The organism is Streptomyces sp. NPDC048142 (assembly GCF_043202835.1).
Classification (GTDB): domain Bacteria; phylum Actinomycetota; class Actinomycetes; order Streptomycetales; family Streptomycetaceae; genus Streptomyces.
Genome location: NZ_JBIDBC010000008.1, coordinates 1 through 113473 on the forward strand (window position 1 = coordinate 1; position 113473 = coordinate 113473).

The 113473-nt window shown below is 70.2% G+C and carries 101 protein-coding genes, 3 tRNA genes and 1 pseudogene (1 of these 105 cut by a window edge); 42 read left to right on the forward strand and 63 right to left on the reverse strand.

The window, feature by feature from the left end:
* Positions 1-1296 precede the first annotated feature (1296 nt).
* The 7 genes from ACGF2Y_RS12750 to ACGF2Y_RS12780 form a co-directional block, all read right to left on the reverse strand.
* Positions 1297-2334 (reverse strand): LacI family DNA-binding transcriptional regulator, encoded by a 1038-nt coding sequence (locus ACGF2Y_RS12750; RefSeq protein WP_392945780.1) that lies wholly within the window; start codon positions 2332-2334, stop codon positions 1297-1299.
* A gap of 167 nt (positions 2335-2501) precedes the next feature.
* Positions 2502-3971 (reverse strand): GH1 family beta-glucosidase, encoded by a 1470-nt coding sequence (locus ACGF2Y_RS12755; protein WP_392945782.1) that lies wholly within the window; start codon positions 3969-3971, stop codon positions 2502-2504.
* Between the two features lie 83 nt (positions 3972-4054).
* Positions 4055-4975 carry a carbohydrate ABC transporter permease gene (locus tag ACGF2Y_RS12760; RefSeq protein WP_392945784.1) on the reverse strand — a complete coding sequence of 307 codons (921 nt, stop codon included), beginning with the start codon at positions 4973-4975 and terminating at the stop codon, positions 4055-4057.
* 14 nt (positions 4976-4989) lie between these two features.
* Entirely contained in the window at positions 4990-5988 is a 999-nt protein-coding gene (locus ACGF2Y_RS12765; RefSeq protein ID WP_392945786.1) for a carbohydrate ABC transporter permease, read from the reverse strand.
* A 164-nt stretch (positions 5989-6152) separates the two neighbouring features.
* A complete protein-coding gene (locus ACGF2Y_RS12770; RefSeq protein ID WP_392945788.1) occupies positions 6153-7475 on the reverse strand; it encodes an extracellular solute-binding protein in 1323 nt (440 codons plus the stop codon).
* Positions 7476-8243: 768 nt separating this feature from the next.
* The gene (locus ACGF2Y_RS12775) at positions 8244-9659 is read right to left on the reverse strand and encodes an ATP-binding protein (RefSeq protein WP_392945790.1); all 1416 of its coding nucleotides are present in this window, start codon (positions 9657-9659) and stop codon (positions 8244-8246) included.
* On the reverse strand, positions 9656-10399 hold the full coding sequence (locus ACGF2Y_RS12780) for a response regulator transcription factor (RefSeq protein ID WP_392945792.1): 744 nt from the start codon (positions 10397-10399) through the stop codon (positions 9656-9658). Before ACGF2Y_RS12780 ends, ACGF2Y_RS12775 begins: the two co-directional genes overlap by 4 nt.
* Before the next feature lie 132 nt (positions 10400-10531).
* Here ACGF2Y_RS12780 and ACGF2Y_RS12785 point away from each other — a divergent pair, with 132 nt between their 5' ends.
* Positions 10532-11080: a hypothetical protein gene (locus ACGF2Y_RS12785; protein WP_392945794.1), complete on the forward strand. Its 549-nt coding sequence runs from the start codon at positions 10532-10534 to the stop codon at positions 11078-11080.
* 68 nt (positions 11081-11148) lie between these two features.
* Here the strand turns inward: ACGF2Y_RS12785 and ACGF2Y_RS12790 are convergent, their stop codons facing one another.
* Together ACGF2Y_RS12790 and ACGF2Y_RS12795 are read right to left on the reverse strand one after the other, a co-directional pair.
* Positions 11149-12105 carry a spermidine synthase gene (locus tag ACGF2Y_RS12790; protein WP_392945796.1) on the reverse strand — a complete coding sequence of 319 codons (957 nt, stop codon included), beginning with the start codon at positions 12103-12105 and terminating at the stop codon, positions 11149-11151.
* Positions 12106-12182: 77 nt separating this feature from the next.
* The gene (locus tag ACGF2Y_RS12795) at positions 12183-12638 is read right to left on the reverse strand and encodes a hypothetical protein (RefSeq protein WP_392946181.1); all 456 of its coding nucleotides are present in this window, start codon (positions 12636-12638) and stop codon (positions 12183-12185) included.
* 321 nt (positions 12639-12959) lie between these two features.
* Between ACGF2Y_RS12795 and ACGF2Y_RS12800 the strand changes: the two genes are divergently transcribed.
* Positions 12960-14375: a tetratricopeptide repeat protein gene (locus ACGF2Y_RS12800; protein ID WP_392945798.1), complete on the forward strand. Its 1416-nt coding sequence runs from the start codon at positions 12960-12962 to the stop codon at positions 14373-14375.
* 115 nt (positions 14376-14490) lie between these two features.
* Here ACGF2Y_RS12800 and ACGF2Y_RS12805 read toward each other — a convergent pair whose 3' ends face one another.
* On the reverse strand, positions 14491-15087 hold the full coding sequence (locus ACGF2Y_RS12805; RefSeq protein WP_392945800.1) for a histidine phosphatase family protein: 597 nt from the start codon (positions 15085-15087) through the stop codon (positions 14491-14493).
* A 249-nt stretch (positions 15088-15336) separates the two neighbouring features.
* Between ACGF2Y_RS12805 and ACGF2Y_RS12810 the strand changes: the two genes are divergently transcribed.
* The 4 genes from ACGF2Y_RS12810 (at position 15337) to ACGF2Y_RS12825 (ending at position 20467) form a co-directional block, all read left to right on the forward strand.
* Positions 15337-16350, forward strand: coding sequence for a phosphatase PAP2 family protein (locus tag ACGF2Y_RS12810; protein ID WP_392945801.1), 1014 nt, complete (start codon positions 15337-15339; stop codon positions 16348-16350).
* 106 nt (positions 16351-16456) lie between these two features.
* Positions 16457-17467: a hypothetical protein gene (locus ACGF2Y_RS12815; protein WP_392946183.1), complete on the forward strand. Its 1011-nt coding sequence runs from the start codon at positions 16457-16459 to the stop codon at positions 17465-17467.
* Positions 17458-19107: a hypothetical protein gene (locus ACGF2Y_RS12820; protein WP_392945802.1), complete on the forward strand. Its 1650-nt coding sequence runs from the start codon at positions 17458-17460 to the stop codon at positions 19105-19107. The genes ACGF2Y_RS12815 and ACGF2Y_RS12820 overlap by 10 nt, the downstream gene beginning before the upstream one ends.
* 25 nt (positions 19108-19132) lie before the next feature.
* Complete coding sequence (locus ACGF2Y_RS12825) at positions 19133-20467, forward strand: AAA domain-containing protein (protein ID WP_392945804.1); 1335 nt, start codon at positions 19133-19135, stop codon at positions 20465-20467.
* 21 nt (positions 20468-20488) lie between these two features.
* Here ACGF2Y_RS12825 and ACGF2Y_RS12830 read toward each other — a convergent pair.
* Positions 20489-20626 (reverse strand): annotated as a pseudogene (locus tag ACGF2Y_RS12830) (transcriptional regulator); the annotation flags it as partial.
* A 207-nt stretch (positions 20627-20833) separates the two neighbouring features.
* Between ACGF2Y_RS12830 and ACGF2Y_RS12835 the strand changes: the two are divergent.
* The 3 genes from ACGF2Y_RS12835 to ACGF2Y_RS12845 are packed head-to-tail and all read left to right on the forward strand — an operon-like array spanning position 20834 to position 22368.
* A complete protein-coding gene (locus ACGF2Y_RS12835) occupies positions 20834-21040 on the forward strand; it encodes a hypothetical protein (protein ID WP_096629200.1) in 207 nt (68 codons plus the stop codon).
* Positions 21024-21548: a DUF6879 family protein gene (locus ACGF2Y_RS12840; protein WP_392945806.1), complete on the forward strand. Its 525-nt coding sequence runs from the start codon at positions 21024-21026 to the stop codon at positions 21546-21548. Before ACGF2Y_RS12835 ends, ACGF2Y_RS12840 begins: the two co-directional genes overlap by 17 nt.
* Positions 21532-22368: a helix-turn-helix domain-containing protein gene (locus ACGF2Y_RS12845; protein ID WP_392945808.1), complete on the forward strand. Its 837-nt coding sequence runs from the start codon at positions 21532-21534 to the stop codon at positions 22366-22368. Before ACGF2Y_RS12840 ends, ACGF2Y_RS12845 begins: the two co-directional genes overlap by 17 nt.
* A gap of 753 nt (positions 22369-23121) precedes the next feature.
* Here ACGF2Y_RS12845 and ACGF2Y_RS12850 read toward each other — a convergent pair.
* From ACGF2Y_RS12850 to ACGF2Y_RS12880, 7 genes are all read right to left on the reverse strand, one after another.
* Complete coding sequence (locus tag ACGF2Y_RS12850; RefSeq protein ID WP_392945810.1) at positions 23122-24486, reverse strand: hypothetical protein; 1365 nt, start codon at positions 24484-24486, stop codon at positions 23122-23124.
* Positions 24487-24574: 88 nt separating this feature from the next.
* Positions 24575-25309 carry a histone-like nucleoid-structuring protein Lsr2 gene (locus tag ACGF2Y_RS12855; RefSeq protein ID WP_392945812.1) on the reverse strand — a complete coding sequence of 245 codons (735 nt, stop codon included), beginning with the start codon at positions 25307-25309 and terminating at the stop codon, positions 24575-24577.
* Between the two features lie 471 nt (positions 25310-25780).
* Complete coding sequence (locus ACGF2Y_RS12860; protein WP_392945814.1) at positions 25781-26068, reverse strand: hypothetical protein; 288 nt, start codon at positions 26066-26068, stop codon at positions 25781-25783.
* A 183-nt stretch (positions 26069-26251) separates the two neighbouring features.
* Positions 26252-26980, reverse strand: a complete 729-nt coding sequence (locus tag ACGF2Y_RS12865; protein WP_392945816.1) for a hypothetical protein — start codon at positions 26978-26980, stop codon at positions 26252-26254.
* Positions 26981-27183: 203 nt separating this feature from the next.
* The gene (locus tag ACGF2Y_RS12870; RefSeq protein ID WP_392945818.1) at positions 27184-27543 is read right to left on the reverse strand and encodes a hypothetical protein; all 360 of its coding nucleotides are present in this window, start codon (positions 27541-27543) and stop codon (positions 27184-27186) included.
* A 1214-nt stretch (positions 27544-28757) separates the two neighbouring features.
* A complete protein-coding gene (locus tag ACGF2Y_RS12875; protein WP_392945820.1) occupies positions 28758-28922 on the reverse strand; it encodes a helix-turn-helix domain-containing protein in 165 nt (54 codons plus the stop codon).
* Positions 28923-29096: 174 nt separating this feature from the next.
* Positions 29097-30827, reverse strand: coding sequence for a recombinase family protein (locus tag ACGF2Y_RS12880; protein WP_392945822.1), 1731 nt, complete (start codon positions 30825-30827; stop codon positions 29097-29099).
* Between the two features lie 424 nt (positions 30828-31251).
* Here ACGF2Y_RS12880 and ACGF2Y_RS12885 point away from each other — a divergent pair, with 424 nt between their 5' ends.
* Positions 31252-31596 carry a hypothetical protein gene (locus ACGF2Y_RS12885; protein ID WP_392945824.1) on the forward strand — a complete coding sequence of 115 codons (345 nt, stop codon included), beginning with the start codon at positions 31252-31254 and terminating at the stop codon, positions 31594-31596.
* A 394-nt stretch (positions 31597-31990) separates the two neighbouring features.
* Here ACGF2Y_RS12885 and ACGF2Y_RS12890 read toward each other — a convergent pair whose 3' ends face one another.
* Positions 31991-32254 carry a hypothetical protein gene (locus ACGF2Y_RS12890; protein WP_392945826.1) on the reverse strand — a complete coding sequence of 88 codons (264 nt, stop codon included), beginning with the start codon at positions 32252-32254 and terminating at the stop codon, positions 31991-31993.
* A 672-nt stretch (positions 32255-32926) separates the two neighbouring features.
* On the opposite strand from ACGF2Y_RS12890, the gene ACGF2Y_RS12895 reads away from it, so the two are divergent.
* From ACGF2Y_RS12895 to ACGF2Y_RS12905, 3 genes are all read left to right on the forward strand, one after another.
* Entirely contained in the window at positions 32927-34384 is a 1458-nt protein-coding gene (locus ACGF2Y_RS12895) for an LAETG motif-containing sortase-dependent surface protein (protein ID WP_392945828.1), read from the forward strand.
* Between the two features lie 305 nt (positions 34385-34689).
* Positions 34690-35376: a bifunctional DNA primase/polymerase gene (locus tag ACGF2Y_RS12900; RefSeq protein ID WP_392945830.1), complete on the forward strand. Its 687-nt coding sequence runs from the start codon at positions 34690-34692 to the stop codon at positions 35374-35376.
* Positions 35367-35440: transfer RNA gene (locus tag ACGF2Y_RS12905), tRNA-Lys, on the forward strand. Before ACGF2Y_RS12900 ends, ACGF2Y_RS12905 begins: the two co-directional genes overlap by 10 nt.
* Before the next feature lie 93 nt (positions 35441-35533).
* Here the strand turns inward: ACGF2Y_RS12905 and ACGF2Y_RS12910 are convergent.
* Positions 35534-36805: a M6 family metalloprotease domain-containing protein gene (locus tag ACGF2Y_RS12910; RefSeq protein WP_392945832.1), complete on the reverse strand. Its 1272-nt coding sequence runs from the start codon at positions 36803-36805 to the stop codon at positions 35534-35536.
* A gap of 356 nt (positions 36806-37161) precedes the next feature.
* Between ACGF2Y_RS12910 and ACGF2Y_RS12915 the strand changes: the two genes are divergently transcribed.
* Positions 37162-39039 (forward strand): putative bifunctional diguanylate cyclase/phosphodiesterase, encoded by a 1878-nt coding sequence (locus tag ACGF2Y_RS12915; protein WP_392945834.1) that lies wholly within the window; start codon positions 37162-37164, stop codon positions 39037-39039.
* Positions 39040-39133: 94 nt separating this feature from the next.
* Here the strand turns inward: ACGF2Y_RS12915 and ACGF2Y_RS12920 are convergent, their stop codons facing one another.
* Both ACGF2Y_RS12920 and ACGF2Y_RS12925 read right to left on the reverse strand, forming a co-directional pair.
* Complete coding sequence (locus ACGF2Y_RS12920) at positions 39134-40249, reverse strand: LLM class flavin-dependent oxidoreductase (RefSeq protein WP_392945836.1); 1116 nt, start codon at positions 40247-40249, stop codon at positions 39134-39136.
* A gap of 108 nt (positions 40250-40357) precedes the next feature.
* Complete coding sequence (locus ACGF2Y_RS12925) at positions 40358-41122, reverse strand: decarboxylase (protein ID WP_392945838.1); 765 nt, start codon at positions 41120-41122, stop codon at positions 40358-40360.
* A 203-nt stretch (positions 41123-41325) separates the two neighbouring features.
* On the opposite strand from ACGF2Y_RS12925, the gene ACGF2Y_RS12930 reads away from it, so the two are divergent.
* From ACGF2Y_RS12930 to ACGF2Y_RS12965, 8 genes are all read left to right on the forward strand, one after another.
* A complete protein-coding gene (locus ACGF2Y_RS12930; protein WP_392945840.1) occupies positions 41326-42300 on the forward strand; it encodes a D-2-hydroxyacid dehydrogenase in 975 nt (324 codons plus the stop codon).
* A gap of 283 nt (positions 42301-42583) precedes the next feature.
* A complete protein-coding gene (gene ehuB, locus ACGF2Y_RS12935; protein ID WP_392945842.1) occupies positions 42584-43486 on the forward strand; it encodes an ectoine/hydroxyectoine ABC transporter substrate-binding protein EhuB in 903 nt (300 codons plus the stop codon).
* An 18-nt stretch (positions 43487-43504) separates the two neighbouring features.
* The gene (ehuC, locus tag ACGF2Y_RS12940) at positions 43505-44239 is read left to right on the forward strand and encodes an ectoine/hydroxyectoine ABC transporter permease subunit EhuC (protein ID WP_392945844.1); all 735 of its coding nucleotides are present in this window, start codon (positions 43505-43507) and stop codon (positions 44237-44239) included.
* Positions 44236-44877: an ectoine/hydroxyectoine ABC transporter permease subunit EhuD gene (gene ehuD / locus ACGF2Y_RS12945; RefSeq protein ID WP_392945846.1), complete on the forward strand. Its 642-nt coding sequence runs from the start codon at positions 44236-44238 to the stop codon at positions 44875-44877. The genes ehuC and ehuD overlap by 4 nt, the downstream gene beginning before the upstream one ends.
* Positions 44867-45724 (forward strand): ectoine/hydroxyectoine ABC transporter ATP-binding protein EhuA, encoded by an 858-nt coding sequence (gene ehuA, locus ACGF2Y_RS12950; protein WP_392945848.1) that lies wholly within the window; start codon positions 44867-44869, stop codon positions 45722-45724. Before ehuD ends, ehuA begins: the two co-directional genes overlap by 11 nt.
* A 167-nt stretch (positions 45725-45891) precedes the next feature.
* A complete protein-coding gene (locus tag ACGF2Y_RS12955; protein ID WP_392945850.1) occupies positions 45892-46650 on the forward strand; it encodes an IclR family transcriptional regulator in 759 nt (252 codons plus the stop codon).
* Between the two features lie 99 nt (positions 46651-46749).
* Positions 46750-47319 (forward strand): hypothetical protein, encoded by a 570-nt coding sequence (locus tag ACGF2Y_RS12960; protein WP_392945851.1) that lies wholly within the window; start codon positions 46750-46752, stop codon positions 47317-47319.
* 87 nt (positions 47320-47406) lie between these two features.
* Positions 47407-47480 (forward strand) — tRNA-Lys (locus ACGF2Y_RS12965).
* 266 nt (positions 47481-47746) lie between these two features.
* Here the strand turns inward: ACGF2Y_RS12965 and ACGF2Y_RS12970 are convergent.
* The 3 genes from ACGF2Y_RS12970 to ACGF2Y_RS12980 form a co-directional block, all read right to left on the reverse strand.
* Positions 47747-48337: a lytic polysaccharide monooxygenase gene (locus ACGF2Y_RS12970; RefSeq protein WP_392945853.1), complete on the reverse strand. Its 591-nt coding sequence runs from the start codon at positions 48335-48337 to the stop codon at positions 47747-47749.
* A gap of 232 nt (positions 48338-48569) precedes the next feature.
* On the reverse strand, positions 48570-50798 hold the full coding sequence (locus ACGF2Y_RS12975; protein ID WP_392946185.1) for an SPFH domain-containing protein: 2229 nt from the start codon (positions 50796-50798) through the stop codon (positions 48570-48572).
* 5 nt (positions 50799-50803) lie between these two features.
* Positions 50804-52096, reverse strand: coding sequence for a peptidoglycan-binding protein (locus ACGF2Y_RS12980; RefSeq protein WP_392945855.1), 1293 nt, complete (start codon positions 52094-52096; stop codon positions 50804-50806).
* 193 nt (positions 52097-52289) lie between these two features.
* Between ACGF2Y_RS12980 and ACGF2Y_RS12985 the strand changes: the two genes are divergently transcribed.
* From ACGF2Y_RS12985 to ACGF2Y_RS13000, 4 genes are all read left to right on the forward strand, one after another.
* Positions 52290-52363: transfer RNA gene (locus ACGF2Y_RS12985), tRNA-Lys, on the forward strand.
* Positions 52364-53087: 724 nt separating this feature from the next.
* Positions 53088-55904 carry a DNRLRE domain-containing protein gene (locus ACGF2Y_RS12990; protein ID WP_392945857.1) on the forward strand — a complete coding sequence of 939 codons (2817 nt, stop codon included), beginning with the start codon at positions 53088-53090 and terminating at the stop codon, positions 55902-55904.
* 30 nt (positions 55905-55934) lie between these two features.
* Complete coding sequence (locus ACGF2Y_RS12995) at positions 55935-56477, forward strand: hypothetical protein (protein WP_392945859.1); 543 nt, start codon at positions 55935-55937, stop codon at positions 56475-56477.
* Between the two features lie 95 nt (positions 56478-56572).
* Entirely contained in the window at positions 56573-56923 is a 351-nt protein-coding gene (locus ACGF2Y_RS13000) for an LAETG motif-containing sortase-dependent surface protein (protein ID WP_392945861.1), read from the forward strand.
* Positions 56924-56987: 64 nt separating this feature from the next.
* On the opposite strand, the gene ACGF2Y_RS13005 is transcribed toward ACGF2Y_RS13000, so the two are convergent.
* From ACGF2Y_RS13005 to ACGF2Y_RS13065, 13 genes are all read right to left on the reverse strand, one after another.
* Complete coding sequence (locus ACGF2Y_RS13005) at positions 56988-57677, reverse strand: class F sortase (RefSeq protein ID WP_392945863.1); 690 nt, start codon at positions 57675-57677, stop codon at positions 56988-56990.
* A 1-nt stretch (position 57678) separates the two neighbouring features.
* A complete protein-coding gene (locus ACGF2Y_RS13010) occupies positions 57679-58245 on the reverse strand; it encodes a hypothetical protein (RefSeq protein ID WP_392945865.1) in 567 nt (188 codons plus the stop codon).
* Between the two features lie 92 nt (positions 58246-58337).
* On the reverse strand, positions 58338-59144 hold the full coding sequence (locus tag ACGF2Y_RS13015; RefSeq protein ID WP_392945867.1) for an HAD-IIA family hydrolase: 807 nt from the start codon (positions 59142-59144) through the stop codon (positions 58338-58340).
* Between the two features lie 74 nt (positions 59145-59218).
* Positions 59219-60760 (reverse strand): alkaline phosphatase family protein, encoded by a 1542-nt coding sequence (locus ACGF2Y_RS13020; protein ID WP_392945869.1) that lies wholly within the window; start codon positions 60758-60760, stop codon positions 59219-59221.
* Between the two features lie 178 nt (positions 60761-60938).
* A complete protein-coding gene (locus tag ACGF2Y_RS13025; RefSeq protein WP_392945871.1) occupies positions 60939-61994 on the reverse strand; it encodes a 2-aminoethylphosphonate ABC transporter substrate-binding protein in 1056 nt (351 codons plus the stop codon).
* Between the two features lie 51 nt (positions 61995-62045).
* Positions 62046-62843: an ABC transporter permease gene (locus ACGF2Y_RS13030; protein WP_392945873.1), complete on the reverse strand. Its 798-nt coding sequence runs from the start codon at positions 62841-62843 to the stop codon at positions 62046-62048.
* The gene (locus tag ACGF2Y_RS13035; RefSeq protein WP_392945875.1) at positions 62830-63786 is read right to left on the reverse strand and encodes a 2-aminoethylphosphonate ABC transporter permease subunit; all 957 of its coding nucleotides are present in this window, start codon (positions 63784-63786) and stop codon (positions 62830-62832) included. The genes ACGF2Y_RS13030 and ACGF2Y_RS13035 overlap by 14 nt, the downstream gene beginning before the upstream one ends.
* The gene (locus ACGF2Y_RS13040) at positions 63783-65057 is read right to left on the reverse strand and encodes an ABC transporter ATP-binding protein (RefSeq protein ID WP_392945877.1); all 1275 of its coding nucleotides are present in this window, start codon (positions 65055-65057) and stop codon (positions 63783-63785) included. Before ACGF2Y_RS13040 ends, ACGF2Y_RS13035 begins: the two co-directional genes overlap by 4 nt.
* Positions 65054-65767: a phosphonatase-like hydrolase gene (locus tag ACGF2Y_RS13045; RefSeq protein ID WP_392945879.1), complete on the reverse strand. Its 714-nt coding sequence runs from the start codon at positions 65765-65767 to the stop codon at positions 65054-65056. Before ACGF2Y_RS13045 ends, ACGF2Y_RS13040 begins: the two co-directional genes overlap by 4 nt.
* 5 nt (positions 65768-65772) lie before the next feature.
* Complete coding sequence (locus ACGF2Y_RS13050; RefSeq protein ID WP_392945881.1) at positions 65773-66897, reverse strand: TIGR03364 family FAD-dependent oxidoreductase; 1125 nt, start codon at positions 66895-66897, stop codon at positions 65773-65775.
* Between the two features lie 141 nt (positions 66898-67038).
* Complete coding sequence (locus ACGF2Y_RS13055) at positions 67039-67809, reverse strand: GntR family transcriptional regulator (protein WP_392945883.1); 771 nt, start codon at positions 67807-67809, stop codon at positions 67039-67041.
* A gap of 91 nt (positions 67810-67900) precedes the next feature.
* Positions 67901-69112, reverse strand: coding sequence for a peptidase (locus ACGF2Y_RS13060; protein ID WP_392945885.1), 1212 nt, complete (start codon positions 69110-69112; stop codon positions 67901-67903).
* 226 nt (positions 69113-69338) lie between these two features.
* Positions 69339-70454, reverse strand: coding sequence for an ROK family protein (locus tag ACGF2Y_RS13065; protein WP_392945887.1), 1116 nt, complete (start codon positions 70452-70454; stop codon positions 69339-69341).
* 73 nt (positions 70455-70527) lie between these two features.
* Here ACGF2Y_RS13065 and ACGF2Y_RS13070 point away from each other — a divergent pair, with 73 nt between their 5' ends.
* Entirely contained in the window at positions 70528-71703 is a 1176-nt protein-coding gene (locus ACGF2Y_RS13070) for a Gfo/Idh/MocA family oxidoreductase (protein ID WP_392945889.1), read from the forward strand.
* A complete protein-coding gene (locus tag ACGF2Y_RS13075; RefSeq protein WP_392945891.1) occupies positions 71700-72179 on the forward strand; it encodes a heme-degrading domain-containing protein in 480 nt (159 codons plus the stop codon). The genes ACGF2Y_RS13070 and ACGF2Y_RS13075 overlap by 4 nt, the downstream gene beginning before the upstream one ends.
* Before the next feature lie 226 nt (positions 72180-72405).
* Here ACGF2Y_RS13075 and ACGF2Y_RS13080 read toward each other — a convergent pair whose 3' ends face one another.
* The 4 genes from ACGF2Y_RS13080 to ACGF2Y_RS13095 all read right to left on the reverse strand — a co-directional run bounded on the left by ACGF2Y_RS13080 (position 72406) and on the right by ACGF2Y_RS13095 (position 75585).
* Positions 72406-73266, reverse strand: a complete 861-nt coding sequence (locus ACGF2Y_RS13080; protein ID WP_392945893.1) for a fumarylacetoacetate hydrolase family protein — start codon at positions 73264-73266, stop codon at positions 72406-72408.
* Between the two features lie 138 nt (positions 73267-73404).
* Complete coding sequence (locus tag ACGF2Y_RS13085) at positions 73405-74175, reverse strand: YidC/Oxa1 family membrane protein insertase (RefSeq protein ID WP_392945895.1); 771 nt, start codon at positions 74173-74175, stop codon at positions 73405-73407.
* A 196-nt stretch (positions 74176-74371) separates the two neighbouring features.
* Complete coding sequence (locus tag ACGF2Y_RS13090; protein WP_392945897.1) at positions 74372-74737, reverse strand: DUF6412 domain-containing protein; 366 nt, start codon at positions 74735-74737, stop codon at positions 74372-74374.
* A 104-nt stretch (positions 74738-74841) separates the two neighbouring features.
* Positions 74842-75585 carry a class E sortase gene (locus tag ACGF2Y_RS13095; RefSeq protein WP_392946187.1) on the reverse strand — a complete coding sequence of 248 codons (744 nt, stop codon included), beginning with the start codon at positions 75583-75585 and terminating at the stop codon, positions 74842-74844.
* 257 nt (positions 75586-75842) lie between these two features.
* Between ACGF2Y_RS13095 and ACGF2Y_RS13100 the strand changes: the two genes are divergently transcribed.
* The 4 genes from ACGF2Y_RS13100 to ACGF2Y_RS13115 all read left to right on the forward strand — a co-directional run bounded on the left by ACGF2Y_RS13100 (position 75843) and on the right by ACGF2Y_RS13115 (position 82118).
* A complete protein-coding gene (locus ACGF2Y_RS13100) occupies positions 75843-76847 on the forward strand; it encodes an SEC-C domain-containing protein (RefSeq protein WP_392945899.1) in 1005 nt (334 codons plus the stop codon).
* 225 nt (positions 76848-77072) lie between these two features.
* Positions 77073-78602 carry an ATP-binding protein gene (locus ACGF2Y_RS13105; protein WP_392945901.1) on the forward strand — a complete coding sequence of 510 codons (1530 nt, stop codon included), beginning with the start codon at positions 77073-77075 and terminating at the stop codon, positions 78600-78602.
* 49 nt (positions 78603-78651) lie between these two features.
* On the forward strand, positions 78652-81603 hold the full coding sequence (locus ACGF2Y_RS13110; RefSeq protein WP_392945904.1) for a Z1 domain-containing protein: 2952 nt from the start codon (positions 78652-78654) through the stop codon (positions 81601-81603).
* 56 nt (positions 81604-81659) lie between these two features.
* Positions 81660-82118: a very short patch repair endonuclease gene (locus tag ACGF2Y_RS13115; protein ID WP_392946189.1), complete on the forward strand. Its 459-nt coding sequence runs from the start codon at positions 81660-81662 to the stop codon at positions 82116-82118.
* Here the strand turns inward: ACGF2Y_RS13115 and ACGF2Y_RS13120 are convergent.
* Both ACGF2Y_RS13120 and ACGF2Y_RS13125 read right to left on the reverse strand, forming a co-directional pair.
* Positions 82053-83354 (reverse strand): DNA cytosine methyltransferase, encoded by a 1302-nt coding sequence (locus ACGF2Y_RS13120; RefSeq protein WP_392945906.1) that lies wholly within the window; start codon positions 83352-83354, stop codon positions 82053-82055. The genes ACGF2Y_RS13115 and ACGF2Y_RS13120 overlap by 66 nt on opposite strands.
* Positions 83355-83452: 98 nt before the next feature.
* Entirely contained in the window at positions 83453-84106 is a 654-nt protein-coding gene (locus tag ACGF2Y_RS13125; RefSeq protein WP_392945908.1) for an HNH endonuclease, read from the reverse strand.
* A gap of 202 nt (positions 84107-84308) precedes the next feature.
* Between ACGF2Y_RS13125 and ACGF2Y_RS13130 the strand changes: the two genes are divergently transcribed.
* Positions 84309-85400, forward strand: a complete 1092-nt coding sequence (locus ACGF2Y_RS13130; protein WP_392945910.1) for a DNA cytosine methyltransferase — start codon at positions 84309-84311, stop codon at positions 85398-85400.
* Here the strand turns inward: ACGF2Y_RS13130 and ACGF2Y_RS13135 are convergent.
* From ACGF2Y_RS13135 to ACGF2Y_RS13150, 4 genes are all read right to left on the reverse strand, one after another.
* Entirely contained in the window at positions 85286-86059 is a 774-nt protein-coding gene (locus ACGF2Y_RS13135) for a protein NO VEIN domain-containing protein (protein ID WP_392945912.1), read from the reverse strand. The two genes, ACGF2Y_RS13130 and ACGF2Y_RS13135, sit on opposite strands and share 115 nt — an antisense overlap.
* Positions 86034-87869: a DEAD/DEAH box helicase gene (locus ACGF2Y_RS13140; RefSeq protein WP_392945914.1), complete on the reverse strand. Its 1836-nt coding sequence runs from the start codon at positions 87867-87869 to the stop codon at positions 86034-86036. The genes ACGF2Y_RS13135 and ACGF2Y_RS13140 overlap by 26 nt, the downstream gene beginning before the upstream one ends.
* Entirely contained in the window at positions 87866-89290 is a 1425-nt protein-coding gene (locus ACGF2Y_RS13145; protein WP_392945916.1) for a transcriptional regulator, read from the reverse strand. Before ACGF2Y_RS13145 ends, ACGF2Y_RS13140 begins: the two co-directional genes overlap by 4 nt.
* A gap of 100 nt (positions 89291-89390) precedes the next feature.
* Positions 89391-90062: a hypothetical protein gene (locus tag ACGF2Y_RS13150; protein ID WP_392945918.1), complete on the reverse strand. Its 672-nt coding sequence runs from the start codon at positions 90060-90062 to the stop codon at positions 89391-89393.
* Between the two features lie 233 nt (positions 90063-90295).
* Here ACGF2Y_RS13150 and ACGF2Y_RS13155 point away from each other — a divergent pair, with 233 nt between their 5' ends.
* The gene (locus tag ACGF2Y_RS13155; protein ID WP_392945920.1) at positions 90296-91105 is read left to right on the forward strand and encodes a helix-turn-helix domain-containing protein; all 810 of its coding nucleotides are present in this window, start codon (positions 90296-90298) and stop codon (positions 91103-91105) included.
* A 24-nt stretch (positions 91106-91129) separates the two neighbouring features.
* On the opposite strand, the gene ACGF2Y_RS13160 is transcribed toward ACGF2Y_RS13155, so the two are convergent.
* A complete protein-coding gene (locus ACGF2Y_RS13160) occupies positions 91130-91711 on the reverse strand; it encodes an ATP-binding protein (protein ID WP_392945922.1) in 582 nt (193 codons plus the stop codon).
* A gap of 254 nt (positions 91712-91965) precedes the next feature.
* On the opposite strand from ACGF2Y_RS13160, the gene ACGF2Y_RS13165 reads away from it, so the two are divergent.
* Together ACGF2Y_RS13165 and ACGF2Y_RS13170 are read left to right on the forward strand one after the other, a co-directional pair.
* Positions 91966-92814, forward strand: a complete 849-nt coding sequence (locus ACGF2Y_RS13165) for a helix-turn-helix domain-containing protein (protein ID WP_392945924.1) — start codon at positions 91966-91968, stop codon at positions 92812-92814.
* A gap of 3 nt (positions 92815-92817) precedes the next feature.
* Positions 92818-93024, forward strand: a complete 207-nt coding sequence (locus tag ACGF2Y_RS13170) for a DUF397 domain-containing protein (protein WP_392945926.1) — start codon at positions 92818-92820, stop codon at positions 93022-93024.
* Between the two features lie 23 nt (positions 93025-93047).
* On the opposite strand, the gene ACGF2Y_RS13175 is transcribed toward ACGF2Y_RS13170, so the two are convergent.
* Both ACGF2Y_RS13175 and ACGF2Y_RS13180 read right to left on the reverse strand, forming a co-directional pair.
* Positions 93048-93332, reverse strand: a complete 285-nt coding sequence (locus tag ACGF2Y_RS13175) for a Scr1 family TA system antitoxin-like transcriptional regulator (RefSeq protein WP_392946191.1) — start codon at positions 93330-93332, stop codon at positions 93048-93050.
* Between the two features lie 23 nt (positions 93333-93355).
* Positions 93356-94726 (reverse strand): hypothetical protein, encoded by a 1371-nt coding sequence (locus ACGF2Y_RS13180; protein ID WP_392946193.1) that lies wholly within the window; start codon positions 94724-94726, stop codon positions 93356-93358.
* A gap of 804 nt (positions 94727-95530) precedes the next feature.
* Between ACGF2Y_RS13180 and ACGF2Y_RS13185 the strand changes: the two genes are divergently transcribed.
* From ACGF2Y_RS13185 to ACGF2Y_RS13195, 3 genes are all read left to right on the forward strand, one after another.
* Entirely contained in the window at positions 95531-95773 is a 243-nt protein-coding gene (locus tag ACGF2Y_RS13185; protein WP_392945928.1) for a DUF397 domain-containing protein, read from the forward strand.
* Positions 95774-95863: 90 nt separating this feature from the next.
* Positions 95864-96313, forward strand: a complete 450-nt coding sequence (locus ACGF2Y_RS13190) for a hypothetical protein (RefSeq protein WP_392945930.1) — start codon at positions 95864-95866, stop codon at positions 96311-96313.
* Between the two features lie 40 nt (positions 96314-96353).
* Positions 96354-97253, forward strand: coding sequence for a JmjC domain-containing protein (locus tag ACGF2Y_RS13195; protein WP_392945932.1), 900 nt, complete (start codon positions 96354-96356; stop codon positions 97251-97253).
* A gap of 104 nt (positions 97254-97357) precedes the next feature.
* Here ACGF2Y_RS13195 and ACGF2Y_RS13200 read toward each other — a convergent pair whose 3' ends face one another.
* Genes ACGF2Y_RS13200 through ACGF2Y_RS13210 form a run of 3 tightly spaced genes read right to left on the reverse strand, consistent with a single transcriptional unit; the run spans position 97358 to position 100153 of the window.
* Positions 97358-97837: a hypothetical protein gene (locus ACGF2Y_RS13200; RefSeq protein WP_392945934.1), complete on the reverse strand. Its 480-nt coding sequence runs from the start codon at positions 97835-97837 to the stop codon at positions 97358-97360.
* Between the two features lie 58 nt (positions 97838-97895).
* Positions 97896-99689, reverse strand: coding sequence for an alpha/beta hydrolase (locus ACGF2Y_RS13205; protein ID WP_392945936.1), 1794 nt, complete (start codon positions 99687-99689; stop codon positions 97896-97898).
* Positions 99690-99697: 8 nt separating this feature from the next.
* Positions 99698-100153 carry a hypothetical protein gene (locus tag ACGF2Y_RS13210; RefSeq protein WP_392945938.1) on the reverse strand — a complete coding sequence of 152 codons (456 nt, stop codon included), beginning with the start codon at positions 100151-100153 and terminating at the stop codon, positions 99698-99700.
* A 242-nt stretch (positions 100154-100395) separates the two neighbouring features.
* On the opposite strand from ACGF2Y_RS13210, the gene ACGF2Y_RS13215 reads away from it, so the two are divergent.
* Complete coding sequence (locus ACGF2Y_RS13215) at positions 100396-101385, forward strand: endonuclease/exonuclease/phosphatase family protein (protein WP_392945940.1); 990 nt, start codon at positions 100396-100398, stop codon at positions 101383-101385.
* Positions 101386-101417: 32 nt separating this feature from the next.
* Here the strand turns inward: ACGF2Y_RS13215 and ACGF2Y_RS13220 are convergent, their stop codons facing one another.
* From ACGF2Y_RS13220 to ACGF2Y_RS13255, 8 genes are all read right to left on the reverse strand, one after another.
* Positions 101418-101975, reverse strand: a complete 558-nt coding sequence (locus ACGF2Y_RS13220; RefSeq protein WP_392946195.1) for a DUF1203 domain-containing protein — start codon at positions 101973-101975, stop codon at positions 101418-101420.
* A gap of 78 nt (positions 101976-102053) precedes the next feature.
* On the reverse strand, positions 102054-103697 hold the full coding sequence (locus ACGF2Y_RS13225; RefSeq protein ID WP_392945942.1) for a benzoate/H(+) symporter BenE family transporter: 1644 nt from the start codon (positions 103695-103697) through the stop codon (positions 102054-102056).
* A 51-nt stretch (positions 103698-103748) separates the two neighbouring features.
* Positions 103749-104882: a PLP-dependent aminotransferase family protein gene (locus tag ACGF2Y_RS13230; RefSeq protein ID WP_392945944.1), complete on the reverse strand. Its 1134-nt coding sequence runs from the start codon at positions 104880-104882 to the stop codon at positions 103749-103751.
* Between the two features lie 208 nt (positions 104883-105090).
* Complete coding sequence (locus ACGF2Y_RS13235) at positions 105091-106188, reverse strand: alpha-hydroxy acid oxidase (RefSeq protein WP_392945946.1); 1098 nt, start codon at positions 106186-106188, stop codon at positions 105091-105093.
* Positions 106189-106220: 32 nt separating this feature from the next.
* Entirely contained in the window at positions 106221-106988 is a 768-nt protein-coding gene (locus tag ACGF2Y_RS13240; RefSeq protein WP_392945948.1) for a TSUP family transporter, read from the reverse strand.
* Positions 106989-107060: 72 nt separating this feature from the next.
* Positions 107061-108044, reverse strand: coding sequence for a TauD/TfdA family dioxygenase (locus ACGF2Y_RS13245; RefSeq protein ID WP_392945950.1), 984 nt, complete (start codon positions 108042-108044; stop codon positions 107061-107063).
* A 620-nt stretch (positions 108045-108664) separates the two neighbouring features.
* Complete coding sequence (locus ACGF2Y_RS13250; RefSeq protein WP_392945952.1) at positions 108665-109183, reverse strand: hypothetical protein; 519 nt, start codon at positions 109181-109183, stop codon at positions 108665-108667.
* Between the two features lie 402 nt (positions 109184-109585).
* Positions 109586-110410 (reverse strand): alpha/beta fold hydrolase, encoded by an 825-nt coding sequence (locus ACGF2Y_RS13255; protein ID WP_392945954.1) that lies wholly within the window; start codon positions 110408-110410, stop codon positions 109586-109588.
* A 188-nt stretch (positions 110411-110598) separates the two neighbouring features.
* Here ACGF2Y_RS13255 and ACGF2Y_RS13260 point away from each other — a divergent pair, with 188 nt between their 5' ends.
* Entirely contained in the window at positions 110599-110907 is a 309-nt protein-coding gene (locus tag ACGF2Y_RS13260; protein WP_392945956.1) for a hypothetical protein, read from the forward strand.
* A 186-nt stretch (positions 110908-111093) separates the two neighbouring features.
* Here ACGF2Y_RS13260 and ACGF2Y_RS13265 read toward each other — a convergent pair whose 3' ends face one another.
* Positions 111094-112620: a DUF445 domain-containing protein gene (locus tag ACGF2Y_RS13265; protein ID WP_392945958.1), complete on the reverse strand. Its 1527-nt coding sequence runs from the start codon at positions 112618-112620 to the stop codon at positions 111094-111096.
* A 142-nt stretch (positions 112621-112762) separates the two neighbouring features.
* Between ACGF2Y_RS13265 and ACGF2Y_RS13270 the strand changes: the two genes are divergently transcribed.
* Positions 112763-113473, forward strand: the 5' portion of a protein-coding gene (locus ACGF2Y_RS13270) for an SGNH/GDSL hydrolase family protein (protein ID WP_392945960.1). The gene runs 537 nt beyond the window's last position; only the first 711 of its 1248 coding nucleotides appear in the window; it begins with the start codon at positions 112763-112765; its stop codon lies off the right edge, out of view.

Below are 113473 nucleotides of genomic sequence, written 5' to 3' on the forward strand. Positions count from 1 at the left end.
CGGGCGAGTAGACCTTCATCACCATAAGAGATCCCTCCTCCCCGGCCCCTGCCGGGGCCGGGCTCAGAGGTGTCCACCACTCGGGGACAGGTCCCGACGGGTCGGGACAGGTCCCGACGACGCCCGGCTGTCCGACATGCGGCCGGGCCGAAGCAGGGCGCCGCCGCCGTGAGGCCGCCGAGGTCAAGCACAGTGCCGCCATGAGGGCGGCCGGGTATGAGCCGCTGGAGCCCTACCCCGGCAGCGGGGCACCGTGGCGCTGCAACACGTGCGGGCACGTCGGCGCACGGCGGCTGTCCTACATCCGCAACTTGATCAAGGTGCGAGCGGAGTCGGGCTGCGCCGCCTGCAGCCACGCGGCCCGCGGGGAGCAGTAGCGCAGGGCAGCTCGGCGAATCCCCACGAGCCGCCAAGCCTGACGGCACCTATCAGCCAAGTCCGGCTTCTCCAAAGCGCGCCACTCCGGACAAGCTGCGGCGGTCGCAAGAAGGAGAACCGCCTTGACTCAAGAAGTGCACCCACCGATCTCACTCCACGGATACGCGGAGGCCGCCGCCATCCTCAAAGTTGATGAGTCATGGTTGCGCCGCCACATCAAGAAGATGCCGCACAGCAAACGCGGGGGACGCGTCCGCTTCACCGACGGGGACCTGCGACGCATCGTGGATCTCTTCCACCAAGAACCATCCACGGCAAACCTGGCGGCGCCTTACGCCACCATCGGCCCGAACCCTCTCCGAACCCTTCGACCGATTCCCCGCTCCACGACGAGGCGCGCGTCTTGACTCAGCCCTCCGCCCTTTGCAAACGGCCCCGGAAGCGCTCCGGGGCCGTTTCGCTGTCCGCATCAGTCGCTCTCCAGGAGAGACGCGGCCAGGAGATTCGTCACTCGTCTCCACCGCCACCTGGCTTCTACGCGGTGAGGGCGTTTGGCCATGGCCAAACCGAGTCGCACACCGCGGCACTTCACGTCATACATCTTCACCCATTCGTCCGCTTTCCCAGCAAAGCCGCAGGTAACGATCGGAATACGAAACAGGTTCAAGTCCCGTTACTCACCCTGAAGGAAGGGCCCCGGTCTTCGGACCGGGGCCCTTCTGCTTGCCGCGATGCGTTCCGCTCCCCCACCGGGCCTTCTGCGCCGCCGTGGGGTCGGCCTGCTCCCTCGTGGGGCCTACGCCTCCCGCGTAGGGCCTACGGCTCCCCCGGGGTCTGCTGCTCCGCCGCAGGGCGGCGTGACGAGCTGAGGGGCGTGAAGAGCGTGGGAAATCCGCAGGCCCGCCACCGCCGCGACCATCACGAGGAGTCGCGGACCACCAGCTCCGTGGGCAGCACCACCGATGGGCGCTCGCCGCCCGGGGCCCGGCCCGCGATCTCGTCCAGGAGGAGCTGGGTCATGCGGCGGCCCATCTCCTCGATGGGCTGGCGGACGCTGGTGAGGGCCGGGTGCATGTGGCGGGCGACCACCGAGTCGTCGAAGCCGATCAGGGCCACGTCCTCGGGGATGCGGCGGTCCGCCTCACGCAGGACCTGGCGGGCGCCGGCGGCCATCACGTCGGAGGCGGCGAAGACCGCGTCGAGACCGGGGCAACGAGCCAGGAGGTCGCGCATGGCCCTCGCGCCGCCCTCCTCGGTGAAGTCGGCGGGGGCGATCAGCCGCTCGTCGGGGGCCAGGCCGGCGGCGGAGAGGGCCGCGCGGTAGCCGTCGAGGCGGCGCTGGGCGCCGTAGACCTCCAGGCGGCCGGTGATCGTGGCGACCTGGCGGCGCCCCCGGGAGACGAGGTGCTCGACGGCGGCCCGCGCGCCGTCGAAGTTGTCGGAGTCGACCGAGGGCAGCGTCTCGGCCGCGTGCCGGGCGCCGCTGATCACGCAGGGCATGCCCAGCTGTTCCAGGAGCTCCGGCAGCGGGTCGTCGGCATGCACCGCGACCAGGAGGACCCCGTCGACGCGGTGGGCGGTGAGGTACTGGGCGAGGCGGCGGCGCTCGCGGTCGTTGCCGACGAGGGTGAGGAGCAGCTGCATCTCGGTGTCCGCCAGGGCCGCGCCGACGCCGCGCACTATCGCGGAGAAGTACGGTTCGGCGAAGAAGCGGGTCTCCGGCTCGGGCACCACCAGGGCGATGGCGTCGGTGCGGTTGCCCGCCAGGGCGCGGGCGGCGCGGTTGGGGACGTATCCCAGCTCGGCCACGGCCGCCTCGACCGCCTGCCGGGTCGCGTCGCTGACCCGGGGCGAGCCGTTGATGACCCGCGAGGCGGTGCCCCGGCCGACACCGGCCCGTGCCGCCACCTCTTCGAGCGTGGGCCGCCCGCCGCTCCGTACTCGCGCTGCCACCATGGCTGCCTCCCCGTTCCCGGTCAATTTCTCACAGCCGTACAGTCAATCCAAGTCCAGGACCGATCACCCCGGCGAGCGTACGGACAGTGTATTGGGAGCGCTCCCAAGGGCGGCCGGGAAAGCTGTGGGCCCGGTCGGGGACGACCGGGCCCACAGCTCTCACGAGGTCAGGCGTCCGGGCCGGCCGCCGGGGGCAGTGCGTGGCGGGCGATCACGTCGCCGTACCAGTGGGCGCTGGACTTCGGTGTACGGCGCTGGGTCGCGTAGTCGACGTACACCGCGCCGAAGCGCTTCGCGTAGCCGTAGCCCCACTCGAAGTTGTCCATCAGGGACCAGAGGAAGTAGCCCCGCACATCCGCCCCGTCGGCCGCCGCCCGGCGCACCGCCTCCAGGTGGCCGTGCAGATAGGCGATCCGCTCGGGGTCGTGGACCCGGCCGTCCGCGTCCGGGGCGTCGTCGAAGGCGGCGCCGTTCTCGGTGACCATCAGCGGCAGGTCCGGGTGCTCGCGCGAGACGTCCATGAGGAGGTCGTACAGGCCCTCCGGCTCGACCGACCAGTTCATCGCGGTGACCGGCCGGCCCTCGGCGAGGTGGAAGGCGACATGCTCCGAGCCGGGCCACGGGGAGTGCTCGCTGCTGCCGTGGCCGTCGTTGCGGGTGTCGCCCGCTCCGGTGGGCGGCGCGCTGACGATGGTGGGCGTGTAGTAGTTGATGCCGAGCACGTCGATCGGGTGCGCGATCGCGGCCAGGTCGCCCTCGTGGATCAACTCGGACCAGTTCACGATGCGTTCGGTGTCGGCCAGCAGGTCTTCCGGGTACGCGCCGTGCAGCATCGGGCCGGTGAAGACCCGGTTGCCCACCGCGTCGATCCGGCGCGCCGCGTCCGCGTCCGCCTCGCTGCCGGTCAGCGGGCGCACCTGGTGGAGGTTGAGGGTGACCGAGGTCTGCGCGGCAGCGGGGAGGTTCGCGCGCAGCGCCTCGGCCGCCCGGCCGTGGGCGAGGTTGAGGTGGTGGGCGGCCCGCAGCGCGGCGGCCGGCTCGGTACGGCCGGGGGCGTGGACCCCGGAGCCGTAGCCGAGGAAGGCCGAGCACCAGGGCTCGTTCAGCGTGGTCCACATCTTGACCCGGTCGCCGAGCGCGCGGGCCACGATGGCCGCGTAGTCGGCGAACCGTTCGGCCGTCGCGCGCTCGGGCCAGCCGCCCGCGTCCTCCAGCTCCTGCGGCAGGTCCCAGTGGTAGAGCGTCGCGACGGGCGTGATGCCGGCCGCCAGCAGCTCGTCGACGAGCGACCGGTAGAAGTCCAGGCCGCGTTCCACGGCGGGGCCCCGGCCGGTGGGCTGGACGCGGGACCAGGAGACCGAGAAGCGGTACGCCTGGAGCCCGAGGCGCTTCATCAGGGCGACGTCGTCGCGGTAGCGGTGGAAGTGGTCGGCGGCCACGTCCCCGGTGTCCCCGCCGAGGACCCGGCCGGGTGTGTGGCTGAAGGTGTCCCAGATGGAGGGGGTGCGGCCCATCTCGCCGGCCGCGCCCTCCACCTGGTAGGCGGCGGTGGCCGCGCCCCAGAGGAAGCCGGCCGGGAAGGGGGCCGTGGTGGCAGGGGCCTGGTGCGGGACCGTGTCAGGTCGGACGGCTGTCATGCGGGAGCGCTCCCTGGGGAAGTGAGGAGTGTGAGGAAGGAGGGAAAGCAGAGGGGGAAGCAGGAGGGGCCGGTCAGGGAGGGTCAGCCCTTGACCGCGCCGGACATGATCCCGCCGACGATCTTCTTGCCGAAGATCACGAACACCACCAGCAGCGGCAGCGTGCTGATCAGCGCGCCCGCCATCACGATGGACTGGTCGGGGGTGTACGAGGCGCTGAGCTGGCCGAGGGCCACCTGAAGGGTCGGGTTCTGCTGGTTGAGGGCGAGGTAGGGCCAGAAGAAGTCGTTCCACGCCTGGACGAAGGTGAGCATCCCGAGCACCATCATCGCGGGGCGGGCCACCGGCAGCACCACGCTCAGCACGATGCGGAGGTTGTTCGCGCCGTCGATCTTGGCCGCCTCGATCAGCTCGTACGGCAGCGCCTCGATCAGGTACTGGCGCATGAAGAACACGCCGAACGCGCTCACCAGCGTCGGGAAGATGACCGATTCGAGCTGCCCGCCCCAGCCGAGGCCGGACATCATCATGAACAGCGGGACGACGCTGAGCTGCGGCGGGATGGTGAGGGTGGCGATGACCGCGGTCATCAGCCAGCCGCGGCCCCGGAAGCGCATCTTGGCGAACGCGTATCCGGCGAGCGTGCAGAAGAACAGCGTCGCGAGGGTGATCGAGGACGAGACGATGACGCTGTTGAGGATCGCCTTGCCGAGACTGGCCTGTTCCCAGGCCGTCCGGACGTTCTCGATGAGCTGACCGCCCGGGAGGAACGGCGGGGTGGCGGAGAGGACTTCGTCCTGGGTGCGGGAGGCCGCGACCAGGGTCCAGTAGAGCGGCAGCAGCGAGCCGAAGCCGACGACGGCGAGCGCGATGTACGCGAAGGGGCCGCCCTTCATCTGCTGGCCGGCGCCCATCCGGAAGCGGCTCGGGCCCCGCGGGGCGCTGTTCTTCGGAGCCGGCGCGGGCTTCACGGGGGCGGTGTGCGTGGGGCTGGTCATGGTCATGGAAGCGCTCCCGGTCAGACCGCGGACTTGCGGACGAATCGGCCGAACATCCAGTTGGCCGCGGCGATGATCAGCAGGAGGGCGAGCATCGCCCAGGCGACGGCGGCGGCCGGACCGAGATGTCCGAGGTTCCAGCCGTAGTTGTAGAGGTAGATGCTGAGCGTCTCGTACTGGTTCTCGTTGCCGCCGGTGGCGCCCAGCGCGCCGCCCTCCAGCAGCAGCGGCTCGCCGAACAGCTGCATGGAGCCGATGGTGGAGATGACGATGGTGAACAGGATCGTCGGCCGCAGCGAGGGGATGGTGACCTTGCGGAACTGCTGCCAGCGCGACGCGCCGTCCAACGAGGCAGCTTCGTAGAGGTCGTTGGGGACGGCCTGCATCGCCGCCAGGTAGATCAGCGCGTTGTAGCCGGTCCAGCGCCAGATGACGATGACGGAGATGGCGATCTTCGAAGTCCAGTGGCCGTTGGCCCAGTTGGTGTCGTCGAAGCCGACGAGGCCGAGCGCCCAGTTCAGCAGTCCGCCGTCGGCCCGGAACACCAGGGCGAAGACGAGGGCGGCCGAGGCGACCGACGTCGCGTACGGGGTGAGGATGACCGTGCGCCAGAACGTACTGGCGCGCAGGCGGTAGTTGAGGAGGTGGGCGAGGCCGAGGGCCACCAGGAGCTGCGGGACGGTGGAGATGACGCCGATCAGGAAGGTGTTGCTGACCGAGGTCCAGAACTCCGGGTCGTGCAGGATCCTGTCGAAGTTCTCCCAGCCCACCCACTCCATCGAGTCCAGGCCGGTCATCTCCACCCGGTGCAGGGCGATCCAGCCGGTGCAGAGGAGCGGGAAGAGCCCGAAGGCCCCGAAGACGAGGAAGAACGGTGCGATGTACGCGTACGGGGACGCCCTGTCGTCGAACCGCCACAGCCGGCTGCGCCACAACTGCCGCCGCTCGCTCGGCGGTGCTTTCTTCGGTTCACGGGGCGGGGGCGCGTACGCATCCCGGGTGGGAGTCGAGGTTGCCACGGGCGGGGAGTCCTTCCCTGGGTGCGCCGACGGACGGCCGGGGCTGCTGGAGGAGTGGGCGGGCGGCCGGGGCGGGCGGGTGCCGCCCGCCCCGGCACTTCGATCGGCTCGGGCCGGCCGGACGCCGGGCATCACCCGCTCGGCGTCAGGTGGCAGGCGTCAGGTCAGCCGATGGCCTTGTCGACCGTCCGCATGGCCGCGTCCCAGGCGTCGTCGGGGCTGGTGCCGCGCTGCTCCATGTTGTTGATCTGGGTGGAGATGGAGTCCTTGATCACGCTGTCCTTCGGGCCGAGGACCGCCTCGGGGATGGACTTCGCACCGTCGGCGTAGATCTGGCCGATGGGGGCGTCGTTGAAGTACGGCAGGGTCGCGTTCTTCACGTCCGGCAGTTCGTAGGCGCCCTGGTTGGACGGGAAGACGCCGATCGCCTTGAAGACGGCGGCCTGCTGTTCGGGGGCGGTCAGCCACGCGACGAGCTTGGTGGCCTCGGCGACGTTCTTCCCGGACTTGGGGACGGCGAGGAAGGAGCCGCCCCAGTTGGCGGAGGTGTCGCCGGGGGCGCTGGTGATGTCCCACTTGCCCTTGTTGGCGTCACCGGCGTACGTGGAGATCTGGCCGGCCATCCAGGCGGGGCAGACGACGGTGGCGACGGTGCTCTTGCGCAGGGCCGACTGCCACTGGTCCTCGAACTGGGCCAGGCCCTGCGTCAGCTTCTTGGACGCGGCCTCGGCGGCGAGCTTCCAGCCCTTCTCGACGCTGGCGCTCTCCTCGTGGATCGGCTTGCCGCTCGCGTCGTAGTACTGCTCGGCGCTGGAGCTGACCACGGCGTTGAACATGGCGCTCGCCGAGTCCATGAAGTAGGTGCCCTCGGGGGCCTTCTTCTTGTACTGCTCGCCGAGCGCGAGGTAGTCCTCCCAGCCGCCCCCGGTCAGCTTCGCGACCTCGGTGCGGTCGGTGGGCAGTCCGGCCTTCTCGAACAGCTCACGGTTGTAGCAGAGGGACATGGGGCCGATGTCGGTGCCCGCGCCGATGACCGCGCCGCTGGGGGCGGTGGCCTGCTTCGCCTTCCACGACACCCACTCGTCCACGCCGATCGCCTTGGAGAGGTCGGCGAAGGAGTCCGCCTTGGTGTCGACGATCTCCTTGATCCGGCCGACCTCGATGCCCTGGACGTCGGCGAGGCCGCTGCCGGAGTTCAGCTGCTGGAGGAGCTTGGGGTAGTAGTTCTTCTCCTCGGCGGTGGTGTCCTCCTTGACCGTGATCTTCGGGTTCAGCTCGTGGTACTTCTCGAAGAGCCCGGCTTCCTTGTACCCGAACTGCCCGAAGTCGGCGACGGTCAGGGTGATGTTGCCGTCCGCGTCGGCCCCCTTGTCCGAGTCGGACGAGCCGCCGCATCCGGTGAGGAGGAGGGCGGTGACCGTGAGGCCCGTGGTGGCCACGAGGGTGGTTCTGTGGCGTCGACCGGCAACGCTGCGGGTGATGCGCATTCCACTGCTCCTTGTTCCGGGTTGGTACCGGCGCGGTTCCGCGAGGCAGGGCGGAGGGCGTCGGGTCTGCTGCGGGAAGAGGAAGCGCGCGAGACCTTCCCCCAGAGTGGGAGCGCTCCCATCCGCCGTTGCCGGAAGGCTCCTGCCTGAAGGGGGTGGGTGTCAAGAGTTGAAGACGAATCCGTTGCCGAGGGATGTCCGGCGGATCACGGAGGGGCCCTTGGGCCGCCCTCCCGTCGGAAGGTGAACGGGGGTGGGCCGGGCCGGGTGGGGCGCCGGAGCACCCCGCCTCTGCCGATTTCTTCTTTATGTACCTATCGTGCCGCTGCTGCTATGCACCTATCAGGAGTCGCAGGCGGGATGGAGCGAGGTGTCGACGCAGGGGCGAACCGTGAGCCGGTTTCCCCACCGCCACCGGGGCGGCCGGTGGCGGTGGGGGTCGGCGTGGGGGGCTGGGTGGGGGGCTGGGTGGGGGGCTGGGTGGGGGTCCGGGTGGCCGGGGTGGTGGCGGCCGCGACCGCACCGATCGCCTTGGTGCGGGCCGCCGTCGTGCGGCGGTGCGTACGGGAGCCCATCAACGCGCCCTGCCTGCCTCTGCGTCCTGCCTGCCTCTGCGTCCTGCGGATCCGGTCCTGCGGACCTGTACGGGGGTTGCGGATCCGTCCGGGGGTTGCGAGGGCACGCTAGCGGCAGCGGAACGGGCAAAGAGGGTGTTACGGGCGGGAGTTGTCGTTCTTAGGGCGCGCTTAAGGCACGCATGAGCACGGGTTAACGCTGGGACCCGGTGGCGGCACGGTTCCGCCCCCGGCGCTGCCCGCCGACCCGGCGGCCGTGTCCGCGCCGGCCTCGCTCGGGGCGGCTGCCGTGCAGGCCGATCCAGATCCGGACCTCCGTGCCGCCGAGGACGGACCGGCCGATGCGCAGGTCGCCGCCGGTGGATTCGGCGACCCGGCGCACGATGTCCAGGCCGAGGCCGGTGGAGCCGACGGATCCGCCGGCCCGGTCGCGCCCACTGGCGCCCCGGGCGAGGGCCGCCTTCGGGTCGGGGATCCCCGGGCCGGCGTCGGAGACGAGCACGATGACCGCGTCGCCGCTGTGGTGGACGTCGACGGAGAAGGCGGTGCCCTCGGGGGTGTGACGGAAGACGTTGCCGAGCAACGCATCGAGGGCGGCGGCCAGTTCGGGCCGGGCCAGCGGGATGCGCACCGTACGGTCGACTCCCGCGAGGCGTACCTCGCGGCCCTCGTCCTCCGCGAGCGCCGACCAGAAGCCCATGCGTTCGCGGATCACCTCGGAGGCGTCACAGCCCGCGTCCGTCTGCGTCCCCTGGGGCCCCGGGCGCTGTTCGCGGGCGGTGCGGATGATCGTGTCGACCTCGTGCTCCAGCTGCTGGACCGCCGCCCGGGTCTGCTCGGCCGCCGGTCCCTCGCCGAGCGATGCGGCGTTCAGCCGGAGCACGGTGAGCGGGGTGCGCAGCCGGTGCGAGAGGTCGGCGGCCAGCTCGCGCTCGTTGGCCAGGAGCTGGACGACCTGGTCGGCCATGGAGTTGAACGCGACGGCAGCGGACCGCAGTTCGGTGGGACCCTCCTCGGGTACCCGGGTGCCGAGGCGCCCCTCCCCCAGGTCCTGGGCGGCGCCCGCGAGGCGCTGCGCGGGCTGCACCATCCGTACGCCGAGCCGGTCGGCGACCGCCACCGAGCCGACGATCAGCGCGACGCCGACGCCCGCCAGTATCAGCCAGGCGGTGGCGACCCCGTTGGAGACTTCGGCCTCGGGGACGAACACCTCGACGACGGCGATGTCCCCGGTGCTCAGCGCGGTCGGCTGGAGGAGCGCGAAGCCGCCGGTGACCTCGGTGATGGAGGCCCGCCCCGCCCTGCGCACGCTTTCCACGTCCTTGGCGGCGGCGCGCCGGGTGCCGATGTCCAGGGGGCCGTCCTCGGCGGGGACGTGGACGGCGAGGCGTCCCCGGCCGCCCGGTTCGGTGGACAGGACGGCCCGGGTCAGCTCCTCGCGGTCGGTGGTGATGGAGAGGGCCGGGGCGATCATCGCGGCCTGGCGTTCGGCGTCGGAGAACGCCCGGTCGCCGGCCATCTCCCGGATGACGAGTCCGAGCGGTACGGCGAAGGCGATGACGACCATGGCGGTGACCGCCAGACAGACCTTGACCAGGGCCCATCTCATGCGGGCGGCTCGGTGACCGGCGTATCGGCCGCCGGGGCGTCGGCCGGCGGGGCGTCGGCCGGCGGCTGGAGCTTCACGCCGACGCCGCGCAGGGTGTGCAGGTAGCGCGGGCGGGCGGCGGTCTCGCCGAGCTTGCGGCGCAGCCAGGACAGATGGACGTCGATGGTCTGGTCGTCGCCGTAGGACTGCTGCCAGACCTCGGCCAGCAGCTCCTTGCGGGCGACGACCACGCCGGGCCGCCCGGCCAGGAAGGTGAGCAGGTCGAATTCGCGCCGGGTCAGGTCGAGTTCGACGCCGTCCAGCTCGGCGCTGCGGCGCAGCGGGTCGATGGAGAGCCCGCCGACGCGGATGACCCCGGGCGGCGCCGCCGCGCCACCGGCGCGCGAACGGCGCAGCACGGCGGCCATCCGGGCGGAGAGGTGCTCGACGGAGAACGGCTTCGTCAGGTAGTCGTCGGCGCCGTCGTTGAGCAGCCGGACGATCTCGCTCTCGTCGTCCCGGGCGGTGGCGATGATCACGGGCACGTCGGTGATGGACCGCAGCATCTTCAGCGCCTCGGCGCCGTCCAGGTCGGGCAGCCCGAGATCGAGGATGACCACGTCGAAGCGGAAGTGCGCGACCTCGCGCAGCGCTTCGAGCGCGGTGCCCACGCTCCGTACCGTATGGGAGGCCTCACTGAGGTGCCGGATGAGGGCGGAACGTACGAACTGGTCGTCCTCGACCACGAGCACACTTGCCATGGGCGGCACCGTACGCCATGCCGGCGCGCCCGGTCCCCGGCCCCGTCGGAAACCTCCGCAAAGGCCGGAGAAGGGCGATCGCGGAGCCCCGAAGGAGAGCCGGAAGCGGCCGCGTGGTGCAGGATGTGCCGGATGCAACGAGGACTCGCACACGCACTGGCGTGGTCGCTCGCCACCGGCGCGGCGGTCACGCTCACGTGGTGGGGTGTGCACACGGTCATGACGGGGACGGCGTACGACCCGCCCCGGGCCGTGCCGATCTCGGTGGGCGCGGGGCCTCCTCAGCGCATCGGGCAGAGTACCGAGGCGCCCCTCGTCTCCTCGACGCACCGGGCGTCCCCCTCGCCCGCCCCTTCGCCGCGCACCGACGGCGCGAGCCGCTCTCCGCCGGCCCCGCGCCCCTCCCGTACGCCCTCGGCGCCCCCGGCGAAGCCGCCCGCGCCCTCGACTTCGGGCGAGGTGAAGAGCTACCGCACCGACGGCGGCCGGGTCGTGTTCGAGCTCGGCGCCGACTGGGCGAAGCTCGTCTCGGCGACTCCGGAGCCGGGCTGGTCGATGCGGGTGTGGACGAACGACGCCTGGATCCGGGTCAATTTCAGTGACGCGGGCGGCGCGACGTACTCCGTGTTCTGCACCTGGAACGGGCATCCGCCGCTGGTGCAGATCGTCGAGCCCCACTAAGGGCTGTCCCGGAGGGGCTTGACGCTTCCAGGGACTTGACGCTTCCCAGGGCCTCTGACGCTCCGGGGCTACTCGAAGACCGAGGGCGGGGGTGCGGGGGACGGCTTGGCCGCCGCGTCGGTGACGACGGCCGCGCCGCCGGTGAAGTCGGTGAGCGCACGGCCGTGTTCGACGCGGCCGGGATGCGGGTCGCTCGCCACCCGCCGGGTGAACTCCGCGACCGGGAGCGGCAGGGCCGAGGCGAGCAGGACCGCGTTGCCGAAGCGGCGGCCCCGCCACACCACCGGGTCGGCGGCCAGCGCCAGTTCGGGGAAGACGGCGGCGGCGGTGGCCACCTGACCGCGCAGATGGGCGAGCGGGGGGCCGTCGGCGAGGTTGGCCGCGTACCGCCCTTCGGGCTTCAGGACCCGGCGGACCTCGGTGAGGAACTCGGCCGAGGTGAGGTGCGCGGGCGTGCGGGCCCCGCCGAACACGTCCGCGATGACCAGGTCCGCCCACCCGTCCGGGAACTTGCCGAGCCCATCGCGGGCGTCGGCCGCCCGGACCCGGACCCGGGCCTGGGGGTCCAGCGGGAGGCGGTCGCGGACGAACCGCACGAGGGGCGCGTCGAGTTCGACGACCTGCTGGGTGGAGCGGGGGCGGGTCGCGGCGGTGTACCGGGCGAGGGTGAACGCGCCGCCGCCCAGGTGCAGGACGTGCAGCGGCTGGAGCGGGGGTGCGGCGAGGTCGATGGCGTGGCCGAGGCGGCGCTGGTAGGCGAACGAGAGGTGCGTGGGGTCGTCGAGGTCCACGTGGGACTGCGGGGCGCCGTCGATCAGGAGCGTCCAGCCGTGCGGGCGATCCCGGTCGGGTACGAGCTCGGCGAGCCCGCCGCCGACCGGCTGGGAGACCGGCTCCCGCTCGGCCCGGCCGGAGCCCCGGCCGCCGGCCTGGCGTTCCTCGCGCCCCTTCGCCTTCGCGCCCGCGGCCTTGCCCTTCCCCGCGGCCTTGTCCTTGCCCCGGGCCGGCGCTCCTCGACGTGCCACGTTCGCTGGTCCTTGCTGGTGGGGGCCCGGGTAGCCGGCCGCGGCGGAGGCGTTCCGCCCGTCCGGCCATTATGGGCTCAGCAGCAGTTGTCGGCCGCCTCGATCAGCCGGGCGGCCTGGTCGAGGGCGGCGCGGAGCGCGGCCGGATCGGTGACCGGGGCGTCGGCGGCGGGCGGGAGCAGCCAGCCGGAGCCGGAGGCGGGCGGCTCGGCGGGGATGCGCAGCCCGCGGCCGTCGGTCCGCGTACAGGCGCTGCCGGGTACGTCCCAGGCGTCGGCGGTACCCGGCGGCACGAGGAAGCCGAGGGTGTCGCAGGCGCCGTCGTGCAGGACCGGGCCGACGGCCTCCCGGTCCCGCCCCCGGCGGAGGATGTCGACGGCTTCCAGGCCCTGCCGCGCCGGGACCGTGACGAGGTCGCAGGACTGGTCCGGCACCGAGGCCGCGGAAGCCGACGGGGTCGCAGATGCCGCAGGTACCACAGGTGACACGGGGATCGCGGGGGTCGCGGGGGTCATCGAGGTCGTCAGATTCATCAGGTGCGTCGGGCTCGCCGGGTTCTTCGGGTTCGTCGCGGTCGTCCGTGAGCCGGTCTCCCTGCCGAGATGCAACAAGGGAACCCCTCCTCTCATCGCCGAACGGAGCCACACTCCGTCTCCGCATGGACCAACGCCGCGAGCGCGTCAAGGGCTACGGGCCCACACCGCCGCAAAGGGTGGCAGTTCATGGCGGATCAGGGGCGATATGCCCCTTTCGCCACGAAACGCTGTGTGTGCGTGCCGTCACAGCAGGTACGTTCTTGCTCCGCCGGGACACCGGGAACCACGGACCCCGGCCGCACCAGAGAGGGGCCGGCCATGGTGTCGACAGCGGCAGTTCCCAACCTCGCCTTCCGTCGGCTGCGCGGACCGCGCTCCGCCGGGGAGTTCGCGGCGGCCGTCCGCAGAGCGGCACGGGAGATCGGGGAGCAGGTCGCGTGCGACGCCCGGTACATCGGGCGCGTGGAGTCCGGGGAGATCCGCTGCCCCAACTACGCCTACGAACGCGTCTTCCTGCACATGTTCCCCGGGGCGTCCCTGGCCGACCTGGGGTTCTCGGCCCGCGAGAGCGTACGGGGGCGGGGCGCCCGGGTCGTGTCCGAACCCCCGCCCACGATCGTGCCGGCCGCTTCGGCACCGGCCGCCGCACCTCCGCCTTCCGGCCCCGCCCTTCTCCACCGCGACACCGAAACCGACGACATCCCCGAGGAGAGCGACGTGCTGCGTCGCGTGTTCATGACGAGCGGCACCGCCACCGTGGCGGCCGCTTCCCTGGGTCTCGGCGGGGCGCCCGCCTCCGCCGCCCGGGTCTCTCTGCCCGCACAGCGCCGGGTCGGCTCGGCGGAGGTGAACGCCGTCGAGGACGCCGTACGGCAGATCCGGCTGCTGGACGACCGGCACGGCGCGGACGGGCTCTACCGGCGGGCCGCGCAGCCGCTGCGCGCGGCGTACGAACTGCTGGACGCCGGGACCACCGCACGGCGCGCCACCTCCGACCGGCTGCACGCGGGCGCGGGCGAGCTGGCCATCTCGGTGGGCTGGCTGGCCCACGACTCGGGCCGCTTCGACGACGCCCGCTCGCACTACGCGGAGGCGCTGGCCACGGCGCGGCTGGCCGGGGACGCGGGTCTTGAGGCGCACGCGTTCTGCAACACGTCGTTCCTGGCCCGGGACGCGGGCCGGCCCCGGGAGGCGGTACGGGCGGCGGAGGCCGGGCAGCGGGCCGCCCGCACGCTGGGGTCGCCCCGGCTGCTGGCGCTGCTGGCACTGCGGGAGGCGGGGGGCCGGGCGGGGCTCGGGGACCGGACGGGGTGCGACCTGGCGATCGGGCGGGCCCGTGCGGCGTTCGACCGGGGCCCGGCGGCGGGCGATCCGGAGTGGATGAGCTTCTTCCGGGAGGCGGAGCTGGAGCTGCTGGAGGCGCAGTGCTGGTCGGCGCTGGGCGACTGGTCCCGTGCCGCGCGCCACGGACGGCGGGCGACGGCGCTCCAGGACCCGCACTTCACCCGGAACCTGGCGCTGTACCGGGCCCAGCTCACGGGCGACCTGGCCAGGGCGGGCCGCGCGGACGAGGCGGCGGCGACGGGGCACCAGGTGCTGGACCTGCTGACCCGGGTCCAGTCCTCGCGGATCCGGGGGATGCTGGCGGGGGCGGCGCGCGTGCTGGAACCCCGGGCCGGGGCGGCCCCGGTGGCGGGCTTCCTGACCCGCCACCGGGAGTCGGCCTCACCCTGAACACCCGCCCGTCCGGGCGAGGGGTTTGTCCTCAAGCGCCGCACGCGCTCGGGTGGGCCCGGGGTTCCGTCGAAGGACCGCCCGTCCGGGCTTGATACCGCTACCCGCTACCCCGCTACCTCTCCAGGTGCCCCGTGTCGTTCCAGCGTTCCACGGCCGGCAGTCCGTACGCCCAGCCCAGGACCGACAGCGACGTCGGCTCCAGGCGGATGCGGGCGCCGAAGGACAGGTCCTCGCCCAGCCACCGCGCGCCCAGCGCCCGCAGGATGTGGCCGTGGGCGAAGACCAGGACGTCCCGGTCCGCCGAGCGGGCCCAGGCGACGATCTCGTCCGCGCGGGCGGTGACGCCGGCGACGGACTCCCCGTCCGGGACCCCGTCGCGCCAGATCAGCCAGTCGGGCCGGTCCGCCTTGATCTGCGCCGGGGTCAGCCCCTCGTACGCCCCGTAGTCCCATTCCATCAGCGCGTCCCACGGCTCGGCCCGCGTCCCGAACCCGGCGAGTTCGCAGGTCTCCGCGGCCCGGACGAGCGGGCTGGTGCGGACCTCGACGCCGGGCAGCCCCGCCCAGGGCGCCCGGTGCAGCCGCTCGCCGAGCAGTTTGGCGCCCTCGCGCCCGGTGTCCAGGAGCGGGATGTCCGTCCTGCCGGTGTGGTTGCCCCGGACCGACCACTGGGTCTGGCCGTGCCGGGCGAGCAGGATGCGCGGTGCCATGACGGCTCTCCCTGAAACGCTGGAACGCTGGTACTGGGCCTTCCATCATCCCGTACCGGACCGGCAGGCAACCTCCCGGGCCGTGCCGGCGTCCCTCACGGAGCAGTCCCCCCGCCGAAGCCTGGGGCCACGGCGGGAACCACTGCGTACGGGATCTCCGGAAGGGGGCCCCGGGGGAAGCGGTGGCACGGTGCCGCCGTACGGTTGAACGCCCGTCGTCGGCCGTATGAACATGGGGAGAGCTACCGGATGCCGCACGCCATCGCGCCGCCCGCGACCGGTCATCGGCCCCGCTGGTGGACGGAGCTGCCGCTGATCGCGGTGGTGTACGCGCTGTACTCGGTGGGCCGGCTCCTGGTGCGGGGCGATGTGTCGACCGCGGTCGACCACGGCCTGGCGATCCTGCGGCTGGAACAGGCGCTGCACCTCAACGCCGAGCATCCGCTGAACCGTCTCTTCACCAGCACCCCGTCGCTCGGGATACCCGCGGACTTCGCCTACGCGTCCCTGCATTACCTGGTCACCCCGGCCGTCCTCATATGGATGTTCCGGCGCAGATCGGCGGCGTACCGTGCGGCCCGCGTCTGGCTGATGAACTCCACGCTGCTGGGGCTGGTCGGCTTCACGCTGATGCCGACCTGTCCGCCCCGGCTGCTGGACGCGAGCCACGGATTCGTCGACACGATGGCGCAGTACAGCGGTTACGGCTGGTGGGGCGCGGGGGCGAGCGCCCCGCGCGGGCTGAGCGGGATGACCAACCAGTACGCGGCGATGCCCAGCCTGCACGTCGGATGGTCCCTCTGGTGCGGGATCCTGCTGTGGCGGCACGGCCGCCATCCCCTCGTACGGGCGGCGGGAATCGCCTATCCGCTGATCACCACGATCGTCGTGATGGGCACCGCCAACCACTACTTCCTGGACGCCGTCGCGGGCGCCGCGGTGATGGGGATCGGAGCCCTGCTGACCAGGCCCGTCATCCGGCTGGCCGACCGGTTCAAGGCGTGGGCCGGAGTCCGGGTCGCCGGCCCGGTCGCGGCGCTGTTCACCGAGCGGTTCCGGAGCGGCCGGGGCCCCGTCGCCGAGGATGTTCCGGCGACGGTGTCCCCGAATGTCAGTGCCGGGTGCAAGACTTCCCCGGGTGAGCGAATCCCCGGCCAGCGGACCACCTCCGCAGATCCCCCCGGCACGGCAGTCGGCGGCGCGAGCGCCAGAGACGCCGCCGTCGCGGCCGCGAGCGACGACGCTCCGGCAGCGGCTCGCTGAGCTGCGCGGCCCCTCCGTCGCACCGCACCCGCTCGACGCCCGCGCCCTCGCCGCCCTCGCCGCCAACCCCGGTTGCAAACGGCGGGCCCTGCTCGACGGCGCCGGGGTGGACAAGGGCGTGCTGGCCACCGCGCTCGGCTCCCCCGCCCCCTTCGGGCAGTCCCAGTTCGCCTTCATGCGGGGCAACGCGTTCGAGGCGAAGGTCAAGGCCGACGGCGGCGCCGAGCTGCTGCGCCTGCTGGACGAGCGGCTCGGCGGCGGTGCTCCGCCGCCCGCCGGCGATGCCGCCACCCCCGATCTGAGCGCAGCCGGACCCGAGGGCCGCGCCGCGCGCACCGCACTGGCTCTGCGGGAGGCCACGGCGGCGGGCGGCTGGACCCTGCTGGACCACCCGATGCTGGCCCTGGAGGTGGCGGGCTCCCCCGCCTATCTGGAGCCGGACGCGGTCGTGGTGCACCCCGACGGCCGGTGGACGGTCGTCGAGATCAAGTCGTTCCCCATGATCGACGCGTCGGCCGACGCGTCGAAGGTCGGTGCCGCCGCCCGGCAGGCCGCGGTGTACGTGCTGGCGCTGGAGCGGGTCGCGGCGGTGACCGAGGGCGCGGAGGTCGGGCACCAGGTGCTGCTGGTCTGCCCCAAGGACTTCTCGAACCTGCCGACCGCCTCCGTCGTGGACGTACGCAAACAGCGCGCCGTGACCCGCCGGCAGCTGACCCGGCTGACGCGCGTCGAGGACATCGCGGCGGGGCTGCCGGAGGGGACGACGTTCGATCCCGCGTGCCCGCCGGCGGAGCTGGACGCCGCCGTGGCGGCGGTGCCCCCGGCCTACGCCCCGGAGTGCCTGGCCGCCTGCGAGCTGGCTTTCCACTGCCGGGCGAAGTCCCGGGCCGAGGGGGCGGTGGAGGCGCTGGGTCGCGGTGTGCGCGGTGAGCTGGGCGGGCTGACCACGGTGGCCGGGGTGCTGGCCGCCGCCGCGGGCAAGGAGGGCGATCCCGCCGATCCGACGGTCGCCGCGCTGCGCCGGGCCGCCGCACTGCGCGCCGAAGCGCTGGAAAGTGCCTCCGTTCCGCGCGCCGGGGCGCCGGAGGGCCGGGAGGGTGCGGCCGCATGTCACTGATCACCACCCTGGCCCGGCTGGAGGCCGTCGACACCGGCCGCGCCCAGCCGCTGGCGACCGTCCGGCACCGTCATCTCACCGCCCGGCCGCTCGTGCTGGTGCCGCTGACCACCGCCGGTGAGGCCGGGGCCCCGCTCGGGGCGCTGGTCGGCACGGACCGGGACGCGCCCCGGCTGCTGGCCGTCGCCCAGCCGCGCGACCGGGACCTGCGGTTCGCGTTCCTGGCCGAGCTGGCGGAGGCGGTCCTGCCGCACATCGAGGCGTACGCGGACGTCGTCGAGCCCGCCGGGCAAGGGGGCGCCTCCCGGCCGAAGGCCGGCGGAGAGACGCATCCGGCGACCGGCGAGAGCACCAAGGACGAGGCCGAGCTGTGCACGGACGCCGCCCAGCTGATCGTGCCGAGCCGGGCGGGCGTCGAGTTCGTCCGGCTGCTGGGCCGGTCCATGCGGTTCCGCCGCACCGCCGAGGACGATCCGGACACCCCGTATCCGGCCCCCGCCCGGGTCCCGCTGCTCGGCCGCTGGCTGACGCACTACGGGGAGCGGGCCCGGGTGCCCGGCTCCTCGCTGCTGCCTGCCGTCACGGATCTGCTGAACCGGCACTGGGCGACCGGGCAGAGCAGCCTGGAGGACCAGCACCTGGGCGCGCTGCTGGCCTGGATCGACCCGCCGGCCGGCTCCTCGGGGGCCGAGGCCGCGCTCCGGGCCGAGCTGGCCCGGGACGGGGACGGCCAGCTGCTGTGCCCGCCCGCGGGGCCGGCCACCGACCCGGACTTCGACAACCGCCTCCTCGCCCCCGCGATCGAGCGGTACGACCGGGCGCGCACGGCGTTCGCGTCCGCCGAGGACGGCCTCGCGGCGGATGCCCGCCTCGGTGAGCTGAGCGACGCCGAGCGGGAGATCCGGTCCCTGCTGGCGAAGGTGCTGCTGCCGACCTGGGACGCGGTCTGGCGGAGTCTCGACCTGCTGCGGGAGCTGCCCGAGGGGTCCCGGGTCCAGGACCGCTGGACCCGGGACCGGTGGTCGTTCACCGGGCACCGGGACCGGGTGCGCTCGGGCGAGCCGCCGCAGCCGCGCCGCGACGACGCGGTGACGGCGGCCCGGAAGCTGGCCTCCCGGGAGACCGCTCAGGCCCAGCTGGAGGCGCAGGAGGCGCTGGACGATCCGCTGGTGCTGGCGGGGCGGCGGCTGGCGGGCGAGGCGTTCCTCGCCACGGTGTCCGATGTGGAGATGGCGTACACCGAGTCCAAGCGGCCCTCCCCGCGCCCGCTGGTCACCGTCCGCACCGACGAGCGCCCCCAGCTGGGCGGGCGGACGAAGGTCTACCGCTCGCTGGACGGCAAGCCGCAGACGGCGGAGTTCGTGGCGTACGCACCGGATCCGCCCCAGGAGCAGGAGGGGGAGATCCTGCTGGTGCTGCGGATCCTGGACCGGATGGGCCGGAGCAAGGAGCCCGCGCCCGGTTCGGTGCCGAAACCCGGGGAACGGATCGTCTGGACCCTGTTCGAGCACGACCAGCGCGGCGGCCCGAAGCTGCCGGACCCGGAGGAGACGCCGTGGACCCACGGCGGCCCGCCGGGCGCGGACGCCGCCGTGCGCGCGGAGCGACCCGACCCCGTGACCCGGGAGGACCTGCTGTGACGACCGCCATCTGGGAGGACCCGCTGTGAGGACCGTCTTCGACCCGGGCGCGGAGGCGGCGCGCGCGACCGGCGCGATCCTCGACGACACGCTGCGCGGCACCTCCCGGGGCATCGTCGTGGACTCGCCTCCCGGCGCCGGCAAGTCGACGCTGGTGGTCCGGGCGGCCCTGGAGCTGGCCGCCGCCGGGCATCCGCTGATGGTGATCGCGCAGACCAACGCCCAGGTCGACGACCTGGTGGTGCGGCTCGCGGAGAAGGACCCGGAGCTGCCGGTGGGGCGGCTGCACAGCAGCGACTCCGACCCGTACGACAAGGTCCTGGACGGCCTCCGCAACGTGACGAAGTCGGCGAAGGCGGCGGATCTGGCCGGGCTCGACGTGGTGATCTCGACGGCCGCCAAGTGGGCGCACGTGAAGAACGTGGAGCCGTGGGGGCACGCGATCGTCGACGAGGCCTACCAGATGCGCTCGGACGCGCTGCTGGCCGTGGCCGGGCTGTTCGAGCGGGCGCTGTTCGTCGGCGACCCGGGCCAGCTGGACCCGTTCTCGATCGTCGGCGCGGACCAGTGGGCGGGGCTGAGCTACGACCCGTCGGCGAGCGCGGTGTCCACGCTGCTCGCGCACAATCCGGAGCTGCCGCAGCACCGGCTGCCGGTGTCGTGGCGGCTCCCGGCGTCGGCGGCCCCGCTGGTGTCGGACGCGTTCTACCCGTACACGCCGTTCCGCAGCGGTACGGACCACGGGGACCGGAAGCTCTCGTTCGGGGTGGTGTCGGACGGGTCTGGTCCCGACCGGGTGCTGGACGAGGCGGCGGAGTCCGGGTGGGGGCTGCTGGAGCTGCCGGCGCGGCACACCCCGCGCACCGATCCCGAGGCGGTACGGGCGGTGGCGCTGGTGGTCCGGCGGCTGCTGGACCGGGGCGGCGTCGCGACGAGCGAGCGGGCCGAGGAGCCGGTGCCGGTCACGGCGGACCGGGTGGCGGTCGGCACGGCCCACCGGGACCAGGCGGCGGCGGTGCGGGCGGCCCTCGCGGAGCTGGGCGTCACCGGGGTCGCGGTGGACACGGCGAACCGGCTCCAGGGCCGCGAGTTCGACGTCACGGTGGTGCTGCACCCCCTGTCGGGCCGCCCCGATGCCACGGCCTTCCACCTGGAGACGGGACGCCTGTGCGTGCTGGCCTCGCGGCACCGGCACGCCTGCATCGTCGTATGCCGGGAAGGGGTGGCGGACCTGCTGGACGAGCACCCGTCCACGGAGCCGGTCCAGCTGGGCGTCACGGTGAAGTTCCCCGACGGCTGGGACGCAATGTTTACCACACACCTTCACCTCCTGGAGCACCGTGTGTCCTGGCGCCCCTGAGCTGCGGTGACGTGCAGGCAGTCAGCCCAGGGACGCCAACGCACCCGCTATGAGAGAACGCGCAGCCGCTCCACGCCCGGCTTCCTGTGACAGCCGTTCAAAGGCCCGGGTGTATAGCTCAACCTGGCTGGGCTGCGTGAGGGTGGCGGCAGCGGCGAGTGGGGTCCGGGGCGGTTGCCCTCTGCTGTTCTCGCTCAGCTCGGAGACGCTGCGCGGCTTTGACCTCCCTTCCCATGGGCCACAGCCCTTGGGACCTCTTTATGCGAAAACGCGCATAGTCGCGTTCGTGCATAGACGACGACAAGGCCACCCTCGTACGGTCATGGTCAACGGCCCAACCGGGCCGACTCACAAGGGGGTTTCGGCATGGCACGCGAGGAACTGACCCGACTTACCGGCAACGGGAACGGCAACTGCAACAACGACGACTGCCCGAACGTCTACCAGACCGCATCGGGTTCCTTCGTCGTACAGGGGGACGTGTCCCAGGCGTTCACCGCCCCGGATGGGGAAGGGCTTGTAGAGATCCCTGAGAGCGTACTGAGGGAGGCGTTCCGTGCTCTTGGATGGTGAAGCCTGGACGGCCAAGGTTCGGGGCTTCAAGAGTGAGGCGTGGCGACTCGAAACCCTTCCCGTGTACCGGGTGCCGAGCGAAGACGGCGATATCCGGGATTTTCTCTCCGGGCAGCGGATCGACCCTGACAACTACTCCTCTGGCTATACGGAAAGCCTGCGGAAGATCAAGGCGGAGGGGAAGACCAAGGGGCGAGTCCATATCGTCACGCAGCCGCTCACGGACTATCTCCGCTTCGAGTTCATGTACTACAACGTGCACTCTCAAGCTGGGGACGACATTCGCATCCTCGATGTCACCGACCGGGTCAACCCCCTTCAAGGAGTGCCTGACTTCTGGCTTTTCGACAGGTCGGAAGTTGTCCTCATGAACTACGCAGAAGACGGTACGCAGATCAGCCGAGAACTGTACGACGGCGACCCGACGCCGTACATCGAGTATCAGCGCATAGCGCTCGCAGAATCTGTGCCATTCAAGGAGTACGTCAACGGTGGCAATCGAGCCTGACGAGCTGGACCAGTCGGGACGCGAACTTGCGGCAATGCTCAAACATCTCCGCAAACAAGCCGGACTCTCAGGAGTCCGGCTTGCTGCGCGTTGCAACATGTCCCAGTCCAAGATCAGCCGAATCGAGAGCAACAAGGGCCGACCCTCACTCTTGGATGTCGAGCAACTTCTACGGGGCCTTGAAGCCACCCCCGCCATCGCTGCCGAAGTGATGGCCCTGGCACGGATAGCGCAGACCGAGTGGCAGGACGGCCGGACGCTACGCCGGAAGGGCCTGGACAAGAAGCAGCTACAGCTAGCCGGACTCGAAGCGTCCTCGACCACCTTCCGCTACTTCCTGCTGTCCATGGTTACCGGTCTGTTGGCCACACCTGAATATGTAAGAGCCAGCCTGGCGAAAGCACCGCCTGAGCAGCAGACCAAAGCCGTGGCCATGAAGCTCGACCGACAACGAGTCCTATTCGACCGCTCGAAGCGCTTCACGTTCATTCTTACCGAGCAAGCTGTCAGGTACCCCCTCATCCCACCTGATGAACTGGCAATACAGATCGACCGACTTGCATCGCTGAGCCGCCAGCCGAACATTCAGCTCGGAGTGATCCCCATCGGTGTGCACTTCGGCTTCGGGTCGCTAAATACGTTCACGGTATATGACGAGACCTTGGCGACGGCGGAGCTGGATCTAGGAGCGATCGTCTTCCGGGACAGCCGGGATGTGCAAGATTTGATTAGCCGATTTACTGGCTACGAAGAATGCGCACTGTTCGGGGAATCGGCACGGGAACATCTATCGACCTGGGCAGAAAGCTGCCGCAGATGATCTTTACCCAACAACGCGCATAAGCGATAGGCCATGTCGGCATGAGGGTGACACTGGTGGGGTTAGAAAAACTCGGTCGGAAAGGCGCACGGTGTGAGCGAAAGACAAACGACCATGACCGGACCGGTACACCTGACCCTTCCCAAGCCACCCCCGAAACCGAAGGTTGGTTGTGGGGTGTGTGAGGCTCTGGCCGTTCAGCGCCAGTCGGCACGGGACAGGGGCGATCTGTCGGCGGCGACGGATGCTGATGTCGAGATCAGTAACCATCCGCACAGGACGCGGCGGCCGAGGTGAGCCGGTCCGTTCTGCGGTACGTCCGGCACCGGATCACGCAGCACCCGGACACGGACGTGACCTTCGAGGCGGAGTGCTTGCACTGCAAGTGGCAGGCTCAGCCGTCGACGGACACTGCGGCGGTCGATGTGGAGTGCATGAGCCATACCGGCCGGAGTAACCATCGAGGCTTCCGGCGCATCTGCACTTCCTTCGCCATGGTGGTCCGGGACGAGTAGTCACAAGCCCCTGCCCTGCCCGTGTTCGCGGCGGCGCGACGCGGTTGGGGCAGGTACCGGGCCCGGCGTTCCGGAAACCACAGGCACCGGCCATAGAGAGCAGCCGTGCCCCGGCTACCGGCTGACGCTCATGTCGGCGCTGCCGATACAGGGCACATGCCGGGAGCTGAGACGCTGGCCAACGAATGAACGCCCCTGCTAATCGCGGCAGGGGCGTTCATTTGGTTTGTTCGGGTGATCAGAGGAGAGCGTGGAAGGGGTTGGAGCCCCTGGCCGGTTCCGGCCGCTCCACTGGCGTGGGCTCCGGTGCCTGCTGGGGGGCTGGGCGGTAGGCGTCCATGCGGACGACGTTGAGACCATTACGGTCCGTTTCGGTCCGCTGGCCGGCTGCGGCCGTCTTGGTGACCTGTGCGTGACGGGAATCGTCATCGCGGAGGGTGAAGACGGTGGAGGGTCGGCCGGTCTTTCCCGACCGTTCCACGGTCACGACGACCTCAGACAGTGCCTTGACCTCACTCGCGCTCGCTCCCACGTACGGGAGGACCTGAGAGGACGTGGCCCGACCGCCGTGCATCTCGATGCGGGCCCGTACCTTCTCGGCAAGACTGACCGGCTGACGCTTCCCTCTGGGAGCGTCAGCCCCCTTGGTGATCCGGACCGCGTCCTGAACGGAGCGGCGCACGAGCGTGAAGGCGGCCGACAGCATCTCTTCGGTGATGATCTCGGAGCACTCGGAGACGGCCAGGCAGGCCGCGACCCTGAGTGTCTGCTCTGCCGTCCGTTCGATGAACACTGCCTGTCCCTCGGGCAGGGTCTCACCCAGGATGCGGGCGTAGCGGCGGACGATCCGCCACAGCGGGCGGGCGTCCTCGGAGAGTGTGATCACGCGGGGGCGGGCGGTGGCCCACCCGTAGGCGTCGGACAGTTCGCTGCCGTCCACCTGGGGCAGGCTCAGGCGGTCGTCGTCGAGCATGGGAACGGAGCCGAGCAGGAAGGGGAGGATGCGGTTGTAGGACCCTCCGGCCGCTTCCGACTCGCCCACGTACCGGGTCCAGTCGGAGGGAGTGACGTGAGCGTGCAAGACCATGGCGGGATCGCGAACTTCCTCGGCCGCTTCCTTGGTTGTGTTGCGCAGGGTGGCCCCGTCCCACGCTGCCCGCAGCTTGGTCGTGAACGATGCGTCACGCTTCACCCGGCGGAGTACTTCCGACCACTCCTCTTCGACCACCAGGGCCCTTACGTCCCGGCCCTGTTCGGTCTCCGTTGTGGCTTCCTGCTGCTCCCAGAGGTGATGAACGAGACTGGCCCCAGATGTGATGCCGGACGTGGTGTGCGTGGCCAGGAAGCGGCCCAGTGGACCACTGACGACGTGCTGAGCACCGCGGAGCGCGGTTCCCTTCCCGCGCCCTGTTCCGGCTACCAGGGCCGACCACAGCAGCACCGGGCGGGCGTTGCCACGGGAGGACACCTTGACCGTGCCACCGATCGCGGCCGACCACATCGACAGAACAGCCACATAGATACCCAGTGCGTCGGCTTCCACGTACGGCGTGATCTTGCGGACGGCCTGGCCGATCGGACCGTAGAAAACGGGGGTGCTCATGCTGCCTCTATCTCAAGAAGGGTCAGTTGGACGGCCACGGGCCGGGGGTGCCGGGCGCACTCAGCGCCCGGCACGGACAGTGCGACACTCAGGCCGCTGCCGCTTTTCCCTCGTTCGCGTCCCGGTGAGCCAGTTCGTAGGCGTGACGGACGTGCATCGGGATGCGCCCTCTGACGGGGACGTCGTGGCCGTTCTCACGCGCCCAGGCCCGTACGGCTCGGTTCCGCTCACGCTCGGACATGACCGTGGGTCCGACCTTGGCAGGCGCGGGAAGCGGGTCACCGCCGACCAACTCACCCGCACAGACGGCACTCTTGAACCTGCCGGGTTCCCGCACGTCCATGCACGGGATGCCACGTTCGGCAGCGTCCGTCAGCTTGGCACCGTTACGCTCCCCGCCCTCTCCCAGGATGAGCAGGACCGTGCTGTCATCGGCACGGCCGACCACGGCGTAACCCAGGTCCCGCACCGCCTCACGAGCCGTGTCCCAGTCGTACCCCGGCACCTCACCAGCCAGCATCACGGACGGGGCAGGGTCAGCCTGGACCGCTTCCGCGCTCACCGCTACCGGCTCCGGCTCCGGCTCCGGCTCCGGCGGGGCAACGACAGAGACCCGCTCATCCACTGCCCCGGCAACGTCCGCGACACCCGCACCAAGCGTGTCCACCAGGTACCGCGCGAAGGTGGCGTTGTGTTCCAGGCACAGGTCCCAGGTGCGCGGTCCCAGGATCAGCGTCTCGGCCGCTTCCACCTCCGAACCGTCACGCGCTATGTGCGCATCGCAGAAGGTGTGCTGAACGGGTACGAGAACCGTCTTGCGCATCGCTGGGAATCCTTTGATTCGGTCGGGCAGTCAGAAGTCTCAGTAAGTGGCCGGAGCGTTGCTCCCTCAGCCGCCGCATCACGCGATGCGAACCGATCAACATCCTGCCCATTCCCTATCACGAAATGATTACGAAACGGTAACTGAAGCATTACTCTAGTTAATTCAATGGTGGGGTAATAGGTGATTAGAAAGTAATGGGGACCGCCGGGGGCGCCTTCCTTCCATCGTGTTTGCCAATCAAATCCCCAAGCCCTTCGGCCTATTCTTCTCGGCAGGAATAACAATGGTTCGTCACATGCTCTAGATGGTCACCCCAGGGCCGATCCTTTCCCGTCATCGACCACACGGTATGTATGGCGAACTCCTCCACACACGTGTTGCACTGCGGATCTGCCCAAGGGCACTCGTATCCAGACCGGTGTACGCCGTCGTGGCTCCCGGCGGCTCCGGCTTTGGCTGCGCGTCTATTCATTCGTCCCCCTCGAAGGTCCAGCCCAGGCGTTTCATGCCGTCAGCGGTGAGGCCAAGGGAGGTGGCCAACTGCCGGTACTCGGTGAAGTGTTCCCTTGTCGCGGTGTCGGTGAGGATGTGGCCGTAGTACGTCAGCATCACGGCCACGGTCGGTACGTATGACTCGTCCCAGCGGCCAGCTTGCGGGCTTTCCCACCACTGCTGCCACTGTTCATGCTCTGCTGTTGACCACTCCCGAACAGATGGCAGTTCGGGAACGGGAAGGCCATGTTTGTTGGGCAGCACGTCCAGGCCCTTGTACCGAGAGTGCTGTGAGTTCGGGTTACGCAGCTTGGGCAAACTAACCTCCAGAGGTTCGGTTTGTTGCTTTCCATTACTGTCCGCTCCGCCGGCTCTCGACCCAGCGTGAGGAGAACAAGCGAAACGGGGCCCCTGCCGAGATGACAGGGGCCCCGAACGGTTCAGCTATCAGGCCTCAGCGGGCCACTCGACAGCAGTCTTTACGATTCCCTTGGTGCGCTTGGACTCATCGAAGGTGTTGTCTGCCTTCTTCGTGTCCAGGTCCGGGTACCGCACGATCTTTCCGCCATACAGGTGCAGTGTGTCGATGTAGTCGGCCCGGAATTTTTCCGATTGCCCAACCCGGAAGCCGGAGAACTGCGAAGCATACGTAGCAAATTCAGAGTGCCCCGCCACGATGTCCGCGCCAGATGGCATAGCGGTGGTGGACAGGACCGTGAAACCGGCCAGCCGCGCAACGACGCCGTTGGCTGTTACTCCACCGTGCCCATACGCCCCAGCGTTAGCCACCGAGGGATGCTCCACGAGGTATCGCTTCACCTTTGGTGAAACGACTACGTAGCGGCCTCCAGGGATGTCGCTGTCATCAAGGGACAGCATCATGTCCAGGATCGCGCTGTACAGCGCCTGCGGGGCGCTGCCAGCGGTCACAGTGATATTGGGTAGCGCCGTGGCACCATAAGCGATTACCCCGCCCATGAACGTGTCAGCTTCGCGGGCAAGAGATCGAATCATCTGTTGATTGATAGGTGAATCCAGGGCACCAGCAGCAAGCTGCACCCGCTCCGCATTCTCAACAAGAAGTTGTAGATACTTCGCTTCGGTAATCGGAAGCTTCTGATCCACCATTTCCGGTCGCTGTGCCGTCATGCCGTCCGGTAGGACATAGTCACCCACAGTCGGGCGGACCAGAGAGTTGACGTGAACAACATCCCCCCGCTTACGGATCTCTCCTTCATACTTGCGGTTTGAGACAAGCGGAGATGCCCAAACCAGTAGTGGATCAAACTATGTAAGAAGCTCTGTATCCCAGAGCTCCGGAACAAATGTATGCGAATCTGAGTTCTGATACTGCATAACCAATGGTGCCTCCAAAAGAATTAGACGCGGTGTCGAGCGTCAAGCGAAGTGGCCTTGGCGGATGAGCCGACGCGGTGATGGCCAACTGCCGCAAGCTGAGGGAAATCCGGTTCCCGCAAACCCTGGAAGGGCTGTAGAGCAGTCTTGATTGCCTCGGCCGAAGGGTTCCCATCTTCGCCAACCAGCTTCGAGAAGTCCAACAGATCAATAAACTCGGAAGAAAGCGGGACACCTTCAATAGCGGCCTGGGCCCTGAACTCGGCCTTAGCCAGTTTTCCACCGTACTCCCGCACGACCTCGGACCGGATGGCCTCAGCGGGATCAGCCACAATCTCCGAATCAGGATCCGAAGTCTCATGAATCTGTTCTGCGTCGCTCATGGCGACACCTCCAAATAACCTAAGAAGTAAAAGTAGGGATATCAGCAGAGAGGCCGCTCTAAGGCGGCCTCTAACCAGTTCACAACAGGACAACGTAAGAGAAGACAGGTCCCCTACCCCCAGACAATCAACTTCATGGGGTAGAGGGCTGCTCCCGGTTGTTGCCGCTGTGGTGTCACAGGCAGGTATCCGCAGAGCTGCATTCGAGCATCTTCACAACATGCTCTGGACTTCAAACAGGCCCGGACTCCCGTCCGCGTCAGAGGGCCGCCGCCCAGCGGCCTTGACTCCAGAGGATTGCTCCTCCAATAGCTATGGAAAGAATGGACAAGCCGCCCCTGAAAAGGGCGGCCTGCCCGTGATCAGTCCACTTTCCTCTGTCGCACTGGGCCCAGGGGTGACGGGCCCCAAACGGGTCCCACGCCGTGCCAGCCGCGCCAGCCACGCTCACGGTCTATTCGCTCGCACAGCTTGTCTACGTTGTCCTCTGCCCACTCTTCGGGATCGCTGGCCCAGGGGTCTGCACGACCTTCTCGTGGCCTCTCATTCACTGGCTGAAATGCTTCACCGAACCCATGCCAAGGAACGGTTGTCGATCCTATGATTGTGCCAGCCCAGTGATGATCGTCGACGCATCCGAAGCGAGGACCGGGAACCCCCGGATCCTCCTCAGATGGCATTTCATTACGACTGAGCCATTCTTTGACCTCCGGCACCTTCGATTTCGAGATGTAGCGAAACCTCTCACTATCTTTACGCGTGAGAAAGAAGTGGTCGTCCGCGCATGGGGCCCCTTCGAGGGCCTGAAATTCCAGGAGTGCGCGCGCACTCGCAAAGGGATCTCGGCGCGTCCTCTCGTCGTGCCCGTGTTGAGACTCCCTCATTTCTTTCAGCTCTGCTGCCGTGACACCTGAAAGCTTAGGCGGCTTCCAGTCCTCGCGTGAACGCTCAGATTCCGGTACTCCTTCAGCCCTTGCCTGGGCTCGCCTGCGCGCCCGGCCTCCATTTTCCTTTTCTCGCTTGCATTCTGGATGATCGGGATTGGTCCCCGGGTTCCTTCCGGGCATCCCCCTAATTTTCTCGTGTACCCAAATCTCTCCGCAGCGCGGCCCGCCACAGGTCAGCTCAATCTCAACAATTTCCACGATTCCCCCTATCGAGCAAACAAAAAGGCCCCCGATACGCCTCGGGGGCCACAACTGTTATCGAACTAACTAAGACTGCCGATCAAGCCACTCTTCCAAGTCGGCCGGACGGCACCGGAGCGCCTGCCCCACCTTCCGAAACGGGATCTCTTCCTTGCGCCAGTTCCCGTAAACCCAAGAGCATGGCTTCCCCAGATATGCCGCAACCTCGTCCAATGTCATCAGCTTGTTCATCGATCCCTGTAGAGCTGTCCCGGTGGGCGGTGTCTCCGCCCGCTTCCCGCCCGCTCATCTCCAGTTGTACACGGTGGAGCGCGACGTTGCCACGGAGTTTCAGTCGTACTTCCTAAGCAAAGGGGAGGACCCCGGAACAAGCCCGGGGTCCTGGGAGGGGGTCAGACGGAACGGCTACGGCTCGGGGTCGAAGTCATCCCTGTACTTCTCCTGCTTCAGTTCCTCCAAGTCGGTCAGTTGCTGAACCAGCTCATCGAGCATGTTGCAGAAAGCCGCGTGCGCACCGCGCTCGTACTCTTCACCGTCACTGGGCACCCAGGTTCCATGCAGAGCATCGCTCGCCCGCTCCTGAAGGTCCTTCGGGGTGATGAGACCGACGGCAAGCCCGATCTTGGGGCTGCCCACGAGGAAGATCCGGAAGCCAGCCTTGCGGAGGAAGGGGCCCCGTTCTTTCCATTCGGCCATCTGCTGCCACTTCGCGCGGTACGTCTGGCCGGTGCTCGTCTCCTCCCATCGGCCGGGGACGAAAGGCTCTTCCTTGAGGGTCCCCAGGTTCGCCGCGTGGCGCTCCAACGTCGTCGTGAGCGCCGTAATGGCAGCAGCCGAAGAGGCTTGGGCAATGGCCTGGGAAAGGTTCTCCATGGCCGCCTCCAGTTCCTTGATCTGCCCCCTGTTGTCCTTGCCGGGGACGTACGAGCGCTCAGTTATGTACTGGTCCCCCAGCTTGGAGAGGAATGATTCCTCTACGGCCCGGTAAATCTCTTCCTGTGACCAAGACGTGGAGTACTGGCATGCCTCACCGTTGGACCAAGAGGCGCAGCGGAAATACTTGTGCCTCCTGGTCTCTCCCGTGCGCAGCTTCCCCACGGAGCTGTTCTCGTACATCTTCATGCCGCAGGGGCAGTACAGGACTCCCGTCATGGGTGACGCGTTCGACTTGATCCCCGCCCTGTACTTGCCCAGGTCGACTACGGCGATCTGTAGCTTGTCGAACTCCTCGTCGGTCAGGATCGGATCAGCCCATCGGACGGGCAATCCATCCCGGAGCAGCGGGCCGCCCTGGTGCATAGCCACGCCCTTGAGCGTGGGCTTCTTCAGCATCTTGCCGAGGGTGGCCGTGCTCCACTTGGTTCCCTTGATGTGCGTCTTGACGCCCACCTTCTTCTCTTCGGCGTTGATGCTCCGCTGGTAGTCCTGAGAGGTCAGGACCCCGCGCGGACAGTCGCACTGCGGAATCTCGCTGCCCTGGTCGACGCAATCCACGACGTGCCGGGGACGAGAGTTCCAGGCAGTACAGAGCTGTCCCATGGACCATCCCTGCTCCGCAATCCGTTCGTACGCTTCCCGGATAAGGGGGCCTGTTACGGGGTCGATGACGAGCTTGAACCGCTGCTTTCCGTAGTGATCCACCAGGACAGGGCGGTAGCCGAAGGGCCACGTCCCGCCGCCCCACAGGCTTGCGTCCCGGTAGTACTGCGTCTGGTTCCGACGCTTCTTCACGATGGCTTCGCGGTACTGCTGAGCCTGGGTCGCCTTGATGTAGGCGATCATGCGGCCCGTAGGCGTGTGGATGTCCAAGCTCGGGTCATCGAGACAGACGATCTCCTTGCTGCCCTTGTGGCAGCGCTCCGCGAACCTGTCCCAGTGGTGCTGATCCCGAGTGATCCGGTCCAGCGACGTGACCATGATCGCGTCCCACTCGTGCCAGAGCGGATCTTTCATCCACCGGCCTAGCTTCGGCCGGTCGTCCAGGTTGACCGCTCCTGAGACACACACGTCCTCGACTTCCCCGGCCACGGTGTAGCGGCCCTCCCCCGCCGCCCGGTCCAGCTCCTCCCCCTGGCGCAGCAGGGCAGAGCTGTCCTCGGTATCGCGGCTTATGCGCCGCACCTTGAGGACGCGCATGCCGGGCAAGAGTCGTGCACTGGACATAGCCAGCCTCACCTTCCGTTGCAGGTGCCCTAGGAGTCAATTTGGTGATCCTATCTTCCCAGGGCTGGGAGGCGAACCACGCGGTGCTGGCCCACCTCGCGGAACGGCGGGTGCGCTGGCGGCCCTGAGCGAAGGCGCGCCCCCGCAGCCCGAGCCGGGGAGCGAGCCGCAGCCCTGAGCGGGAGGCACGCCGCAGCCCTGAGCCGGGGTGCGCCCCCGTCGCCCCGAGCGGGAAGCGCGCCACAGCTCCCAGCTGAGGTGCGCCCCTGCGGCCCCGAGCGGGAAGCGCACCTCCGCGCCCCCGCCGCACGCCCCGGCCCCCTTGCGCGGGGTTGGACAATGGAGGGTGGCCGTCCGGGTATTCCGGTCATCAGGTCGTCCTAGGGAGGAACACCACATGACACAGTCCGAGCGGAACGAACGGCAGCGGCTGCGCCCCGCGCCGCTGCTCTTCGAGCCGTCTCAGGCCACGGCGGACCCGGAGCACTTCTTCGACCTGGAGTCGATGGAGGACCCCCGCGAGCTGCTGGCCCGTGCGACCGAGCTGACGCAGGCCTTCCGGGCGGCGACGGACCGGTCGGTGGAGTTCCAGGCGCTGGCGGCGGCTCAGCTCGCCGACCCGCGCCGGTTCGACCGGCTGACCCCGGCGGACGTCGCGGAGCGCGCGGAGTGGACCGAGGACTACGCGAAGAAGATGATCGAGTTCGGCCGCTCCCTGCTGGACGGCTCCTCCACCGTCTGAGCCCGCTCCGCCGGCGCCCCGGGATGCCCGGCACGGCACCGGGATCAGCGCTCGGCTCCCTGCATGAGGTCGGAGGGGGGCCGAGCCGGCATGTACGGAAGCCCCCCAGGAGTGTCCGGTGGACCGTACCTCCAGCGGAAGAGGAGACACGGACCGCGTACATGGCTTAAGCGCCCTGTCGATACGGGACAGCAATACGCTCCGCGCCCACTTCCCCGGCCGCATCAGCAGAAAGCGACAGAAGGCCAGAACCCGGTAAGAGGCGGCAGAGAGCAGAATGTATTCGCGAAGCGGAGAAAGCCCACCGCCGGCGTCGGCGCTCGCGTCTCGGTCGCGACGCCGTCAGACCGTCAACCACCGGCGGCAACTCCGGCATCTGCGCCGAAGCCGCACTTCACGTACAACCTAATGATCCGCCAGTGCCTGAAATCCGGCCAAGGCCGATCCGCTCGGATCCGCAGACGGGACGACCAATGCGGCTTTCGCCGCGCAGCACCATAGTGAACCACCAAAGGCCGCCGCCGGAGCCGTGGACCATGACGACCGGCGGCCCGGAGCCGAGCCGCCGCCAGCCGCTGGTGGTCCCGTCGAAGGTTTCGCACGACTCAAAGGGCACGAAGGGCTCGAAGGGCCCTGACGGCTCGATCACGCTCGGCATGCCAGGACCGTCACTCGGTCCGTCCAGGCAGGCCCACCGAATTTCCGCAGCTCGTGGGGGCCGCTTTCCGTCCGACCGCACGATCCGCCGAACACGGCATGGCCGCCGGGTGAATTGGCGTGACCCGACGCACGCAATGCGTGACCCCGAGAGACGGACCGGGAGATATGTTCGTCGTGCGCAAACCGCCGAAGTGACGTCTGCGGGACAGCCGTTGGGTCGGCGGTCCGCAGGAATTCCCCGTCGTGCGACTCCCACCGACTCAGCTCGGCCCGGTGGCTCATGACCTGCTCGGGCGGGCCGGACTCCTGCCCGGCCCGCCCCGAAGCCGACGGACCTACCCGCAACTCCGGCCCCGGAAGGGCCCCGACCGGCCCTCTCGCATATCCGCGCGCCCGCAGTGCTGTGGCCGTTACGAGGGGGCAGCCGGCGCCGAGGACTGTCGAGCCGGGACGCGGCATGCCGGGGAGTCCGGGCCCGGCCTTCGGAGGTAACGATTCCGATTCGGAACACCCAAATCCTCCCCGTGAGGAGTTTGGCGCATCGCTCTCTCCATAGGATCGGCCCGTGCTCACAGGGCACTTGGCACTGTTTTCGCGACTCTCCCACGTATCTCGTGTGGCGCATCTGCCGCGCCTCTGAGGATGAGTCGCATCGGAGGGGACTTCTGTGATGGCGATTTCACCACGCACCGCGACCGGGCGGGGCACCGCCCGTCGCCGGATAGCGGCATCGGCGGCCACGATCGGGCTTCTGGTCCTGGGCTCCGTCGCCGGGGCCGGTAGCGCCTCAGCCGATGAGGGCATCCACCACCAGGGGGGCGCGGTCGCCACTCTGGACGGGCTGAAGACGTTCGACTCGGCCCGCCTCGACATCGGCAACGGCAAGACGAAGAACATCTCGGCGGGTCTGTTCGAGATGAACGTCGAGGGCGGCGGCCGCCTGCAGACGTACTGCATCGACATTCACAACCCGACCCAGAGCAAGGCGAAGTACCTCGAAACGCCTTGGGGCCAGACCTCGCTCGGCGCCAACAAGGACGCCGGCAAGATCCTCTGGATTCTCCGGAACTCCTACCCGCAGGTCGACAACCTCGCGTCGCTCGCGCAGAAGGCGGGCGCCGGAGAGCTGACGCCCAAGACGGCTGCCGCCGGCACGCAGGTCGCCATCTGGCGCATCTCCGACGGGGCGACGGTCGAGGCGAAGAACGAGCAGGCCGAGAAGCTCGCGGACTGGCTGGAGGCCGAGGCCCAGAACCTCCAGGAGCCGAAGACCTCCCTGACGCTGGAGCCGAACGCGGTGTCCGGCAAGTCCGGCGGCAAGCTCGGCCCGGTGACCGTGCACACCGACGCCAAGCAGGTTTCCGTCGCCGCCAACGCCGACGCCGCGGCCGCGGGGGTCAAGGTGACCGACAAGAACGGCCAGCCCGTCACCTCGGCCGTCAACGGCACCGAGTTGTACTTCGACGTGCCGGCGGGAACCGCCGACGGCACCGCCTCGCTCACGACCAAGGCGACCACTCAGGTACCGGTCGGCCGGGCGTTCGCGAGCGCGAGCAAGAGCCAGACGCAGATCCTGGCCGGCTCGACCGAATCCACGATCACCGCCGACGCGACCGCGAACTGGGCCACCAAGGGCGCCATCCCCTCGGCCACAGCGGAGAAGAACTGCGCGAAGGACGGCATCGACGTCTCGGTCCGCAACGACGGCGACAGCGACTTCACCTTCGACCTCGCCGGTGACTCGCACACCGTCGCCGCCGGCGGCACCAAGACCGTGACCGTCCCGGTCGGCGAGGACGAGGCGTACGACATCACCGTCAAGGGCCCCAACGGCTTCTCGGAGCGTTTCCAGGGCGTCCTGGACTGCGAGACCCAGGGCACTCCCGCTCCGAGCACCGGAGGAAGCGGAGAGACCCCGTCCTCCAGCCCGGAGCCCACGCCGAGCGGTGACACGGCCGGCGGCACGACCGGAGACACCACGGGCGGCACGACCGGCGGCGGGGGCGACCTCGCGGAGACCGGCGGCTCCAGCGCCACGCCGGTGATCGCCGGAGTCGCGGTGGCCCTGGTGGCCGCGGGCGGCGCGGCGATGTTCTTCCTGCGCCGGAAGAAGGCCGCGGGCCAGTAGTCCGCAGACCGTTCACGCCCGGGTCCGGCACGCATGCTGCGTGCCGGACCCGTCGCTTTCCCCCCGGAGCCCGGAGCCCGGCGCACGAGCTCGTCCCGGCCGCCCCTGTCGCGGCCCGTGCCGCAGGCGGCCCGTTCCTCCGGCCCGCGTCGCACGGCCCCCGGCACGTGGCGTGGGGGCGGAGGGGCCGGGGGTCAGGTCCCGTGGCATATTCCGGCGGGCAAGATACCCCTCCACCTCCCGCCCTGTCCCGGTTTCCGGCAACTCTCGGAATCCTTTCCGTCACTCCCGGTAGACCTTGCTCCATGAGCGCATGGCTGAAAGACGAAACGACCCTGCAGGCCGGTGCCGCCCCGCACCACGGCGTCGACATCTTCGCCCTGCTGCGGGACCAGTCCGGACCCCAGGCCGCACAGGTCACGGCGGCAGGCGCCGCCTGGCTGGCGGGGGCCGCTCCCTACCCGCGCAGCACGCTCGCCCAGTGGGAGGAGCGCCCCACCGCGCCCGGGGTACTTCCCTGCGGTTCCGCTTTCGACGTCGTGAACGTGCCGGCGCTGTTCGGGCGGCGGATGCTGGAGCGGCTCTGGGCCGAGGGGCCCGGCTCCGGCCCGGTCGCCACGCACCGGGGCCGGATGCTGCTGTTCGCCGCCCCCGGAACGGCCCAGCGGCTGCCCTCGCTGCTCGCCTGGGAGGAGTGGGGATCCGGTGGTCCGGCGGGCTCCGGCGAGCGGCGCGGCGAGGTGCCGCCGCTGCTCTGCCACGGCACCGGTGACGCCGTGACCGTACCGCCGCTGACCTGCACGTCGTCCGACGGCGGGCCGCGCTGGGTGGTGGCGCCCGACACCCGCAGTCCGTGGCTTCCGGGCCCCGACGTACTGCTCTGGGCGTGTGTGCGGGTGAGCCGGTCCGCGTCCTCCCGGAGTGCCGAGCAGGCGATTTTTCCTCGGGCGGATCAGGATGCTAATGTCTACGACGTCACCAGGCGCCGTTAGCTCAGTTGGTTAGAGCAGCTGACTCTTAATCAGCGGGTCCGGGGTTCGAGTCCCTGACGGCGCACAGACGGAAGAAGCCCCTCGCGGAAGCGGGGGGCTTCTTCGTGTGCCGGGCTTCGGACGCCCGGCTCCGGGATCCGGGCTCCGGGCAGTGGGGTCAGACGCCGGTGGTGATCCGGACGGTCCAGGAGCCGGACGGGGTGCGGTCGGCGACCTCGACGCGGACGTCGTCGCCCGGCACGGTGAAGGTCTCCCCGACCCCGAGCGGGGCGTCGGCCAGCGGCGGGTAGACCGAGCGGTCCCAGCAGGCTCCGGTGTCCGGGTGGGTGTCGACCACCTCGACGGGCCCGCGACCGGAGGCCGTCCCGTTGTGGACGCGGTAGATCAGGATGCCCTCGGCGCAGGTGTCCCGGTCGTTCCCGGTGGCGCTGCGGGCCTCGATGGCCAGGGCGCTGCCGGCGCCGGTGCGGACGACGGCGAGCCGGGTCCCGATCGACCCGCCGGGCACCGGGGCGGCGGCGACCGGTTCCAGGGTGAGGTCGGCCGAGCCCTGGACGCAGACGACCTGGCGTCCGCCGATCCAGCCGAGCTTCCACTTGTGCCAGCCGAACAGTTCGGGGGCGAGCCCGAACTGGCTGCCCATGACGTCCCAGTCGCCGACGTGGGTGTCCCAGTCGCCCTTGCCGTCGGTGGGCCGGTGGTAGAGGTCGGCGAGGTCGAAGACGTGCCCGGTCTCGTGGGCGAGGACGTTGCGGTCGGGCGGGTGCTGCTCGAAGACCGTGACGACGCGCCGGATGTCGCTGCCGTCGGCCCGCAGCGGCCGGTCGAAGTTGACGACCTTGGTGGCGTCGGAGTCGACGCCGGGGGCGTCCGGGTCGGCCACCAGGTAGACGACGTCGTACCGGGAGAAGTCCACCTCCGGGTCGACGGCGTCGATGGCGTCACGGAGGTAGGCGGTGCGCCGCCCGGCGTTCCAGTCCCGCTCTATGCCGTACCAGGTGGACTCGCGCGGCATCCGCGTCCAGGTCCGCCGCGGATGGACGCGCAGCGTGAACCGGCCGTAGCTGGCGCGCTCGAAGAAGCGGGTGGTGGCGGGGAAGTGGTCGGCGGTGAGCACCTCGGGGGTGAGCGTGGGCCCGGAGTCCGGGAAGGACAGGAAGATCATGACCGCGTCGAGGCTCTGGCGGGGGCGCGGATAGGCCGTGTTCCAGGTGTCCAGGCCGAGCGAGTGGTGCGCCGCCGTCCGGGGCAGGGCGCAGGATGCGGCGTCCCCCGTGGCGGCCGCGGCGGGGCCCGCGACGAGGGACATGGCGGCGAGCGCCAGGAGGGAGGTGGCGGCGGCGGCCAGACTGCGCAGCGGCGGCCGTTCCGCTCCCCCGGGTCCGCGACGGCACAGCACATCGACCTCCGGGTGGGCAACACGGTCCATCCCGTCCACCCTGTGCCGCTTCGCCACGCCACGCCCTGTTGTGCTGCCCCACACGGGTCCAGCGGTCAAAATCGCCGCCCACACCTTCACGGAACGTCACCATCGATCAGTTCAGCCATCCGATGCAACAGATCCGCACAGAAATGATCAGGATCGGGCAAAGCGGAATGCTTGCCCCCGCTCTCTCACGGGCCCACGCGGTGGCGCGGACCGGACGGCGAGCTGGAACGCCCGACGCGGCACCCTCTATGCTTCACCACGCTTTCCCGCGTGGAACGGGCCCGTTCACGGGACCGCCACCCGGTGGCCTGTCCGACCCCACCAGTTCACGACGACCTTCACAGCGGGAGCGAGCGGTGAGCGGAACCTCCGAAGGGCCGAGCGCCCCGGCAGGCACGGCCGCCGGCGCGCCCCCCGCGCCGGTCACGGAGCGTCATACGGCGGCGGACCCGCCGGCCGCCGGGGACGGTCCCACCGACTCCGAGCTGCGCGACTACCGGGCCGCCTTCAACGCCGCCACGCTCCCCATGGGCGTCATCGACGGCCGGGGCCATGTCGTACGGGCCAACGAGGCGCTCGGCGGGCTGCTGGGCGCCCCGGCGGCGGTCCTCGCCGGGCGGCAGGCGTGCGAGCTGCTCGATCTCGCTTCCGACGACCGCACCTGGCACGCCTATCGCGAGGTCCTCCTGGGCCGACGTTCCCGGTTCCGCTGCACCCGCCGCCTCAAGCACCCCGACGGGCGCTCGCTGTGGGCCGAGATCACCGCCGTACCGATGACGGGCGCCTCGGCGGCGGAGTCCGCCCGGGTCCTGCTGACGGTCTCGGACGTCAGCGACCGGCGCGAGCTCCAGGAGCGGCTGCGCCACCTCCAGATGCACGACCCGGTGACCCGGCTGCCCAACCGGACGCTGTTCTTCGAGCGCCTCGCCTCGGCCCTGGAGACCCCGCCGTACCAGGACGACTCCATGCCGCCCCGGCAGCACGGCCGGATCGGGCTCTGCTACCTGGACCTGGACGGCTTCAAGGCGATCAACGACACCCTGGGCCACCGGACCGGGGACCGGCTGCTGGCCGCCGTCGCCGCACGGCTCACCGACTGCGCGGAGAACGACACCTCCCGCAATCCCGGCGGCAGCAGGCTGGTGGCACGCCTGGGCGGCGACGAGTTCGCGATCCTGGTCGAGGACTCGGCCGGCACACAGGAGCTCACCGACCTGGCCCGCTCGGTCCTCGCCGCGCTCCAGCAGCCGTTCGACCTGGCCGGGCAGCGGTTCTCGGTCTCCGCGTCGATCGGGGTGGTCGAGCGGACCGCGGCGGGCACCTCGCCCACCGGTCTGATGCAGGCCGCCGACACCACGCTGTACTGGGCGAAGGCCGACGGCAAGGCCCGCTGGACCCTGTTCGACCCCGAGCGCAACGCCCACCGCATGACCCGGCAGTCCCTCTCCTCGACGCTCCGGCCCGCCGTGGAGCGCGGCGAGTTCACGCTGGAGTACCAGCCGCTGGTCGGGATGGCGGACGGGGTGCTGCGCGGGGTCGAGGCGCTGGTGCGCTGGAACCATCCGCAGTTCGGCTTGCTGCCGCCGAATCGGTTCGTCCAGATCGCCGAGGAGGACGGTTCGATCGTCCAGCTCGGCCGGTGGGTGCTGCGCACCGCGTGCCGGCAGGCGCGGCGCTGGCAGCTGGACCACCCGGACGAGCCGCCGCTGTTCATCAGCGTCAATGTCGCCGTACGGCAGGTCTGGGACTCCGACCTGGTCGCCGACGTGGCCCAGATCCTGGCCGAGACCGGGCTGGCCCCCGGGCTGCTCCAGCTGGAGCTGACCGAGTCGGCGGTGATGGGTTCGGGCGGCCGGCCGCTGCGGGCGCTCCAGGCGCTGAGCGACATGGGTGTACGGATCGCCATCGACGACTTCGGGACGGGTTATTCGAACCTCGCCTACCTCAGCCGGCTGCCCGTCTCCGTGCTGAAGCTGGACGGGGCGTTCGTGAAGGGCTTCCGGTACGAGGACGGTACGCATCCGAGCCCGGCCGACGAGACGATCGTGGAGGCCATGGTGCAGCTGGCACACCGCCTGGGGCTCACCGTCACCGCTGAGTGCGTGGAGACGGCCGGGCAGGCGGAGCGGCTGCGGCGGATCGGCTGCGACACCGGGCAGGGCTGGCTGTACTCACGGGCCGTGGCGCCGGAGCAGATCGCCGGGCTGATCGGGTCCCGGCCGCTGGAGGGCTGACCGGGTTCCGGCCGCTGGGGGGCTGACCGGGTTCCGGCCGCTGGGGCTGACCGGATCCCGGCCGCTGGGGCTGACCGGGACCACGGGACAGCTCTCAGGAGGCGGCGGGCAGTCCGTACGCGTCCGCGATCAGGTCGTAGCTGCGCAGCCGGGCCTCGCCGCCGTGCGCGTTGGCGGTGATCATCAGCTCGTCGGCGCCGGTGCGCTTGGCCAGGTCGTCGAGGCCGCTGCGGACCTCGTCGGCGGTGCCGTGCACGACGTTGGCGAGCCAGCCGTCGACGAACTCCCGCTCCATCGGGCTGAAGTCGTACGCCTGCGCCTCCTCGGGGCTCGGGATCAGCCCCGGCCGGCCGCTGCGCAGCCGGACCATGGACAGGGCACCGGTCAGCACCTGGCGGCGGGCCTCGCGCTCGTCGTCGGCGGCCAGCGCCGAGACCCCGATCAGGGCGTACGGGGCGTCCAGCGCGGCGGAGGGCCGGAAGGACTCGCGGTACAGGTCGAGCGCGGGAATGGTGTTCTGCGCCGAGAAGTGGTGCGCGAAGGCGAACGGCAGCCCGAGCGTCCCGGCCAGCCGCGCGCTGAAGCCGGAGGAGCCCAGCAGCCAGACCGGCGGCCGGTGCGCGGACTGCACGCCGCCGGGGGCGGTCGCCTGGACCGGGCCCGGCACGGCGTGGATCCGGCCGTACGGGTGTCCGTCCGGGAAGTCGTCGTCCAGGAAGCGGACCAGCTCGGCGAGCTGCTGCGGGAAATCTTCCGCGCCCTCGTTGAGCCGGTCGCTGCGGCGCAGGGCCGCCGCCGTCGCGCCGTCGGTGCCGGGGGCCCGGCCGAGGCCGAGATCGACCCGGCCCGGGGCCATCGCCTCCAGGGTGCCGAACTGCTCGGCGATCACGAGCGGCGCGTGGTTGGGCAGCATCACCCCGCCGGAGCCGAGCCGGATGCGCTCGGTGTGGGCGGCGATGTGCGCCAGGATCACGGCCGGGGAGGAGGAGGCGACCCCGGGCATGGAGTGGTGCTCGGCGACCCAGTACCGGTGGAAGCCGCGGCTCTCGGCGAGCTTCGCGATGTCCACGCCGGTGCGCAGGGCCTGGGTCGCGGTACGGCCCTGCCCCACGGTGACCAGGTCGAGGACGGACAGCGGAACGGGGGCCCTGCCGACAGCCATACCTCGGATTCCGTCGCCGCCCGTCTCGTCGCCTCGGATCTCTTCCACGTGTCGGCCCTCTCCCGGTGGTACTCGTCGTACGTATCGGAGGGGTGCAACAGGAGGATGACTCCGTTTATTCCGCCGGGCCGCCTTCTCACCGGGACGGGACAGCCCTTACTCCCGTACCTCGATGCCCTTCGGTTCCAGCGACCTCAGCACCGGCTCCCGGGTGGCGAACAGGGCGCCTAGCGCGGGGGCCCAGGTCCGGCGGTCTGTGAGCCGCAGCCCCTCCCACACCGTGACCTGGTTCGCCGTGAGGACGGGCTTGCCGAGCAGCTCCTCCAGTTCGAGGAGGTACGCGGCGGTGTGCAGGGAGGTGTCCGGGATCAGCACCACCTCGGCGTCCGGGTGGCCGGCCTCCCGCGCCAGCCGTTTCACCTGCTCCGGGGCCCAGGATCCGGCCTCGGCCGACGAGGCGGCCCCGCCGGACGCGGCGGCCACCGCCTCGACGCCCGCCGACGCCAGGAACCGCACGAAGAGCCCGGTGACGTCCTCGGGGTAGGGCGCGGCGACGGCGACCCGGCCGGCGCCCAGCTCGCGTACCGCGCGGGCGAAGCCGATGGAGGTGCTGGAGGCGGGCAGGCCCGCCGCACGGGCGAGCGTGGCGACCTGCTCGTGGGCGCCCTCCCAGCCCTGCGCGAAGCTGCCGCCGCTGGAGGCCCAGAGCAGCGCCTCGGCCCCGGCGAGACGCAGTTCCTCGACGCCTTCGGCGAGCCGGCCGGGGGTGCCCTGCTCGCGCAGCGCGTCGGCGCGGTAGGCGTCCTCACCGGTCTCGGTGGCGAACAGGGGCAGCCGGATGTCGGTGTCGAGCAGGATCTCGATCCGTGGGAAGTCGTCCTCGGCGGCATGGCCCGGGTAGAGAAGTCCTACGGTCGTCATGTCCACCCCTTCTGTGCGTCTTACCCTGAGCTGTTGTCCTACTACGTCTTGCATACGTCTTGCACTGACTTGTTCCGACTTGTTCCCAGTATTCCCCCGTGCGAGCACCGGGGCGCGCGGCCGGGCCTCGTTGACGAAGGGGTGACCGGCTGCGAGCGTGGGCGGGTCCGTACGTCCGCTCCGTCGCGGAGGGCCGACCAGCGATGCCGGATCCCGTCCTGCTCGTCCTCGACGCCGAACCGTCCCCCCGGCTCGGCCGGCTGACCGGCCGGGTGGAGGTGCGGTACGCGGACGCCTCCTCGCTCGCCGGGCTGCTCCCGGCCGCCGATGTGCTGCTCGTATGGGACGCGGTCTCCGACGCGGTGCGCGAGGCCTGGCCCGGACCGGGTGCGCGGCCGCGCTGGGTGCACACGGCGAGCGCGGGCGTGGACCGGCTGCTCTGCCCGGAGCTGGTCGCCTCCGACACGGTTCTCACCAATGCGCGAGGCGTCTTCGAGCGGCCGGTGGCGGAGTGCGTGGCGGGTCTGGTGCTGTCCCTCGCCACGGATCTCCCCGGCACGCTGGAGTTCCAGCGGCAGCGGCGCCGGCACGACCGGGAGGGGCAGCGGGTCGCCGGATCGCGGGCGGTGGTCGTGGGGGCGGGACCGATCGGCCGGGAGATCACCCGGCTGCTGCACGGCCTGGGGGTCACGGTGGCGCTGGTGGGGCGGACCGCCCGGCGCACGATCCACGGGGTGGCGGACCTGGACCGGCTGGCGGCGCGGGCGGACTGGGTGATCGCGGCGGTCCCGCTGACGGAGTCGACGCGCGGGATGTTCGACACCCGGTTCTTCGGGCTGCTCCAGCCGTCGGCGCGGTTCATCGGCGCGGGGCGGGCGGCGACGGTGGTCGAGGCCGACCTGGTGGACGCGCTGAACCGCCGCTGGCTCGCGGGGGCGGCACTCAGCACCTTCCAGGAGGAACCGCCGGACGCCGGAAGCCCGTTGTGGGACACCCCGGGCCTCGTGCTCACCCCGCACCTGGGCGGGAACACCGCGGGCTGGCGCGACCGGCTGGGCGAGCGGTTCGTGGCGATGTACGAACTGTGGTCGCGCGGCGAGCGGTTGCCGAACACGGTGGACAAGGTGCTCGGTTACGTTCCGTCGACCGACCTCTCCGACGACCGCATCGCCCCCTGACGCGCCGCGCCGCACCCTGACGCGCCGCACGGAGCGACCGGCCCCCAGAGGCGCTCACCGCCGGCTCGCCCACCACGAATCCACTGACTCGCCGTCATGAACCTTTCGCGCCCGGGGAACACGCCCCGCACATCCATGGTCGCGCTCCGCCCTCCTCCGGGCACGGGAAGGTCTCCTTCCGGCCACTGTTGGGTTACATGCCTCCGGCTTCCTGCATAGACGTACGGGAGCGGGCAGGGGCTCAATCTGTCCGGACTGTTCGACCTCCAGGAGATTGCGAACCATGGCTGAATTCCCGAACCTGTCCCGCCGGGGTTTCCTCAACGGATCGGCGGCCGTGGGCGGCCTCCTCGTCGTTCCCGGCCTGCTCACCGCGTGCAGCAAGACCGACTCCGGCTCCGCGACCGGCGAGGGCGCCCTGGACAAGCTCCGCAAGCAGGGCTTCGTACGGGTGGCGTACGCGAACGAGGCCCCGTACGGATATCTGGAGGGCGAGGAGCTCAAGGGCGAGGCCCCGACGCTGCACCGCGAGATCTTCAAGGCGCTGGGTGTGGACGAGCTGAAGCCGACGCTCTCCGAGTGGGACGGGCTGATCCCCGGGCTCCAGGCCGGGAAGTACGACGTGGTCAGCGCGGGCATGGCCATCACCCCGGAGCGCTGCGGCAGCGCGATCTTCTCCGAGCCGGAGTTCATCTCGCCGACCGCGCTCATGGTGAAGAAGGGCAACCCGAAGAAGGTCACCGACCTGGCTTCCGCGAAGGAGGCGGGGATCACCGTCGGCGTGATGTCGGGCGCGGTGGAGGGAAGTTACGCCAAGGGCGCGGGCATCCCCGAGGACAGGATCAAGACGTTGCAGAAGCCGCAGGACGGGGCCGACGCCGTCAAGGGCGGCCGGATCGACGCCTTCCTGCTGACCGGTATCTCGCTGCGCTGGCTGGCGAAGACCAACCAGGACACCGAGGTCACCGAGGCGTTCGTGCCGACGCTGGACGGCAAGGAGCAGTACTCCCCCGGCGGCGCGGTGTTCCGCAAGGGCAACGAGGACCTGCGGGACTCCTTCAACCGCGAGCTGAAGAAGATCGTCTCGGACCGCTCGCGCTATGTGCAGCTGTTGGAGCCGTACGGGTTCGGGGAGACGGAGATCCCGCCCGCCGATCTGAAGACCGCGGAACTGTGCAAGGGCTGACGGGGCGGACGCACACGCATGAGTGACTTCCTCTCTCTCCTCGTCGAGGAGTTTCCCCGGGTCCGCTCGGGCCTGCAGGTGACACTTCAGGCCACGGTCCTGGGTGCGCTGCTGGCCCTGGTCCTGGCCTTCGCGCTCGGCCTGATGGCCGGCAGCCGGCTGCTCCTGGCCCGCGGGGTGTCCCGGGTGGTCGTGGAGTTCTTCCGGGGGACCTCCCTCTACATCCAGCTGTTCTGGCTCTACTACGCCATGCCTCCGCTGACCGGCTACGAACTGACCCCGCTGGTGTGCGGTGTGGTGGCCTTCGGCCTGAACTTCGGCGCCTACGGGGCAGAAGTGGTGCGTGGCGCCATCAACTCCGTTCCGCGCGGGCAGTACGAAGCGGCGATCGCGCTCAACCTGAGCCCGTCCAGGAGGCTGTGGAAGGTGATCCTGCCGCAGGCCTGGGTGCAGATGATCCCGTCCTTCACCAACCTGCTGATCCAGCTGTTGAAGGCGACCCCGCTGCTGTGGCTGATCTCCGCCGCCGATCTGATGACGGTGATCCAGCAACTGCGCGACCGTACCGGTGAGACCCTCACCGCCTATGTGACCCTGCTGGCCGCCTACTTCGCCCTGGCCTACGCGTTGACCACGCTGATGAACCGGCTGGAGCAGAGCGCCAAACGGCGGCTGGGCCTGGCCACCACCGGCTCGAAGAGCCTGTTCAAGAGCCGTGGCGCGGCCACGACCGCCGCGGGAGGCAACCGGTGAACGGCTTCGACTGGAACAGACTCGGCGACTCCCTCCCCCTGTTGCTGGAGGGATTCAGGATCACCCTGCTCGCCACCCTGATCGGCACCCTGGTCGCGGCCGTGCTGGGGCTGGCGGTCGCGATGGCCGGGCGTGCCCCCAGCAAGTTCGTGACCGTCCCGGTCCGGGTGGTCATGGAGTTCGTCCGCTCCACCCCGCTGCTGGTGCAGCTGGTCGGCGCGGCGGCCGTCTTCAACTCGGTCGAACCGCTGTACATCGGCATCACCGTGTTGGGCATCCACTACGCCGCGTACACCTCCGAGGTCTACCGGGCCGGGATCGACGGGGTGCCGAAGGGCCAGTGGGAGGCGTGCCGCGCGCTGTCGCTGTCGCCCCGGCGCACCTGGCAGGCCGTGATCCTGCCGCAGGCGGTGCGCAACGTGCTGCCCGCGCTCGGGAACTACGCGATCTCGATGTTCAAGGAGACGCCGTTCCTCGCCGTGATCACGGTGCAGGAGATGGTCTTCGAGGCCCGGAGGTACGGGGCCGAGCAGTTCGCGTACACCGAGGTGTTCACCCTCGCCGGCCTGATCTTCCTGGTCGCGAGCTACCCCACGTCGCTGTTGATGAGAAAGCTGGAGAAGCGCCTTGGCCACTGAACCCCTTCCCCTGAAGAAGACGGAGTCGCCGGGGCCGGCCGGGACTCCCGAGGACGCCGTACCGGCCGCCGGGGGCACGGGCGAGCCGCTGGTGCGCTTCGACAAGGTGGTGAAGCGCTACGGGGACCACGTGGTCCTGGACGAACTGGACTTCACCGTCGACCGTGGCGAGCACGTCACCCTGATCGGGCCCAGCGGCTCGGGCAAGACCACGATCCTGCGGCTGCTGATGACGCTGGAGAAGATCAGCGACGGGGTGATCTGGGTCGACGGCTCGCCGCTGTCCCACGTGCGGGCCCCGGACGGTTCGCTGAAGCCCGCGGGCGAGAAGCAGCTGCGCGAGTCCCGGAAGAAGATCGGGATGGTCTTCCAGCAGTTCAACCTCTTCCCGAACATGAAGGTGATCGAGAACATCACCGAGGCCCCGGTCAGCGTGCTCGGCAAGAGCCGCGAGGAGGCGGAGACCCGGGCCCGGGAGCTGCTGGACCTGGTCGGGCTCTCCGAGAAGGTCTCCGCCCACCCCTCCCAGCTCTCCGGCGGCCAGCAGCAGCGGGTCGCCATCGCCCGCGCCCTGGCCATGGAGCCGGAGATCCTGCTCCTGGACGAGGTGACCTCGGCGCTCGACCCGGAGCTGGTGGCGGGCGTGCTGGAGCTGCTGGAGGACATCGCCCGGAACACCGACATCACCATGCTCTGCGTGACCCACGAGATGAATTTCGCCCGGGACGTCTCGGAGAAGGTGCTGATGTTCGACGCGGGACGGGTCGTGGAGTCCGGATCCCCGGAAAAAATCTTCTCCGATCCTTCACACGAACGTACGCGCGAGTTCCTCAACGCGGTGCTGTGACCTCGCAGTTGAGACCCCGCCCATGACGGTGGCATATGCCAGGCGGGTGCGCCCCAGCTGACAGCTCCGGGGCGCGCCCACCGACCCGCCAACTGCCGCCCCGCAGCGGCATTTCGGCGGCTATCGTGGGGCGGAAGCTTGCGGTCACAACCTGGTAGGGGGACACCGTGGCATTGAAGCCCGAGCCGACCGCGCCGTTCCACTCGGTGCAGTACGCGCTGCGCGTACTCGAAGCGGTCTCCAAGCACGGCAACGGCGTGACCGATGCCCAGATCTCCCGCGAGACGGGGCTGCCGACCGGCCACCTCGCCTCCCTGCTCCTCACGCTGCGCCGCGAGGGATACGTGGAGCAGGTCAGCGACGGCGCGTACGTCATCGGCGCCTCGCTGCTGCTGCTCGGCTCCGGTGCGGCCCGCCGCCAGGCCCTGGAGGACCGCCTCCAGAGCACCCTGGCCGAGCTGCGCGACTCCATCGGCGCGGCGGTCTATCTCAGCCGCTATGTCGACGGCGAGGTCCGCATCACCCAGGTCGCGGACGGACCGCTCACGCCGGCGGTCAACGAGTGGGTGGACTTCCGCTCCTCCGCGCACGCCAGCGCGGTCGGCAAGTGCCTGCTGGCCCAGCTCGACCACGACGGCCGGCGCGATCACATCTCCCGGCACCGGACGGCCCGGCTCACCTCGCGGACGATCACCGACGAGAAGATCCTCTTCTCCCAGCTGGACGCCCAGTCCGCCACGGTCCCGGTGCTGGACCTCCAGGAGTACGCGGTGGGCACCGTCTGCGCGGCCGTGCCGCTGACGGCCGGCTCCGCCGCGGGCTGCCTCGCCCTGTCGCTGCCGATCGAGGACGCACACCGGCTGCGGGCGGCGGCCGACACGCTGAGCCGCCAGGCGGCTCCGGTGCTGTTGTCGCTGGCGCTTTAGCAGCCGAGCTGGTGTCGCCGGCGCTGTAGCGGCCGTGCTGGTGCTGCCTGCGCTGTAGCGGCCGGGGCCCGGTCCCGTGGGCGGGGTAGCGTCTGCACCATGTACGACGCACCGGTGCCCGCACTGAACCTCCTCAAGGAGTTCGAGGACAGCGTCGACGACTTCTTCGCGCCCGGCTTCGAGCTGATCGCGTTCGGCGAGGACGACGGCGGATATCAGCCGCTCTCCGACCGGATCCGGCCCTTCGCACAGGCCAACGGCTCCGGCTCGACGTACGCCATCTGGCTCCTGGAGGACCGTGCCGACCTCACCACGCTGCCGGTGCTCCTCATCGGCGACGAGGGGGGTGTCCACATCGTCGCCCGCGACCTGCCCGAGCTGCTGCGCGTCCTGGCCGCCGGCTGGACGCCGATGATCGACTGGGCCGGCGTGGACTACTACGACGAGCGCGAGGAGGAGGACGCGGACGGCGAGGACGCGTACGACCCCTGTCCGGCGAACCCCGCGTTCCGGGCCTGGCTGCGCGAGAGCTTCGGCCTGGAGGCCGCCGAGGACCCGAACGCGGTCGTCCGCGCGGCCGGGGCCGAGCTGGGCGACGCCTTCACGGCCTGGATCGGCCCGCTCATCCCGGACGCGGTGAGCGGGCGCGGGGGCGACGGAGAGGGCTGAGGACTGAGGGCTGCCCCGTGGAGGGCGCCTCCTGGGCCGGGTGTCATCAGCACCCCCGGGGACCAGGTATTATTTTCGAGTCAGCAGGCGCCGTTAGCTCAGTTGGTTAGAGCAGCTGACTCTTAATCAGCGGGTCCGGGGTTCGAGTCCCTGACGGCGCACGACACGTAGTGGGCGGTCTCCTTCACGGAGGCCGCCCACTACGCTTTTCTCCTGGTCAGAGCGTTCTGCCGTGCTCGGCGTCGTTCCGCCGCGCGGCAGCGGATCCGCGAGGAGCGCCGCCCGCGCGGCGGCGCCCTTGACCATCCGGTGATGACTGAGCACGGTGGGGCCGTGCTTCAGGGCGGGCCGGCGGTCACCCCATGGACGGACGAAACTCCGCGACGGTGCCGGTACTCCTCATGGCGCCGCACGACAGCCGAAGGCGTCAGAACTTGACGTCGGAGCAGGCGTAGAACGCGTTGGTGGTGTCCGCGACGTTCCAGACGGCGAGAATGATGTGCTTGCCGTTCTTCAGGGTGGGGATCGTGCCCTGGTGGGTCAGCGTGGCCGGCGGCTGCTGGCTCCCGTAGGGCACGGTCATGAAGGGCTGCGATTCGAGCGCGGCCCGGGTGAGCGGCTTGGTCGGGTCCCAGCCGTTCTTGGTGATGTAGTAGCGGAAGTCGCTCGTACGGTGACGGGCGGTGAACTGCCAGCGGAAGCTGTAGCCCTGTCCGCCGGTGACCTGGGTGGCGGGCCAGTTGCCGCCGCGCGGGTCATCCAGCTGGGCGAACTGTCCGTTGCCGCCGGAGCAGATGCTGCCGTCCGCCGGCCCTGATGCCGGGAAGCCCTTGGGCCCCTCGACGCTCTGCGGCTCCCACTGGATGTTGCCGCAGCCGGTCACCGCGCCGTTGGCACACAGTTTCTGCCGGCTGATCGGGGAGTCCGTGTAGCCGTGACTGCTGGCACTGGAGGTCGCGAGCACCGAGACGCCCGCTATCGCCAGGCCGATCACGGCCGCGCTTGCCTTTTTCCGCATGGGCTGTCGCTCCTCTAGAACGTGGGGGAGGTTCCATGAGCATTGCTCGACTGCTGCGCGCTGGTGCGTGGTGCCGTGCATGCGGGTGCTGCGGTCTAGACCAAGTCTTAGATTATTGACGCGACGTGAACATGTCCAGACCAATGAGCGTCATATTCCAGCGGGCCTCCGGAGCGCCCCGAAGCGCCCCCGGGGACTCCCTCGGGGGCGCACTCGGATCTCCTCCGGAGGGTCAGGCCCCGTCCCCTCCCCCACTGCGACCGGTGTAGAAGGCAACCGTCAAGTCCTTGACGAGCGCCTTGCGTTCGTAGTCGTCCAGCTCGACGATGCCGCGCGTGGTGAGCCGGTTGACCGTGTCGTCGACCGCGTCCACCACGGAGGTGAGCACGCTGTCCCGGTGCTTGGAGTCGATCGCGGCGATCCGCCGCCGCTGCATCGCCGCCGCGACCTCGGGGGCGTACTCGATGCCGGTCGGCTGCGCCGAGTACACCTCCACGCCCACGGGTTCGCAGTCCGCCTTCAGCATCCGGGTCAGCGCGTCGCCGACCGCCTCCGCGTCGCGCAGGCTCGGGGCGTCCTCGTGGAACGCGTCGGCGGGCAGCTGGGAGAGGACCCGGGCCATCGCGGCCTCGACCTGTGCGCTCAGGTACGCCTCGTGGTCCTCGATGCCGAGGACGGCCCGGACCGTGTCCTTGATCCGCCACACCACGAGGACGACCACGCGCAGCGCGGTGCCGTTCGCGTCGACGGCGGGCAGCGGTTCGCTGCGCCAGTGCCGCAGGCGTACGTCGACGCGGCGGCGCAGCAGCAGGGGCGAGACCCAGACGAGGCCGGTGCGCCGGACGCTGCCCCGGTAGTCGCCGAACAGCGTCAGCACCCACGCGTACCCGACCCGGCCCCGGCCGAGGCCGCCGAGCGCCAGGAGCACCACGGTGGCGAGGAGGGCGAGCAAGGCCCAGGCGCCGACGCCGACGCCCAGGTCGGCCCGGGGGGTGAGGCCGACGGCCGTCTGCCAGGCGGCGGGCAGCGCGCCCCGCCACCCCAGGACGGCCAGAGCGCCGGCGATTCCGGCCGCGCCGGTGAGGAGGGCGGCGTAGCCGGACAGGGCGGGGCCGGGCCGTTCGGCGAGCCGGGGGTCGGCGACCGGGGCCGGCCGGGTCGACGGCTGCACCCGGGTCTGCGGCGAACGCGGCACGGGGGGCCGCCGGGTGGCGGGCGGTCGGTCTCCCTCGGCGAGGCGGCAGGCGACGGCCGGGGGCAGCGCCGCCGCTTCGGCCGGCTCCTGGTCGTCGCGGAAGAGGAGGTGTACGGGGATGGAGGCGGTGGTCTCGTTGGCGATGACGGAGTGGCGGCGGGCGGGGTACGAGGAGGTGGCGGCGGCCACGGTGGTCGTGGTGGCCGGGGACGCGGGTACGGGTGCGGATACAGGTGCGGGTACCGGCACGGAGAACGTGGCGGAGGCGGCCCGGTCGCCGGGGGCCAGGTCCAGGACGAGGTCCAGCTCGGTGTCGGGCCCGGGGTCGTCCACGGATCCCCTCGCGGAGGTGTCCTGGGGCTCCCGTTCGGCCGAGGCCTTCCGGGCGGGCCCCTTTCCGGCCCCCGGCTCGGCCCCGTAGGACGGATGCGGGGTCCACTCCGCCGAGGGTTCCGTCCTCAAACGCCGGACGGGCTTGAGATGGAGGTTCCCGTCGAGCGGCACGGGGCGCGCGGGGGCGGGGCGGTCGGCGGCGGGTCCGTCCGGGGCCGGACGCTCCGGGGCGCGGCCAGGGGGCAGGCCCGCATCCGGGCGGTCCGGGGCAGCCGTCCGGGGTGAGGTGGTCGGGGTCGGGGTCGGGGGCGGGGTCGGGGGCGGGGTCTGCCGGTCCGCATCACGGTCCCCGGTCGGCCGGTCCGCGCGGCGCTCCGGGGCGGCACCGGGGCGCGGGCTCACGCCCGGGCGGCGGTCCGGGGTGGTCGTCCGGGGTGAGGTGGTCGGGGGCGGGGGCGGCCGGTCCGCATCACGGTCCCCGGTCGGCCGGTCCGGGCGGCGCTCCGGGGCGGCACCGGGGCGCGGGCTCACGCCCGGAGGCTCCGGCGCAGCCGTCCCGGGCGGCCTGGGCGGGGTCTTGTCGCCGTCCGGCAGAGGCGGAAGCCCACGGTCCGGCAGAGGCGATAGCCCACGGTCCGGCGGAGGCGGAAGCTCACCGACCGGCGGCGGTGCGGTCCTGCCGCCGGGAGGGCCGAACAGCGGCGGCGGATCCCCATCGCCCGGCCGGGGCGGGCGCCCACCGTCCGGCGGCGACGGCGCCTTCTCGGCGACCGGGCCGAACAACGATGGCGGGCTTCCCTTGCCCGGCGGGGCGAAGAGGGACGGCGGGAGCTGGTCGTCCAGAGAGTGGGGGGTGGGGGTGGGGGTCGTTCGGGGGGTCTGGTCGTCGTTGGGGGTCACCGGTTCCCGATTCCTTTCCGTCACGTCCGTCACGTCCGTCACGCGAAGAGCCGGCGCCAGGTCTCCGGCCCCGGGTATCCGTCGGCCGCTCCGCCGCGCCAGCCCTGGGCCCGCTGGAACGCCTCGACGTTGCGGCGGTCGGCCTCGGTCCAGAGCGGGCCTGGGCCCGACACGTAATGCTTGCCGTATCCCTTCTTCACCAACTGTTTGCCGAGCCGGTCGACATGGCTGTTGGACTGCCCCGGCTTGAAATAGCCGCGTCCGGGGAACGCGACGGCTGTATTCGGGCTGCCGCCCGCGCCGGCGGCCGGAATGTTCCGTCCACCGCCGGTGGTCAGCAGGCGCCAGGTGTCCGGGCCCGGGATGCCGTCCGCCTCCTTGCCCCTCCAGCCCTGCGCCCGCTGGAACGCCTGGGTCGCACGCTGGTCCGCCGTACCCCACACGGGCCCGGGGCCGACCGCGTAGAAACGTTTGCCGCCCCGCTGGACCAGCATCCGGCCGAGCTGGGTGACGTACTTGTTGTTGGCGCCGGGGCCGAACCGCTTGGCCCCGGGGAAGGCGGTGGAGGATCCGGAGCCGGGCGCTCCACCCGTGACCCCTTTGTACCGATAGGCAACATAACGGTCGGAGTTGTTCCAGTAGGCCATGGGCGTCGACTGTTTCCGCGTCCGCGGGCGCGCCTGCTCATAGGCGACGTAACGGTTGTGCGTGTAGTCGGTCCAGCCGCCGAAGATCGTGACGTGCGAGCCCTTGGCGGGGTCGGCCGGGTTGTGGAAGAGAAGGATGTCGCCGGGCTGGAGGTCGGCGCGGGCGATCCTGGTCCCGTACGCGGCGAGGCTGCCGGTCCACTCGTTGGTGCCGAGGTTCCAGGCCATCGACACATAGCCGGAGCAGTCCTGGCGGTAGCCGTCCGACCAGTACTTCTCCATGCTGTACGGGACCTTCGCCGACACCCACCTCTTGGCCCGGTTGATGATGTCGGCCCGGGTCGTCCCGGGCACGGCCGAACCGGCGAACGGCGCGCCCGAGGCGCCGCTGCCCTTGAGCGGCCCCTTCTCACCCTGCGGGGTGGCCGGCTCGGGGTCGGCGCCCCCGTCGACGCGCGGTGCGCCGGGGGCGTGACCGGCGGCGGCCGCCGCGCCCGCGGCGCCGCAGGAGAGGACCACCCCGGCGGCCGTGGCCAGCACCAGGGCGCGCCGTGCGCCGTGCGCGGCGGGGTGGCCGCCGTGCCGCACCGGCAGGGCCCTCGCCGCGGAGCGCCTCCGCACGGCGCACCCCGCACATGCGCAGTCGATGGCGGGTTCGTACTCCTCGAAGACCGGCACAGTCATGCGATTCCCCTCCGCACTCGTCATTCCGTCAAGATTTTTGGGCGCAACTGCAGCGGACGTCAGTGTCTTAACTCTCCTGACATATCGCATTTTGACGGATCAAAGGAAAAAAACGACTATCTGATGGGGCGTGGCGTCCGGTTAATGGTTCGGAGCACCCCTGCGAGTCGGGTAGAGTTCTTCAGGTCAGCAGGCGCCGTTAGCTCAGTTGGTTAGAGCAGCTGACTCTTAATCAGCGGGTCCGGGGTTCGAGTCCCTGACGGCGCACGCACAGTCAAAGCCCTCTCACGTTCAGTGAGGGGGCTTTGATCATTCCCCGTCCGGTATCCGGAGACACCCGGACAGCGATATACGTACGGCAACCGTACGGTTCCGCAGCGCAACCAAGCCGCCGGGCAGGCGGTCGGGGCGGTCAAGGACCTCGGGCCCAGTTCCGCCGCGGCAGGACTACCGAACCCGTGGGCACGCTGCCCGGTGGACAGCCCGACTTCGCCCATTCAAGACAAGATCAGTATCGGTATCAGTTCGGAGCGAACCACTTCACGGCGCCGGGGTCCGGGAGCCGGAGGCCGAGGGAAGGCGGCACAAGCCGACATCCCCTCCTTCCTCCGCGACCGCAGGTGGGCGGGCAGGCCCCGGCAAGCGCGGCCGCAGCCCCGCGCAGTCACTCAGCACCCCTTGTCCGCTTGCCGTCGCCGTAGCCGTAGCCGTCGCCGTCGCCGTAGCCGTAGCCGTACGAGAACAGGGCCTCCTCGCAACGGGATCAATACACCCGGACTGCCGCCCAGGTGTGGCGAATTCCCGAACATCCCTGATGGCAAAGATCACTTGGCGGCCGGGCGGAAGGGTCTGGACCAAGGAGTTGACGGGGTGTCATGGTGCGATGGCAATCTCGAACAAACGCACGATGTTGGGGGCGTTGATGCACAGACGTATACACGTGTCGGCAGAGAAATCTGCACGAAAGGGCGGGGGAGCGCGGCGGCTGAGAGTGCTGGCCGTCCCGCTGTCCGTACTGCTGCTGGCCGAGGTCGGCGTAGCGGCGGGCGCCGCGGTCGCGGCCGATGGCACGCAGGGCAAGAAGTCGTCCGGCACCGCTCAGGCGCCCGTGCGCGACGGGGCGGCCGAGGCTCCGGACGAGGTTTCGGCACGCGCAGCGGCCGCTGCCCAGGAGCGCCAGATCGAGGTTCTCGGCGCACGTACCGAGAACACCACTCTCTGGGCCAATCCCGACGGCACCATGACGCAGGAGACCCACGCCGGACCGGTCCGGTTCCGCGAGGGCAAGAAGTGGGTCGGCATCGACGTCGACCTGGAGAAGGCCGAGGACGGCTCGGTGCGGGCCAAGAGCCATCCCCGTGGCCTTGAGCTCGCCGGGCGCACCGGCTCCGCCGGCGGCGACCTGGTGACCCTCGGCGGCGGGGCGCACGAGGTCAGCCTGGGCTGGCAGGGCGCACTGCCCGAGCCCGTGCTCAAGGGCAACAAGGCCACCTACGTGAACGTCCGGCCCGCGACCGACCTGGTGGTCGAGGCGACACGGACAGGTTTCGAGCAGTATCTGGTGGTCAAGGACCGCTCGGCCGCCGACGCGGCGGCCCGCATCACCCTGCCCCTCACGGCGAAGGGCCTGGACGCCGCACAGAACGCGGACAAGTCGGTCACGTTCACCGACGTCAAGACGGACAAGACCGTAGGCAGGCTCCCCGCCCCGGTGATGTGGGACGCCTCCCGCAACAAGCAGGGCCTGGCGGCGACCAACCGCGCCGATGTGGACCTGAAGGTCGCCGGGCAGGGCGAGGACCTGGAGCTGCGGCTCACCCCCGACCGGAAGTTCCTCGCGGACAAGGACACGAAGTTCCCGGTCACCATCGACCCCGCCGTCTACTTCGGCACCAACTTCGACACCGCCGTACGCGACGGCGTCACCGAGGATCTCTCCGCCTCCGTCGACCTGCCCGTCGGCCGTGAGTACGGCAAGCAGGCGGCACGCTCCTTCGTGCACTTCCCGAGGAACTTCGTCGTCTCGGGCAAGGAGATCCTCAACGCGGAGCTGAATCTCTACTCGGTCTGGTCCGACTCCTGTGAACCGAGGTCGTGGGAGCTCTGGGACACCGGACTCACGTCGACCGCCACCCGCTGGAGCAACCAGCCCGCCTGGCGCTCGAAGGTCGCGACCTCCACGGAGACCCTCGGCCACTCCCCGGACTGCGGCTCCCAGTGGATCCAGACCGATGTCACCGAGCTGGTGAAGGAATGGGCCGTGGCGGACCGTGCGGAGAACGCCATCGGCATCCGCGCCACCGATGAGGCCGACACCACGGCCTACAAGATCTTCGCCTCCAGCGACGCACCGAGCAACGGGCCGTCGATGCTGGTCACGTACGAGGTCCCGGCCGACCCGGTCAAGGACCACGTCACCTACTGGAACGACGTGCTGCAGGCGGCCTACCGCCAGGTCGGCGGCGCGCCGGGGCCCCTGTCCCGGGCCGGCGCGATGATGCACGGCGCGATCTACGACGCGGCGAACTCCGCGCAGTGCGCCCTGGGCGCCACCAAGTGCCTGGGAGACCCCTACCTCGTCAAGGTCGCCTCGTCCGGTGAACTGCCGGACATCAACAGCGCCATCGACCACGCGGCCTTCGACGTGCTGCGGTCGGTCTACCCTCAGCTGAACTTCGACCAGGAGCTCGCGGACGCCCGCGCCACGATCCCGGCCGGGGTCACCGGCGCCCAGCGCGCGGCGGGCACCTCCGTCGGCCAGCAGGCCGCTGCGGCCATGATCGAGGACCGGCAGAACGACGGGGCGACCAGCAACACCGCCTACACGCCCAGCACCGCCCCCGGGCAGTGGCGTCCCACGGGAAGCGGCAGCGCCGCCACCCCGGGCTGGGGCCTGGTCAAGCCGTTCGGCCTGACGTCCGGCTCCCAGTTCCGCCCCAAGAGCCTGCCCACGCTCGCCGGCGGCCCCGAGGTGCTGAAGAGCGCGGAGTACGCCGCGCAGCTCAACGAGGTGAAGTCCCTCGGCAGGTCCGACTCGACGCAGCGCACGGCCGACCAGACCCAGGCGGCCCTCTTCTGGGCCAACGACCTGGACGGCACCTACAAGCCCCCGGGCCAGCTCTTCGAGTTCACCCAGACCGTCTCGCGCGACCGCGGCCTGTCCGTCACCGCGAACGCCAAGCTCTTCGCGCTGACCGCCTTCTCCATGGCGGACGCCGGCATCGTCGCCTGGGACGCCAAGTACCGGACCGACCTCGACCTGTGGCGCCCCGAGACCGCGATCCGGCTGGACGGCGACGACAACGCGGCCACCACCGTCGACCCCAACTGGCAGCCGCTGTCGCAGGACCGCAACGGCCAGCACTTCTCCCCGCCCTTCCCCGCCTACACCTCGGGACACGCCACCTTCGGCGGCGCCTGGGCGAAGGCCATGGAGCAGTGGTTCGCCACCGACGACATCACCTTCACCGCGACCACCGAGGACCCGAACGCCGATGGTGTGACCCGGACGTTCAGCAGCTTCTCGGACGCGGCGAACGAGAACGCCGTCGGCCGGGTGTGGCTGGGCGTTCACTACGACTGGGACGGCACCGAGGGCGTCTCCTCCGGCGGCGACGCCGCCGCCTACGTCGCGGCGAACGAGGTGAAGAGCAACTCCTCGGCCACCTGGGTCGCGTACGAGACCCTGAAGAACCTCGGCGGCTGTGACGCGCTGGGCAAGAAGCTGGTCGCCGAGCACCGCTGGACCACCTACCAGTGCGAGCGGGTCACCACCGCGAACACCGACCACGAGCTCTCCGTCAAGTAGCCCGCCCGCCTCCAGGAAGGGACAGAAGCCATGCGTCTGTTGAACAAGAACTCCGGTACGTGGTCACGGGCCGCTATCGCCCTGGCGGCCGCCGTGGTCGTCGGAGCGGTGGCCGCTCCTTTCTCCATGGCCGACCCCAAGCCGGAAAGCACGCGGGCAGCAGCGCCTGCCGGCGACCCCGATCTGCTCCTCGCGACCCCCGAGGTCCCGCGGGTCTCCGACGGCTCCTACTCCGGCTTCCAGTTCTGCGGGATCCCGGACCAGACGCCGCAGGTCACCACGGACCGTCCGAGCCTCGCCGCGACCCTCGAATCAGTGGCGCCCCCCGGGTCCGTCGAGAAGCCCGGTGCGGACCAGCCCGGCCGCAAGGTCGTCTTCGAGGTGACCGAGTCGGACGGCAACCCGGTGCTCACCAAGAAGGCCACCACCGAGGCCAGTCACACCGCCGTCTACCAGTTCCCCGAGGACACGCTCTCCAGCGGCGACTACCGCTGGAGGGTACGGGTCCAGGACGGACCCGCCACTTCGCAGTGGACCGCATGGTGCGACTTCTCCGTGCGCCTGACGGACTAGCACCGGAAAGCAGAACCAGCACCGCATAAGTCCGACACAGCAGGGCCCCGGGAATCTTCCCGGGGCCCTGCGCCGACTGGCCGCGCCCGGTGGTCGTGGTCGAGTCCGCGCAGGCAGGACGCGAACTGAGAACCGGTCAGCGTGGCTGCCACCGGGAACCGACTTCGCCGTCCCCGAGCCAGACCTCCACGACGCCGTCCCCCAGTGCGACGCCGTCCGAAACGCCCTCGGCCACGCCGTCCGCGTCGGACGAGCCCGCCCCCACGCCGACGGCGTCCGAGTCGCAGCCCGCGACCACGGGTGGTACCGGTGGTTCCGGCGGCCTCGCGGAGACCGGCAGCAGCGGCAACACCACGGCGATCGCGGGCGGTGCGGCCGCCCTGGTCCTGGTCGGTGGCGGCCTGCTGTTCGCCCTGCGCCGCCGCGGCGCCAACCGCAACGGCTGACGTAGTCAGCTCCCTCCCCCTCTGCCTCGATGAACGGCTTCGGCCGCCATCGGGGCAGAGGCCGTCAGGCCTGGTTGTGCTGCTCCGCTGCGGCCTGCGCGCCGGTGAGGTAGGCGGAGACGACCACGTTGGCCGTGTAGGAGCGGGTCCTTTGGTCGTACGTTCCGCCGCAGGTGATCAGCCGCAGCTCGGCCCGGCCGTCCTCGCGGGGCCCGTACGCCGTCTGCGCGTCGAAGCGTTCGCGGGTGACGAGCTGGACGTCGTCCACGGTGAACTCCGCGACGCTGCCGTCGGTCCGGGTGACCTCGATCCGGGCGCCCGGCTCCACCGCGCTGAGCCCGTAGAAGACCGCCGGCTTGGTGTCGGTGTCGACATGGCCGACGAACAGGGCCGTGCCCCTCGCGCCGGGCTGGGTGCCGTCGCCGTACCAGCCGGCGGTCTTCGGCATGCCGTACGGGGGCGGGTCGATGGCTCCGTCCCGGTCGAGGCCGCGCGTGATGACGGGGGCCGTGATCCCCACGGAGGGAACCTCGACGCGTTCGGGGGCCGCCCCGTCGAGCGGGTCGTGGGCGGGTGGCAGCGGGGCCCCGAAGGGGCGGCCGACCGCGGCCACGTCGCCGGTGGTGGGCCCCGACAGGCCGCCGAGCCCGCCGCCGGCCTCCCGGCCCCAGAGCCACAAGCCGAGCAGCAGCACGGCCCAGGTCACTCCGGTGAGCAGTCGCCCGTTGCCTGCCGGGCGGTCCGGGGCGCTCATATCAGCTGCCGGCCGGGCCGCGGCGCCGGCGCGAACCGCGCAGGGCGACGGCGACGGCCGCGACGGCGGCGAGCACCAGGCCGGTCACCGCGTGCCGGACCCCGGGGCCCTGGCCCTGGCCCTCGGTGGACCGTTCGGCGAGGGTGGCGGTGCCTCCGCCGCCCGCCTTGACGGGCGCGACGGGCGAGGGGCGCTTGTGGTGGATGACGGTGAGGGTGCCGGTGGCCTTGCCCCGGCCGTCCCCGCACGTCACCCAGATGTCGTACGAGCGGGGTTCGGCATCGTCCCGGATCCGGGCCTCGGCGAAGAGACCCTTGTCGTCGGCGGGGCGGAAGCGGGCCACCGAGGCGAAGGCGTCGGAGTTGCCCTTCGCCTCGCGGCCCTTGCCACAGATGTCGACCCACAGTTCCACCTGCCCGCCCGGGGCGATCGTGGACGGGGTGACCGAGACGGTGCCCCGGTCGTCGTCACCGGCCGGGGCGGCCGGGGATGCCAGAGCGGCGGGTGCGGGCACGGCTATGAGCGCGGCCGCCGCCGCGGCACAGAACGTGAGGGGTATGCAACGCATCGTGAACCTCCTACGGGAAGGTTCACGCCTGCGGCTGTGGCCCGCATCCGCAGTCCTCCATTCGGGCGACTGCGGATGCGTTCCGCGCAGGGTCAGCGGCTGTCGGCCTGGTCCGGCAGGTCGATGAGGTCGACCAGATCGGCGATGGACTCGACCACGTGCGACGGCCCGTACGGGTAGCGGTCGACGTCGGCGAGGGCGGTGAGCCCGGTGAGAACCAGGAAGGTCTGCATGCCCGCTTCCAGACCCGCCAGGACGTCGGTGTCCATCCGGTCGCCGATCATGGCGCTGGTCTCGGAGTGCGCGCCGATGGCGTTCAGCCCGGTCCGCATCATCAGGGGGTTGGGCTTGCCCGCGAAGTACGGGTCCTTGCCGGTGGCCTTGGTGATGAGGGCGGCGACCGAGCCGGTGGCGGGCAGCGGCCCCTCGGCGGACGGCCCGGTCTCGTCGGGGTTGGTGCAGATGAAGCGGGCGCCCGCGTTGATCAGCCGGATCGCCTTGGTCAGCGCCTCGAAGCTGTACGTCCGGGTCTCGCCGAGCACCACGTAGTCCGGGTCGTGGTCGGTGAGGACGTACCCGATGTCGTGCAGGGCGGTGGTGAGACCGGCCTCGCCGATCACGTACGCCGTGCCGCCGGGGCGCTGGTCGTCCAGGAACTGCGCGGTGGCGAGCGCGGACGTCCAGATGTTCTCCACGGGCACGTCCAGGCCCATGCGCATGAGCCGGGCGTGCAGGTCGCGCGCGGTGTAGATGGAGTTGTTGGTGAGGACGAGGAAGGGCAGCCCGGAATCCCGCAGCCGCTTGATGAAGGCATCAGCACCGGGAATGGGGGTGCCCTCGTGGATGAGGACGCCGTCCATGTCGGTGAGCCAGGATGAGATCGGCTTGCGCTCTGCCATGTGTCGGGACTCCTGCCGTACGCACTGCGTGCTGGGGGTGCCCGGACCACGCCGTCCTGGCACCCCCAGCATAATTAGCCGGCGGTGACGGTGACCCCGTCGATCACCCAGTACCAGTTGTTGCTGCCCGTGTAGCGGAACCGGAAGCTCACGTTGGCGGCCCCGGGCGGGACGTCCAGGGTGAGTGACCGGTGCTGCGAGATCACGTCGGACGTGTAGCTCTGCACGACGACGGGCGTTCCGCCGTTCCAGGAGGCGAGGATCCGGGCGCTCTGGCTGCCCTCCTGCCGGTACAGGGTGGTGAAGCCGAGCGTCACGGTGGACGTGCCGCCGACCGCGTACGCCGGGGTGACGAGCGTGGAGTCGTACGGGCCCGAGGAGGCCCTGTCGTCCCACTCGTCGGAGTCGGCGACCGCGAAGATCCCGCGCGAGCGGACGTTCAGCTCACGGGACTGGTCGCGGTGGGTGCGGCTCCAGAACTCGTCGGTGGCGAAGGACCAGCCGCGCCACTCGGTCACGCCGCCGGTGCCCATCGCCGAGTTGACCACCGACCAGCCACTGGGCGCGGTGTGGGTCCAGCCGAGGACTCCGGCCGGGATGCCGGTCTCGTCGACGCGGGCCTTCAGCTGCGGGCGCAGCGTCTCGAAGGGGTCGGTGGAGCGTTCCTGGACCGGCTTGCCGTCCAGGCCCCAGGCGGGGTCGGGCACGATGCCGAGCTGGTGGAAGACGGTGGAGGCGACGTCGACGAGGCGGGTGTCGGCGGGCCGGGCGCCGGCGGCGATGCCGGGGCCCTGGGCGAGGACGAAGGTGCGCCGCTCCTCGATCGCGCTGCCGCCGTGGCCGCCGGAGTCGGTGTGGCCGTGGTCGGTGGTGACGATGACGGTCCAGCGTTCGGTGGCGTACGAGGGGCGGGCCCCGATCGCGGCGAGGAGGCGGCCGAGGTAGCCGTCCTGGACGTCGATGGCCTCGCGGTAATCGGCACTGGCGGCACCGGAGTTGTGGCCGGCGATGTCGGTCTGGCCGAAGTAGACGAACAGGACGTCCGGGTTCTGGTCGCGGAGGACCGACTCGGTCTCGGCGGCGATGGCGGCGTCGTGGCGGGTGTAGCCGTCGGCGTCGCCGTCGAGGACGAGCTTGGCGTCGGCGCCCCGGGTGACCGTGCCCTGGGTGTCCAGGGGCTTCCAGTCGACGGCGGCGTAGGTGGAGAGCTGGGGGCGGACCTGGGCGAGGCGGGCGAGGAAGCCGGGGTACTCCGCGTAGTTCTTCCCGGCGAAGGAGTTGTCTCTGACGCCGTGTTTGTCGGGCCAGACTCCGGTGGAGATCGTCGACCAGCCGGGGCCGGAGGAGGTGACGGCCATCGGGTTCGCGTACAGCAGCGAGGTGCCGTACGTGCCGTTGGCCATCATCGACTTGAGGTGCGGGGCGTTCGCGGCGGCGATGACGTCGTGGCGCAGCCCGTCCATGCCGACGACGAGCACCTTGTCCTTGCTGGTGCCGTCGGGGAGGGCGGGCGCGGCGTACGCGGCGGTGGCGGTGGCGAGGGGGCCGACGGCGGCGGCCGTGGCCGCTGCGGCGGTGGTGGCGAGCACGGAGCGGCGGGACAGGGACCGGGACACGTGATCCTCCGATGAGGGGGCGGGTCGAACGGGGCTGTACGCGAACTTCCTTCGGGGCTGTACGCGAACTTCCTGTGGGGCTGTACGCGAACTCCATCTGGACCAGACCCGTTACCTTGACGAGACAACCGGGCCGAGTCCAGACCTTCGCAGGAATCCATGGCCGAAAGGTGGCCGGTCAGCTTCCGGTGGCCGACTTCCAGGCGTCGATGTACGTGTCCAGGTTGGCGCCGATGTCCGCCCAGTCGGGCTCGAAGATCTCCACGCCGTCCATCAGACCGGCCAGTTCGACGGCGTTGGCGTCGGTGGCCTTGATGTCCTTGCGGGCGGCGAATCCCCCGCCGACCGCGCTGACGTCGCGCTGGGCCTGCTCGGAGAGCATGAAGTCGAGCAGCTTCTTGCCGTTCTCGCTGTGCGGGGCCTTCGCGACGAGCCCGGCCGCGTACGGCAGAGCAAAACTGGTGGGCTTCCCGTCGCCCTTCGCGGGGAACCAGATGCCGAGGTTGGGCATGTCCTTGGACTGGGCGAAGTTCATCTGGACGTCCCCGTTGGCGGCGAGGAGTTCTCCCTTGTCGACCTTGGGGGCGAGCTTGCCGGTGGAGGCGGACGGTCCGACGTTGTTGGTCTGGAGCTTCTTCAGGTACGCCATGGCCGGCTCCTGGCCGCCGAAGTCGTGCATCGCCTTGATGAGGACGGCGGTACCGTCGCCCGCGACCCCGGGGGTGGAGTACTGGACCTTCTCCCTGTACGAGGGGTCGAGCAGGTCCTCCCAGGTGCGCGGCGGGTTCTTCAGCTCCTTCGTGTTGTGGATGAAGCCGAAGTAGTTGCGGACGACGGAGGTCCACTTCCCGTCGGATGCCCGGTCGGCGCCGTCGACCTGGTCGACGCCCTCCGGCTCGTACGCCGTGAGGAGGCCCTTGGCGTCGGCCTGCTGGATGAAGGGCGGCAGGGTGACGAGCACGTCGGCCTGGGTGTTGGACTTCTCGCGGGCGACGCGCTGCACCATCTCGCCGGAGCCGCCCTCCACGTACTTCACCTCGATGCCGGTCTTCTTCTCGAAGTCCTTGAAGATCTTGTCGTACCAGCCGTCGCCGTTCTCGCCCTTGAGGCCGTCGGCGCTGTAGACGGTGACGGACTTCTCGTCGGACGCGGCGGAGGAGCCGCCGCAGGCGGTGAGGGTGACGGCGGCGAGGACGGCCAGGGGAAGCGCGAGCGTACGGGCGGGATTGCGCATGGGTCTCTCCAGAAGGGCGAAGACGGACGGGGTACGGGGGTGGGTCCGGGATCAGCGGTAGGAGGCGCGGGTCCGGATGCGGGAGACGGCGGCCAGGACGAGGAGCGTCGTCGTCATCAGGACCACGGCGAGGGCCGCGCCGGTGAAGAGGGAGCCCCGGTCGGTGGCGGCGAAGATCTGCACCGGCAGCGGGGTCCAGTCCGGCGGGTAGAGCATCATCGTGGCGCTCAACTCCCCCATGGACAGGGCGAAGCAGAGCCCGGCGGCCGAGGTGAGCGAGGGCAGCAGGAGGGGCAGCCGGATCCGCCACAGGACCCGGGCGGGGCTCGCCCCGAGGCCGGCGGCGGCCTGTTCGTACATCGGGTCCAGGCGCCGGACGGCGGCGGCGACCGACTGGTAGGCGAACGCGGTGACGAGGACGGTGTGGGCGAGGATCACGATCCACGGCGTCCCGTTGAGCAGGACGGGCGGCCGGCTGTAGGCCACCAGCACCGCGAGGCCGACGACCACCGACGGCACGGCGACCGGCAGGATGAACAGGGCGTCCAGGAGCCGCTTTCCGCGCGTGCGGAGAGAAGCGGCGGCGAGGGCCGCCCAGCCGCCGAGGACGAGGGCCAGCACGCTCGCGGCCACGGCCGTGACCAGGCTGGTGGTGAGCGCCTGGAGGGAGTCGCCGCTCGTCGCGGCGGCGTAGCGCTCGGCGGTGGGCCCGGAGGGGAAGGCCCCGGACCAGTTGGTGGCGAGGGACGCGGCGAGAATGACGAGCAGCGGCACCGCGAACAGCGGGACGAAGAGGAGGAGGAAGACGGCCCAGGTGGCCCACTTCCCGGCCCGGCTATGCACCAGCACGACGGCTCACCACCCGGTAGAGGCTGTAGAGGCCCACGGAGATCGCGATGTTGACGACGGCGACGACGCAGGCGGCCGGGTAGTCCGACTCCAGGATCGCCTTGCCGTAGACGAGCATCGGCAGCGTCGTGACGCCCTTCGCCCCGGTGAACAGGACGATCCCGAACTCGTTGAGGCACATCACCAGCACGAGGCTGCCGCCCGCCGCGAGGGCCGGGAGCGCTTCGGGCAGGATCACCTGCCTGATGATCCGGACGGGTCCGGCGCCGAGTGAGGAGGCGGCCTCCAGCTGTCCGGTGTCGAGCTGGGAGAACGCGGCGAGCAGCGGGCGCATCACGAACGGAGTGAAGTAGGTGATCTCGGCGAGCAGGACGCCCCAGGGGGTCGTCAGGAAGTGGAAGGGCCCGTCGGCGGCCCCGGTGACGTCGGTCCAGAGGCCGTTGGCCATCCCGACCGAGCCGTAGATGAACAGCAGGGCCAGGGTGATGAGGAAGGACGGGAAGGAGAGGAAGACGTCGATGAACCGGGCGACCGCCTTCCCGCCGGGGAACGGGACGAACGCGATGACCAGCGCGAGGACGAAGCCGAGGACGAGGCAGCCCACGGTCGAACCGACGGCGAGCCACACGGTGGTGGTGAGCGCGTCGCGGAAGACGGCGGAGGCGAAGACGTCGGCGTACGGGTCGAGCGAGACGCCGCCCTCGTCGGGGGTGAAGGACTGCTGGACGACGAGGGCCAGCGGGTAGAGGAACGCGAGCGCGAGGACGGCGACGGGCGGCAGCGCCCAGACCCAGGTGGGGAGGGAGCGGGACCGAGCGGGGGTCGGTGAAGGGGCGGGGGTGCGGGTCGCGGTGGGGGCGGCGGTGCCGGTGGATGTGGAGGCGAAGGCGGAGGTGCCGGTGGAGGTGGCTGTGCCGGTGGAGGTGCCGGTGGCTGTGTTCATGGGCCGACTCCCACGGTTTCGGCCGTTCCCGCCGCTCCGGCCGCTCCTGTCGCTTCCGCCGCTCCGGTCGTACCTGTCGTTCCGGCCGTTCCAGCCGCTCCTGTCACTTCCGTCGCTCCCGCTGCTCCGACCTCTCCTGTCACTCCCGTCGCTCCCGCTGCTCCCGCTGCTCCCGCCGGGAGCAGCACCGCGTCCTCGGCCGCGAAGTGCAGGGTGACGGGGTCGCCGATGGCCGGTGGCTCGCGCAGTTCGCGGAGGTCGGCCATGACGCGGTGGCCGTCGACGTCGGTGTGGAGCCGGTGGGTGGAGCCGCGCCACTGGACCTCGGTGACGCTGCCGGTGAGCGCGTTGGGCCCGTCGCCGAGGCCGACCAGGTGCGGCCGGACACAGAGGGTGGCGGTGGAACCAGGGGCAGCGGTGTCGGTGGGGACGGTGAGCGGGTGGCCGCCGAGGCCGACGCGGCCGTCGCCCGTGACGGTCACGGGGAGGAGGTTGGCGTTGCCGACGAACGAGGCGGTGAACTCCGTACGGGGCCGGCGGTAGAGCTCCTCGGGGGTTCCGCAGTCCTGGAGCCGGGCCCGGTCCATGACGGCGATCCGGTCGGCGAGGGTGAGGGCCTCGACCTGGTCGTGGGTGACGTAAAGGATCGACATGTCCGGCAACTCGCGGTGCAGACGCGCCAGTTCGGTGAGCATGCCGGAGCGGAGCCGGGCGTCGAGGGCGGAGAGCGGCTCGTCCAGGAGCAGGACGCCGGGGCGGATGGCGAGCGCGCGGGCGATGGCGACGCGCTGCTGCTGGCCGCCGGAGAGTTCGCGCGGGTGCCGGCCGGCGTACGCGGCCATGCCGACGAGTTCGAGGGCCTCGGTGACCCGGCCGGGGATCTCGGCCTTCGGGGTGCGGTGGGCCTTGAGCCCGAAGGCCACGTTGTCCTTGACCTTGAGGTGCGGGAAGAGGGCGTACTGCTGGACGACCATGCCGATGCCGCGCCGGTGCGGGGGCAGGGCGGTGACGTCCCGGCCGCCGAGGAACACCCGTCCGGCTGCGGGCCGGACGAACCCGGCGACGGCACGCAGGGCGGTGGTCTTGCCGGAGCCGGAGGGTCCGAGGAGGGCCATCACCTCGCCGGGTTCGACGGTGAGGTCGAGCCGGTCCAGGACGACGGTCCGGCCGTACGCGACGGTGACGCCCTCGAAGCGGATGCCGCTGGGGGCGGCGGGGGTGGACCGGTCGGGGCCGAGCGCACCGGGCGTGGCGGGGGCCGGGGCGCTCACGCCTCGGCCCGCGCGATGAGGTCGGGGAGCTCGGCGACGGACCCGAGCACGTGGGTCGCGCCGTGCCGGGTCAGCTGGTCCTTCTCGTGGGCGCCGGTGAGGACCCCGGCGACGATCCCGGCGCCGGAGCGTACGCCGCTGAGCATGTCGTACGAGGTGTCGCCGGCCACCACGGTCCGCCGGACGTCGTCCACGGCCCCGGTGCGCAGGAAGGCGGCCAGCACCATGTCCGGGAAGGGCCGCCCCCGGCCGCCCGCGTCGGCGGGGCAGAGGGTGAGCGGGACGAGGTCCTGCCAGCCGAGGGCGGTGAGGATGGCGTCCTGGGTGGGGCGGGCGAAGCCGGTGGTCAGGACGACGGTGCGACCCTCGGCGGTGAGCCGTTCGACGGCCTCGCGGGCGCCGGGGACCGGGGCGACGCGGCCGCCGTCGACGAGTTCCCCGTACGCCTCCTCGAAGGCGATGTTGGCGCGCCGGGCCTGGTCCTCCGCACCGAGGAGGTGGCGGAAGACGGAGATCTTGGACTCGCCCATGGTGGCGCGTACATAGGCGAGTTGGCGGGCGTGCTCGTCGGATCCTGGGCGTACGCCGAGGCGTTGGGCGGCTGCGGAGAAGGCCTGCTCGACGAGGCCGCCGTCGGCGACGGTGGTCCCGGCCATGTCGAGGACGACGAGCCCGAAGAGGTGGTCCGTGGTGGGTGTCGCAGATGTCATGTGGTTCACCAGCCCAGTTGGTCGGCGGTCGTTTCGGCGATGGCGGGCGAGCACGTCATGCCGCGCCCGCCGGGCCCGGTGACGAGCCAGACCCCGTCGCGCACCTGCTGCCGGTGGACGACGCGTGAGGTGTCGGCGCACTGGGCGTAGACGCCCGCCCAGCGGTGGCGGACGCGCGGCAGCGGGCGGCCGAGGAAGGCCTCGACGACCCGGGTGAGGTGCTCGTAGGGCTCCTCGACGGTGTCGAAGGCGAAGGGGTGCTCGTACGCGTGGGTGTCGCCGATGGTCAGCCCGCCGTCGCGGCGCTGCACCATGAGGAGCTGCATGCGGTGCTCGGCGGCGACGGGGTCCTGGGGCTGTCCGGCGTTGAGGGCGTCGAGCGCGTCGCCCCGGTAGGCGGGGTAGTAGCGGAAGCTGTCGGCGTCGGCGACGGAGGTGGTGAGGGGTTCGCCGAGCGGGTCGGTCTGCATCATCTGGAGGCGGACGCGGCACACGGGCAGCTCGGGCCCGGCGAGTTCGCGGACGAGTCCGCCGAGCCAGGCGCCGGTCGCGAGGATCACGGCGTCGCCGGTGTGGACGTCGCCGTGGTCGTCGCGCACCGAGGCGGTCCCGACGACGTCCCGCACCTCACGGCCGCCGAGGTAGGTGTACCGCCCGGAGGCCAGCAGCTCTTGCTTCAGGGCGAGTTGGGCTGTGCGGGGTTCGACCGCCGCGTCCCGCTCGCACCACAGGGCGGCGGTGAACGCGCCGCGCAGGGCCGGGTTGAGCGCACGGGCCTCGTCGGCGGTGAGCAGCTTGTAGCCGCGCGCCGCCGCGTCGGGCCGGGCGAGCGCCGCCTCGGCGACGGCGACCTCGCGTGCCGTACGCAGCGGGGTGAGCGAACCACAGGCCCGGAAGCCGAGTCCCGGCACCCGCTCCCCGATGACCTCCCACAACTCACGGGCGCGCAGGGCGGTTTCCAGCTCCTCGCCACCGGCCCGCCCACTGATCCACAGCTGTCCGAAATTGCGGAGCGATGCCCCGCGCGCCTCGCTCTCGCGCTCGATCTGTACGACCTCGTGGCCGCGGCTGACTGCGTGCCAGGCGTGCATGGTTCCCACCACGCCGGCTCCTACGACGATGACTCTCACGACGGCCACGCTCCTCGGGGCGGGTGGCCCGCACACGTCCGTTCACCGACGGGACGGTGAACGACCCCGCAAGTTTGGACCAGACCCGTTATGTTTTCGTTACCGAAAGAGGTTACGGGACGGAGCGAGGAGCGGGCCCTCTCAGTCCCGCCCCTCGCCTCGCAGATGGGCGGAGAAGGAGAAGCGGTCGCCCCGGAACAGGGTCCGCACGCGCTCCAGCGGCCTGCCGTCGGTGTCCCGGGAGAGCCGGTGGATCAGGAGCATCGGCAGGGCGGGCGGGGTCCCGATGAGCAGGGCCTCGCGGGGGGTCGCGAGGACGGTCTCGATCCGCTCGTCGGCGTCGCCGAAGGCGATCCCGAGGCGGTCGCGGAGGTAGGCGTAGAAGGAGGAGTCCGGGTCGAACCGCGTGTCCAGACCCGGGACGCGGGCGACGCCGACGTACGTGCTCTCCAGGCCGACGCGTTCGTCGTCGGCGAGCAGCACCCGCTCCAGGTGCCAGACCGGCTCGCCCCGCTCGACCGCGATCTCGGCGGCGAGCGCCTCGGGGCAGGGGAAGCGGTCCAGCCCGATGAGGTGGCGGCCGGGCCGCCTGCCCTGGCGGCGGACGCCTTCGGTGTAGCTGGCCAGCGAGAGCGGCTGTTCCAGCTTGGGCCCGGCGACGACGGTGCCGCGCCCCTGCCGGCGCAGCCGCCCTTCCAGGAGGAGTTCGCGCAGGGCCTGGCGGACGGTCTCGCGCGAGACCTCGTGCCGCTGGGCGAGCTCCCGCTCGGTGGGCAGGAGCCCGCCCTCGCCCAACTCGTCCAGCAGCACCGCGATAAGGGCTTTGACCGCGTAGTACTTCGGGATACGGCCGTGCTCGGGGATGCCGGAGCGGATCGGTGCGCCAGGTGCCTGGCCGTTCGGGTAGTCCACGGCCCGATGGTCGCAGACGCGGGTGAACGGGCGGTACGGGACGGCTCCGGCCGCCGCCGGACCCGCGAGGCGGCGGGGTGGCAGCCGCCTGTCAGCCGGTGGTGCGGCGGGTCCGGCGGGCGTGCACCAGAAGAGCGGTCCCGCCGAGCAGCAGCGCCCCGGCGGCGGCCCCGGTCCAGGGCAGCGACGCCGGTCCGGTGCGGGCGAGTTCGGGGAGGGGACGGCCCAGGCCGTCGCGGGGCAGTCGCCCGGGGTGCTCCCCGTCCGGGCCCCCGCCCTCCTCCCCGGGGCTGGATTCGTACTCCGGGGACAGGTCCCGGCCCGTGCCGGCGTCCGTACCGGAGCCGTCGGGATCGCCGGGCCGCTCCGCACGGGTGCCGGTACCCGGGTCGGCGCGCTCCGGGTCGGGATGTTCCGCCCGGGGGTCCTCCATCCGAGGGGGTTCCGGTTCGTGGCTGCCGCCCGTGGCGCCGTCGACGATCACGAAGGGATACTCCTCCGGCTCCCCCACCCACTCGCCGTCCTCGCGCCCGCCGCCCTTGGCATGGTTCTGGTGACGGCGCTGGACGACGACGGCGTGGGCGGTGACCGGGCCGGGGGCGGTGTCCGAGGTGAAGGCCATCCGGACGCGTACGGAGACGGTCTCTCCGGCGGGAACGGTGAACCCGAGGAAGGCCTCGCCGGAGCCGGTGCCGGAGCCGGTGCCGGTGCCAGTGCTGGAGCCGGTGCCGGTGTCGGAGCCGGTGCCGCCCGTGTCGGAGCCGGTGGCACCTGTGCCGGTGCCGCTCGACGTCTCCTTATCGCCCTCCTCGCCCTCCTTGCCTTCCTCCCCCTCCTCGCCGCCGAACACGCCGATCTGCTCGTCGCGGTCGGTGCTCTCCCAGGTGACCCGGTGTTCGGTCCCGGGCCGGCCGGGCTCGGAGAACTCCAGCTGGATCTGGTCCGACGTCAGCCTGCGGTCGCGGTCGGCGAGGACGAGGACCGGGTGCAGGGCCCGACAGGACGTGTCGGTGGTGTTGGTGAGGTCGAGGAACCAGGTGCCGTAGCCGCCGCCGGAGGCGTACCGGTCCGGGGCGTCCTGGATCCGGGTCTCGATGGGGAACTCCTTGGCGTCCGGGTCACCGCAGGCGGGCTGCTCATCGACGGCGGCTAAGAAGGCGGGGGCAGGAACGGGCGCGCCCGGCAGGGCGGCAGCAGCCTGCGGGCCGCCCAGGAGCACGGCGGGGACCGTGATCCCGGCGGCCAGCCCGAGGGCGGCGAGCACACGGGCGTCACACAGCCGTGCGCAGGAGGTGGGGGGCATGAGGGGTCACCCTTCGCTGCTCGCGGACGACCGGGGCGGGGGCCTCCGGTGGTGGCCTCCGACGCCATCACGCGCGCGCGGACTCAGAGAGTCGACATGCCGACTTGATTCATAGGATCACCCGACTGCACTCCACCTCGGCCGGGCAGGCCGGCCCGCACCGCAAGCGCCCCTGCCCCTGCCCGGCCCCTCGCCTGCCCTGCCTCCTGCCCTGCCCCTCCCTCTCCTACCCCCGCTCCCCCACCCTCCCGAACACCGGCGCGAGCACCAGTTGCGCCGCGCCCTCCGCGACCGGCCGGTCGCCGCCCCCGGCGATCGTCACGGTCACCCCCGCGCCCGCCCCGCCCCGCGCGGCCCGCTCCTCGATCACGGCCCGGACGCCCCGTACGTACGCGTCCTCGTCGGCGGCCACCGTCCGGCCCCCCAGGACCACCCGGTCGATGTCGAGCAGGCCGACCAGGTTGGCGGCGCCCGTGCCCAGGACCCGGGCGGCCTCCGCCCGGTCGCCGCGCGCCTCGGCGGCCAGGCACAGCGCCTCGATGCAGCCGCGTCCGCCGCACCCGCAGAGCGGGCCGTCGAGCTGGAGGGTCTGGTGGCCGAACTCGCCCGCGCCCGTCCGCGCGCCCCGGTGCACCTCGCCGCCCAGGACGAGGCCGGCGCCGAGCCCCGTACCGAGGTGGAGGTAGGCGAAGTCCGCGCGCGGCTCGTCGAGGGACAGGGCCAGGGCGAGGGCGGCGGCGTTGGTGTCCTTGTCCAGGACCACCGGCAGCCCGGTCCGCTCGGCCAGGGCGGCGCGCAGCGGGTAGCCGTCCCACTGCGGGAATCCGGTGACCCGGTGCAGGATGCCGTCCCGGTGGTCGAGCGGGCCGGGGACGGCGACGCCAAGGCCCAGCACCGGCTTGTGCGGTTCGGCCGCGCTCAGGTCCCGTACGGCGTCCGCCGCGGCCGCGAGGACCCGGTCCGCCGGAGCGCCGAGGTCCAGCGGCGCGTGGGTGACCGCGACCGACCGGCCCGCGAGGTCGACCAGGACGGCGGTGAGCCCGTCGCGGTCCAGGTGCAGTCCGACGGCGAACTGGGCGTCGGGGACCAGCCGCAGCACCGTGCGCGGCTTGCCGCCGGTGGAGGGGCGCAGGCCCGCGCCGACGGCAAGACCGTCCTCCCGCAGCCGGGCGGTGATCTTGCTGACGGCCTGCGGGGTGAGGCCGGTGCCCTCGGCCAGCTCCAGCCGGCTGATGCCCTCGGCCCCGGCCGCCCGCAGCAGGTCCAGCACCAGCGTGGCGTTGTGGTGGCGCAGCGCCGGGAGGTTCACCCCGGCGGGGGCCTTCGTCCTGCTCCTGTTCACGGCTCACTCCTGTTCACCGCACCATTGTGCCGGTCGCTTGCACTTCGGCAACAGCGTTGCTTAAGTGGAACGCATGACCCCCAACGCCACCGACGCCCCCCTCCGCGTCGCCCTCGTCGGCTACGGCCTGGCCGGCTCCGTCTTCCACGCCCCGCTGGTCTCCGCGACCGACGGCCTGGTCCTCGACACGGTCGTCACGTCGAACGAGGAGCGCCGGGCCGAGGCCCGTGCCGCGTTCGGCGACGTCCGCGTCGCCGCCTCCCCGGACGAGCTGTGGGAGCGCGCCGGCGAGCTGGACCTCGTCGTGATCGCCACCCCGAACAAGACGCACGTCCCGCTGGCGACGGCCGCGCTGAAGGCCGGGCTGCCGGCAGTCGTGGACAAGCCGGTGGCCGGGACCGCCGCCGAGGCGCGTGAGCTGGCCGCTCTCGCCGAGGAGCGCGGGCTGCTGCTCTCGGTCTTCCAGAACCGCCGCTGGGACGGCGACTTCCGCACGCTCGCCGCGCTGATCGCCGACGGCGGGCTGGGCGAGGTGCAGCGCTTCGAGTCCCGCTTCGAGCGCTGGCGGCCGCAGCCGAAGGGCGGCTGGCGCGAGTCGGGCGACCCGGAGGAGATCGGCGGCCTGCTGTACGACCTGGGCAGCCATGTCGTCGACCAGGCGCTGGCACTGTTCGGCCCGGCGGTCCAGGTGTACGCGGAGTCCGACGTACGGCGTCCCGGCGCGGCGGCGGACGACGACACGTTCCTCGCGGTCACCCACGCCAACGGGGTCCGCTCGCACCTGTACGTCAGCGCCACCACGGCCCAGCTCGGCCCGCGCTTCCGGGTGCTGGGCTCGAAGGCGGGCTATGTGAAGTACGGCCTGGACCCGCAGGAGGCGGCCCTGCGCGAGGGCCTGCGCCCGGCGGCCGGGGAGCCGTGGGGCGAGGAGCCGGAGGAGCTGTGGGGCCGCGTCGGTTCCGGCGAGTCCCCGCTGACCGGTGGCGGCACCCCGGTCCGTACGCTCCCCGGCGACTACCCCGCGTACTACGCCGCCGTCGCCGCAGCGGTGCGCGGCACCGGCGACAACCCGGTCACCGCACTCCAGGCGGCCGCCGCGCTGGACGTCCTGGAGGCCGCCCGCCGCTCGGCCCGCGAAGGCGTCTCGGTCACCCTGCTCCCGCACCACGACGAAGAGGAGCAGGCCAAGAAGCAGGAGGCGAAAGAGCAGCGGACTGAACAGCAGCGGGCGAAGGAGCAGCGCGCATGAGCATCACCTCCCCCACCCTCTCCGAGCTGATCGCGCAGGAGCGCCGGCTCACCCTTCCGCACTTCGGCCACGACGACGCGTTCGTGCTCGGCAGCCTGCTGGTCGCGCTGGCCCGGGAGCGGCACGCACCGGTCGCGATCGACATCCGGCGCGGCCCGCAGCAGCTGTTCCACGCGGCGCTGCCGGGTTCGAGTGCGGACAACGACGCGTGGATCGACCGCAAGCGCAAGGTCGTCGAGCGGTACGGCGAGAGCTCGTATCTGGTCGGTACCCGGTTCCGGGCGAAGGGCACGACGTTCGAGGAGTCCTCGCGCCTGGACCCGGACACGTACGCGGCGCACGGCGGTTCGTTCCCGATCTCGGTGAAGGGCGCGGGCGTGATCGGCACGGTCACGGTGTCCGGGCTGCCGCAGGCCGAGGACCACGCGATGGTGGTCGAGGCGCTGGAGCAGTTCGCGGCGACGACGGGGGCCTGAGACTCCGTACGCAGATGAGGGGGCGGGGCGGGGCGTCACGCAGCGCAGGTCAGGGCGCGAGGCGTCACATAACGCATGCCAGGGGGCACGGGGCATCGCATCACGCACGTCAGGAGGCGCGAGGCGTCACATAACGTACGTCAGGAGACAGGCATCACGTACCCACGTGGTGCCCCGCCCCGGCCCAGCTCCAGCCCCACCCCCGCCGTCGGCGGGCGGGCGGGCGCTACGCCCCCTTCAGCTCCTGCCGCTGCCGGCCGAGCCCCTCCACCTCCAGCTCCACCACATCGCCCGCCTTCAGGTACGGCTTCGGCTCGGGCTGCCCCATCGCGACCCCGGCCGGCGTACCGGTGTTGATCACGTCGCCCGGGTAGAGCGTCATGAAGTGGCTGAGGTAGCGGACGATCTCGCCGACCGGGAAGATCTGCTCGGCCGTGGTGCCGTTCTGCTTCAGCTCGCCGTTGACCCAGAGCCGCAGCGGCAGGGCCTGCGGGTCGGGCACCTCGTCGGCGGTGACCAGCCAGGGGCCCAGCGGGTTGAACGTCTCGCAGTTCTTGCCCTTGTCCCAGGTGCCGCCGCGCTCGATCTGGAACTCGCGCTCGGACACGTCGTGCGCGGTGGCGTAACCGGCGACGTGGGCGAGGCCCTCCTCGGCCGTCTCCAGGTAGCGGGCGGTGCGCCCGATGACGACGGCCAGCTCGACCTCCCAGTCGGTCTTCCGGCTGCCACGCGGCACCAGGACCGTGTCGTCGGGCCCGACGACCGTGTCGGGGGCCTTGAAGAACAGGATGGGTTCCGCCGGGATCTCCGCACCCGTCTCGGCGGCGTGGTCGTGGTAGTTCAGCCCGATGCACACGATCTTGCCGATGCGCCCGAGCGGCGGGCCGACCCGCAGCCCCGTCGCGTCCAGGGCGGGCAGCACACCGGGCGCCTCGGCGGCCGCCCGTACCCGGGCGAGCGCGGAGGCGTCGGCGAGCAGCTCACCGTCGATGTCGGGGACGATCCCCGACAGATCACGCAGAGTCCCGTCGCGGTCGAGAAGTGCGGGGCGCTCGGCACCCGCCGTACCGACTCGAAGCAGCTTCAACGGTCCAGCTCCTCTTGATCGAGGTGGAGAGCCCTCCGGCGGGGTGCGGCCGACGGAGGACTTGGCTGATCGTCCAAGAGATGCGGACACTCCGCAAGACCACGTTCACACACTGGACCGGCGCATCGGCCGCCCCGACTACGCCGCGGTGGCCATGGCGCCGCCGCCGACCGGCATGTCGCGGTACAGCCAGGCCCGCTCGATCGCGGTCCAGGTGGTCGTGGTGACGACGTACAGGGCGGCGGCCAGCGGGACGACGGCCACGGTGATCAGGGTGAAGAAGGACAGCAGCGGCATCAGCTTCGTCATCGCGCCCATGCCGGGCACGGCCTGTCCGTCCGGTCCCGCGACGGGCGTCATCGGGTTGGCGGCCAGCTGCCGCTTGGTACGTCCGTAGGAGAACGTGGCGACGGCGGCGACGATCGCGAAGAGCCCCGGATAGACCCACCCTTGTCCGCCGAACATCCCGCCGTGCGCGAGCGCGTCGTGCCAGCGCCCGCCGAGCGGTGCGCCGAGGAGGTCGTGGCTGAGCAGCTCGTTGGGCTCGCCGCCGATGGAGCTGCTGGAGAACAGGTGGTAGAGCAGGAAGAACGCGGGCATCTGGAGCAGGCTCGGCAGGCAGCCGGAGAGCGGCGACACCTTCTCGGCGGCATGCAGATCCATGATCGCCTTCTGCATCCGCTCGGGGTTCCTGCCGTGCTTCCTGCGGAGTTCGGCGATCTGCGGCTGGAGTCGGGTGCGGGCCTTCTGCCCGCGTGCGGCGGCCCGTGACAGGGGGTGGACGGCGAGCCGGACGAGTGCCGTGAACAGGATGATCGCGGCGGCGGTGGACGCGGTCCGGAAGAACGGTTCGAGCAGGTCGGCGATGGAGGCGACCAGGCTCGCGAAAGCGGACATGAAGGCGGACATGGGTGAGCCCTCCGGGGGTCTCGTCGTGCCGGGAGGTACCTGCGAGGAGGTACGCGGTGGTTACTCGGCATGACGACCGGCGCGGGGCGTACCGCACGTACGAGGTACGAGGTGTGCGGTACGGGTACGAAGCACAAGGTACGAAGTACCAGGAGTGCGGTACCAGGAAGTGCGGTACCAGGTGTGCGGGAGTTCCCTACGCGGCGGCCGTCAGGAGGGCGTGCCCGGGTGCTCGGGGCCTGGTGCGGCCCCGGGCGTCGGGGTCGCGTTGCGGGAGGAACGCGGTGCGTTGCTCCCGGTCCCTGATCGCCGTACGGACCCGGGTGCGGGGCACCGGGGACGCGCAGCGGGCGCTGATGACGGAGCAGGCGAGGAGTGCGGAGCCGACGGCCGCGGTGGCGGCGAGCGCGACCGCGGCGGAGAGGCCGCCGCCCTCGGCGAGGAGGACCTCGGTGAGGAAGAGGACGAGGAGTCCGGCGGGCCGGAGGAGCCGGGCGAAGGCGCGGCGCAGGGCGTTGGCGTCCCGCACGGTGTGCACCTCCCCGCCCCTCGTACCGTTCATGCCTCGTACCGTTCGTGCGCACCGTTCATCGAAGTGAACGGCACTCCTTCGTTATACACGATGATCGGATACGCCCCGGGCGGCCGGGGAGGAGGCGGCGTCCGTCACCGTGGGCGCATCGAGGTCAGCTTCCCCCAGACGACGAGCCGGTAGCGGGAGCTGAACTCGGGGGTGCAGGTGGTCAGGGTCAGGTAGTAGCCGGGCGCGCTGTAGCCGACGGAGGTCGTGATGTTGCTGCGCGGCACGGGCGCGATGACCCCGCTGTCCGAAGGGGCGGTCCGCGCAAGGCGTTTGCCGACGGTGTACGTGTAGACGGCGTCCCGGGTCTCGACGGTGATCCGGTCACCGCTGCGCAGCCGGTCGATGCGCCGGAAGGGCTCGCCGTGGGTGTTGCGGTGCCCGGCGAGCGCGAAGTTCCCGGCCTGCCCGGCCTGCGCGGTACGGGCGTAGTGCCCGACGTACCCCCGGTCGAGCACCCCGCCCTTGCTGGTGCCCTCGGCGACGGGGGCGGTGAGCCCGATCCGGGGGATGCGCAGCACGGCGTACGCCTGGTCCCAGCGGGGTGCGTTACGTGTACGGGTACGGGCGGGGTCAGTGGCATCGGGAGCCGCCGGGGCGGCGGGCCGGGCCTCGGCCCCGCCTCCGGAGAGTGAAGGACGGGGACTCCCCTCCCGCACACCGCCACCGCCACCGCCGCTGTCCCCCGGAACCGGCTCGTCCCACTCCCGCTGGAGGCGCTGAACGGTGCGCCCTGCGTCGGCGCGGGCCTCGCGGTTGGTCCACCACAGCTGATGGGCGACGAGGAGGAGCAGTACGACACCGAGGGTCACGACGAGTTCGGCCGACACCCACAGCCCCCGGGCGAGGAGCCGGGGCCACCCACCGCCACCCTCGCGTCTTCGCACGGCCGACAGAACCCGGCGTCCCCCCGCGGCTCCTCGTCCCCACATCGACGTCCCCCTCCCGCTTCGTCGTAGCCCTCCCGCACGGCGCGCACGGTAGGGGCAAACCTCACAACTCTCCAGACTTCTCCCGTTTCTCACCCCCCACCTCTTCTCCCTACCTCTCCTCCCCGCCGCCGCCGTCCGGCAGTACCGTGTGGTCCATGCGCCCCGACACGCCTGCCGACCACACCACCGAAGCCGAGCGCCTGCTCCGCACCGCGGCGCAGTACCCCGAGGACCAGGAACCGCTGATCCTCCAGGCCGCGGCCCATCTGGAACTCGCGGGGGACCGCGCCCGCGCGAGCACGCTCTACGACGATCTGCTCGGCGCCCCCGAGTCCAGCGTCGACAACCCGCACCTGATCAAGGCCCTCAAAGCGGCCAACCTCTGGGAGTACGGCCACGAGGCCGAGGCCCGCGCGATCATCGACGGCATCCGTACCGCGGGCCCGCTGGACGCGGCGCCGTGGCAGGTGGCCGCGGAGACCCTGGAAGCGCACGACGAGCTGGATTCGGCGCACGACGTCCTCTCGACCGCGCTGACCCTGCTGCTGGCCCCGGGCGAGGACGTCCCGTACACCGTCCAGTCCCTGCTGACCGGCCGCCACCGGGTGCGCAGGCTGATGGGCCTGGACCACGACGCGTGGGACGAGCTGGCCGGCGAGCTGCACACGGCCCCGGTCCCCCTGGACGAACTCCACGACCCCAAGCGCCTGTGGTCCCTGGGCTCCTCGGACCCGGTCGAGCTGAAGGCCGAGATCACCCGCCTGCGCGCGGAGCTGGGCACGTACCGCACGGCCCTCTCCCGCCCGTTCCCGGTGGCGGTACTGCACTGGCCCGAGCAGGAACTCCACGAACTCCTGGCGGCGTACCCGGAGTTGGCTGAGGAGTACGTGGACCGCCCGACCCACCTGTCCCGCCTGGAGGCCGCGCTCCGCGACCTCCACGCGACGGGCACCCCGAACCTGGGCATCGTGACGGGAACGGTCCCCTCGTACGAGGCGTTCGCCGCCTCCGAAGCCGCGTCCCCGGCCGACCCGGGCCTGCTCCCCCAGTACGCCACCACCCTCGCCGCCCGCGGCCGCGCCATCCCCTGGCCGCCGTCCCGTACGGCTACTTGCTGGTGCGGGTCGGGGGAGGCTTATGGGGGGTGCCACGGAGGGTGAACCCTCCGGCGCTCCGGCCGGGCACCGAGGCCCGGAACCACGTACGACGGGTGCGGGGTTCCGGGCCGGATCGGCCGAGGACCCGCTGACATCCGGCCAGTCGGCCAGGGCAGTTCACGCCACGATTCCCGGACGTCCGGCCTTTCCCATACGATCACATTTCAACAATCGTCTCAGGTCCGACGTCCCCACACGGGCCCCGTCGCAGCGTGCGAGGAAGTCTTCATGCCGCCCTATCAGCCCTCCGCGGACTGGCAGTACGAGATCCCGACGTCGGGGAGCAAGCGCCTGCCGCCCGCGGCCCGTTACGTCGAGTCGCTGACGCACCAGGGGTACGGCTTCGAGGCGGCCGTCGCCGACCTCGTCGACAACTCCATCGACGCGGGCGCCCGTAACGTCGTGGTCAGCTTCCTCCGGGACGATCAGCGGCTTGTGGGGCTGCTCGTGGTGGACGACGGCTCCGGCATGAACGACGAGACGCTCGACACCGCCATGACGGTCGGCGGACGCCAGGAGTACGGGGACAGCGCGCTCGGTCACTTCGGCGCCGGCCTCAAGGCGGCCTCGCTGTCGCACGCCGACTCCCTCACCGTGATCAGCCGCACCAAACGCAGTCCCTCGACCGGCCGCCGCTGGCTGACCGCCCGCGCGCAGGCCGACTTCACGTGCGACATCGTGGACCCCCGCTACTGCCAGGCGCTCGTCGACCGCTACGACGGCCTGATCGAGTGGCACGGCACGATCGTCCGCTGGGACCGGGTCCGGGCCTTCGAGACGATCACCACCGGTCAGGCCGACCGTTTCCTGAACGACGCCATCGAGAAGCTGGAGACCCACCTCGGTCTCCACCTCCACCGCTTCCTGGCCCGCGACGACTTCAACGTCGACATCGTCGTCGAGGACGTGACGACACGGGAGGAGCTCGATCACCGAGGCGTCGAGCCGATCGACCCGTTCGGCTACCGGGTCTCCGGCCGGCCCGGCTACCCGCGCACCTACACCGCCCCCGTGGAGGGTGTCGGCGAGGTCGCGCTGACCGCCCACATCTGGCAGCCGAAGTCCCCGCTGGTGAGCTTCCGGGGCATCGGCCCGCTCGCCGAACGCCAGGGGTTCTACATCTACCGCAACGACCGGCTCGTCCAGGCGGGCGGCTGGAACAACACCCGCAGCCCCGAGGGGCACCTCGCCCTCGCCCGCGTCGCCGTCGATCTGCCGGCCGAGGCGAACGACGTCTTCAGCCTCACGGTCAAGAAGGACGGCGTGACGGTCACCCCGGCGTTCGCCCGCGGCCTGGAACAGGCGACGGACGGCGCGGGGAACGACTTCGCGGCCTACGTCAAGGAAGCGGAGGCCACGTACCGGGAAGCGGCCCGGCGCGCCACCGAGCCCCAGCGCAAGGCGGTCCTCCCCGCCGGCAAGGGCCTCGACCCACGGCTGAAGCGGACGCTGCGCGACGAACTGCCCGAGCTGGAGGGCGAGGACCCGATCACGTTCCGCTGGGACAGCCTGCACTCCGACCTGTTCTTCGAACTCGACCGCGAGGAACGGGTGGTGAAGCTCAACAGGGAGTACCGCCAGGTCTTCAACGGCGGGCGCCGAGGCGGCCTGAACGACGCCCCGGTCGTGAAGAGCATGCTCTATCTCATGGTCAACGAGATCTTCCAGAAGGAACGGGTCCGGGCCACCCACCTCGACAACATCGCCCTGTGGAACAGCGTCCTGGTGACGGCCGCGCGCTGCGAACTCGCACGCTGACCGTTCCGTCCGAGCCGCCCCGTACACCGTCGAGGAAGAGATCCGCCACATGACCGACCACCTGCTCCATCTCCACGGAGACGTCCTCGCCGCGATGCGCCGCGGGCCCAGGAACTTCGCCAAGCTGGCCTTCGCCCTCTCCGAGGACGACGAACCGGCCGACACGCAGCAGGGCCGCTTCCGGGACCGCGTCGCCGGCGCGGGCCCCGGCGACGAGCTGACCGCGCTGTGGCACCGGACGCTGACCGGCTGGGATCTGGCGGAGCAGGCGGACTGGTCGACGGCCCCGTCCCGTACGGACGAGCGGCGTGCCGACGCGTACGACCGCCTCGGCTTCGACGACGACCTGCGCAAGGCGCTGGATCACGCGGTCCCGGTCTTCAAGGAGCCCGGGCCCACGATCATCAGCACCACCCCGACGTCGTGGTACTCCCGCGACACGGCCGCGGTCCGGTCCTTCTACTGGACCTCGTACGAACAACTCCTGCGCCGCAAGGGCTGGTCGGACGCCGCGGTGGCCGGACTCGACGAGGCGAGCCACGCCGTGGTCGAGCGGCTCGCGGACCCGACGCGCCCCGACGCCTACGGCGCCCGGGGACTCGTCGTCGGATACGTCCAGTCCGGCAAGACCGCCAACTTCACGGGCGTCACGGCCAAGGCCGTCGACGCCGGCTACCGCCTCGTGATCGTCCTCGGCGGCACACTGAACCTGCTGCGCGGGCAGACCCAGCGCCGCCTGGACATGGAGCTGATCGGCCAGGAGAACATCCTGCGCGGCGCGGACCCCTCCGATCCGGAGGCCCTGACCGGCGTCGACTACCAGGACGACGAGGACTGGCCGGAGAAGTTCGTGAGCCACCACGGCCGCCCGTCCGCGCTCGGAGCCTTCGACATCGAGCGCCTCACCACCCGGGACGACGACTACAAGAGTCTGGCCACCGGAATCCGCGCCCTCGAGTTCGACAAGCAGGTACGCACCCAGCCGCTGTACGCGCCGGACAACCTCCACCGCGCCGCCGCCCGCGTGATGGTGGTGAAGAAGAACAAGTCCGTCCTGAGCAAGCTCATCAAGGACCTCAAGAAGATCGGCCCGCTGCTCTCCGAGATCCCGACGCTGATCATCGACGACGAGTCGGACCAGGCGTCCGTCAACACGACGGACCCGAAGAAGTGGGAGGAGGGCAAGGTCACCCGGACGGCGATCAACGGCCAGATCTCCCAGCTGCTCGGACTCCTCCCCCGCGCCCAGTACGTCGGATACACCGCGACGCCCTTCGCCAACGTCTTCGTCGACCCGGGCGACGGCGACGACATCTTCCCGCGCGACTTCCTCATCTCCCTGCCGCGCCCGACCGGTTACATGGGCGTCCAGGACTTCCACGACCTGGACCGCACCGACGAGTCGGCCGTCGGAAGCGCCGAGCGGGCGCACGTACGAGGCATCTACGACGACGCCCACGGCGACCGGCTCTCGGAGGCCCTCGACGCCTTCGTCCTCACCGGCGCGCTGAAGCTGTACCGCGCGGCCCACGGCGTCCCCGAGAGCCACTTCCGGCACCACACGATGCTCGTCCACGAGTCCGTGCGCATGGCCGAGCACGCGGACCTCGCCCTGCGGATCAGCTCCATATGGCACCAGGCCGCCTATACGAGCCAGGAGGGCCATGCCCGCCTGGCGGCTCTCTTCGCCTCCGACTTCCAGCCCTTCGCCGACGACGGGCTGCCCACGCCCGCTTCGTACGAGGAACTGAGGCCGCATGTCTCCCGCGCCCGCCAGCTGATCAACTCGGGCGGAACGCCGGTGCTCGTCGTCAACGGCGACACCGAACGCGACTACGACCAGCCCGACCTGGACTTCGACCGGACCCCCAACGTGTGGAAGATCCTCGTCGGCGGCACGAAGCTCTCCCGCGGCTTCACGGTCGAGGGCCTGACGGTGACGTACTACCGCCGCAGGACCCAGCAGGCCGACACCCTGATGCAGATGGGCCGCTGGTTCGGCTTCCGCCCCGGCTACCGCGACCTGGTACGCCTCTACATCGGCCGCGCGGAGCCCGCGGGCAGGACCAGGACGGTCGACCTGTACGAAGCCTTCGAGGCGATCTGCCGCGACGAGGAGACGTTCCGCGCCCAGCTCACCCGCTACGCCACCCTCATCGACGGCAAACCCCAGGTGACCCCGGCCCAGATCCCGCCCCTGGTCTCCCAGCACCTCTCCTGGCTGAAGCCGTCCGCCCGCAACAAGATGTTCAACGCGGAACTGGTGGAGATCCGCTCCCCGGGCGAATGGGTCGAACCGACGGCGTACCCGACGGCCCCGGCGGACCTTCGCCACAACGCGGAGGTGTGGCGGCCGGTGCTGGCGTCACTGGATCCTGACCCCCAGGTGTTCGTCACCCTGCCCGACGGAGACCAGGGCAGCTACATCCGCTATCCGGCCAGGACGGCCGTGCTCAGCCACAGCCGATTGCTCGGCATCATGCGGGAACTGGCCTGGGGCCGGCCCGATCTGCTCGCCCCGCACCTGGAATACCTGAGCGATGCCAGCGACGCTGGCTGCGCAACGGACGACTGGGTCCTGATCCTTCCCCAGACGTCCGGCGTCACCAGTGTCCGGGCGGAGATGCCTGGTACCGAGCCGCTCACTCTCGTACAGCGCAAGCGCAACGCGCTGGGGGTGTTCAACCGCATCTCCGGTGGCTCTCACCGTCAGTCCGCTGAACGGATCGCCGGCCGTCGGCCGCTCTGTCACGACGACCCGTTCGCTACCGAGTTCCACCAGCCGCGACGAGGAGCGCTGCTCCTCTACCCCACGGTGGACCCCTCACTCGGAGCCCCGGCGAACCTGGTGATGCAAGGAGCCATCGATCCGGCCAAGGTGGTACTAGCAGCCGCCTTGATCCCTGCCGCCGGCTCTATGGGCGAGCGGGTGACCGGAGTCCGGTTCCGGGCCATCGATTCATCCCACCCGGGCGAGGCTGTCATCAACACCGTGAGATAGCCGAGATCAGATCCCAGGCCCCGCAGCCCAGGCGAACCGGTAAGGAGCGAGCCGTGTTGCCCCAGCCAGATGAATGGATCCCTCCATCGGGTTCATGGGCATCGTCGGCCGCACGGCGGCGGAACATGCAGGCGATCCAGAGCAGGGACACGAAGCCAGAACGTCTGATCCGCAGGCTCGTTCACGCGAATGGTCTGCGCTACCGGGTGGCCGCAAGGCCTTTGCCTGACCTTCGCCGGACCGCTGACATGGTCTTCCGTCCGGCGAAGGTGGCCGTATTCATCGATGGCTGCTACTGGCACGGCTGCCCGGAGCACTACGTTTCCCCAAAGACCAACCCGGGCTACTGGTCAGAGAAAGTAGCCAGAAACGTCGCCCGTGACCGGGACACCGACGAACGGCTCTCCGCTGCCGGCTGGCTCGTCCTGCGATTCTGGGAGCACCAGAGCTCAGACGCCTGCGCCCTGTCGATCATCAGTGCTGTCCGCGAGCGCCGGAACGACCTGCCCGGGTAGCGGCTTCCGCAGCGGTGCACCGTTCATCGTGTCTCGCTCGTCGGCAGCGCGCAGCACATCCGCGATGGCCTTGCCTACTGCGGCGGCGACAGGAGGCGGGAACGCGTTTCCCACCTGTCGGTACTGGGCTGTCTTTCCGCCCGTGAACTCCCAGTCCGCCGGGAACCCTTGAATGATTGCCGCCTGCTCCACGGTCAGCATGGGGCCGCCCTCTCCGAACAGATCGCGCCCCTGGCTCTTCTTCTTCGCCCCTAGTTCGTGATTGTTCGCCACGCCCATGCCGGAGACTCCGAGAGTGTCCCAGGCAGCCTTGGCCCTGCTGGGGCCGAGGTCAGCCCCGCCGTGCTTCTTCGATCCCCCGACCAGCGTGGGAGCGATACCGCCGTCTTTCTTCTTCCCGGCGGCACCGGAAGCCTTTTTCACCCATCGGTCGAGTGAATCACTGGCGATCTTCCCAATGTCGCCGCCCATCGAAATGTACGGCTCATAGCGCTCCCTCATACTCTTCTCCAGAGCACGAAAAACGCTGCACACGTCACCAGCAGGAGTAGGCCAGACGAATTTAATATCGCCGAGCACATCTGCGCGAATGGCTACAAGAACCGCCCGCGGACGCAATTGAGGTACGCCGAAATCACTAGCTTCCAGGACTTCCCACTCGCAGATTTCGTATCCCATGCCAGCGAAATCTTCCTCAAGCCCTGTCTCCGGCCTCTTCGCCCGGCCACCCGCAAGACGCGCCTCAATATAAGTCCGGTAGTCCACAAATTTTGCGTCCTTGATCCCACGGACGTTTTCAATCATCACCGCTTTAGGGTGCAGCTCGTCAACCAGTTCCAGCATCCGGGGGAAGAGATCCCTCTCATCATCCTTCCCTAGTTGCTTCCCAGCATGCGAGAAGGGAGGGCAGGGCACGCCTCCCGCAAGGAGATCAAGGTCACCGCGCCGTAGATTCCGCCCAAGGAACTTAACCGGCTTATTCAGACCAGAGTCAGAATATTCCTCCGACGGGATGGGACGGAAATTATTGACGTCATCAGAAATGACATCGCAGTATTGCCGCTCCCAGCTCCAGTTCTGCCGGTGCCCAATGTTCCATTCCAGCGTCTCCACAGCATGCTTGTCGATCTCCACGAGCGCGAGATGCTTGAAGCCTGCCTGGTGGAGGCCGATGGCCTGGCCGCCAGCCCCTGCGCAGATCTCGATAGAGGTCAGCGGACGATCTTTAGGGGCCACGGGGCGCCTCCTGGTGCGACTGATACAGACACGCAAGTGTCGCATCCGCCAGTGACACCAGGGGCCCCCGCAGACGAGCCCCGCCCCCTCCGACCCGTTCAGCTGTCCATCAGGTCCCGCAGGTCGTTCTTCATCTCATCCCTGAGCACGGCAGGCAGCTGCCTGTACATACCCCAGGCACGGTCCACAGGCCGCAGGGGCCTGACATCAGCGCCCATCCACTCCAGCAGTTCGCGCTTCTGGGCAAGCGGCAGCGCCTTGATCCGGGTCCACACCTGGCCGGAATCCATCTGCACGCCAGTCAGGTTCTTGACCAGCTCGTTACACCGGGCGCACTCGGTGAGGAGATCCTCAGCCCCTGCGGAGCTTCCCGAAGCATGCGGATTCACATGCCCGAGCGTGAGCCGGGCCGCGGAACCCGGTTCGCCCGGATAGGCCTCGGCCGCACCGACCCCGCAGCGACGGCACCGGTGCAGGTCCCGCTCAAGAACGAGCCGTCTTGTCTTCGCACTGATCTGGCGCAGCCCGGCCGCCCGATGCTCCTTCTCCCAGACCGGCGCTCCGATCGCCTCAAGGAAGAGCTGATCAGGCTGAAGACTGGGCTTGTCGAGATTCGTCCTGATCACCCAGCCGGCGGGCCGGAGATCACGCATCCTGCGGTCGACCTGCTCTGCGCCAGTGATCGCGGCACGCAGCGCCGCTTTCGAGAAGTTGTTCCCGACGCCGACCTCGTCTCGCAGCCACAGGGCCACCCGGACCCTCGTACCAAGTGCTCCGTCACGCCAGTCCAGACCATCAGATGTCACTAGATACCCACCCCGCACGTTCGAACACACGAATGAAGCATGACTCTTTCGAGTGATGAGATTACCTTGCCGCCACTTGCCGCGCGGCAAGTGGCGGCAAGCTCGACCTGAACAGAGCGCTGCTCGCCCCCCGAAAGATCGGAACTACATGACCATGACCGCGGGCCAGGGTCTGCCGCCCGCCACGGCCGGCTGCATCGAGATCTGTGCCGGAGCGGGTGGACAGGCCCTGGGACTACAACGTGCGGGCTTCGAGCACACAGCTCTCGTCGAACTGGACCCCGACGCGGTCCAGACGCTCCGGCTGAACCGACCCGGCTGGAACGTCACGCAATCCGACGTCCGTGACCTCTCAGCGAAAGACCTCGCCGTGAACGGCCAAGCGGTCGGACTGCTGGCAGGAGGAGTGCCGTGCCCGCCGTTCTCTCTGGCGGGTGAGCAGCTGGGACCTGCGGACGGACGAGACCTGTTCCCCGACCTGCTCCGGCTCGCCGCTGAGCTTCGCCCGAGTGCTGTGATGGTGGAGAACGTCAAAGGCATCCTTCAGGCGAAGTTCGCCGGCTACCGCGCGGAAGTGATCAGCGTCCTGACACGCCTGGGCTACACAGCCGACTGGCGGCTCCTGCGCGCCTGCGACTACGAAGTTCCACAGTTGCGGCCCCGCGCCGTCCTGGTGGCCATGCGACCGGAGGCGTTCCGGCGATTCCGCTGGCCCACCCCGACCAGCAGCCCCGGGACAGCGCCCGCGGTGGGCAGCGTCCTCTACGAGTCGATGGCATCCGCCGGCTGGGAACTGGCCCGGCAGTGGGCCGACGGTGCGATGACCATCGCACCAACGCTCTGTGGAGGATCGCGCAAACATGGAGGCGCTGACCTCGGGCCGTCTCGCGCGAGAAAGGCATGGGCACAGCTCGGAGTGAGCGGATCCAGCGTCGCCGACGAACCCCCGCAGCCGGGGGCGGCGCTGCCTGTCCGGCTCACCGTTCGGCACATGGCCTTGCTGCAGGGATTCCCAGACGACTGGCAATTCGCCGGGAAGAAGACCTCCGTCTACCGCCAGGTGGGCAACGCCTTCCCGCCGCCTGTGGCGGAAGCGGTGGGCCGAAGCCTGGCTGTGGCCCTTGGTCAGACCGCCACCGCCTCGCGATCCTGCATGCCCCAGACTCCACGGCTGACAAGTGATCCGCCAGGCAGCACACTCTTCCCGCCTTCCATGATCAAGCCGGGCTTCAATGCCTGAGGCGGTACGGCCAGGCGTGCTGACTCCCACCTGCCGCTAGGTGACCGGTCATGCGGAACCGCTGAGCGCAGCCACGCCCGGCTGACGGTGGCGAGGCTGAGCGCATCCCCGTGCTTGCCTACAAGGACAGCGACCATGATCCATCCAGGATCAGCGCTCATCACCTCGCTCTCATGACGAGTCAAGTGGACGACGAGGCGGGTCGGGTCCGCCGTCGCCTTCACTTCAAGGTGTATCTGGTCGTCAGACGGAGTCAGGGCGCTGATGTCGTATCCAAAGGAGTCTGACACCGCTGAAACATGCTCCACCGCCGTCAGGCCCTCTTCTCGCAGAAGCGCGAGCAGGCATCTCTCCCCCGCTGTGCCAATCGCTCTTCTCCTTTCGTCATCAGCCGCATTCCATAAAACGTGGGGACCAAGGGTGATGTTCAGCGGAAGGCCTTCCCCGACGTCTACGACCGGACGGTCTGCGGCGGTGATCAGATCCGTTCGGCGCAGCCATTCCAGACCCTCGGCGTACTGGACTGGAGTGAGGTCCGCATAGCGAGGGTGATGGGTGAAGAGCGTGCGTACCCGGGGAACGTCGGCAATCCGCAGATATTTCAGCCAGCGCAGTGCCGCCTCGCGGGTGCCGTCACCGGGCAGCGACGGCATCGACATGCCTCAGCAGCGCTCGGACGTCCGCCATGTCCATACCCCCGGCGACCGGTGCCTCCTCCTGGAGATCAGCGAGCTGCTGGACAGATGGGTCATCAAGGATCCTGCCCATGAACTCCAGTTTCTGTTCGAGGCGCAGAGCGACGACCTCGTCCACCGTTCCGCGCGAAGCCAGCACCGTAACGTTGGTTTCCGTGCCTGGCGCGAGCCCGAGCCGGTGAATACGGTCCAGGCTCTGCAGGAATCGCCCCGCCATGAAATCCCGGTCCACGTATACAGCGTCGTGGCAGACATGGTGAAGGCTGATTCCCTCGCCCAGGGTTGCCGGGTTGGACAACAGCACCGAACAGTCAGGATCCTCACGAAAGCGGCGGATCTCCTCCGCCCGGTCGCGGGTTCCTCCGTGGACCACGGCAGGCTGGTAACCCGCGAACATCCGCTCCATAGTGCTGAGGCTGCGCACGAACGTCGTCCAGACCAGCGTCTTCCGCCCCTGCTCAGCGTTGGCCGCGACGATACTGAGCGCCTCCTGGTACTTCGGGGACAACTCGTAGCTGGGGAGGTCTCTCATCAGGGTGTAGAGAGAGTCCCCGTGCGGGACATCCAGCGGGGGTACCTGATAGGTCAGCGGTTCATACCGGCTGGTGCCCTCAGCGAGCAGCGCGGGGCTCGTGGCCGCCATCAGAAGCCGCAGCATGGCCTTGCCCAGGACGTCGAAGTCGTCACGAGCCGCCTCGGCGCGAGCTGAGTACCGCCCCACTAGTGCGTCGTAGATCTCCTGATGCAGGCTGGGCATGTCGACGTACCGGATCTTCGGGTCGAACGGCGGCAGCCTGAGTTCCGATTTCGTGGTGCGGGTGAACAACGGCCGCAGCACTTGGCTCGCGTAGGCCAGGTCGCCGCCGGCCACGGCACCTGTGACGACGCGGCGGCCGTGCCCAGGCCAGACGAAGGAGAGCAGGTTCTCCAGGTCCCGGGCGCCGTTGGGCGCCGGCGTACCCGTCAGGATGAGGCGGCGTCTGCTCAGCGGGCCAAGCGCCATGCAGGCGGAACCGTAGATGCCCCGCGTTCCCAGCTTCATGCGATGTGCCTCGTCCAGGATCACCATGGACGGCGCTGCTCGCAGCCAGGAGGCCAGCGCCGCCAGCGAACGGTCGAGCCGCTCATAGTTGATCACCATGATCTCCGCGGTGGCATCGGGGCTGCTGCCCATCACCCCGAAGCGGAGCGGCTCCTTGAAGCAGACGGAGTTCTCGAACTCCCATGATTCATAGGCCGATTTAGGGCTCACAACAAGCAGCCTGAAGGCTTCTCCGCGCTCTCTCATCGCGGCGAAGACCGCGAGGCCCACCCGGGTCTTGCCGGCCCCCGGCACACTGAAGTTCGCTCCGTGGCGGAGAGACAGCAGCCGGGCGATGTCACGCTGCTGGAAGTCCGTGAGGGGCGCGTCCCATTCGGCTCCGAGGAGCCCCGCGATGTCCTCCTGGGTGACGGTCTGGCGGGAACCGTCGTCGTCCCCCTCCAGCTGACGCTGGGCTGCGTCCGCGTCATCCAGGACCCCGCCGACCAGCTGGGCGAGTTCGTCGTCCCACGCGACGTCCTCGGGCGACGGCCAGGTCCCGAGTTCGCCGATGCCGACAAGGAACGCCTCAAGCTCGATTTCCGCGGACAGCGGGCTCCGCTGCCCGCCGCCGGGGAACCGGGCGGCCAGCTGGGCAAGATCAGACTGGCGCCCCTCTTGAGCTCGGAGGACTGCCCGCGTGCGGGTTACGTCGAAGGCGATCCGCAGAGACGGTTCTCCCTGGCCTGTCACGCCCCGTCCTCCTTGCGTGCGGCGTCGAGCAGCCAGGTGACGCCGTCCCCGGGTTCCTTGATGCTGCGGGCCGCCTCCGTTGCCAGCTTGCCCAGGCTGTCCCGCAGCTTGAGTACCGCCTCGTCGAAGATCTCCTCGTCGAGGCTCCGTGACGCGCGGGAGAGAACCAGGTCGGTAATGCACTGATCGATATCGTGGCAAGCATCCACAATCCGGTCAGGCGCCGCCTGCTTCCGCTTACGGACCCGGGCATCCTTTCCCGCAGGCTCCAGCGCCTCTTCAACCGCTGCCTTCACCGCCGTGATGGTCTTGGCAGCCTCGGCAACCTGTTCCAGCGAGGCATTTCCGCCCGCAGCCTCCACCGCCTTCACCCTGAGAACGGAGTCGGTGAGCGCCCGCGCTTCAGCGACCTTGGGATCAGCGGCGCGGACCGTACGGTTCAACCCCGGGATCGCCACGGTCGCGGCGGCGGCGGCCGGCACCTGAGACCTGACGGCCTCAGGGAGACGGGTGTCGAGGTACCGCGATTTGAAGTCCGGTTCGATAAGCCGCACATCAGTCTTCGAGAATCCGAGAATGATCGCGGTCAGCCGGCTCTCCTTCATCAGGTCAGCCTTTTCCTGGCTGGACGCCGACTCCTTCACCCATCGCCGGTGAAGCTCCTTCAGCTTCTCCTGGTGATCCTCGAAGTCGAGCAGCCGCAGCTGCGCACCGCCGGTCCTGCTCCGCTCGACCAGGTCGTTGAGCGTCGTGAGGATCCACCGGTCCTGCTCGCAGGCACGCGCGGTCGTCCGGAACTCCCGGGCGATGTCGGCGTACGTACGGCCAAGGCTCAGCTGCTCTTCGATGGCCAGCAGACGGTTGATGTAGGAGTAGTCCCGCCGGTGGTCCTTGCGGAGCTGAAGCGCGAGCTCGACGCGGTTGATGTCGTCCCACGTGCAAGATGCGGGGAGCACCCCCACACGAATACTGGGCTCAGCGAGGTCCTTGAGCGCGGCCCGGCGGGTGTTGCCGTTGACGAGAATGCCGTCCCGGGTGATGAGGCCGGGGTCGTTCTGCTTGAAATCGCGAAGGCTCTCCATAAGAGCGTCGAAGTCCGGATCCCGCTTGGACGGGTCGGAGGGCAACGCCCTGAGCAGATCGTGGAGGTAGTCCTGGCTTTCGACGCTGAACGCGTCCTCATCCAGACCGCGGTCAAGCGCAGGATCATGGGTGCGCTGGGCACGGATCCGGTGTGTTCCCGGGTTGTAGTACAGCGAGTTCACCGGCATGTCGATGACTTCAACCTGAATCGGCGTGCCTCGCCATTCGATGCGGAGCGTTTCCTGAACGCCGCCGGCGTCCTGGAGCTCCTTCAGGCGGCGCTCCACCAGATCCTGGTTCTCGGCGGCCAGAGGCGGGCGCCCGAAGTCCTTGCTCATCGTCAGTTCTCCTTCAGTGCTGGGGGGGGGAGGGAAGCGGCTCAGCGGCCAACCAGCGCAGCAGTACCGGTCATTCGCCATGCGTCACGTACGGGCGGGGTTAGGACAGAGCCTCACGGAACTTGGCCCGCGATTCAGCCGGAAGCGTCCGGTAGGCGGCCCAGAGCTCTTCAGCAGCGCTGAACTCGCGCTTGTCCTGGTCGATCCAGCGCAGGAGAAGGCTGCGCTCCAGCGATCCGAGGCGGCCCGCCCGGCCGAGAATCACACTCAGATCGGCTGCCTGCCCACGGCCGCCGACACGGCACCGGTTGCATTCCGCGACCAGCTCGACCAGCTCGCCGCCGGCCGGCTGCTTCACAGTCCGCCGGGCGATGTCCAGCTGCGCGGCTTCGTAGCTGCCGGCGTACGTTTCTCCGGGAGCGATTCCGCAGGACCGGCACAGGTGCCCGTCACGTGCCAGGACGTCCCGGCGCTGCGTCTGTGTGATGGAGGCCCCGGACTTCGTCGCCTTGCCGGGTTCCCAGACCGGCAGCCCCTGCTTCACGAAGCGCTGCTCGTGCTGCCCCAGGGCCGCATCCTCACGGTTGGTGTCGATCTGCCAGCCGTGGTCGCGAAGGTCGCGCACCCGGCGGTCTGCCTGGCTCACACCCGGAAACGCCCCCTTTACGTCTTCCTTCGTGAAGACGTTGCCCTCGCCTACGACAGTGACCAGCCACAAGGCTGCGCGCTTCATGGTGCCGAACTTGGCGTCCGTCCACGACGGCAGGGTCATCCGGGTCTCCTCGCTTCAGACTTCAGGTACTCAGCAGGCATCAAGGCCGCAGCGGTTGTCCGCGACGGTCTTCATGGGAAACACCCTTGTCGTTGGGGGCTCCCAAGCGCCAGCCCTGACGAGGTTTCGAGGGCAGACGGAAAACCCGCTGCACTTCCCCGGTTACGTCCTGACACGGAGAATCGCAGTGACCTGTACTGCTGACCCGGCTCGCACCCCTTGAGGAGCAGAGGTTGCCGAAGAGAACCCAGAAGTGGAAAGAGCTGCCCAGCTCGGTTCCTCTCGCTCAACGTGCTTTCGTTCTGCAGCTGCGAAAGCTACGCGAGGTCAGCGACCGGACACAGGCGCAGATCGCTCAGGACGTGTACCTGGCTCCGACATCGCTCTCGAACCACTTCAACGGCGGCCGGATCCCCGAAGCCGAGCACGTCAAGAAGCTCTACAAGATCCTCCGCGACGAGGCGGCCACGGCATCGAGGCCTATGCCCTGCTCGTTGCCCTTGCTGCTGGAACTCCGCGCCAAAGCCCTGGTGAAGCACTGCGACTGCTGCTCTGCCGGTTCACCCGAAGCCACTGCCGTCACCCCTGAGCCCCAGCCGACGGCAGCGAGTTCGCCGGCCCCCAAGCACGTTCGCCGCCGACCGCGCCGACTTCGCGTCCGGATTTCGACTCGGCACCGCGGCATTCCGCGGGCACCGGCACGAGAAGAGGTGCCGGTCCCCCTCCGAGAGGGGGACCGGCACCTCACCACACCTGCTGATGCTGCCTGGCCTGAGATCAGAACGCTCGCCGAGAACCTGGCTACCGGCCGGTCGAGGGACGCCGACATCATGATGTGGAGTGCCGCGACCACGCTTTCTGCCCGCGGTGTCCAGGCCTTCGTCGCTCAATGCCGAGCGGTTGGCCTGGAGGAAGCAGCAGACCAAGTGATCACGAACGCGGCCCGGCGCGACGCACAGGCAGTACTCAATATCGCGTCCGCACTTCACAACAGCGAGCAGTACGCGGACGCCGGCCTCCTGCTCGCCGCAGCGGCTCAGTAAGAACTGTCCTGACTTCCCTTCGTGTCAGGCCGCCTCGGCTTCGTAGTGCATCTGAGCGCGGCCAAGGGCGCCGTCCGGGTCTCCTCCCTGGACAGCAAGCCAGTGGAGCAGGTCGGTGATGACGTCGGTGACCGTCTCGTCAAGCGCAGCGGGGTCGAGTCTCGGCGTGCCGCCGGGCTGGCGGTACGCCGACAGCACCGCGGCCGCACGCCCTATGCGGCCCGTGCACTCTGCCGGTTTCAAGGAGAGCTCACACCAGATGACTTTCCCGGTCGCCGTACGGGCCGAGCCCCAGTCGTGCGCCATCGCGGCGATGAGGTGCAGGCCTCTGCCGCACTCATCGCTGTCCACGCAGGCCTCGGCCAAAGGCGTCGGCAGGACGCGGCTCCGGTCGTGTACCTCAAGCCTGACTCGTCCCTCCCTCAGTTCAAGAACGAGAGAGGCGGCAGCGTCCCGGCCGACATGCTTGATGACGTTGGCCCCCAGCTCGGTCGCGACGAGTTCAGCCTCCTCCGTGACGGCTGACGCGCCCCAGCATCCGAGCTGAGATCTCACCGCCCGCCGCAGCTCGGAAAGCTGGGCCGGCGCCGCTTCGAACGGCACCACATACCGAGGACATGCTTCCTTGCTCTCACAACAGCACATGCCGACTCTCCCCTCGCACCATGGCGGACCTGCGCTCACCGCATCCGGACGGCGACGCTGCGTAGTGCTCCGATGGAGAGAGTATGGCAGCGAGAAGTCTCACCGTGTAACTTCTCACGCTCCTCGATCGAGTGAATCAACCGTGCATAACCCCGCCTGGCTTTAGCCTTGTTGCACGCCCAGACCGCAATGCGCAGCTAGGGAAAGAGCCTTCGATGCCCGTCAGGACGACCACCACGCGTCGCCGTCAGCTCGGCGCGATGATGCGGAAGCTACGAGCGAGCAAAGGCATGACCCTTGAGGAAGCCGGGCGGCTCGTGGGCGTATCGAAAGCCACCGTCAGCCGGTACGAGACCCAGGAGGGCCCCGTGAAGTGGCCCATCGTCGACGCCCTGTGCCGGCAGTACGACGCGACGGAGGCCGAGCGAGGCACGGTCGTAGCTCTCGCCAAGGACGCGAAACAGCAGGGCTGGTGGGGGCCGTTCAGCGACACCATCCCCGCCGACATGAACCTCCTCCTCACGCTCGAAGACGAGGCGGTGCGCGAGGACCACTTCTCCTGCATGTACGTGCCGGGGCTCTTGCAAACGCGGGGATACAGCACCGCGATCCAGCAGGCCAACGAGATGCGCTTGGTGCCAGAGGAAGTCGAGCGGCTCGTCGACATCCGCATGAAGCGCCAGGAGATCCTTGCCCGTGAACATCCTCCGCACCTCTGGGCCATCCTGGACGAGTCGGTCATCCGACGAGTAGTCGGGTCGCCCGCGATCATGCGAGAACAGCTCGGCCAGCTCCTCAGAGCGAACGAGTCGCCGGGGATCACTCTCCAGGTCCTCCCGTTCTCCAAAGGGGCGCACGCGGCGGCTCTGGGAAGCTTCGTCATCCTGGGCGGGGTGGAACCCTCCCTTGATGTCGTCTACGTAGATCTCCATGTCGGCTCCGTGTTCATGGAGAAGAATCACGAACTCGACCGGTACCGGCTCGCGTTCGACTACCTGCGCGCACAAGCGTTGGACATGGCTGCGTCATCAGCAGTGATCGAACGTATCTGCAAGGAGATCTGAAGAATGCCTACCACCTCGTCCAGCGAAACCCGGAGCTGGTTCAAGTCCTCCCACAGCGGCGGCAATGCCACTGAGTGCGTAGAGGCCGCCCACCTCAGCAACTCGACTGCGATACGCGACTCAAAAGCGACGGAGGCGGGCTCTCTGCTCTTCCAGCCGGGCTCGTGGGCATCGTTCGTGTCGGCCCTTCAGGACGGGCGTCTCCGCTGAGGGCGCACTCCCCTGGGCATCCCCTACGCGACACCTGCCTGTCCGGCCCGAGCGATGACGTGCTGCCCCTCGGCGCCGAACACGGCGCACTCGTGAGGGGATTCCCAGACACGCCGGTACAGAGCGACGGTATCGGAGTCATCCAGCCAGAGTTCCGCGTGCCGGTCTTCCGGGATCACCAACTGCTCACCGACGACCCAGAAAGCGTCGGCAGGAGGAAGACGCAGAGCGGCGCTGAACGGAACGATCCCCAGCCGGACGGTATCCATGCCGACGACGCCCAGCAGGCGGTCCATCTGCCCCAACAGAACCTCCGGTCGACAGGAGAGAGCTACCCCTTCAGCCCAGCGACCTGCCGCGACCGCTCCTGAAGCTCACGCGCCACCCGGAGCTTTCCGTAAGGCGCGATGCGCTTGCGCATGGTCGTGAAGTGCTCGTCGCCGCGCGCCGAGGAAAGCCCCACGTAGTCGTCGAGGAACGTGCCCCACGTGGTGCAGGCCTCCTCGATGTGGCCGAACTCGAACTGCCGCTGCGCCATCACCGCGTTGGCGTGGAGTCGCCCCTGCCTCTCCTGCTTGGGCTGCGCGCGGAGCGAGGTCTTCAAGGCCGCGATGGAGCCCGGCAGGTCACGTGTCTCGTACAGGACGTGGGCCACGTGGAACTGGTAGGCGGCCTGGTCGTAACCGCCGATCGACTCCCGCCGGGAATCGGCCTTGGAAAGCGCCGCCTCAGCCTCGCGCAGCCTCCCGAAAGCCTGGTGGCGGTCACCGACCATCGAGGAGGCATGGGCCTGCTGCCCGCGGAGGAAGGCCACCAGGCGAGGGCCGGCGTCAGGTGCCGCCTCAGCCGCCGAGTCGGCCAGCTCCAGAGCCTTCCGGCCGTAGCGCAGGCTGGATGCCTGGAGGCTCATGCCGCGCAGCGTCCGGCAGTACGTGACGTGGTCGGATGCTTCCCGGGCGAGGCGCAACGCCTTCACGTAGTACTGCTGGCCGAGGCCGTGAGCCCGCTCGTACATGGCCATCCAGCCGGTGAGATAGGTCAGGTCGGACGCGGCGGAGAGCATGTCGCGTCGGACCGGTCCGGTGGCGGAAGCACGCAGGTACAGTGCGACGGTGTTGACGAGGAACGCGGCAGCCATCGGACGAGCGTGTCCGGCGCCGAGCTCATCGAGAAGGTCCGCGATGCGGTCCGTCATCGTGCGGACGGTCGCCACCTCCGCTTCACCGATGCGCCCGGTCGGCCGGACCGAGCGCTCCCGTTCCTCGGCATAGGCCTCGCCCGCGAAGAGCGGAACGGCAAGGGCGGCCGAGTACAGGCCTGCTGCGAGAACTCCGCGCCGCGAAGGATCCATGTCAGCCCTTCCGAGGTCCAAGAGGGAGTCTGCGGTGTCTTCGGAGTCCGCCGCCGGGCCCGCCTTCGGCGAGCGCAACCCTGCTTCGGCACAGGTCACCGGACGGCCGAGCTTCCGTTCGAGTACTTCGACGATCACCGGCCGGACCTGTGCTCGCGGCTGCGTCCCGCTCAGCCAGTGCGAAACGGCGGACTGGTCGTATTTCAACGCCATGCCCGCTTCACCAGCCGTGCGGTTCACGGCGTTCGCGAGCTGCGTCCTGGACCATCCGGCCTGTTCAAGAAGGTTCTCAAGGCCTGAGTTGCGGTCGCTCCCAGGTGCCACGGGCACACCAACTCCCCGGAAATTCATGACTTTCACGGTTACGCCTGTCTCCAACGGTACCGGGATGAGCACGGCGCGCAGTTGTCTCTGCACAGAACGCGATCAAAAGCGGCCATGAGCGGAGATGCCTGGTGACCGACGTGATGAAGACAAGCAGCACTCCCGGGGCAGGCCGCCCCGAGGCGGTAGGCGCAGGCGGGAAGACGGAGATGGAGCACGAGGTACGGCGCGTCCTCGCATTCCGGCTCGGTACGACCACCCGCGCGGATCTCGACGGTGCGGTGGTCTCCTTGCACGGCAGGGTGGCAGCCCTCGTCCGCGATCTGCCGGCCGAAACGGGAGGTATGAGTGGGGCTGACCGTGGCTTCCTCCTGGAGGTCGTCCATCTCCTCGACAACCCTCCGGCTCTGGAAGCCCTGTCCCATGAGGTCTACTCCCACGTCCGGGCGCTGGCCCGGGTGCTCCGGAAGCTCGCCGCCATGAGCAGGGCCGGCGGTGCAGGACTCGCGGTCTCCCCCCGACCGCCCCTTCCTGTACGGCCGGTTCCGGGTCGATCCGTACCGCCGGTTCCGGATCGGCGCACGGGCCGATGAGTGAACGCGCCCGGCAGATCTCCTACGTCGTCTGCCTTGTCGCCATCGGCTCGTCGATCGTCGCGGCGGTGTGGTTCGAGCGGTGACGCCGTCGGCGTACGCACGAACAGGCCCACCACGTACGGGCCGCAAACTCCCGCCCGGCTGTCTCCATGGACGGTCGGCAGCCGGGCGGGGCCAGGAGCACGACGGTGCGGAGACCGAATCTCCGCGACATCAGCACCGAAGGGACTCTCCCATGAGCGGAAACCTCTACGCACTGCCGATCCCGCCGGCCGACGCCTTCGCCACCTACTGCGGCGGCAACGCGGGCGGTTCCAACGAGACCTGCGTGAGCCTCGCCGGCATCCCCGGCGCGAAGGCTGCTTTCGTCATCCGTGACAGCAAGCCCGAGGGCGCGGGCAAGGAGCTGCGCTTCACGGAGGCCGAGCTCGACGACTTCGCCACCGGGTGGGTCAGGACGAGGGGCCTGACGCTCTAACCTGGCTCCCTTCCTGAGCACGAAGCACCACGCGGTGGGCCGGGCCGGACATGTTCCGGGCCGGCCCGTCTCCCCTATCGAAGGGCGCAGATGACCTGGTCAGGACACTGGCACGGATACGGTCCGTGGACGGGCAGCAGGGACGCGTACGGCCAGGAGGCCCTACGCCGTCCGGGTGCAGAACTGAACTCCGAACACGCCCGCGCGTTCGTCGCTTCGACGCTGCCGCCCCTGATGACCGGCCACTGGCTGATGCGGCAGAGCCAGACCGCGGCGGAGCGCACCTGGACCCGCGCGGTGGGTGCCGTCACGTGGCTGAAGAGCACGTACGAGGCGAATCCCCCCGCCGAGAGGGACGACGGCGGCCGCGCCTACGTCACCCTCGAACACAAGATCGCGTACGCGATGGACTGCCTCCCCCGAGGGGTCGACGTCTGCTGGGTGCACTACACGAAGTCCCAGAGCCTGATCTCCTTCTCGGTGGTCTGCTGCCTCAACCACCATCACCCCGGCCTTCCGTGCCCCCTCCCGCCCGTCTGACCTCCCTGCCCCTTCGGTGACGTGAAGCGAGGAAATATCCGTGTCACTCAGCCTCCTGCTGCCCGGTACGGGCGTGACCGACCTGCTGGCCTCCTGGCCGGACGAGCCGCGTGTGTACGAACGCGAGGCCGGCACGCTGGACCGTGTGATCACCGCGGAGAGCATCGACCACTACATCGACACCGGGTGCGTGCCCGCCGACGAGATCGCCGTGGTGAGTGACGGCACGGCGCTGCACCCCGACCGCCATCGCACGGCCGGCCGGACCGACCCGGTGAAGCTGCGCCGTCTGTACGAGGACGGTCACACGGTCCGCCTCGGCAATCTTCAGCGAGTGATCCCCTTCCTGGCGGACGTCTCCCGTGACATCCAGCGGGAGACCGGCTACAGCAACTACTCCCACGCCTTCGTGACCCCGCCCGGCCGTCAGGGGCTGCTCCACCACTGGGACCAGCAGATGGCCGTCATCGTGCAGATCGCGGGCAGCAAGCGGTGGCAGCTCTGGCGCCCGATGTTTCCATCCCCGATGCGGGAGTACCAGGAATCCTTCCGCGTCTGGGACCCCGACTTCATCCCGCGGTGGGAGGCCGCAGGCCCCGATCTGGAGGTCGATCTCCAGCCAGGTCAGTCCCTGCTTCTGCCGAGAGGGTGGGTGCACAATCCTCATGCACTCGACGTGCAGGTCCGCAGCATCCACCTGACGTTCGCGATCCGGGAACGCACGCCGCTCTGGGTCGCGGAGAAGCTCGTCGACTGCGTGATCGAGAAGGATGCCTTCCGGCGTGTCATCCTTCCCGGCGAGATCACGGGGCAGCAGCTGTCCCAACGTGTGCGGGACATCAGGCAGGCGCTGGTCGAGCACCTGGCCGGTCTCGACGTGGACGACTTCGCGCGATTCCTTCTCCGAGCCGCCGTGTCGGAGAAGGAATACACCACATGAGCAGCTGAGAGAGGGTTCGGACCGGGGCGGTGAGGTCGGTAGCACGAGCTGCCTCACCGCCCCGGTGTCACCGCAGCATTCGTCGGAACCGGTCGACAGCTTCCTCAGAACCGGTCGACCTTCTCGCCGTCCGGGACCTGGTAACAGGCGGAAACCACGTTGACCAGCAGGGTGGGCTCATTGGTGTCCCCGCCGCTGTTCTTCTCCCAGAATTCGACCTTGACGGCGAATTTTTTCTCGGCATGATCTGCCGTCAGCTCCAAGGACTTGGACTTTGAACTGTTCGGCCCGTAATCGACGATCTTCCAGCCATGCTTCGGAAGGTCTTCCTTGAGGCGGGCCATGGCTTTCATGAGTTCAGCGTCGGAGGACCCGGTCAGGCTCCACGGATGCCGCATGAGGAACAGTTTCCCCCGCTCCGCACCTTCGCACGTGCTCACACCCGGGCCCGACTTGGACATCGCCCCCTTGACGGCGATGATGTCGAGAATCTGGCTGGAAATCTGCTTCGTTTCGGCATCGACGTCGTCAACGCTTCGCGTTCCGACCGGTTTCGGTGTGTTCGAATCTGCCTGGTCAGTCATGCTGCATCCTGTAAGTGCGGTAAGTATCGCGGCGCCCAGCAGGACACCGCCGAAGATGCTATTCCTCAATTTTTACCTTTCCGTACCGGCCCGTTACCACCGCTGCCTGATTCCTCAGACTGTCCGTGTCCCGGTCCCAGTATTCGCTATGGCCTTCCGAGCCGCCCGTGGACATCTGATGCGCTCCGAACAGTTCGTCGCTGGGGATGATGGCCACGCCGCCACCGAAACGCCATTGGCTGCCGCCGTGGCCGAAGCGCCCGAGGTCGGGCACCGGGTCGCCCTCGGCCTCCTCGTTCCAGACGTGCCCCTTGGGCACATCCATCTCCGACGCCTCCCCCACCTGCACACCCGGGCTCCCCGCGAACACCACGTCATCCGCGTTCAGCTCGCCCTGCCGGGCTGCGGAGCCGATCAGTGTCGTGCCGTACGAGTGGCCGATAGCGGTGTGGTGGCCACCGGATTCGGTGCTGTTGGCCACATTGAGGCCGTCCATGAACTTGTTGAACGCCGGGGCCCCATCGTCGGCATAGTGCCGGAAAGGCGCATCCTTGACCACGCTCTGCGGGGCGTCGTACCCCAGCCACGTGATGGTGGAAACCTCTTTCCCACCGGCCATCGCGTCGGACTCTCGCCAGAGATTGGTCATACGCTCGACGTCCCCGCCGATCCCGCCGAGATTCGACGTGGTGCCAGGAACATACACGGCCGTGTGATTCGCCGTGTCCGGGTTGCCGTTGGCCACGATCGCCCGGCCGTTCTTCTCGGTATCGAAACCCAGGAGATAGGCGGGCGGCAGCCCATTCTCACCGGTCGAGTCGAACCGTTCCTGAATGCTCTTCATGCCTTCGTTCGACTTGGTGAGCTGCCCGAACCGCTCACCGTACTTCTCGTTCCACTTGGTCCAGCTCGAGTTCTGGATGACGGCCGGGTACGAGCCATTGGTGTTGGGGGAATACCTCGTGGGCTCGGCTGGAATCTTGGCGAGTTCCAGCTCCACGTGTGCCCTGCTCTGCGCCAGCACCATGCGGTTGGCCTCGTCACGCGATTCGGCGGGCAGCCCGTCCAGTGCCCCGACCGAGGCGGCGTTCAAGGTGAGGAGAGCCGACTGCTCCTCCGCGCTGAGCCCCTTCCACCAGGACGCGTTGTCCTTCGGGCTGCCGTCCTTCGGAGGCTCCGGCAGCGAGTCGAGGTAGTCCTTGCCCGCGTCGCGGACACCGCTCGTGTCCGACCGAACGTCCGCCCAGTCCCGATGGGAGACCGTCAGGTCGTCGTCGGCCTTCAGCGCGCGCAGTTTCGGCGCCCACTTCGTATCAGCGTCCGTGGCTTCTTCCAGGGCGTCGGCGATCCGGTTCGCGTACGCCATCGCCCTGCCGTAGTACGGGTTCGGGTGGATGTTCGCCGCCTGGCGCTCCAGCGCGTCGGACATCGGGCCGCCTCCGGCGCTCCCGGTCACCGTGCCGCCGTCCACCATCTCCTCCTCGCCGGGCTTCCTGCCCTCCGGGTACGAGACGGAACCGTTCGCGTTCACCGTGCAGCGGTCGGCTCGGGCGTCCTCGACGGCTGCTTCCAGCTTCCGCTTGGCCACCGCGATGTCGAAGGCGAAACCGTTGAGCGCGGTGCTCACCAGGCCGCACTCGGTCTGCGCGTAGTGGAAGTTCGCCGACAGTTTCTTGAGTTCCCCGACCGCGGCCTTCGCCGCGTCGCCCTCCAACTGGTTGCGCAGTTCCACACTGATCTGGTTGTCGATCGCGTCCTTGGCCCGGGAGGCCATGTCACCGGTTGCCCGGTAGCCGTCCGCGGCGTCTTCGTACTCCGACGGTATGAAGGCCTTCAGCGTCGCGAGGTCCATGGCCGGACTCACTTCTCCTTCGCCTGGCCGCCGACGGGCTCGGTGTCCGCGTATTTCAGCTTGAGCTTCTCCAGCTCCGCCTCGGCCTCCTTGTCGGTTTTCGACAGGTCGTGGCCCGCTCCCTGCAGAAGTCCGCCCAGCGCTTGACAGCGGGCGCCCACGTCACTCACGTACTTCTTCCAGGAGTCGTAGAGCTCTTTCTGTGCCGCCGCGCTCAGCGACCCGGTGGTGTCCCCCAGCCCCGCCTGCCCATCGGCCAGCTTCGTCAGCGCCTTGCCGACGCCGCTCTTGAGGCCGGTGACCCCCTCACCGGCCTTCACCCATGTCTTCCTGTTCGACTTCAGATCGCCCGAAGCCGCGCCGGCCGAAGCTCCGGCCTCCGAAGGGGTCTGGTTCAGCTGCATGTGCGCCGGCCCCTTCACCGCGACGTCAGCTTTGATCTGCTCCCATTCGTCCCACGCCATCGTAGAAAGATCTCCCCGTTTGTCCCTGTGTCCCCGTTGTCCCCGTGTCCCGTGTCCGTCCCCGTCCCCGGGCCCGTCCCGGGGCGCCTCGGGTCGAGCCGACATGATCCCCGGCTTCTGCGGAGCAAATCAAATGCGGACCTCCCTCTTCCAGACCGCGATGAGGGACCGGAACCTGATTCCCTTGCTCACTCGTCCTGTGATGCGGGACCAAGTGGATGGGAAGACATGGATGGGAAGACATGGTGAAGCAGGCAGAAACCGGTGCGGCGTCGGTGGCGGGGCCGGTAGCCCCTGGTGCGGGCGGCGGCCGGCGGGGGCGGGTGGTCGCCGGGGTCGCCGTCGTCCTGGCCGGGGTGCTGGCGTTCCACCGGGTCGTACCCAACTCGCCCGGCCGGCTGGGCAGCCTGCTGGAGTCCTTCCTGCCGTGGCTCGGCGTGGTCGTGGTCCTGTTGCTGGGGATCGCCCTGCTGCGGCGCTCCGCCGTCGCGCTGGTGGCCCTGCTTCTGCCGGTCGGGGTCTGGGTGCACCTCTTCGGGGGGCTGCTCCTGCCCGCCGCCGCGGCGGCCGACGGGCGGGGGCTCGTCGTCGTGCAGCACAACGTCAATGACGAGAACACCGATCCGGCGGGGACCGCCCGTGCGCTGATCGGTTCCGGGGCCGATCTCATCGCGCTGGAGGAGCTGGTGGTCCCGCAGCTGCCGGTCTACGAGGAGGCCCTCGCGCCGGACTATCCGCATCATGTCGTCCGGGGCACGGTCGGCCTCTGGTCCAAGTACCCGCTCAGCGGTGAGCGGTTGGTGGACATCAGGCCGCCGGGCATCGCGGAGGGGTGGAGCCGCGGGGTGCGTGCCGTGGTGCACTCGCCGTACGGGGAGGTCGCGGCGTACGTCGCCCATCTGCCCTCCATCCGGCTCGGGGCGGGCGGCCTCGCGTCCTCCCTGCGTGACGAGAGCGCCGGGCTGCTGGGGCGTGCCATCGCCGACGAGCAGGTCGAGGCGGTGATTCTGCTCGGGGATCTCAACGGAGCGGTGGAGGACCGGGGGCTGGAGCCTCTCACCTCACGTCTGAACGTGGCCGAGCGCGGCTTCGCCTTCAGTTTCCCCGCCGCGTTCCCGCTGGCCCGGATCGACCAGGTCATGGCCCGCTCCGCCACCATCGGCCACATCCGTACCCTGCCCGCCACCAACAGCGATCATCTGCCCGTCGCCGCCCGCGTCAGCCTGGAGTGAGGCCCGCAGCGCGTCCGCCTTCGGCGCCGCCGCTACGCGTTGCCGGCCGGTCGTGTCGTGCACCGGATCTCGACCATGAAGCAGCCGAACTCCACGGCGCGGACGTGTACCAGCGCCACGGTCGGATCGGCGAAGACATCGAGCAGCACGTCGTTCACCTCGGTGGCCCGCTCCTTGGGGATCTCGATCAGTCTCCCGCCGAGGATGTGCCCCTGGGCGCTGTAGGCGCGCAGCATCCGGCGAGCACCGTGGAGTCCGGCCGGATAGCCCGGACCGGAGGCCGGCCCGCCGCACTCCTCGGCGTGAACGAATACCGGACCGCACTCGTCGTACGGGCCGGGCTCGGCGCCCGTCTCCGCCGCCCAGCGACGCAACGGCGCGTACGAGACAAGGGCGATCCGCTCACCTGCTTCGCTGTGCCGCAGACAGCAGCGCAGCGGGGCACCGCCCTCCGGATCAGTGACGGGTACTCGGGTGCAACCGGCATCGTCCTGTTTCCGCAGCTGTCGCAGCACGGCCGGATCGACGGCCCGTGCCTCGTACGTCATAGTCGTGGTCGCGGTCATGGTCGTGGTCGTGGTCGCGGACATGGTCGTAGTCGCGGTCGTGGTCGTAGTCGCGGTCATGGCTCCAGCATCTGCTGACGCCCGTCCCCACGCTGGCGTAATTCAGACGTCGCCTTGGGTTTCGCCGTCCCCGATCGGCCAGGTGTCCGGATGCGGAGCCCGGCCGAACTCGGCGTCGCCGCAGGCCTGTTCACGTCGCCTTCCCTGGTCGCCGTGTCGCCGCCATGCGGTCAGCGCCAGGTGCGTCGCCAGTCCCAGGACCAGGCCCCAGCAGGCGGAGCCGATGCCGCCCAGGGTGACGCCGGAGGCCGTGGTGAGGAAGGTGACCACCGCCGCGTCCCGGCCCTGTTCGTCCGCCACCGCCTGGGCGAGGCTCGTGGAGAAGGTGGCGAGCAGGGCCGTCCCCGCGACGACGGCGATGAGTTCGGGCGGCAGTGCGGTGAACAGCCCCACGAGTGCGGCGCCGCAGATACCCGCCAGCAGATAGAAGACGCCGCACGCCAGGCCGGCCACATAGCGGCGTCGCGGGTCGCGGTGGGCCTCTTCGCCCGTGCTGATCGCGGCCGTGATCGCCGCGAGGTTGACGGCGTGGCCGCCCAGCGGCGCGAGTGCCGTGGAGGCGAGTCCGGTGGCTGTGACGAGCAGCCGGTCGTTCGGACGGTAGCCGCAGGCCGCCAGCACGCCGAGCCCTGGCGCGTTCTGCGAGGCCATCGTCACCACGGCCAGCGGCACGGCCAGACCCACCAGCGCCGAACCGGTGAACTCCGGGGCCGTGAAGACGGGAAGGGTCAGCCCGATGTCGACGGACGAGGCGTGGATGCCCGGGACGACGGCGGTGACGAGCACGGCCGCGAGCAGGGCCCAGGCCACCGCGTATCTCGGCGATCGCTGCTTGACGGCCAGGTACGTGGCGAGCGAGACCAGCACCGCGATCGGCGCGCCGTCCAGCGCCGAGAACAGGTCGACGCCGAAGGAGAACAGCACGCCCGCCAGCATGGCCGCCACGATTCCGGGCGGCACGCGGCGCATGACCCGCCCGAACACGCCCGTCAGACCGACCAGCGCCATGAGCAGACCGCTGACCAGGAAGGCTCCGACAGCCTCGGGGTACGTGTAGTCCCCGAGGCTGCCGACGAGGACCGCGGCACCCGGCGTCGAGAACGCGGTGATCACCGGCATCCGGGTCCACCAGCTGAGCACGGCACACGTCACGCCGCTGCCCACGCACGCCGCCCACACCCACGACGCGGTCTGGTCGTCGGTCAGATGACCGGCGGCCGCTGCCGCCAGGACCACGAGGAGGGGGCCGGAGCACGAGACCACGACCGTGATCAGGCCCGCGAGGACGGCGGAGAGCGAGGCGTCCGCCCGGAGCACGCGCCGACCGGCCGGGGCGCGCCTTTCCGCCGCGGGCAGCGCAGCCGTGGGCCCTTCGGCCGTGGGCCGCGCAGCCGTACGCCTTTCGGCCGTGGACCTTTCCGCCGTACGCCCTCCAGCCATGAGCCTCCTGGCCGTGCGCCCCTCAGCCGAGTCCCCCTCGGTCGAGTTTCCTACGGTCGGGGACTTCTTGGCCCCGGCACCCGCATCCGGGATCCCCGCGTCCTGGGTCACCGCGTCCTGGGTCACCGCGTCCTGGGTCACCGCGTCCGGGATCCCCGCATCCGGGATCCCCGCGTCCTGGGTCACCGCATCCGGCCCGAGCGCCTCGTCCGTGTCGTCCTCGGCGCCCTGTTCGGCCGTGGCCATCGCGTCCCTTCCCCTGCCTCGTAACTCCCCGTTCCGGCCTTCCCGCCGCGCCTACTCCGCCCGCTGCGCCACCGTGGCGAGCCGCGCGACGCCCCGGGCGAACTCCTCGCCGCTCAGAGCCTGGAACGGCAGCCGGAGGAAGACCGTTCCCGACGGCGGTGCCGATTCCGCCGGGTAGAACGCCGAGCCGCGGGTGAGAGCGACGCCCTCGGCGGCCGCCGCCGCGAGGAACTTCTCCTCCGTGGTCCGTACCGGCAGATGCACACTGATGTAGTAGCCGCCCTGGGGCACGCACAGTGCCGCGTCGCCGAGCGCCTTCCGCACCGCCTCGACCGCCGCGTCGTGTCGCGGCCGCAGCAGCTTCCGGACCTCGTCGATGTTCTGCCGGACCAGGCCGCTCGCGAAGGCCCGCGCGGCGACCGCCTGGAGCAGCGGGGCCGGCGAGAGGTACGTGCTCTCCGCGAGTGCCGCCAGCGCCCGCGGCGAACCGGGCGGGCCGATGACGTAGCCGACGCGCAGTCCCGGGCTGAGGACCTTGCTCAGCGAACCGATGGTCAGCACCCGGGCGCCGTCGACGGAGTCCGCCAGCTCACCGAGGAGCGTGGGGGCCGTGCCCTCGAAGCGGAGTTCCCGGTACGGGATGTCCTCCAGGATCGTGAAGCCGAACTCGGCAGACAGCTCCACGAGTTCGCGCCGCTTCTCCTCGCTCGTCGTCACCCCGCCGGGGTTCTGGAAGTCGGGGATCACATAGACGAACGCGGGCACTTCCGTACGCAGGCGCTCCCGCAGGACGTCCAGGTCGAGGCCGTCGTGCCGCAGCGGTATCCCGGACACCTCCGCCCCGTGCCGCTCGAAGATCTGGACGGCGCGGTCGTACGTCGGCGCCTCCGCGAGGACCTTCTTGCGGGGTGCGTCCTTGAGGAGGTGGGCGGCGAGCAGGTCGAGGGCCTGGAGCGAGCCGTTGGTGACGAAGATCCGGTCGGGGTCTGCCGAGTGGAACGCCCCCAGCTGGTCGCGGAGTTCGCGGTCGCCGGTGTGGTGGCCGATGGGCGCGTACTGGAAGACCCGGTCCGGTTCGGAGGAGAGGATCGAACCGGTCAGCTCGGCGATGGCGGCGGACGGGATCGCTTCGAGCGGAGGGATGCCACGCGAGAAGTGGACGGTCTCGGAAGTCACAGCAGTCACAGAGAGGGCTCCTTGCCAGGGGAGGAGAGGAAGGGAAGGGGGCGGAAGGGACGTGCGGGGCAGCCCGCGCCCCGGGCGTACGGGTCAGCGGGCACCCGGACGTACGGGTCAGCGGGCACCCCGGACGTACGAGTCGGCAGGCGCCCCGGCCCCACGGACCGGCGGGCGCCCCGGACGTACAGGCCCGTGGGCGCCCCGGACGTACGGATCAGCGGGCGCCCGGACTCGTGGCCCGGTGGGCGTTGACGGCGAAGTCGGCGTCGATGTCGGCGACGGAGTCCGCGCCGAGCTGGAGCAGCGTGTCCTCGATCTCGCTCCGGAGGAGGCCGAGGACCGCCTCCACGCCCTGCTGCCCGGCCAGGCCGAGGCCCCAGAGGTAGGGGCGGCCGATGCACACCGCGTCCGCGCCGAGCGCGAGGGCCTTGACGACGTGGACGCCGGATCGGATACCGCCGTCCATGAGGACCAGGCTCCGGCCGGAGACCGCGGCCGCCACCTGCTCCAGGGCGACCAGGCTGGGTACCGCGCCGTCGAGTTGGCGGCCGCCGTGGTTGGAGACGATGACGCCGTCCACGCCCAGGGCCACGCAGCGTTCGGCGTCCTCGGACCGCAGGACGCCCTTGACCACGATCGGCAGGTGCGTACGGGACCGGATCCATTCCAGGTCGTCCCAGGTCAGCGGCAGTCGCTCGATGCGCGCGCCGTCCGGGATGTCGCCGGTGAGCACGCCCAGCGAGCGCAGGTTGCCGAAGTCGACATGCGCCGGGGTGCGGAAGCCCGCCCGCCGGGTGCTGATGCGGCGGGCCGCGTAGCTGGCGTCGACCGTGACCACGAGCGCGGTCGCGCCGGCGTTCTCCGCCAGGGCGATCGTCGCGGCGACGTCCTCGCGGGACCGGTAGGCGTAGAGCTGGAACCAGCTGTCACTGCCGACCGCGCCGGTCACGTCGGAGAAGGGGTAGTGACTGTCGGTGCTGACGATCGACACCGTGCCCGTGGCCTCGGCCGCGCGGGCGGTCGCGATCTCGGCGTCCTCGTGGAGGAGGCGCTGCGGGCTGGTCGGGGCGAGCAGGACGGGCAGGGCGAGCCGCTGTCCGAGCACGGTCACCGAGGTGTCGGGCTTGGCGCCCGTCCCGCCGAGGGCCCGGGGGCGCAGCCAGACCTGGTCGAATGCCTCGGTGTTGCCACGGACCGTGAGCTGTGTGTCGGCGCCGCCCGCCACGTACGCCCAGGAAGCGGCGTCGAGAACGGATGCGGCGGCCTGCTCGTAATCGGTCAGCGTCAACAGCCCGGATAATTCCCTTGCCATGGAAACCTCTTCCGTCGTCGGATGAATCTCCGTCAGGCGAACTGATCGAACCCCATCTTGGCCACCATTCCGGTGACCACGATGACCAGGACGATCCGAACGAATCCGGATCCCCTTTTCATTGCGGTGCGCGAACCGATCATCGCACCGACGATGTTCCCCACGGCCATTCCGAGACCGAGGGCCCACAACACGTTTCCCTGCCAGGCGAAGACCGCGAGGGCACCCAGGTTGGAGGAAGCGTTGATCACCTTCGCCATGGCCGCGCTTTCCAGGAACTGTGTCGCGAGGAGCGTGGTGAAGGAAATGATGAGAAAGGTGCCGACGCCGGGGCCGAAAACACCGTCGTAGAAGCCGATTCCGACCCCTGCGATGAGGATCGCCGTATTGCGGCGGCGCGGCGTTACGACGATGTTCCGCTGCTGCACTCCGAAGCTTGGCCGGAAGGCCACGAAGAGCGCCACCGTAATGAGCAGGCCCATGATGACGGGCCGGAAGTAGCTCGTGGGAACGCTCGAAGCGGACAGCGCGCCCAGTGCGCCGAAGGGGACCGCGAGTCCGGCGGCCGGCAGCAGGACCGAACGGTCCAGTTTGGTCCGCCGCTGGTACATGTACGCGGCGGTCGCGGTGCCCATGACCGCCGCGATCTTGTTCGTGCCCAGCGCCACCGCGGGCGAATACTGGGGGAAGGCCAGCAGGAGTACCGGGATGAGCAGTACCCCGCCACCGCCGACGACAGCATCCACCCAGCCGGCCGCCGTCGCGGCGGCGACCAGGCCGAGCACTTCGTACAGTTCCACTCTTCCTCATTCACGTGTACATGGCCCCGGCTCCCGGGGCCGGGTCCCGCCGTCGCGGCGGCCGCGGCCGGGTCAGACGACCCCGCGAATCTCCGTCATCGCCGGCAGCACGCGCGGGTGCCGCATCATGCGCTGGGCCCACAGCGGGGCGGACCGGAGGGAGTAGAACCGGCGCAGCCAGCGGTCCTGGCCGTCGTAGCGGGGCGTGAACGCGGTGCGGCCGTGGACCACGACGTGGTTGTCGAGGACGACGAGGTCGCCCGGCGCGAGCACCAGGTCGCGGCTGACCTGATCCAGCGCCGAGGCCAGGGCCCGCAGAGCGGCCCGCGCCGGCGGGTGGTCGCCCCGGGTGTTGTGCGAGTTGAAGCGCATGAACGGGCGGTCCACCGGGCCGAAGATCACCGGATGAGGTCCGGCGGAGGGCCGGGGGCCCGGGATGTGCCGGGTGAACGAGGTCGGATACAGGCTGTGGAACTGCGGGTTCCGCAGCTCCGCCACCTCGCTGTCCGTCAGCAGCGGCAGCGCGTCGCGCACGGAGGAGACGCGGGTCGCGGCGATCTGCTCGTGGTCCTGGCGCAGGCAGAGCAGGCCCAGGTAGTCGGGGCGGAGCGGATGGTGCACGTTCTCGGTGTGGAAGTCGAAGGCGACCGATCCGCTGTTCTCGATCCGGCCCTCCTCACCGCGTACCGGATGTACGTCGTGGAAGAGCGCGCCCGATTTCTCGTCCTGATACCCGGTCAGCGAGCCGAGAAGGTCCGCGACGAGCATGAGGGTTCCGTTGGTCGGGTGGCCGTCGAGGATATGAGCCTCGTGCGCCTGCGGGGTCTTCGGCAATTCGCCCACCGAAACTCCGCGCAGCATGCAGTATCCATCGGATTCCACGTCCGCACCGAAATCGAGGACCGCTTTACGCATCCCGTCGGGGAGATCCATGAGGAGTCCCGATACGACGACGGGTATCGAGTCCGACAGGCGTGCGGCGAGTGAGGACAACTCGCCCACCTTCTCCGCCTCCGACTCGCTTAATCGGTATTGATTCAGAGCCTGGGTAACCATTCTCATAATTCCTCACCGATTTCCGCATGCAGGATTGATCATTACGGCGGAAAACTTATCCCGGCCGATTCTTTCCGTCAACAATCGATTTCGGACAGTGGCATCCCGGGTTAACGGGTCCGACATCGGTGAGATAGGGAGCGCATGGCTTCATTACGGTCGCAAGTTCCGTATAACACCCCACGCGGTAAGGAGTGAAGGCCCGGTTGCTGCTGCCTGTTCACCGGCTTGAGCTGCCCCTACGTCGGCAGATGGCCGGGACATGAACAGGCGGGATCGCCCCGCTGGGCGCCCCTGACGCTCGCGTCCCGGCTCTCACAGGAGCCCCTTGAGGCTTGTTTCGCGCCATCCGAACCGCGAGAAACGGGGCCGGCGGACCATGTGAAGGGGGTCACACGCTGCTGCGCTGCCGCCCCGCCGGGCCGGACCCCACCAGGCCGGACCTGCCGGACCGGACCCACCAGGCACTGGACCCGCGGGGCCCGGGGCAGCGGTGGTCGCCGGCAGGACCTGCCTGCCGGACCCGCCCGGCCGGGGGCAGCAGTGGTCGCCGGGCCGGGCGGCGGCAGTCGTCGTCGTCGGCCGGGGTCAGCGGGCCGGGCAGCAGTGGTCGCCGAGGGTCAGCGGTAGTCGTCGGGGTGGTCCTGCATCCAGGCGTTGATGCCGTCACGGGTGCCGACGATCTCGGAGAAGTACTTCTCCAGATGCGCTTCGGACCGGTCGTCGCCCAGCTTGTCGAACAGGACCTTCATGTCGGCGAGCGGCTGCTTGAAGTGGCCGGGCCCCTTGTCGTCCGCCCGCATCGCCTCGTCCAGCTCGGCGAGTTCCCGGGTGACCCGGCCGAGGAAGTAGGCGCAGTCGCCCGCGCCCGGGGTGCAGGTGTCGTCGAGCGTCGCCTGGAGCGTCGCGAAGGCGTCGCGGACCAGCGCGGGGGCGGGGGAGGGAACTGCGGTCTCCTCCGCCTCGCCGGCCTCCCGCTCGGCCCGGTCCGCGTTCTCGGCGCCCCCGGCGCCCCCGGCGCTCTCGGCGCTCCTGTCCAGGTCCGCAGCCGGATCCGCCGACGCGCTCGGGACGTCCGCGCCGGGACCGCCGCCGCTCGACGCCTGGGTGCAGGACACCAGCGCGGCGGCCACGACCACGGCAAGTGCGCCTGCGCGCAACCCCGTTCGGACCGGACGGCGAGCGTCAGCACGGGCACCCGTACCGGTGGTCGTGGTCGCGGTCGTACGGGCAGCGTTACCGAACAGCATGAGACTCCCTCGTGTAAGACCCACCGGCAATTGGGGGGTGGGAGAAGGAGCGGGGCTGGGTGCGTGCAGCTGCAAGGCGGAGGATTGAGTCAACGCGGATGGGGCCTCCCCTGCTCGAGCGAAGCCGAGAGCTTGGGGAAGTTGGTGATTGACGACAACGCCGGAGGGGGCCCCTCCCTGCTCGAGCGAAGCCGAGAGCTTGGGGGAGTGCGTGCCCAGCCCCTCGACGCCGCCCCCCAATTGCCGGTGGGTCTAAAGGGTCCAGACCTTACACCGGCCCTCCGCCAGGATTCACGCCAGGAAGGCCGCCATCTCCCCGTACACCGCCGCCGTGTTGTCCAGGTGGGCGTCGTGGCCCGCGCCCGGGATCACGCCGATCCGCGTCGCGGGGCGCCGGGCCCGCATCCGGTCCGCCTCGTCCGCCTGCATCGCGCCGTTCTCTCCCCGCACCACCAGCACCGGGCAGCGCACCCGGTCCCAGTCGTCCCAGTAGTGCCGCCGCGCGTTCTCCTGGACGGTGGCCACCATCACGTCCCGGTCGACCCGGGGGTGCAGACCGCCGGGTCCCGGCGCGAGGCCCGCCGCCCAGGCCCGGCCGGCCGCTCCGCCGCCGAAGAACGCCGCTGCCGCCTCCGCGTCCGGGAACGGCACCGGCCAGGAGTCCAGCCAGTCGCCCATCTGCTCCGGCAGCCGGGGACTCGGACCCGCCGGGCCCGCCTCGATCAGGACCAGCGCACGGCACACCTCCGGGTGGGCCGACGCCGTCAGCAGAGCGGTGAGGCCGCCCATCGACTGGCCGGCCAGCACCGTGTCCTCCCCGGCCAGGCCGAACCTGCGCGCGACGGCGAGGACATCGCGGACATGCGCCGCCCGCGTCACGTCCCCGGGGCGGCGGGTGCTCGCCCCGCTGCCCCGGGCGTCGAAGGCGACCACCCGGTGCGTGGACGCGAACCGGGCCGCCAGCGCCTCCCACTCGCCGCAGTGGCCGGCCAGCCCGTGCAGCAGGAGCAGAGGCGGGCCGTCGCCGCCGTGGTCGGTACAGAAGAGGCGTACGGGACCGGTCCCGCCCGCCGCTCCGCCCTCCTCGACCGTCACCGTGCTCGTGACCGCTCCCATCCGGAACCCCGCCTCCCTGTCGCTTTCCCCGCACTGCCCGTACCGCCCGTACCGCCCGTCGGCCGCATCGCCCCGAACGCTAGCCTCGGGCAGAAGAACGGACCACAGGTATGTGGACCCACAGGTATGTGGACCCACAGGTATATCGACAGTTGTGTCGAAGGCTTCAGGAAGCGATGGTGGCGGCGATGGCGAAGGTTCCGGCGGCGGCGGTGGCGGCGAGCGGCCTCATCGGGGGCTACGGCGTCGCCCGGTGGACCAAGAAGCGACCGCTCGGCGGCGTCGCGCTCGCCGCCGCCGGGTCCCTCGCCGCGTACGAGTGGAACCGCCAGGCCGGGCCCCGTGCCGCCGCCGGACTGGCCGGCCTCTACGTCGCCGCCTTCGCCGGGTCTCACCCGCTCGCCAAGAAGGTCGGCGCATGGCCCGCCGTGTTCACCGTCGCGGGCGGCGTGGCCGTCGCGTCCTGGACCGTGACCCGCCGGGCCGCGAACATCTGAGCCGTCCTCCCGGACCCGGCCCGGCGCCACCTGCCCCGGCTGTCCACCCGGCCAACTCCCCGCGCGAGCCGGGCGCGTACCCGTACGCCCCCCACACGACGACCCCGTACGGCAGGACGGTTGCGCACCCGGAGCGGCGCCGAGGAGCCCGTCTCCCGGCCGGCGAGGGCCCGGCGTCCCGCCGGCTCAGCCGCCCAGCGCGTGCGACACCGTGTGGATCGCCAGGCCCGCCAGCGCGCCGACCACCGTGCCGTTGATCCGGATGAACTGGAGGTCGCGGCCGATGTGCGCCTCGATCTTCTTCGAGGTCTGGTCCGCGTCCCAGCTCGCGACCGTCTCACTGATCAGCGAGGTGATCTCCGCGCGGTACGTCGTCACGACGTACACCGCCGCGTCCTCCAGCCAGCCGTCCAGCTTGCCCTGGAGCCGTGCGTCGCTCGACAGCCGCGCGCCCAGCGACATCAGCGAGGCGCGCGCCCGCAGCCGCAGTTCGCTGCGCTCGTCCTCCGCCGCCGAGAGGATCATCGTGCGGACGGAGGACCAGGCCGAGGCGATGACGTCCTGGACCTCGCCGCGGCCCAGGATCTCCGACTTCAGCCGCTCCACGCGGGCCCGGGTGTCGGCGTCGCTCTGGAGGTCGGCCGCGAAGTCGGTCAGGAACGTGTCGATGGAGCCGCGCGCCGGATGCTCCGGCATGTCCCGCATCTCCGTGACGAACCGCAGCAGTTCCTTGTAGACCCGCTCCCCCACCCGCTTGTCCACGAACCGCGGGGTCCAGCCGGGGGCCCCGCCCTGCACCGCGTTCATCACCGAGTCGCCGTGCTCCACCAGCCAGTCGTGCGCCCGTACGCAGACGAGGTCGACGACCTTGCGGTGGCCGCCGTCCGTGACGACCTTCTCCAGCATCTTGCCGAGGCCCGGTCCGACCTCCGCCGCGTCCGCGCGCCGGGTGATGGCCTCGCCGACCACCGCCTGCACATCGGAATCCCGAAGGACCGTCAGCGCGCCGCGCAGGGCCGTGGCCAGCTCGGCGGTGACCCTGTCGGCGTGGTCCGGCTCCGCGAGCCACACACCGAGCCTCCGGCCGACCCCCAGAGCGTGAATTCGGTCACGAATGACATCTCCGGAGAGAAAGTTCTCCCCGACGAAGGAACCGAGGGACTGTCCCAGCTGATCCTTCTTGTTGGGGATGATGGCCGTGTGCGGAATGGGCAGGCCGAGCGGATGCCGGAAGAGCGCCGTGACGGCGAACCAGTCCGCCAGCGCGCCCACCATCCCCGCCTCGGCAGCCGCCGCGACGTAGCCCGTCCAGCCCCCCGCACCTGCGTTCTCCGCCCAGGTGGCCAGGACGTAGACCAGTGCGACGAACAGAAGGAGACCGGTGGCCGTGAGCTTCATGCGCCGTACGCCGCGCTGTTTCTCCTCGTCGGCGGCGGTGTACGCGAACGAGGCCAGCGGGCCCACGGCGCGCGGCGGCACCCCGGAACCGGAACCCTCGGGACTCCGCCCCGCACCCGCACCCGCCGCCGGCCCCCGCTCCTGCTCCACCGCCGGACCGGGACCGGGCTCCAGCTCCGCCGCGTGCGCCACCGCGCGCTTCGAAGGCTCCTGCGGCTGCTCCCGCGACGGCTCCTGTGGCTGCTCCCGCGCCTGCTCCGACTTCTGCACCGCGTCCCCGTCCTGCCCCTGCTCGCCGGATCCGGTCCGTTCCATCCGCTCCACCCGTCCGCGTACGCCTCGCCCCCGTGACGTACGCATTGTCCCTACCTCCCCTACTCCCGGGCCGCACGTCGAGTTCCCGACGGCCTGTCGCATCATGGGACCAGCACGATCATCACGAGGAGAATCACCGCACATGCCCAGGCGCCAGGGGTATGCCCTGCTCATCGCCCTAGTGGCGGGCACCGCCGTGCTCGCCACCGCCGTCGCCTTCGGTACGACGCTGCTCTCCGGCCCCCGGGCGGCACCGCTCCCGCCCGCCGAGACCCAGGCGGCGGCCCGTAACCCGATCGACCCCGCCGCCTCGGGCGGCACCTGGACCGCCACCTGGACCGCCGCACCCGTCCGAGCCGAACCGGGCACCGAGGACGGACTCCCCGGGCGCACCATCCGTAACGTCGTGCACACCAGCATCGGCGGGAGCGTCGCCCGCATCACGCTGTCGAACCTCTTCGGCACGGCTCCCCTGGTCGTCGACCAGGCCGCCGTCAACACCCGGCCGGTGACCTTCAAGGGCGCTGCCGCCGTCACCGTCGCCCCGGGCGGACGGGTCGTCAGCGACCCGGTCGTGGTGCCCGTGGCACCCGACTCCGACCTCCAGGTCAGCTTCCGCACCCCGCAGGCGGGCGGGCCGGTCACCTACCACCCCCACACCCACCAGACCTCGTACCTGATCGACGAACGCGGCACCTTCAGCACCCCCCACTGGCGCTATCTGACCGCCGTGGACGTCCGCAGCGACCGGGCGCTCGGCGCGGTCGTCGCCTTCGGGGACTCCCTGACCGCCGGCACCGGCTCCACCACCGACGCCAACGCCCGCTGGACCGACGTCCTCGCGGACCGGCTG

Excerpts from the sequence above, each read along its gene's own strand:
- ACGF2Y_RS13090 (WP_392945897.1), bottom strand. The coding sequence starts at position 74,737 with ATGAACGGTACGAGGGGCGGGGAGGTGCACACCGTGCGGGACGCCAAC.
- ACGF2Y_RS12870 (WP_392945818.1), bottom strand. The coding sequence starts at position 27,543 with ATGAGCGACGCAGAACAGATTCATGAGACTTCGGATCCTGATTCGGAG.
- ACGF2Y_RS13150 (WP_392945918.1), bottom strand. The coding sequence starts at position 90,062 with ATGACCCTGCCGTCGTGGACGGACGCCAAGTTCGGCACCATGAAGCGC.
- ACGF2Y_RS12775 (WP_392945790.1), bottom strand. The coding sequence starts at position 9,659 with ATGAGATGGGCCCTGGTCAAGGTCTGTCTGGCGGTCACCGCCATGGTC.
- ACGF2Y_RS13205 (WP_392945936.1), bottom strand. The coding sequence starts at position 99,689 with ATGGACCTCGCGACGCTGAAGGCCTTCATACCGTCGGAGTACGAAGAC.
- ACGF2Y_RS13025 (WP_392945871.1), bottom strand. The coding sequence starts at position 61,994 with ATGCGCAATCCCGCCCGTACGCTCGCGCTTCCCCTGGCCGTCCTCGCC.
- ACGF2Y_RS12810 (WP_392945801.1), top strand. The coding sequence starts at position 15,337 with ATGCCGCACGCCATCGCGCCGCCCGCGACCGGTCATCGGCCCCGCTGG.
- ACGF2Y_RS12835 (WP_096629200.1), top strand. The coding sequence starts at position 20,834 with ATGGCACGCGAGGAACTGACCCGACTTACCGGCAACGGGAACGGCAAC.
- ACGF2Y_RS12760 (WP_392945784.1), bottom strand. The coding sequence starts at position 4,975 with ATGACCATGACCAGCCCCACGCACACCGCCCCCGTGAAGCCCGCGCCG.
- ACGF2Y_RS13245 (WP_392945950.1), bottom strand. The coding sequence starts at position 108,044 with ATGGTTACCCAGGCTCTGAATCAATACCGATTAAGCGAGTCGGAGGCG.
- ACGF2Y_RS13260 (WP_392945956.1), top strand. The coding sequence starts at position 110,599 with ATGGCGAAGGTTCCGGCGGCGGCGGTGGCGGCGAGCGGCCTCATCGGG.
- ACGF2Y_RS12890 (WP_392945826.1), bottom strand. The coding sequence starts at position 32,254 with ATGCCGAGCGTGATCGAGCCGTCAGGGCCCTTCGAGCCCTTCGTGCCC.
- ACGF2Y_RS13235 (WP_392945946.1), bottom strand. The coding sequence starts at position 106,188 with ATGGCAAGGGAATTATCCGGGCTGTTGACGCTGACCGATTACGAGCAG.
- ACGF2Y_RS13100 (WP_392945899.1), top strand. The coding sequence starts at position 75,843 with ATGCGCCCCGACACGCCTGCCGACCACACCACCGAAGCCGAGCGCCTG.
- ACGF2Y_RS12910 (WP_392945832.1), bottom strand. The coding sequence starts at position 36,805 with ATGGACCGTGTTGCCCACCCGGAGGTCGATGTGCTGTGCCGTCGCGGA.
- ACGF2Y_RS13170 (WP_392945926.1), top strand. The coding sequence starts at position 92,818 with ATGCCTACCACCTCGTCCAGCGAAACCCGGAGCTGGTTCAAGTCCTCC.
- ACGF2Y_RS13035 (WP_392945875.1), bottom strand. The coding sequence starts at position 63,786 with ATGAACACAGCCACCGGCACCTCCACCGGCACAGCCACCTCCACCGGC.
- ACGF2Y_RS12800 (WP_392945798.1), top strand. The coding sequence starts at position 12,960 with ATGGTGTCGACAGCGGCAGTTCCCAACCTCGCCTTCCGTCGGCTGCGC.
- ehuB (WP_392945842.1), top strand. The coding sequence starts at position 42,584 with ATGGCTGAATTCCCGAACCTGTCCCGCCGGGGTTTCCTCAACGGATCG.
- ACGF2Y_RS12755 (WP_392945782.1), bottom strand. The coding sequence starts at position 3,971 with ATGACAGCCGTCCGACCTGACACGGTCCCGCACCAGGCCCCTGCCACC.
- ACGF2Y_RS13075 (WP_392945891.1), top strand. The coding sequence starts at position 71,700 with ATGAGCATCACCTCCCCCACCCTCTCCGAGCTGATCGCGCAGGAGCGC.
- ACGF2Y_RS13185 (WP_392945928.1), top strand. The coding sequence starts at position 95,531 with ATGAGCGGAAACCTCTACGCACTGCCGATCCCGCCGGCCGACGCCTTC.
- ACGF2Y_RS12850 (WP_392945810.1), bottom strand. The coding sequence starts at position 24,486 with ATGAGCACCCCCGTTTTCTACGGTCCGATCGGCCAGGCCGTCCGCAAG.
- ACGF2Y_RS12980 (WP_392945855.1), bottom strand. The coding sequence starts at position 52,096 with ATGACTGTGCCGGTCTTCGAGGAGTACGAACCCGCCATCGACTGCGCA.
- ACGF2Y_RS13220 (WP_392946195.1), bottom strand. The coding sequence starts at position 101,975 with ATGTCCGCGACCACGACCACGACCATGACCGCGACCACGACTATGACG.
- ACGF2Y_RS13005 (WP_392945863.1), bottom strand. The coding sequence starts at position 57,677 with ATGAGCGCCCCGGACCGCCCGGCAGGCAACGGGCGACTGCTCACCGGA.
- ACGF2Y_RS13145 (WP_392945916.1), bottom strand. The coding sequence starts at position 89,290 with ATGAGCAAGGACTTCGGGCGCCCGCCTCTGGCCGCCGAGAACCAGGAT.
- ACGF2Y_RS13255 (WP_392945954.1), bottom strand. The coding sequence starts at position 110,410 with ATGGGAGCGGTCACGAGCACGGTGACGGTCGAGGAGGGCGGAGCGGCG.
- ACGF2Y_RS13015 (WP_392945867.1), bottom strand. The coding sequence starts at position 59,144 with ATGGCAGAGCGCAAGCCGATCTCATCCTGGCTCACCGACATGGACGGC.
- ACGF2Y_RS13070 (WP_392945889.1), top strand. The coding sequence starts at position 70,528 with ATGACCCCCAACGCCACCGACGCCCCCCTCCGCGTCGCCCTCGTCGGC.
- ehuC (WP_392945844.1), top strand. The coding sequence starts at position 43,505 with ATGAGTGACTTCCTCTCTCTCCTCGTCGAGGAGTTTCCCCGGGTCCGC.
- ACGF2Y_RS12925 (WP_392945838.1), bottom strand. The coding sequence starts at position 41,122 with ATGACGACCGTAGGACTTCTCTACCCGGGCCATGCCGCCGAGGACGAC.
- ACGF2Y_RS13060 (WP_392945885.1), bottom strand. The coding sequence starts at position 69,112 with ATGCCCCCCACCTCCTGCGCACGGCTGTGTGACGCCCGTGTGCTCGCC.
- ACGF2Y_RS13210 (WP_392945938.1), bottom strand. The coding sequence starts at position 100,153 with ATGGCGTGGGACGAATGGGAGCAGATCAAAGCTGACGTCGCGGTGAAG.
- ACGF2Y_RS13180 (WP_392946193.1), bottom strand. The coding sequence starts at position 94,726 with ATGAATTTCCGGGGAGTTGGTGTGCCCGTGGCACCTGGGAGCGACCGC.
- ACGF2Y_RS12855 (WP_392945812.1), bottom strand. The coding sequence starts at position 25,309 with ATGCGCAAGACGGTTCTCGTACCCGTTCAGCACACCTTCTGCGATGCG.
- ACGF2Y_RS12770 (WP_392945788.1), bottom strand. The coding sequence starts at position 7,475 with ATGCGCATCACCCGCAGCGTTGCCGGTCGACGCCACAGAACCACCCTC.
- ACGF2Y_RS12820 (WP_392945802.1), top strand. The coding sequence starts at position 17,458 with ATGTCACTGATCACCACCCTGGCCCGGCTGGAGGCCGTCGACACCGGC.
- ACGF2Y_RS13110 (WP_392945904.1), top strand. The coding sequence starts at position 78,652 with ATGACCGACCACCTGCTCCATCTCCACGGAGACGTCCTCGCCGCGATG.
- ACGF2Y_RS13010 (WP_392945865.1), bottom strand. The coding sequence starts at position 58,245 with ATGCGTTGCATACCCCTCACGTTCTGTGCCGCGGCGGCGGCCGCGCTC.
- ACGF2Y_RS12960 (WP_392945851.1), top strand. The coding sequence starts at position 46,750 with ATGTACGACGCACCGGTGCCCGCACTGAACCTCCTCAAGGAGTTCGAG.
- ACGF2Y_RS12785 (WP_392945794.1), top strand. The coding sequence starts at position 10,532 with ATGCAACGAGGACTCGCACACGCACTGGCGTGGTCGCTCGCCACCGGC.
- ACGF2Y_RS13105 (WP_392945901.1), top strand. The coding sequence starts at position 77,073 with ATGCCGCCCTATCAGCCCTCCGCGGACTGGCAGTACGAGATCCCGACG.
- ACGF2Y_RS13215 (WP_392945940.1), top strand. The coding sequence starts at position 100,396 with ATGGTGAAGCAGGCAGAAACCGGTGCGGCGTCGGTGGCGGGGCCGGTA.
- ACGF2Y_RS12885 (WP_392945824.1), top strand. The coding sequence starts at position 31,252 with ATGACACAGTCCGAGCGGAACGAACGGCAGCGGCTGCGCCCCGCGCCG.
- ACGF2Y_RS13085 (WP_392945895.1), bottom strand. The coding sequence starts at position 74,175 with ATGTCCGCCTTCATGTCCGCTTTCGCGAGCCTGGTCGCCTCCATCGCC.
- ACGF2Y_RS13045 (WP_392945879.1), bottom strand. The coding sequence starts at position 65,767 with ATGACATCTGCGACACCCACCACGGACCACCTCTTCGGGCTCGTCGTC.
- ACGF2Y_RS13130 (WP_392945910.1), top strand. The coding sequence starts at position 84,309 with ATGACCATGACCGCGGGCCAGGGTCTGCCGCCCGCCACGGCCGGCTGC.
- ACGF2Y_RS13265 (WP_392945958.1), bottom strand. The coding sequence starts at position 112,620 with ATGGAACGGACCGGATCCGGCGAGCAGGGGCAGGACGGGGACGCGGTG.
- ACGF2Y_RS13135 (WP_392945912.1), bottom strand. The coding sequence starts at position 86,059 with ATGTCGATGCCGTCGCTGCCCGGTGACGGCACCCGCGAGGCGGCACTG.
- ACGF2Y_RS12880 (WP_392945822.1), bottom strand. The coding sequence starts at position 30,827 with ATGCGCGTCCTCAAGGTGCGGCGCATAAGCCGCGATACCGAGGACAGC.
- ACGF2Y_RS12780 (WP_392945792.1), bottom strand. The coding sequence starts at position 10,399 with ATGGCAAGTGTGCTCGTGGTCGAGGACGACCAGTTCGTACGTTCCGCC.
- ACGF2Y_RS12900 (WP_392945830.1), top strand. The coding sequence starts at position 34,690 with ATGAGCGCATGGCTGAAAGACGAAACGACCCTGCAGGCCGGTGCCGCC.
- ACGF2Y_RS12750 (WP_392945780.1), bottom strand. The coding sequence starts at position 2,334 with ATGGTGGCAGCGCGAGTACGGAGCGGCGGGCGGCCCACGCTCGAAGAG.
- ACGF2Y_RS12895 (WP_392945828.1), top strand. The coding sequence starts at position 32,927 with ATGGCGATTTCACCACGCACCGCGACCGGGCGGGGCACCGCCCGTCGC.
- ACGF2Y_RS13225 (WP_392945942.1), bottom strand. The coding sequence starts at position 103,697 with ATGGCCACGGCCGAACAGGGCGCCGAGGACGACACGGACGAGGCGCTC.
- ACGF2Y_RS13165 (WP_392945924.1), top strand. The coding sequence starts at position 91,966 with ATGCCCGTCAGGACGACCACCACGCGTCGCCGTCAGCTCGGCGCGATG.
- ACGF2Y_RS13190 (WP_392945930.1), top strand. The coding sequence starts at position 95,864 with ATGACCTGGTCAGGACACTGGCACGGATACGGTCCGTGGACGGGCAGC.
- ACGF2Y_RS12875 (WP_392945820.1), bottom strand. The coding sequence starts at position 28,922 with ATGAACAAGCTGATGACATTGGACGAGGTTGCGGCATATCTGGGGAAG.
- ACGF2Y_RS12795 (WP_392946181.1), bottom strand. The coding sequence starts at position 12,638 with ATGAATCTGACGACCTCGATGACCCCCGCGACCCCCGCGATCCCCGTG.
- ACGF2Y_RS12805 (WP_392945800.1), bottom strand. The coding sequence starts at position 15,087 with ATGGCACCGCGCATCCTGCTCGCCCGGCACGGCCAGACCCAGTGGTCG.
- ACGF2Y_RS12970 (WP_392945853.1), bottom strand. The coding sequence starts at position 48,337 with ATGCGGAAAAAGGCAAGCGCGGCCGTGATCGGCCTGGCGATAGCGGGC.
- ACGF2Y_RS12930 (WP_392945840.1), top strand. The coding sequence starts at position 41,326 with ATGCCGGATCCCGTCCTGCTCGTCCTCGACGCCGAACCGTCCCCCCGG.
- ACGF2Y_RS12995 (WP_392945859.1), top strand. The coding sequence starts at position 55,935 with ATGCGTCTGTTGAACAAGAACTCCGGTACGTGGTCACGGGCCGCTATC.
- ACGF2Y_RS13200 (WP_392945934.1), bottom strand. The coding sequence starts at position 97,837 with ATGACTGACCAGGCAGATTCGAACACACCGAAACCGGTCGGAACGCGA.